This is a genomic window from Mycobacterium pseudoshottsii JCM 15466, assembly GCF_003584745.1.
Classification (GTDB): Bacteria; Actinomycetota; Actinomycetes; order Mycobacteriales; family Mycobacteriaceae; genus Mycobacterium; species Mycobacterium marinum.
The window spans coordinates 2,997,430-3,112,772 of the sequence record NZ_AP018410.1 but is presented as its reverse complement, the minus strand read 5'-3'; the positions used below and the strand labels follow the sequence as shown (position 1 = coordinate 3,112,772).

93 protein-coding genes, 10 pseudogenes and 3 riboswitches (2 of these 106 only partly in view) are annotated in these 115,343 nt (G+C 65.2%); of the genes and pseudogenes, 46 read left to right on the top strand and 57 right to left on the bottom strand.

Features of this window, described 5'->3' with window-relative positions:
- Together MPSD_RS14055 and MPSD_RS14050 are read left to right on the top strand one after the other, a co-directional pair.
- Nucleotides 1-591, top strand: partial view of an alcohol dehydrogenase catalytic domain-containing protein gene (locus MPSD_RS14055; RefSeq protein WP_020787423.1) — the 3' portion only. 423 nt of this gene lie to the left of the window's left edge; only the last 591 of its 1,014 coding nucleotides appear in the window; its start codon lies off the left edge, out of view; its stop codon occupies nucleotides 589-591.
- A gap of 29 nt (nucleotides 592-620) precedes the next feature.
- Entirely contained in the window at nucleotides 621-1,172 is a 552-nt protein-coding gene (locus MPSD_RS14050) for a YceI family protein (RefSeq protein WP_051153690.1), read from the top strand.
- 150 nt (nucleotides 1,173-1,322) lie between these two features.
- On the opposite strand, the gene MPSD_RS14045 is transcribed toward MPSD_RS14050, so the two are convergent.
- A complete protein-coding gene (locus tag MPSD_RS14045) occupies nucleotides 1,323-2,525 on the bottom strand; it encodes an ISAs1-like element IS2404/ISMul1 family transposase (RefSeq protein ID WP_420811854.1) in 1,203 nt (400 codons plus the stop codon).
- A 197-nt stretch (nucleotides 2,526-2,722) separates the two neighbouring features.
- Here MPSD_RS14045 and MPSD_RS14035 point away from each other — a divergent pair.
- Nucleotides 2,723-3,450 (top strand): annotated as a pseudogene (locus tag MPSD_RS14035) (DUF4389 domain-containing protein).
- Here MPSD_RS14035 and MPSD_RS14030 read toward each other — a convergent pair.
- A complete protein-coding gene (locus MPSD_RS14030; protein ID WP_015355546.1) occupies nucleotides 3,414-4,556 on the bottom strand; it encodes a DUF7159 family protein in 1,143 nt (380 codons plus the stop codon). The pseudogene MPSD_RS14035 and the gene MPSD_RS14030 overlap by 37 nt on opposite strands.
- 715 nt (nucleotides 4,557-5,271) lie before the next feature.
- On the opposite strand from MPSD_RS14030, the gene ag85B reads away from it, so the two are divergent.
- On the top strand, nucleotides 5,272-6,249 hold the full coding sequence (ag85B, locus tag MPSD_RS14025; protein ID WP_015355544.1) for a diacylglycerol acyltransferase/mycolyltransferase Ag85B: 978 nt from the start codon (nucleotides 5,272-5,274) through the stop codon (nucleotides 6,247-6,249).
- Nucleotides 6,250-6,332: 83 nt separating this feature from the next.
- Here the strand turns inward: ag85B and MPSD_RS14020 are convergent, their stop codons facing one another.
- Complete coding sequence (locus MPSD_RS14020) at nucleotides 6,333-6,821, bottom strand: hypothetical protein (RefSeq protein ID WP_020787427.1); 489 nt, start codon at nucleotides 6,819-6,821, stop codon at nucleotides 6,333-6,335.
- Nucleotides 6,822-6,879: 58 nt separating this feature from the next.
- On the opposite strand from MPSD_RS14020, the gene MPSD_RS14015 reads away from it, so the two are divergent.
- The 9 genes and pseudogenes from MPSD_RS14015 (at nucleotide 6,880) to MPSD_RS13975 (ending at nucleotide 13,026) form a co-directional block, all read left to right on the top strand.
- Nucleotides 6,880-7,128 carry an LLM class oxidoreductase gene (locus MPSD_RS14015; RefSeq protein ID WP_020787428.1) on the top strand — a complete coding sequence of 83 codons (249 nt, stop codon included), beginning with the start codon at nucleotides 6,880-6,882 and terminating at the stop codon, nucleotides 7,126-7,128.
- Between the two features lie 79 nt (nucleotides 7,129-7,207).
- Nucleotides 7,208-8,054: pseudogene (locus MPSD_RS14010) on the top strand (alpha/beta fold hydrolase).
- A 52-nt stretch (nucleotides 8,055-8,106) separates the two neighbouring features.
- Nucleotides 8,107-8,679, top strand: a complete 573-nt coding sequence (locus MPSD_RS14005; protein WP_223161353.1) for a chorismate mutase — start codon at nucleotides 8,107-8,109, stop codon at nucleotides 8,677-8,679.
- 118 nt (nucleotides 8,680-8,797) lie between these two features.
- Complete coding sequence (locus MPSD_RS14000) at nucleotides 8,798-9,211, top strand: transglycosylase family protein (protein WP_020787430.1); 414 nt, start codon at nucleotides 8,798-8,800, stop codon at nucleotides 9,209-9,211.
- A 55-nt stretch (nucleotides 9,212-9,266) separates the two neighbouring features.
- Complete coding sequence (locus MPSD_RS13995; RefSeq protein WP_015355538.1) at nucleotides 9,267-9,725, top strand: SRPBCC family protein; 459 nt, start codon at nucleotides 9,267-9,269, stop codon at nucleotides 9,723-9,725.
- 14 nt (nucleotides 9,726-9,739) lie between these two features.
- On the top strand, nucleotides 9,740-10,573 hold the full coding sequence (locus tag MPSD_RS13990; RefSeq protein WP_015355537.1) for an SDR family oxidoreductase: 834 nt from the start codon (nucleotides 9,740-9,742) through the stop codon (nucleotides 10,571-10,573).
- A gap of 41 nt (nucleotides 10,574-10,614) precedes the next feature.
- Entirely contained in the window at nucleotides 10,615-11,037 is a 423-nt protein-coding gene (locus tag MPSD_RS13985; RefSeq protein WP_015355536.1) for a lipoprotein LpqH, read from the top strand.
- A gap of 110 nt (nucleotides 11,038-11,147) precedes the next feature.
- Nucleotides 11,148-12,464 (top strand): annotated as a pseudogene (locus tag MPSD_RS13980) (cytochrome P450).
- Between the two features lie 118 nt (nucleotides 12,465-12,582).
- Nucleotides 12,583-13,026, top strand: a complete 444-nt coding sequence (locus MPSD_RS13975; RefSeq protein WP_086085784.1) for a nuclear transport factor 2 family protein — start codon at nucleotides 12,583-12,585, stop codon at nucleotides 13,024-13,026.
- Nucleotides 13,027-13,049: 23 nt separating this feature from the next.
- Here MPSD_RS13975 and MPSD_RS31055 read toward each other — a convergent pair whose 3' ends face one another.
- On the bottom strand, nucleotides 13,050-13,694 hold the full coding sequence (locus MPSD_RS31055; RefSeq protein WP_235065770.1) for a condensation domain-containing protein: 645 nt from the start codon (nucleotides 13,692-13,694) through the stop codon (nucleotides 13,050-13,052).
- A complete protein-coding gene (locus tag MPSD_RS13970) occupies nucleotides 13,588-17,565 on the bottom strand; it encodes a non-ribosomal peptide synthetase (RefSeq protein WP_235065772.1) in 3,978 nt (1,325 codons plus the stop codon). The genes MPSD_RS31055 and MPSD_RS13970 overlap by 107 nt, the downstream gene beginning before the upstream one ends.
- Nucleotides 17,566-17,768: 203 nt before the next feature.
- On the opposite strand from MPSD_RS13970, the gene MPSD_RS13960 reads away from it, so the two are divergent.
- Nucleotides 17,769-18,971 (top strand): ISAs1-like element IS2404/ISMul1 family transposase, encoded by a 1,203-nt coding sequence (locus MPSD_RS13960; RefSeq protein ID WP_420811917.1) that lies wholly within the window; start codon nucleotides 17,769-17,771, stop codon nucleotides 18,969-18,971.
- Between the two features lie 593 nt (nucleotides 18,972-19,564).
- On the opposite strand, the gene MPSD_RS13955 is transcribed toward MPSD_RS13960, so the two are convergent.
- The 5 genes from MPSD_RS13955 to bfr form a co-directional block, all read right to left on the bottom strand.
- Nucleotides 19,565-20,971 carry an amidase gene (locus MPSD_RS13955; RefSeq protein WP_020787438.1) on the bottom strand — a complete coding sequence of 469 codons (1,407 nt, stop codon included), beginning with the start codon at nucleotides 20,969-20,971 and terminating at the stop codon, nucleotides 19,565-19,567.
- Nucleotides 20,968-22,122: an amidohydrolase family protein gene (locus tag MPSD_RS13950; RefSeq protein ID WP_086084978.1), complete on the bottom strand. Its 1,155-nt coding sequence runs from the start codon at nucleotides 22,120-22,122 to the stop codon at nucleotides 20,968-20,970. Before MPSD_RS13950 ends, MPSD_RS13955 begins: the two co-directional genes overlap by 4 nt.
- Before the next feature lie 3 nt (nucleotides 22,123-22,125).
- The gene (locus tag MPSD_RS13945) at nucleotides 22,126-23,478 is read right to left on the bottom strand and encodes a type I glutamate--ammonia ligase (protein ID WP_036426581.1); all 1,353 of its coding nucleotides are present in this window, start codon (nucleotides 23,476-23,478) and stop codon (nucleotides 22,126-22,128) included.
- A 48-nt stretch (nucleotides 23,479-23,526) separates the two neighbouring features.
- On the bottom strand, nucleotides 23,527-24,021 hold the full coding sequence (locus MPSD_RS13940) for a carboxymuconolactone decarboxylase family protein (protein ID WP_036426583.1): 495 nt from the start codon (nucleotides 24,019-24,021) through the stop codon (nucleotides 23,527-23,529).
- A 441-nt stretch (nucleotides 24,022-24,462) separates the two neighbouring features.
- Nucleotides 24,463-24,942 carry a bacterioferritin gene (bfr, locus tag MPSD_RS13935; RefSeq protein ID WP_012394468.1) on the bottom strand — a complete coding sequence of 160 codons (480 nt, stop codon included), beginning with the start codon at nucleotides 24,940-24,942 and terminating at the stop codon, nucleotides 24,463-24,465.
- A gap of 307 nt (nucleotides 24,943-25,249) precedes the next feature.
- On the opposite strand from bfr, the gene MPSD_RS13925 reads away from it, so the two are divergent.
- Complete coding sequence (locus MPSD_RS13925; RefSeq protein WP_012394467.1) at nucleotides 25,250-25,426, top strand: (2Fe-2S)-binding protein; 177 nt, start codon at nucleotides 25,250-25,252, stop codon at nucleotides 25,424-25,426.
- A 30-nt stretch (nucleotides 25,427-25,456) separates the two neighbouring features.
- Here MPSD_RS13925 and MPSD_RS13920 read toward each other — a convergent pair whose 3' ends face one another.
- The 4 genes from MPSD_RS13920 to MPSD_RS13905 are packed head-to-tail and all read right to left on the bottom strand — an operon-like array spanning nucleotide 25,457 to nucleotide 28,348.
- Nucleotides 25,457-26,215 (bottom strand): enoyl-CoA hydratase/isomerase family protein, encoded by a 759-nt coding sequence (locus MPSD_RS13920; protein ID WP_020725293.1) that lies wholly within the window; start codon nucleotides 26,213-26,215, stop codon nucleotides 25,457-25,459.
- A 9-nt stretch (nucleotides 26,216-26,224) separates the two neighbouring features.
- A complete protein-coding gene (locus MPSD_RS13915; RefSeq protein WP_086084979.1) occupies nucleotides 26,225-26,668 on the bottom strand; it encodes a PPOX class F420-dependent oxidoreductase in 444 nt (147 codons plus the stop codon).
- Complete coding sequence (locus MPSD_RS13910; RefSeq protein ID WP_086084980.1) at nucleotides 26,665-27,378, bottom strand: EthD domain-containing protein; 714 nt, start codon at nucleotides 27,376-27,378, stop codon at nucleotides 26,665-26,667. The genes MPSD_RS13915 and MPSD_RS13910 overlap by 4 nt, the downstream gene beginning before the upstream one ends.
- A gap of 34 nt (nucleotides 27,379-27,412) precedes the next feature.
- Nucleotides 27,413-28,348 carry a hydrogen peroxide-inducible genes activator gene (locus MPSD_RS13905; RefSeq protein WP_036426586.1) on the bottom strand — a complete coding sequence of 312 codons (936 nt, stop codon included), beginning with the start codon at nucleotides 28,346-28,348 and terminating at the stop codon, nucleotides 27,413-27,415.
- A 121-nt stretch (nucleotides 28,349-28,469) separates the two neighbouring features.
- Between MPSD_RS13905 and MPSD_RS13900 the strand changes: the two genes are divergently transcribed.
- From MPSD_RS13900 to MPSD_RS13865, 8 genes are all read left to right on the top strand, one after another.
- A complete protein-coding gene (locus MPSD_RS13900) occupies nucleotides 28,470-29,057 on the top strand; it encodes a peroxiredoxin (protein ID WP_012394463.1) in 588 nt (195 codons plus the stop codon).
- 40 nt (nucleotides 29,058-29,097) lie between these two features.
- Nucleotides 29,098-29,634, top strand: a complete 537-nt coding sequence (locus MPSD_RS13895) for an alkyl hydroperoxide reductase (RefSeq protein ID WP_012394462.1) — start codon at nucleotides 29,098-29,100, stop codon at nucleotides 29,632-29,634.
- Between the two features lie 10 nt (nucleotides 29,635-29,644).
- Nucleotides 29,645-30,952, top strand: a complete 1,308-nt coding sequence (locus MPSD_RS13890) for an alpha-amylase family protein (protein WP_086084981.1) — start codon at nucleotides 29,645-29,647, stop codon at nucleotides 30,950-30,952.
- A 160-nt stretch (nucleotides 30,953-31,112) separates the two neighbouring features.
- Nucleotides 31,113-32,357, top strand: a complete 1,245-nt coding sequence (locus MPSD_RS13885) for an alpha-hydroxy acid oxidase (RefSeq protein ID WP_086084982.1) — start codon at nucleotides 31,113-31,115, stop codon at nucleotides 32,355-32,357.
- A 103-nt stretch (nucleotides 32,358-32,460) separates the two neighbouring features.
- Complete coding sequence (gene lon, locus MPSD_RS13880) at nucleotides 32,461-34,803, top strand: endopeptidase La (RefSeq protein ID WP_020787445.1); 2,343 nt, start codon at nucleotides 32,461-32,463, stop codon at nucleotides 34,801-34,803.
- 104 nt (nucleotides 34,804-34,907) lie between these two features.
- Complete coding sequence (locus MPSD_RS13875; protein WP_011740869.1) at nucleotides 34,908-35,297, top strand: nitroreductase family deazaflavin-dependent oxidoreductase; 390 nt, start codon at nucleotides 34,908-34,910, stop codon at nucleotides 35,295-35,297.
- 2 nt (nucleotides 35,298-35,299) lie between these two features.
- On the top strand, nucleotides 35,300-35,632 hold the full coding sequence (locus MPSD_RS13870) for a TfoX/Sxy family protein (protein ID WP_015355523.1): 333 nt from the start codon (nucleotides 35,300-35,302) through the stop codon (nucleotides 35,630-35,632).
- A gap of 189 nt (nucleotides 35,633-35,821) precedes the next feature.
- A complete protein-coding gene (locus MPSD_RS13865; RefSeq protein WP_020787446.1) occupies nucleotides 35,822-36,202 on the top strand; it encodes a DMT family transporter in 381 nt (126 codons plus the stop codon).
- Between the two features lie 101 nt (nucleotides 36,203-36,303).
- Here the strand turns inward: MPSD_RS13865 and MPSD_RS13860 are convergent, their stop codons facing one another.
- From MPSD_RS13860 to MPSD_RS13845, 4 genes and pseudogenes are all read right to left on the bottom strand, one after another.
- Nucleotides 36,304-38,403 (bottom strand): NAD(P)H-binding protein, encoded by a 2,100-nt coding sequence (locus MPSD_RS13860; RefSeq protein WP_086084983.1) that lies wholly within the window; start codon nucleotides 38,401-38,403, stop codon nucleotides 36,304-36,306.
- 121 nt (nucleotides 38,404-38,524) lie between these two features.
- Nucleotides 38,525-40,009, bottom strand: coding sequence for an acetyl-CoA acetyltransferase (locus MPSD_RS13855; protein ID WP_086084984.1), 1,485 nt, complete (start codon nucleotides 40,007-40,009; stop codon nucleotides 38,525-38,527).
- Between the two features lie 85 nt (nucleotides 40,010-40,094).
- Nucleotides 40,095-42,540 (bottom strand): annotated as a pseudogene (locus MPSD_RS13850) (CaiB/BaiF CoA transferase family protein).
- A gap of 102 nt (nucleotides 42,541-42,642) precedes the next feature.
- A complete protein-coding gene (locus tag MPSD_RS13845) occupies nucleotides 42,643-43,152 on the bottom strand; it encodes a GNAT family N-acetyltransferase (RefSeq protein WP_015355520.1) in 510 nt (169 codons plus the stop codon).
- A 143-nt stretch (nucleotides 43,153-43,295) separates the two neighbouring features.
- Between MPSD_RS13845 and MPSD_RS13840 the strand changes: the two genes are divergently transcribed.
- The 4 genes and pseudogenes from MPSD_RS13840 (at nucleotide 43,296) to MPSD_RS13825 (ending at nucleotide 48,440) form a co-directional block, all read left to right on the top strand.
- Nucleotides 43,296-44,153, top strand: coding sequence for an SDR family oxidoreductase (locus tag MPSD_RS13840; protein WP_020787452.1), 858 nt, complete (start codon nucleotides 43,296-43,298; stop codon nucleotides 44,151-44,153).
- Nucleotides 44,154-44,198: 45 nt separating this feature from the next.
- Nucleotides 44,199-46,601, top strand: coding sequence for a phosphoketolase family protein (locus MPSD_RS13835; protein WP_086084985.1), 2,403 nt, complete (start codon nucleotides 44,199-44,201; stop codon nucleotides 46,599-46,601).
- 111 nt (nucleotides 46,602-46,712) lie between these two features.
- Nucleotides 46,713-47,378: pseudogene (locus MPSD_RS13830) on the top strand (MOSC domain-containing protein).
- 297 nt (nucleotides 47,379-47,675) lie between these two features.
- Nucleotides 47,676-48,440, top strand: a complete 765-nt coding sequence (locus MPSD_RS13825) for a CPBP family intramembrane glutamic endopeptidase (protein WP_036426592.1) — start codon at nucleotides 47,676-47,678, stop codon at nucleotides 48,438-48,440.
- A gap of 6 nt (nucleotides 48,441-48,446) precedes the next feature.
- Here MPSD_RS13825 and MPSD_RS13820 read toward each other — a convergent pair whose 3' ends face one another.
- From MPSD_RS13820 to MPSD_RS13795, 6 genes are all read right to left on the bottom strand, one after another.
- On the bottom strand, nucleotides 48,447-49,475 hold the full coding sequence (locus MPSD_RS13820) for a zinc-binding alcohol dehydrogenase family protein (RefSeq protein ID WP_086084986.1): 1,029 nt from the start codon (nucleotides 49,473-49,475) through the stop codon (nucleotides 48,447-48,449).
- Nucleotides 49,476-49,540: 65 nt separating this feature from the next.
- Nucleotides 49,541-49,837 carry a GlsB/YeaQ/YmgE family stress response membrane protein gene (locus MPSD_RS13815; RefSeq protein WP_020725276.1) on the bottom strand — a complete coding sequence of 99 codons (297 nt, stop codon included), beginning with the start codon at nucleotides 49,835-49,837 and terminating at the stop codon, nucleotides 49,541-49,543.
- A 155-nt stretch (nucleotides 49,838-49,992) separates the two neighbouring features.
- Entirely contained in the window at nucleotides 49,993-50,973 is a 981-nt protein-coding gene (locus MPSD_RS13810; protein ID WP_086084987.1) for an alanine and proline-rich secreted protein Apa, read from the bottom strand.
- 86 nt (nucleotides 50,974-51,059) lie between these two features.
- Nucleotides 51,060-52,181 carry a sulfate/molybdate ABC transporter ATP-binding protein gene (locus tag MPSD_RS13805; RefSeq protein ID WP_011740881.1) on the bottom strand — a complete coding sequence of 374 codons (1,122 nt, stop codon included), beginning with the start codon at nucleotides 52,179-52,181 and terminating at the stop codon, nucleotides 51,060-51,062.
- Nucleotides 52,182-52,364: 183 nt separating this feature from the next.
- Entirely contained in the window at nucleotides 52,365-52,550 is a 186-nt protein-coding gene (locus MPSD_RS13800; RefSeq protein ID WP_015355512.1) for a hypothetical protein, read from the bottom strand.
- An 11-nt stretch (nucleotides 52,551-52,561) separates the two neighbouring features.
- Nucleotides 52,562-54,019 (bottom strand): NAD(P)/FAD-dependent oxidoreductase, encoded by a 1,458-nt coding sequence (locus MPSD_RS13795; RefSeq protein ID WP_086084988.1) that lies wholly within the window; start codon nucleotides 54,017-54,019, stop codon nucleotides 52,562-52,564.
- 189 nt (nucleotides 54,020-54,208) lie between these two features.
- Here MPSD_RS13795 and MPSD_RS13790 point away from each other — a divergent pair, with 189 nt between their 5' ends.
- Nucleotides 54,209-55,042 carry a class I SAM-dependent methyltransferase gene (locus MPSD_RS13790; RefSeq protein WP_020787459.1) on the top strand — a complete coding sequence of 278 codons (834 nt, stop codon included), beginning with the start codon at nucleotides 54,209-54,211 and terminating at the stop codon, nucleotides 55,040-55,042.
- Between the two features lie 11 nt (nucleotides 55,043-55,053).
- Here the strand turns inward: MPSD_RS13790 and MPSD_RS13785 are convergent, their stop codons facing one another.
- Nucleotides 55,054-55,848, bottom strand: coding sequence for an ABC transporter permease (locus MPSD_RS13785; RefSeq protein WP_020787460.1), 795 nt, complete (start codon nucleotides 55,846-55,848; stop codon nucleotides 55,054-55,056).
- A gap of 9 nt (nucleotides 55,849-55,857) precedes the next feature.
- Nucleotides 55,858-56,622: a molybdate ABC transporter substrate-binding protein gene (modA, locus tag MPSD_RS13780; protein ID WP_015355508.1), complete on the bottom strand. Its 765-nt coding sequence runs from the start codon at nucleotides 56,620-56,622 to the stop codon at nucleotides 55,858-55,860.
- A gap of 286 nt (nucleotides 56,623-56,908) precedes the next feature.
- On the opposite strand from modA, the gene MPSD_RS13775 reads away from it, so the two are divergent.
- The 3 genes from MPSD_RS13775 (at nucleotide 56,909) to MPSD_RS13765 (ending at nucleotide 60,109) form a co-directional block, all read left to right on the top strand.
- Nucleotides 56,909-57,586: an SDR family oxidoreductase gene (locus MPSD_RS13775; protein ID WP_012394441.1), complete on the top strand. Its 678-nt coding sequence runs from the start codon at nucleotides 56,909-56,911 to the stop codon at nucleotides 57,584-57,586.
- A 50-nt stretch (nucleotides 57,587-57,636) separates the two neighbouring features.
- Nucleotides 57,637-58,560: an LLM class F420-dependent oxidoreductase gene (locus tag MPSD_RS13770; RefSeq protein ID WP_012394440.1), complete on the top strand. Its 924-nt coding sequence runs from the start codon at nucleotides 57,637-57,639 to the stop codon at nucleotides 58,558-58,560.
- A 163-nt stretch (nucleotides 58,561-58,723) separates the two neighbouring features.
- On the top strand, nucleotides 58,724-60,109 hold the full coding sequence (locus tag MPSD_RS13765) for an NAD(P)/FAD-dependent oxidoreductase (RefSeq protein ID WP_011740889.1): 1,386 nt from the start codon (nucleotides 58,724-58,726) through the stop codon (nucleotides 60,107-60,109).
- A 70-nt stretch (nucleotides 60,110-60,179) separates the two neighbouring features.
- On the opposite strand, the gene MPSD_RS13760 is transcribed toward MPSD_RS13765, so the two are convergent.
- The 7 genes from MPSD_RS13760 to MPSD_RS13730 are packed head-to-tail and all read right to left on the bottom strand — an operon-like array spanning nucleotide 60,180 to nucleotide 64,948.
- Nucleotides 60,180-60,824, bottom strand: coding sequence for an urease accessory protein UreD (locus MPSD_RS13760; RefSeq protein ID WP_012394439.1), 645 nt, complete (start codon nucleotides 60,822-60,824; stop codon nucleotides 60,180-60,182).
- Nucleotides 60,824-61,495, bottom strand: coding sequence for an urease accessory protein UreG (ureG, locus tag MPSD_RS13755; protein ID WP_015355505.1), 672 nt, complete (start codon nucleotides 61,493-61,495; stop codon nucleotides 60,824-60,826). The genes MPSD_RS13760 and ureG overlap by 1 nt, the downstream gene beginning before the upstream one ends.
- A 10-nt stretch (nucleotides 61,496-61,505) precedes the next feature.
- The gene (locus tag MPSD_RS13750) at nucleotides 61,506-62,141 is read right to left on the bottom strand and encodes an urease accessory protein UreF (RefSeq protein WP_012394437.1); all 636 of its coding nucleotides are present in this window, start codon (nucleotides 62,139-62,141) and stop codon (nucleotides 61,506-61,508) included.
- Nucleotides 62,141-63,874, bottom strand: a complete 1,734-nt coding sequence (locus MPSD_RS13745) for an urease subunit alpha (RefSeq protein WP_020787461.1) — start codon at nucleotides 63,872-63,874, stop codon at nucleotides 62,141-62,143. Before MPSD_RS13745 ends, MPSD_RS13750 begins: the two co-directional genes overlap by 1 nt.
- On the bottom strand, nucleotides 63,874-64,185 hold the full coding sequence (locus MPSD_RS13740; protein WP_011740894.1) for an urease subunit beta: 312 nt from the start codon (nucleotides 64,183-64,185) through the stop codon (nucleotides 63,874-63,876). Before MPSD_RS13740 ends, MPSD_RS13745 begins: the two co-directional genes overlap by 1 nt.
- Nucleotides 64,182-64,484: an urease subunit gamma gene (locus MPSD_RS13735; RefSeq protein ID WP_015355503.1), complete on the bottom strand. Its 303-nt coding sequence runs from the start codon at nucleotides 64,482-64,484 to the stop codon at nucleotides 64,182-64,184. Before MPSD_RS13735 ends, MPSD_RS13740 begins: the two co-directional genes overlap by 4 nt.
- Nucleotides 64,485-64,543: 59 nt before the next feature.
- Nucleotides 64,544-64,948 (bottom strand): PaaI family thioesterase, encoded by a 405-nt coding sequence (locus tag MPSD_RS13730; protein ID WP_369797355.1) that lies wholly within the window; start codon nucleotides 64,946-64,948, stop codon nucleotides 64,544-64,546.
- Nucleotides 64,949-65,410: 462 nt separating this feature from the next.
- Here MPSD_RS13730 and MPSD_RS13725 point away from each other — a divergent pair, with 462 nt between their 5' ends.
- The 9 genes from MPSD_RS13725 (at nucleotide 65,411) to MPSD_RS13685 (ending at nucleotide 78,813) form a co-directional block, all read left to right on the top strand.
- Complete coding sequence (locus MPSD_RS13725; protein WP_012394433.1) at nucleotides 65,411-65,827, top strand: BlaI/MecI/CopY family transcriptional regulator; 417 nt, start codon at nucleotides 65,411-65,413, stop codon at nucleotides 65,825-65,827.
- A gap of 14 nt (nucleotides 65,828-65,841) precedes the next feature.
- The gene (locus MPSD_RS13720) at nucleotides 65,842-66,792 is read left to right on the top strand and encodes a M56 family metallopeptidase (RefSeq protein ID WP_086084989.1); all 951 of its coding nucleotides are present in this window, start codon (nucleotides 65,842-65,844) and stop codon (nucleotides 66,790-66,792) included.
- 109 nt (nucleotides 66,793-66,901) lie between these two features.
- A complete protein-coding gene (gene gndA / locus MPSD_RS13715; protein WP_020787463.1) occupies nucleotides 66,902-68,353 on the top strand; it encodes an NADP-dependent phosphogluconate dehydrogenase in 1,452 nt (483 codons plus the stop codon).
- A 31-nt stretch (nucleotides 68,354-68,384) separates the two neighbouring features.
- The gene (locus MPSD_RS13710; RefSeq protein ID WP_012394430.1) at nucleotides 68,385-69,821 is read left to right on the top strand and encodes a GuaB1 family IMP dehydrogenase-related protein; all 1,437 of its coding nucleotides are present in this window, start codon (nucleotides 68,385-68,387) and stop codon (nucleotides 69,819-69,821) included.
- 194 nt (nucleotides 69,822-70,015) lie between these two features.
- Nucleotides 70,016-71,398 (top strand): hemolysin family protein, encoded by a 1,383-nt coding sequence (locus tag MPSD_RS13705; RefSeq protein ID WP_020787465.1) that lies wholly within the window; start codon nucleotides 70,016-70,018, stop codon nucleotides 71,396-71,398.
- Nucleotides 71,395-72,447, top strand: coding sequence for a hemolysin family protein (locus MPSD_RS13700; RefSeq protein ID WP_015355500.1), 1,053 nt, complete (start codon nucleotides 71,395-71,397; stop codon nucleotides 72,445-72,447). The genes MPSD_RS13705 and MPSD_RS13700 overlap by 4 nt, the downstream gene beginning before the upstream one ends.
- A gap of 194 nt (nucleotides 72,448-72,641) precedes the next feature.
- Nucleotides 72,642-74,144: a PE family protein gene (locus tag MPSD_RS13695; protein WP_086084990.1), complete on the top strand. Its 1,503-nt coding sequence runs from the start codon at nucleotides 72,642-72,644 to the stop codon at nucleotides 74,142-74,144.
- A gap of 218 nt (nucleotides 74,145-74,362) precedes the next feature.
- A complete protein-coding gene (locus MPSD_RS13690) occupies nucleotides 74,363-76,558 on the top strand; it encodes a malate synthase G (RefSeq protein ID WP_020787467.1) in 2,196 nt (731 codons plus the stop codon).
- A gap of 50 nt (nucleotides 76,559-76,608) precedes the next feature.
- Nucleotides 76,609-78,813, top strand: a complete 2,205-nt coding sequence (locus MPSD_RS13685) for a substrate-binding domain-containing protein (protein ID WP_036426599.1) — start codon at nucleotides 76,609-76,611, stop codon at nucleotides 78,811-78,813.
- Nucleotides 78,814-78,842: 29 nt separating this feature from the next.
- Here the strand turns inward: MPSD_RS13685 and MPSD_RS13680 are convergent, their stop codons facing one another.
- On the bottom strand, nucleotides 78,843-79,661 hold the full coding sequence (locus MPSD_RS13680) for an alpha/beta fold hydrolase (protein ID WP_086084991.1): 819 nt from the start codon (nucleotides 79,659-79,661) through the stop codon (nucleotides 78,843-78,845).
- Between MPSD_RS13680 and MPSD_RS13675 the strand changes: the two genes are divergently transcribed.
- Complete coding sequence (locus MPSD_RS13675) at nucleotides 79,593-80,963, top strand: PE family protein (protein WP_086084995.1); 1,371 nt, start codon at nucleotides 79,593-79,595, stop codon at nucleotides 80,961-80,963. The genes MPSD_RS13680 and MPSD_RS13675 overlap by 69 nt on opposite strands.
- A gap of 29 nt (nucleotides 80,964-80,992) precedes the next feature.
- Here the strand turns inward: MPSD_RS13675 and gcvP are convergent, their stop codons facing one another.
- The 12 genes from gcvP to MPSD_RS13615 all read right to left on the bottom strand — a co-directional run bounded on the left by gcvP (nucleotide 80,993) and on the right by MPSD_RS13615 (nucleotide 94,752).
- On the bottom strand, nucleotides 80,993-83,830 hold the full coding sequence (gcvP, locus tag MPSD_RS13670) for an aminomethyl-transferring glycine dehydrogenase (protein ID WP_020787470.1): 2,838 nt from the start codon (nucleotides 83,828-83,830) through the stop codon (nucleotides 80,993-80,995).
- Between the two features lie 66 nt (nucleotides 83,831-83,896).
- Nucleotides 83,897-84,022: riboswitch (glycine riboswitch) on the bottom strand.
- Nucleotides 84,023-84,120, bottom strand: a riboswitch (glycine riboswitch).
- A 72-nt stretch (nucleotides 84,121-84,192) separates the two neighbouring features.
- The gene (locus MPSD_RS13665) at nucleotides 84,193-84,825 is read right to left on the bottom strand and encodes a MerR family transcriptional regulator (protein ID WP_020787471.1); all 633 of its coding nucleotides are present in this window, start codon (nucleotides 84,823-84,825) and stop codon (nucleotides 84,193-84,195) included.
- 278 nt (nucleotides 84,826-85,103) lie between these two features.
- Nucleotides 85,104-85,598, bottom strand: coding sequence for a bifunctional nuclease family protein (locus MPSD_RS13660; protein WP_012394420.1), 495 nt, complete (start codon nucleotides 85,596-85,598; stop codon nucleotides 85,104-85,106).
- A gap of 140 nt (nucleotides 85,599-85,738) precedes the next feature.
- Nucleotides 85,739-86,494 carry a transcriptional regulator FtsR gene (ftsR, locus tag MPSD_RS13655; RefSeq protein ID WP_012394419.1) on the bottom strand — a complete coding sequence of 252 codons (756 nt, stop codon included), beginning with the start codon at nucleotides 86,492-86,494 and terminating at the stop codon, nucleotides 85,739-85,741.
- The gene (garA, locus tag MPSD_RS13650) at nucleotides 86,491-86,970 is read right to left on the bottom strand and encodes a glycogen accumulation regulator GarA (RefSeq protein ID WP_223161427.1); all 480 of its coding nucleotides are present in this window, start codon (nucleotides 86,968-86,970) and stop codon (nucleotides 86,491-86,493) included. The genes ftsR and garA overlap by 4 nt, the downstream gene beginning before the upstream one ends.
- A gap of 266 nt (nucleotides 86,971-87,236) precedes the next feature.
- Entirely contained in the window at nucleotides 87,237-87,641 is a 405-nt protein-coding gene (gene gcvH, locus MPSD_RS13645) for a glycine cleavage system protein GcvH (protein ID WP_086084992.1), read from the bottom strand.
- Between the two features lie 34 nt (nucleotides 87,642-87,675).
- Nucleotides 87,676-88,566, bottom strand: coding sequence for a DUF881 domain-containing protein (locus tag MPSD_RS13640; protein WP_020725256.1), 891 nt, complete (start codon nucleotides 88,564-88,566; stop codon nucleotides 87,676-87,678).
- A gap of 24 nt (nucleotides 88,567-88,590) precedes the next feature.
- Nucleotides 88,591-88,923 carry a small basic family protein gene (locus MPSD_RS13635; RefSeq protein ID WP_012394415.1) on the bottom strand — a complete coding sequence of 111 codons (333 nt, stop codon included), beginning with the start codon at nucleotides 88,921-88,923 and terminating at the stop codon, nucleotides 88,591-88,593.
- A gap of 61 nt (nucleotides 88,924-88,984) precedes the next feature.
- Nucleotides 88,985-89,905, bottom strand: coding sequence for a DUF881 domain-containing protein (locus MPSD_RS13630; protein WP_020787474.1), 921 nt, complete (start codon nucleotides 89,903-89,905; stop codon nucleotides 88,985-88,987).
- Nucleotides 89,898-90,527, bottom strand: a complete 630-nt coding sequence (locus MPSD_RS13625) for a CDP-alcohol phosphatidyltransferase family protein (protein ID WP_015355490.1) — start codon at nucleotides 90,525-90,527, stop codon at nucleotides 89,898-89,900. Before MPSD_RS13625 ends, MPSD_RS13630 begins: the two co-directional genes overlap by 8 nt.
- A 121-nt stretch (nucleotides 90,528-90,648) precedes the next feature.
- Nucleotides 90,649-92,985: an accessory Sec system translocase SecA2 gene (secA2, locus tag MPSD_RS13620; RefSeq protein ID WP_086084993.1), complete on the bottom strand. Its 2,337-nt coding sequence runs from the start codon at nucleotides 92,983-92,985 to the stop codon at nucleotides 90,649-90,651.
- A gap of 114 nt (nucleotides 92,986-93,099) precedes the next feature.
- Entirely contained in the window at nucleotides 93,100-94,752 is a 1,653-nt protein-coding gene (locus MPSD_RS13615; protein ID WP_086084994.1) for an acetolactate synthase, read from the bottom strand.
- A 188-nt stretch (nucleotides 94,753-94,940) separates the two neighbouring features.
- Here MPSD_RS13615 and MPSD_RS13605 point away from each other — a divergent pair, with 188 nt between their 5' ends.
- The 3 genes and pseudogenes from MPSD_RS13605 (at nucleotide 94,941) to MPSD_RS13595 (ending at nucleotide 101,026) form a co-directional block, all read left to right on the top strand.
- Nucleotides 94,941-96,143, top strand: coding sequence for an ISAs1-like element IS2404/ISMul1 family transposase (locus MPSD_RS13605; RefSeq protein ID WP_420811916.1), 1,203 nt, complete (start codon nucleotides 94,941-94,943; stop codon nucleotides 96,141-96,143).
- A gap of 88 nt (nucleotides 96,144-96,231) precedes the next feature.
- A complete protein-coding gene (locus tag MPSD_RS13600) occupies nucleotides 96,232-98,151 on the top strand; it encodes a vitamin B12 ABC transporter pemease/ATP-binding protein BacA (RefSeq protein ID WP_020787477.1) in 1,920 nt (639 codons plus the stop codon).
- A 566-nt stretch (nucleotides 98,152-98,717) separates the two neighbouring features.
- Nucleotides 98,718-101,026 (top strand): annotated as a pseudogene (locus MPSD_RS13595) (PE family protein).
- On the opposite strand, the gene MPSD_RS13590 reads toward MPSD_RS13595, so the two are convergent.
- From MPSD_RS13590 to MPSD_RS13575, 4 genes and pseudogenes are all read right to left on the bottom strand, one after another.
- Nucleotides 101,019-102,554: an FAD-binding protein gene (locus MPSD_RS13590; RefSeq protein WP_051153795.1), complete on the bottom strand. Its 1,536-nt coding sequence runs from the start codon at nucleotides 102,552-102,554 to the stop codon at nucleotides 101,019-101,021. The pseudogene MPSD_RS13595 and the gene MPSD_RS13590 overlap by 8 nt on opposite strands.
- Nucleotides 102,551-103,051: a VOC family protein gene (locus MPSD_RS13585; RefSeq protein ID WP_036426610.1), complete on the bottom strand. Its 501-nt coding sequence runs from the start codon at nucleotides 103,049-103,051 to the stop codon at nucleotides 102,551-102,553. Before MPSD_RS13585 ends, MPSD_RS13590 begins: the two co-directional genes overlap by 4 nt.
- A gap of 191 nt (nucleotides 103,052-103,242) precedes the next feature.
- On the bottom strand, nucleotides 103,243-103,911 hold the full coding sequence (locus MPSD_RS13580) for an Rv1815 family serine proteinase (RefSeq protein WP_015355483.1): 669 nt from the start codon (nucleotides 103,909-103,911) through the stop codon (nucleotides 103,243-103,245).
- A 120-nt stretch (nucleotides 103,912-104,031) separates the two neighbouring features.
- A pseudogene (locus tag MPSD_RS13575) lies at nucleotides 104,032-104,989 on the bottom strand (sterol desaturase family protein).
- A gap of 263 nt (nucleotides 104,990-105,252) precedes the next feature.
- Here MPSD_RS13575 and MPSD_RS13570 point away from each other — a divergent pair.
- Together MPSD_RS13570 and MPSD_RS13565 are read left to right on the top strand one after the other, a co-directional pair.
- Nucleotides 105,253-105,783 carry an alpha/beta hydrolase gene (locus tag MPSD_RS13570; RefSeq protein ID WP_020787482.1) on the top strand — a complete coding sequence of 177 codons (531 nt, stop codon included), beginning with the start codon at nucleotides 105,253-105,255 and terminating at the stop codon, nucleotides 105,781-105,783.
- Nucleotides 105,780-106,979 (top strand): annotated as a pseudogene (locus MPSD_RS13565) (NAD(P)/FAD-dependent oxidoreductase). Before MPSD_RS13570 ends, MPSD_RS13565 begins: the two are co-directional and overlap by 4 nt.
- A 1-nt stretch (nucleotide 106,980) precedes the next feature.
- Here the strand turns inward: MPSD_RS13565 and MPSD_RS13560 are convergent.
- The 7 genes and pseudogenes from MPSD_RS13560 to MPSD_RS30430 all read right to left on the bottom strand — a co-directional run.
- Complete coding sequence (locus MPSD_RS13560) at nucleotides 106,981-107,709, bottom strand: MgtC/SapB family protein (RefSeq protein WP_012394401.1); 729 nt, start codon at nucleotides 107,707-107,709, stop codon at nucleotides 106,981-106,983.
- A gap of 207 nt (nucleotides 107,710-107,916) precedes the next feature.
- Nucleotides 107,917-108,236, bottom strand: a pseudogene (locus MPSD_RS13555) (DUF732 domain-containing protein).
- A gap of 300 nt (nucleotides 108,237-108,536) precedes the next feature.
- Nucleotides 108,537-109,943, bottom strand: a complete 1,407-nt coding sequence (locus MPSD_RS13550) for a PPE family protein (protein WP_020787485.1) — start codon at nucleotides 109,941-109,943, stop codon at nucleotides 108,537-108,539.
- Between the two features lie 86 nt (nucleotides 109,944-110,029).
- A pseudogene (locus MPSD_RS13545) lies at nucleotides 110,030-111,318 on the bottom strand (PPE family protein).
- A gap of 1,084 nt (nucleotides 111,319-112,402) precedes the next feature.
- A complete protein-coding gene (locus MPSD_RS13540) occupies nucleotides 112,403-113,563 on the bottom strand; it encodes a PPE family protein (protein WP_015355477.1) in 1,161 nt (386 codons plus the stop codon).
- A 480-nt stretch (nucleotides 113,564-114,043) separates the two neighbouring features.
- Nucleotides 114,044-114,219, bottom strand: a riboswitch (M-box (ykoK) riboswitch).
- A gap of 184 nt (nucleotides 114,220-114,403) precedes the next feature.
- Entirely contained in the window at nucleotides 114,404-114,634 is a 231-nt protein-coding gene (locus tag MPSD_RS30845; protein WP_232022848.1) for a PE/PPE C-terminal domain-containing protein, read from the bottom strand.
- A protein-coding gene (locus tag MPSD_RS30430) for a PPE family protein (RefSeq protein ID WP_420811915.1) crosses the window boundary here: on the bottom strand, nucleotides 114,583-115,343 show its 3' portion. It continues 277 nt past the right edge of the window; 761 of the gene's 1,038 nt are visible here — the last part of the coding sequence; the start codon falls outside the window, past its right edge; the stop codon is at nucleotides 114,583-114,585. Before MPSD_RS30430 ends, MPSD_RS30845 begins: the two co-directional genes overlap by 52 nt.

The following is a 115,343-nucleotide window of genomic DNA, read 5'->3' as shown; positions in this document are numbered from 1 at the left end:
GACGCCGAGGCGGCTCCAATGGGTTGCGCCGGCGTCACGACGTACAACGCGTTGCGTCACACCCGGGCACGGCCGGGCGATCGGGTGGCGGTGCTCGGTGTCGGAGGTCTGGGCCATCTGGGGCTACAGTTCTGTCGTGCCATGGGTTTTGAGACTGTGGCGATCGCTCGCGGTAGTGCCAAGGCCGAGGATGCACGCCAGCTGGGAGCCCACCATTACATCGATTCCACCACGGGTCACGTAGCGGAAGGATTGCGACGGATCGGCGGTGCCGCGGTCGTGTTGGCGACCGCTGGCAATTCGGCAGCTATGGCTGAAACGGTGGGCGGACTTCTTCCCCGCGGCGAGCTGGTCGTCATCGGCGTGACGGCTGATCCGCTACCGATCAGCCCGGTCCAGCTGATCAACCCCGGCCTCAGCGTCACGGGTCACCCATCCGGTACCGCTAAAGACGTGGAGGACACCATGCATTTCGCGGTCTTGTCCGGTGTGCGGGCCTGGATCGAAGAGCGACCGCTCGCGCAGGCCGCCGATGGCTATGAGGCGATGGAGCAAGGCCGGACGCGCTATCGCACGGTCCTGGCCATGTAAGGGCCAGGCCAAGCGAATACAGTCGTGTTGTGAGCGAGGCTGTGTGGACCCTGGACGCTTCCGACGGCGAGCTACTCATCGGCACTGGTGTCGCGGGACGGGCAGCGAAAATGGGCCATCGACTGACCATTGCGATGACCCGCTGGCAAGCGACGGTGAATTGGGTAGCTGACGAGCCCAGCGCCGCAGAGCTCATTGTCGAGGTGGATTCGCTAGAGGTGCTACGCGGCGAGGGCGGAGTCAAGGGGCTTTCCGGGCCGGAGAAGGTCCTGGTGCGGTCCAATGCACTGAAATCGTTGCGCGCCGATCGGTTTCCGCGCATCGAATTCTCCGCCGATGCCATCGAGAAGACCGCGGATGGTTACCGGCTCAGTGGGGCATTGCATATTCACGGAACGTCGCATCAGCACGTAATCGACTTGCACACAGATGATCTGGGCGATTCATGGCGCATGTCCACCGAAACGGTGGTTCGCCAGTCCGACTACGGTGTCAAGCCTTACTCACTGCTGATGGGATCGCTGCAGGTTGCCGATGAGGTGACGATCTCATTCAGCGCCGTGCGGGCCAAGAATGGTTGATGAACGGTTTGCCGGCCGCCGATAAACCGCTGGAAGACAATGTGTTACCGCTCCGGTGGCCGCCGTACGGCCGCCCGCGCTGAAAGGCTTCTGGTGCTTGGTGGCTTGCTCGGCAGTAGCCTTCGTGGTGCAGGGCTCCGGCGTTGTTGATTAGCAGGCTTGTGAGCTGGGGAATTGTGGATTGAGGAGGTCTAGGCGGCGGTTGGCGGTCAAAGCGGTGATCCGGCAGGCTTCGGCGATGTTGTCGGCGCCGTTGAGGCGGTGCAGATTGATCGCGGTGTTGCGTAGCGTTGCTAGGACCTGTGCGCCGTTTCCGGTATGTGCCCTTTGACGGTCTTCGTCGAAGGTGACGTCGCGTATCCAGTGCAGGCTGTTCTCGATTCCCCAGTGTTGACGCATCCAGGTCATGATCGCGGTAGGGCGGGCGTGCTCGAACGGCAGGCTGCAGATGGCATAGACCACCTCCACGCTGCGCTGGTCGGTGGCGGTGATCAAGCGTTCACGAGTGATCCGGATGATTTGTTTTGCGTAGGGGAAGCCGATTCCTCGTGCAGCGGTGATGATTTGCAGGGTGCGGGTCTCGACACGGCCGTGGCCGCGGGAGTCGTCGGTAGCGGCTGCGGGCACCTCGGCCCAGGGCAGCGCGGTGATACGCGCAAGTATTTTGGCTTGGTTGGACTTGACGATCATCAGGTAGTGCGACTTCAAGGTGGCGCAGATCAACTTCGCGGTGACGACCTGGGTATGCATCGCATCCACGGTGACCAGCCACCGCAAGCTACCCGGCAGCAGCGTGAGCAGGGCACGTACGCAGGGAATTTCATTGCTTTTCTCGGCGACAGCGAGTTGACCGAGCACCAATCGGGCACGGTGGGCGAACACCGACACGAGATGCGTGGCTGTCGCTTTGGCGCGTAAAGCACCACGCAGCATCTTGCCGTCCAACGCGATCGGCACCAATCCACTGGGGTCGCTGCTGGCCACGTGTGCAGTGAAGTAACTGCCCATCCTGGCGTTGAGGTCGGCGGGGTCTAGCCGAGACAAAACAGCGCGGAAGGTCTTCTCACTGGGCCTCCGGAACCGGACCCCTAATTGGGCCAACACATCATCGGGAGCGGTGGCCGCCCATGTGGCAAAACCAGCATAGCCGCGCATCCCCGCGGCAGTGGCCAGAACCGCGATCGCCAACAAAGCCATCAGCGAATACCTCCGACCGCGTGGGCCCCTCGGGTCTGGCACCGAGGCCAACACATCGAGAAACTCCGATCCGATGAGCTCGCTGCGCTCACCAGGACTCCAGCGGTCGAACACCTCTGGAACCGACGACACACGCAATACTGAAACGGTAGGCACGGGCAACTCCAGACCAACGACGAACAGTAACCAACTCGATCGTTCTCCAGATAGCCCGTGCCTATACTCCGGCCCCAATAGCGCGGCACCAAAGATCATCAACCCAGCTCACAAGCCTGCTAATCAACAACGCCGGAGCCCTGCTTCGTGGTGTGCAAGAGCGTGATGACCAGTACGTGTAGTCGAAGGAGCCGTCGATGACGCAACCAACTGCCTATCTGGTCCGGGTAAGGGGGGATATCGATCCCGCATTGTCACGTTGGCAATGGCTGATCAAGTGGATCTTGGCGATTCCGCACTACATCGTCCTGGTTTTCCTGTATCTGGGCGCCTTCGTGGCCACCGTGATTGCCTTTTTCGCGATCCTGCTCACCGGCAGATATCCACGGCCGCTGTTTGATTTCAACGTCGGCGTCATGCGGTGGCGGTGGCGGGTCGCGTTTTACGCGCTGACGGTGTTGGGCACCGACCGCTATCCGCCATTCAGTCTGCGGGAGAACCCGCAGTACCCTGCCGATCTGGACGTTGAGTATCCGCAGCGCCTACATCGCGGTCTGGTGTTGATCAAGTGGTGGCTGCTGGCCATTCCCCACTACCTGATATTGGCCGCCTTCTTTTCCGGCGGCTGGCGCGTGGTCATGCTTGGCCGGCATGAATTAGGCGGTGTAATGCTGCCGTCGCTGGTGGTGATTGTGGTGGTTAGCGCCGCGATAGCGCTGTTGTTCACCGGGCGCTACCCCGATGGCTTGTACAACCTGTTGATCGGGGTCAACCGTTGGAGCCTGCGGGTGCACGCCTATGCCGGGTTGATGCGCGACGAGTACCCGCCGTTTCGGCTCGACATGGGTCCACGCGAGCCCTTCGAGTGAGCCTGACCAAGGTGGCGGACTACTCAGGTGGGCGAGAGCCCTCTTCTTCGCCGTAGCTGCCGGGGATGTGCGTAAGCACTCGGGTCAACATCGGTGATCCATCCGCGGGCTCGGACTGCGGTGCCTCCCCGCCAGGTTGTTCGACCGGCGCGGCGTCGGTGATCTGCTCACCGGCGGTAAGACGAATGGGCTCCTGCCCCGCACCGGGGGCCGGTGCCTGATGAGGAGCGGACGGCTCTGGTTGCGCGGGCATCGGCACAACGGGGGCGACCGCTTCTACGATCTCAGGCGTTGGCTTGTGTCCCGCGTGACCGGTGGCTGTGTGATGCCTTTCCGGGGTGAGCTGCAGACCGATCGCCAGTGATAGCGACCCAACGAAGGTCACCGCGGCGGCCGCCAGGGTGGTTGCCGCTCCGGCGTAGTGCAGCGACCGCTTGGGTGCCGGGGCGGGTTCGCTGACGTCTGCGATCAGCCGGGCGTCGGTGAAATCGGTGCTCTGGGCGGCCGCCAGCGCTGCGCCGCGCGCAATTGTCACCTGGGCCATCGTCTGTGCGAAAACCGGCACTGGCAGAGCCTTTTCGAGCTGCCAAGAGAATTCTTCAACGTCGGTGTCCGAACCGACGACCACGACGGCGGCGGGGCGCCACGCACCGCGGTCGAACATTCCGGTCAGCCAGGAATTCAGGCCGTCGAATCCGCCTCGAACGTGCTTGACGGCGGTTTGAGTCTTCCCGTCTTGGGTATCAACCATCACAACGGTTGCCCAGTCGTGCTCGAGGATGCAGACCGCGGTCTGGTCATAGCCGATAACCGGTGCGATCGCTTCGGCCAGCGTCTCCACCGCGTCAAGCAGCCGAACCGGCACAACGTTGTCGAAACCCGCGTCGGTGAGTGCCTCGAGCAGCAGCGCGGCCTGCGCGGATGCCTCGTCGCTCCAGGTCACGCCGATCATGCGCAGGCGATGGCCCGCACCGCTGGCAACCTCTTTCGCGTGCCAAACCTCATCGGCGACCTGCTCGGCGGTGTGCACGATGCGCATGCCGCGAGAACCGTGCAACTGCGACTCGTGGTGATCGAGGATGGCGCCATCGGCACCGTGTCCTTCAGCGAGGACCCACCCGACGGTGGTCGGCGTTACTGATAGCCCAAGTATTGTATCCAAAACTTCGCACCTCAATCGTTTCCGGAGCCCGACGCCCTCAGCCACCGCCAGCGCGCACCAAGGGGCCCTGGTGTGCTGGTGTGGGCAGCGCCGGAAATGACCAGAATAGTGTGGTCTCCATCGGCTTGTCTTGACAGAGAGTACGCGGTCGATGCAAATTCGGCCGCCTCGGTAGGCAAACCCGCAGGTGACTCACAAGAAGTGGGCATTGCCGCTGGCGTCGGCTACGGCGCCAACGGAGCGCGGAATGCGTGGATTGCTCCCGCTGGCCGCCTCCCCGATATTCCGGCCGACTTTTCCGCCGCTTCGTCATTTGATTCGTCTGATTCGTCAATTGAATCCGCAAGCGCTTTCTCCCCATACCGACCGATGCGACCCCATGCGGCACGCGGGCGCCGCCTGATTGGTTGCATATCGCCCCGCTCGCGGAGCGCCACCGCGCGCGGGCGATCAGCTGACTAGGTGCGGGTGCCGACTAGCCGCCAACTGTCCTGGTCACAGCTGCATCACGGCTGCTGGGGCTGGTTTATCAGGGCCGGCGGGAGGTTATTACCGAGAAGTCGGGATCGTGGCGGCTCGCGTAGCACAGGTGCTGTGTCCGTGGCGGTGGCCGATATCCAAATGAAATGAGTTCGCGTCCCGATCGACATTTTCCGTACTCACGCGGTAAGTTCTGCCGGGAGCACACGACTACACACGTACAAGGGGCACAGGTATGACAGACGTGAGCGGGAAAATCCGAACCTGGGGACGGCGGCTGCTAATCGGCGCGGCTGCTGCGATAACCCTTCCTGGCCTGGTCGGACTCGCCGGCGGCGCGCCGGCTGCGAAAGCTTTTTCGCGTCCGGGCTTGCCCGTCGAGTACCTGCAGGTGCCATCCGCGGCGATGGGGCGCAGCATCAAGGTCCAGTTCCAAAGCGGCGGGGACAACTCGCCTGCGGTCTACCTGCTCGATGGCCTGCGCGCCCAAGACGACTACAACGGCTGGGACATCAACACCCCGGCGTTCGAGTGGTACTACCAGTCAGGCCTGTCCGTCATCATGCCGGTAGGCGGCCAGTCCAGCTTCTATGCGAACTGGTACCAGCCCGCCTGCGGTAAGTCCGGCTGCTCGACCTACAAGTGGGAGACGTTCCTAACCAGCGAACTCCCCGAATGGCTGTCGGCCAATCGCAGCGTCAAGCCCACCGGTAGCGCCGCGATCGGCATCTCGATGTCCGGCTCTTCGGCGATGATCTTGGCGGTGTACCACCCCCAGCAGTTCGTGTACGCCGGTTCGCTGTCGGCGCTGCTGGATCCGTCCCAAGGGATGGGACCGTCCTTGATCGGCTTGGCAATGGGTGACGCCGGAGGCTACAAGGCCGGCGACATGTGGGGGCCGTCCAGCGATCCCGCCTGGCAGCGCAACGACCCGACGATCCAGATCCCTGCCTTGGTCTCCAACAACACCCGCCTGTGGGTTTACTGCGGCAACGGCACCCCCTCCGAACTGGGCGGCGCGAACCTGCCCGCCGAGTTCCTGGAGAACTTCGTGCGCAGCAGCAACCTGAAGTTCCAGGACGCCTACAACGCGGCCGGTGGCCACAACGCGGTGTTCAACTTCAACGACAACGGAACGCACAGCTGGGAGTACTGGGGCGCACAGCTCAACGCTATGAAGGGCGACTTGCAGGCCAGCCTCGGCGCCGCCTGATCGCCAATCAGATCGAAACTGCTGGGCTTGACGGCCCCGGTTTTCCGGGCCCGTCGAGCCCAGCGGTCGTTTCTGGCGTTGTCCTACCGGAGCGGGCCGAACTGGTCGCTGATATCGGTCCATCCCATCGTGTCGCGGCGGTGATCTGTGGTGTTGCGGCACGGACCGTAGAGCCGTAGGACTCCCATGGTGGGGTCATCGCGGTGCCGATACAGAACGGCTGTCGTGTCGTCCCTGGTCAAGGTCCTGCCGAACACGTGCTCAGCGGGTGGTCGTCCCTCGGTCCATCCGTGCTGGACCAGCCTGCCCGCCACCGCGCGAAAGTAGGTATCTGCGTGGGCGTCGACGGGCAAGGTGAAGGTCAGATAGATCGCGCCCTGATAGGGCGGATCCTCGCGGTTCTTGCAGGACATCAAGAGGTAACCCGCGGCGATCGGCCGTAGCCCGGCGACGGCGACGAGTCCTCTGGCCGATTCAACGACGTGGGCTTCGGTCGCAGCGTCGGAAAGTGGGATGCCGGGATGGTCGATGGCGCCGGCAGACGACGACTTACGGCTGTCCACCAGCAGCACGGCTGCGCCGAGGAGTAAGCAGGTAGCCAGGGTTGCCAGACACCCGGAGTTACACACGTTGATTCAAGAGGTCGTGTTGACCGATGACCGTAGGGAAGTCGCCGGCATGCTCGCCGCCAAGTATGGCAACCTGCTAACCGCCAACGAAATCCTGCAATCCCCAACGCTTCTCATCGGTACAGTTGAGCAGATAGCGCGGCAGCTGCGCGCGAATCGGGAACGATACGGCTTCACTCACTACACCATCCCCCAGCCCCATGTGGCGGCCTTCGCCCCGGTCATCACCGTGCTTGGTGACCTGAACTAGCGCCACCATTGACTTTCATGCGGGCTGCACGTAATTTACGTACTGGCAGCACGTAAGTATCCGCGAAGGGGTGGCACCGATGGCACAGGTCACGCTGAGTCAGGCGACAATCGCCTACCGAGTGCTCGGACCCGAAAACTCCCCACATCCCCCGGGTGCTATTCGTCCACGGCATTCTCGTCGATGAGCGCCTGTGGTCCGCCGTAGCCGAAGGGCTTGCCGCGATGGGGTTTCGGTGCATCCTGCCCACCTGGCCGCTGGGTTCCCACACGATCCCGGCTAACGAAGGCGCTGACCTCTCCCCCGCCGGGATCGCGGAGATGATTCACGAGTTCATGGTCGCCCTTGATCTCGCCGACGTGACCTTGGTGGGCAACGACACCGGTGGCGGCCTGTGTCAGCTGGCGATCGATGCCCACCCGGATCTGGTCGGTCGGTTGGTGCTCACCAACTGCGATGCCTTCGAGACTTTTCCACCGTTTCCGTTTCCTGCCGTATTCACGCTGCTTCGGGGGCCAAGATCGATCAAGACGCTGTTTGCGGCGATGGGGTTGCGGCCGTTGCGGCACTCCCCGCTCGGGTTCGGCCTGCTGTTGAACAAGCCAGACGCCGCGCTGACGGCGTCGTGGTTGCAGCCCTGCCGCACAGACGCTCGCATCTGCGATGACCTGGCCACGCTGCTTCGACATGTCGCCGCCACCGATCTGACCGAGGTGTCGACGCGGTTTGCCCAGTTCACCAAGCCGGTGACGCTGGTCTGGGGCATGGGAGACCGGTGCTTCAAGCCGACGCTGGCTCGCCGCATGGCCCAGCTCTTCCCGGACGCGTCGATCATCGAGGTACCGGGTTCGAAAACCTTTGTCGCTCTCAATGAGCCGGCGGCGGTGATCAACGCGATCAGCACTGTTGGCGCACACCACGGCTGACATGCTGTGATGAGGCGTGGTTTTTCCAGCGCGCCGATCGACTCGGCATCGGTTGGGTGTCGGGCTCGGCGGGGCGGCCGCCCTGCTTGCGGTGGCGCTGGGCGCGCCCGGGCAGGTGCGGGCCGACAGTGCCAGCCCGCTGATCACCTTGGTCGACGCGGCGGCGCAGCGGTTGGCCGTGGCAGACCCGGTGGCGGCCTTCAAGTGGCATGCTCGCGTGGCCATTGAGGACCCGGACCGCGTCCAGCAACAACTCGCCAAGCTGGGCGATGCGGCCCGCGCCGCACAGGTCGACCCCAACTACGTCACCCGGTTGTTTGGCGACCAGATCAGCGCGACCGAGGCGATCGAGTACAGCCGCTTCGCGGACTGGAAGTTCGGCTCGGCCGACGTCCCCGCGGCACCCCCCGACCTGTCCGCATCGCGCGCCGAGATCGATGCGCTAAACGATAAGATTTTATCTCAGATAACACTTAATCGCAGTTTGCTGGAGTCGGCGTCCTGCGCGGCCCAACTCGACCTCGCGAGGGCGGACACGATACGGGCTCGTCAGCTGGACAGCCTCTATCAACGTGCTCTGTTGACCGCAACGAGGTCGTACTGCCCGGCCGGGGGCCAAGCCTGAGGTAGCGGCCCGCGGGCGGTTTGCCTCCCTACTCGGTGAATTTCGGTGCGATAGATTTCCAATCTCACAAGATTCTCTAATCGGTAACGCTTTGACTACGTCCGCCGAAAAGTCGGACATGACACACATCGCGAAACCCCTCACCAAGTCCGCGCTCGCCGGTGGATTCGTCGTTGCGTCGATGTCACTGTCCACCGGTGTCGCACAGGCCGATCTGATGAACTGGGAAGCCGTCGCGCAGTGCGAGTCTGGCGGAAACTGGTCGGCCAATACCGGCAACGGCGCCTACGGCGGTCTGCAGTTCAAGCAAGCCACCTGGGAGGAATACGGTGGGGTGGGAAACCCCGCAAGTGCCTCTAAGCGGCAACAAATCGCAATCGCCAACCGGGTTCTGGCAGGACAGGGACCGGCCGCCTGGCCCAAATGTTCGTCCGCCGGTGGATTGCCGCCGGTGCCCGTGGTGTTGCCCAAACCGGTACGTCAGCTCGAGCAGACGGTGACTCAGATCATCTCGATATTCACGCCCCGTTAGGGGAATATCGCTGGTTCGGTTCCATGTGTTACAGCGAGCGTGTTTGGATCGTGTCATGGAGGGTTCAGCGACAGTTCACATGGCAGCCCCGGCGGACAAGATCTGGGATTTGATCGCCGACATCCGCAATACCGGACGATTCTCGCCGGAAACCTTCGAGGCCGAATGGCTCGACGGCGCGACCGGCCCTGCGCTGGGTGCCAGGTTCCGGGGGCATGTTCGGCGTAACGAGATCGGACCGGTTTACTGGACGGTTTGCGAGGTGACGGCCTGCGAGCCAAGTCGCGAGTTCGGGTTTGCTGTGATGATGGGCGACAGACCGGTCAACAACTGGCACTATCGCCTGGCGCCCTCGGGGGGCGGGACCGATGTGACCGAGTCATTTCGGCTCGCGGAGTCTCCGCTGAGCACCGTGTACTACTGGATGTTCGGTGGCTGGCTGCGCAAGCGCCGCAACATTCGGGACATGACCAAGACGCTGAACCGGATCAAAGACGTGGTCGAGGCGGCCTAGGTCGGCGGCGCTCCATGAAATCGGTATTCATCACCGGCGCCGGCAGCGGAATGGGCCGCGAGGGGGCGAAGCTGTTTCACGCCAAAGGCTGGCGGGTCGCCGCGGTGGACCGCGACGGCGCCGGCCTTGACGCGCTGGGCGCCGAACTTGGCACCGAGCGGCTGTGGACCCGCGTTGTTGACGTGACCGACCGGGATGCGTTGGATCGCGCCCTGGCCGATTTCTGCGCCGGTACCAGCCACGGCGGACTCGACATGATGTGGAACAACGCCGGCATCGGCGAAGGCGGATGGTTCGAGGACGTACCCTACGACGCCGCGATGCGCGTCGTCGACGTGAACTTCAAGGCGGTGCTGACCGGGGCTTACGGCGCCCTCCCCTATCTGAGAAAGGCGCCGGGAAGTCTGATGTTTTCCACATCGTCGTCGTCGGCCACCTACGGCATGCCACGGCTGGCGGTCTATTCGGCAACCAAGCACGCCGTCAAGGGACTCACCGAAGCGTTGAGCGCCGAATGGCGGCGCCATGGTGTGCGAGTTGCCGACGTGCTGCCCGGGTTGATCGACACCGCGATTCTCACCTCAACTCGGCAGCACTCCGACGCCTCCGCCCCGACCCTGTCCAGCGAGCAGATCCGCGCCGCCGCGCCCAAGAAGGGGATGTTTCGTCTACTGCCGGCATCCAGCGTCGCCGAGGCGGCCTGGCACGCCTACCAGCACCCGACGCGGCTGCATTGGTACGTGCCGCCAAGCATTCGCTGGATCGATCGGCTCAAGGGCGTCAGTCCGGAATTCGTTCGTAGCCGCATTCTCAAATCCCTACCCACGTTTGGAACAGGACAGCAGTAGAGTCTCGGGCACAGCGCTGGTGTCCACAATGGAGGTGGCTCGTGCAGATTCGGTTGGTCACTGTCACAGGGCTTGCAATGAGCGTGGTCGCTGCCGTCTCCGGGTGCGGGAGCGCGATGACGGTGCCCCGCCAAGCCGCGCACGTGACCATCGACGGCTCCACCCACACGGCACGCCCCGCCGCGTGCAGTCAGGAGCAGTCCTACCGGACCATCGACATCGGCGACCGGGACGGCCATGTCCAGGCGGTGGTGCTGATCAGCGGCGAGCGAGTGATTCCGCAGTGGGTGAAGATCCGCAATGTTGACGGGTTCAACGGCAGCTATTGGCAAGGCGGGGTGGGAGAGGCTCAGGTGGACTTTTCCCACGGGACATACACGATCACCGGCAGCGCCTACGGCATCGGCAGCGACAACCCGAACAAGGTGGTGACAACCGACTTCAAGATCGTCGCCGAGTGCTGACCCGTTGGGCTCTGCCTCGGGGCGCGAGCCTCGATTAGCCCTGCGTCGGCGACCTCGACGAGCTTAGTCTGGTCACAAGCGCAATGGCGAAGTCGATCGATGGAGGCGCGGTGAAGGACAAACTGCACTGGTTCGCGATGCACGGGGTAATCCGGGGCATGGCCAATATCGGTCTTCGACGAGGTGAATTGGAGGCTCGGCTGATCGCCGACCCGGCAGTTGCGGCCAACCCGGGACCGTTCCATGACGAGTTGCGCCGCCACGGGCGTATGGTGCGGACCCGCGTCAACTACCTCACCGTTGACTATCAGCTCGCGCACGATGTGCTGCGCTCCGACGACTTCCACACCATCTCGTTCGGTGAGAACCTGCCGGGACCACTGCGCTGGCTGGAGCGCCGCACCCGCGACGAGCAGCTGCATCCGCTGCGGCCGCCGTCGCTGTTGGCCGTTGAGCCGCCCGATCACACCCGATACCGCAAGACGGTGTCGGCGGTTTTCACCTCCCGAGCGGTTGCCGCGCTACGCGATCGGGTCGAGCAGACGGCGAACAGTCTGTTGGATCAACTCGCGCAGCGGCCCGGTGTTGTCGACGTGGTGGGCCAGTACTGTTCCCAGCTCCCGATCATGGTGATCAGCGAAATCCTCGGTGTTCCAGAACAAGACCGCGGCCGAGTGCTGGAATACGGCGAATTGGCAGCGCCTAGCCTGGATATCGGGGTCCCCTACCGGCAGTACCGGCGCATACAGCAGGACATAACGGGATTCAACTCGTGGCTGACGGCACACCTCGAGCAGTTGCGTCGAAACCCCGGCGACGACCTGATGAGTCAATTGATCCGGGTCGCTGAAAGTGGTGATGCTGGGACATATCTCGATGAATCCGAACTGCGCGCGATTGCTGGGCTGGTGTTGGTTGCGGGCTTCGAGACCACAGTCAACCTGTTGGGCAACGGAATTCGGATGCTGCTGGATGCCCCCGAGCAACTGGAGACACTGCGTCAGCGTCCGGAACTATGGCCGAACGCGGTCGAAGAGATCCTGCGGCTGGATTCACCAGTCCAGCTCACCGCCCGGGTGGCCCGCACCGATGTCGAGATAGCGAGCTGGCCAATAAATCGCGGCGAAATGGTGGTGGCCTAGCTGGCCGGAGCCAACCGCGACCCGGCGGTATTCCCGAACCCGCACCGTATCGACGTCGAACGCGCTAATGCCGGAAGGCATCTCGCATTCTCCACGGGTCGTCATTTCTGTCTTGGTGCGGCTCTGGCCCGGGCCGAGGGAGAGGTTGGGTTGCGGACGTTCTTCGAGCGCTTCCCCGACGTTCGGGCCGCCGGCGCGGGAAGTCGCCGCGACACCCGCGTGTTGCGGGGCTGGTCGACGTTGCCGGTCACGCTCGGACCGGCCCGCGCGCTGGCCGCCTCCTAGCGGACCGCGAGGGCGTGTCCGCCGGTCGCGTTGAGGGCGCCAATTGGCATCGGCGCAGCGTGGTGGTTGACAGCCCAAGAGGGACCAAGTGTTATTGGCCGTTATGGCAGAACTTTCTTTGATTTCAGTTGGCGATACGGTGCGTGGGATGTGGCACGCGCTGTCTCGGAGGGACTGGGATGGCGTCAAGACGTTTTTGTCGCCGGACTGCCTGTATGTGGACATGCCGGTTCCCGCGCTGTCGGCGCGCGGTCCGGACGACATCGTCACGCGGCTGAAGCTCGGGTTGGAACCCCTGGCCGGCTACGAGAACCACGACGGACTGCTGCTGTCCAGCGGTTCCGATGTCATGTATGAGCACTCCGAGACCTGGACGTTCGCGACCGGTGAGCAGGGGCTGCTGAGGTTCGTTACCGTCCATCAAGTCGTCGACGGGAAAATCACCGTGTGGAAAGACTATTGGGACTTCAACAGCCTGGTGGCCTTTGCGCCGCCGCAGCATTTTGAGAACCTTGGCTCGGCAGATCAGGGCTGGATATTCGACGCGAGCAGCCTGGTCTAGCAACCGGTTGATGTCGCCGGTGACTACCGGTGGGGTCTAACGCGCCGACCACCAGCACAGCCGCCATAGGACCAGGGCAGCCGGTCGAGGTCAGACAGCGGCGACAACTGCCGCCGCGGGTTGGCGGTCACCACCGTTAGGAGCCTCTCCAACCGGTCGGTAATAGCTTCGATCACCGTAGGAGTGAACATGGCGGTGCGGTATTCGACGACTCCGCTGATCCCGGCGGGCTCACCGCTCTCGGTGAACTGCTCGGTCAGGGACAACAAGAAGTTCATCCGTGCCGCCCCGGTGTGCACCGGGGCTTCGGTGATTTCCAGCTCGCCCAGTGCCAGCTCGGCCGGTTTGTTGTTTTGCCAGGCCAGCATGACTTGGGCCAAGGGGCTAGCGGGTGACGAGCGGGCGGCGTTGATCTGTTCTACCAGAACGCCATAGGGCATGTCTTGATGGTCGAGTGCTTGCAGACTGCGGGTACGCACCTGGTCGAGCAGGTGTGCGAAATCCAGGTCGGGGGCCACCGCAATGCGCAATAGCACCGTGTTGACGAACACGCCGACCAACTCATCGAGCGAGGGGTGACGGCGACCGGCGACCGCTACTGCCACCACGATGTCGTTGCTGGCGGCCAGTTGTGAGAGCAGCGCGGTAAAGCCCGCCTGGACGACCATGAAGCTGGTGGCGTGCTGTGCGCACGCCAGCTCGGTTATCTGGCGGTGCAATGCCGCCGGGCCAGCGCACGGCCAGCGTGTCGCCGCGAGTGTCGTACGAGGTGGCATCGGGTTGCCCGGGTGATAGCTCGAGATGCGTGGGCATGTCCGCAAGCGTCTTCTGCCAGTACCGAAGTTCCGCGGCGATCATGCTGTCGGGATCCGCCGGGTCCCCCAGGTACGCGCGTTGCCATAAGGCGTAGTCGATGTATTGGATGGGCAACGGCTCCCAGCCGGGGGCCTGCCCGTCGCATCGGCTGCGGTAGGCCACGTCGAGATCGGCCGCCAGTGGGGCCAGTGACCAGCCGTCAGCGGCAATATGGTGCAGCACGAGAACCAGCAGGTATTGATCGTCGGCCCGGCGATAGAGCTGGACCAGTAGCGGCAGCCGGCTGGCCAGGTCGAAGCTGTGGCGGGCTTGGGTCGAAACGACGTCACGCAGCTGACCCGGCGTCCAGGTGGTGGCGTCAATGACCTCCCAGCACAGGTCCACCGCTTCGGGCGCCAAGACGACTTGGTGCGGTTCACCGTCCACGGCGGGATAAACGGTGCGCAACGGTTCGTGACGACAAACAACATCGACTAGGGCCTGGCGCAGTGCCTCGGTGTGCAGGATGCCACGCAACTGCAGCACCCAGGGGATGTTGAACACAGCGGAGGGGCCCTGCAGCTGAACGACACTCCACATCCGGTGCTGGGCCGGCGATAGCGGCACCCGCTCGGGCCGCTGGACCGGTGCCAGGGGTATCGAGGCGGCCGATCCCTTGTTGATGTGCGGCACCAGCTCGGCGACGCTGGGTGCATCGAACAACACCCGCACGGACAGGTCTGCGGCCAAAGCGGTGTTGGCCGCCGCGACCACGCGCATCGCCAGCAACGAGTCGCCGCCCAAATCGAAGAACGACTGGTCGGCGCCGACCCGTTCCAGCCCGAGGACCCGCGCAAAAATTCCGGCCACGATTTCCTCCACCGGCGTGGTCGGGGCTCGGTAACCGGTGATGTAGTCCGGAACGGGCAGCGCGGCAACGTCAAGTTTCCCGTTGACCGTCAACGGCAACCGCTCGAGCGACATGATGGCCGCCGGAACCATGTAGTGGGGCAGTTGGTCTTTGAGACCGGCACGAACAGCTTCGGGGTCGGCTTGGCCGGTGATGTAGCCCACCAGACGCTTGTCGCCAGGGCGGTCTTCGCGGACGATGACGACCGCACTGTTCACGCTGGGCGACCGCATTAGCGCTGTGGTGATTTCGGCGGGTTCGATGCGATAGCCGCGAATCTTGACTTGGTCGTCCACCCGACCCTTGTAGTGCAGTTGACCGTCAGCACCCCAGCAGGCCAGATCGCCGGTCCGGTACATACGGCTGCCCGCGGTTCCCCCGAACGGGCAGGCCACAAAACGCGATGCCGTCAACCCGGAGCGGTGCCAATATCCAAGCCCAACTTGGCTTCCCGCCACATACAGCTCCCCCACCACCCCGGGGGGCAGCTGGCGCAACCACGAGTCCAATACAAATAGAGCAGTACCCGGCAGTGGTAGGCCGATGGGAGCGGTCCCGGAACCGGCAACCAGCGGTGCGCTGATGCTGACGCAGACAGTGGATTCGGTTGGGCCGTAGGCATTCACCATCACTCGCCCGGGCGCCCAACGATCCACCACCTCGGCGGTGCAGGGTTCACCGCCGACCACGAGTGTAGTGGCTTCCAGAGCATCGGTTGACAATACGGCAACCGCCGAGGGGGTTTGGGTCAGCGCGTTGACTCGCTGTTCCAGCAGCAAGTCGTGGAAATCGGTGAGGGAACGAGTTGCGTCTTCGCCTACCACGACAAGTCGCCCGCCGTGCAGTAACGCGCTCCAGATTTCCCACACCGAGAAGTCGAATGCGTAGGAGTGGCAATGGGTTACGGCCAGACTGTTCTGGGCGTTCAGTGGGGTGGGTGCGGCCACGAGTTGGGCAATGTTGTGATGGGTGATCGCCACGCCTTTGGGCACGCCGGTGGTGCCGGATGTATACAGCACGTATGCGACGTCGTAGGCGGCTGGCGCGGGCAGCCCCGTACTGGGTCGGGCGGCAACGGCGGGATCGTCGACGTCGATGACCGCCAGGGCGTGGCCGTCCAGACCGCCGGTCAAGTCGCGGATGGTCAGGACAGCCACCGGCTTGGTGTCGTCGAGCAGGAAGGCAACGCGGGCGCGGGGGTGGTCCGGGTCGATGGGCAGGTAGGCCGCTCCCACCTTCAGCACTGCCAGGATCGCGATGATGGCTCGTCCGCTGCGTGGAAGCAGCAACGCTACGACGTCGCCACGGCCTATCTCGTGAGAGGCCAACAAGGACGCGAGCCGGTTGCTGGCGGCGTCGAGTTGGCGGTAGCTCAGCACGACGTCCGCGGCTGTCACCGCGACAGCGTCCGGTCTCTGGGCGACGTGGGCGGCGAACAGCTCCGGAATCGACTGGGTAGGAGCAGCGGGGCAGGTCAGCGCGGCGTGGTTACCCCACGTATGGATCCGGCGGCGCTCGAGCTGATCGAGCAGGTCGATTGATGACAACCGCCGCGCCGGATCCGCGGCCAACACCATCAAGAGCCCAGTCAGTCGTTGCGCCAAGGCTGGGCCCTCGAAATCTGATGATGGCGCGCCAGCACCTGCCGTGCTCAAAAGCAGCCGCTGCCCCTCAATCATGACGAACATTCCAAATCGATTGCCGCGGCCAAAATTGGTATGCACCAGCGAGGCCGGCGCATCACCGAAATGTGGGATCGCCGTCGGCGGGAGCAGGTTCAGCGCGATTCCGCTGAGGGGCCCGCACAACGTGTGTACCGGAAACCGTTGATGTCGTAGGACATCGCGGACCCGCGAATCCGCCTGCGTACACAGCTCAGCAACTGAGGAAGTGGGTGATGTCGGCAACGCCAGCGGAACCACCCCGGCAACCATCCCCGGAATCGTCTTCAACTTGTCGGTGCCGCGCCGGCTCACCGCAAAATCCAGTACCACCTCCGGACCGCCACCATCCCAACCGTGTACCAGTAGCCCACACGCTGCGGTGATGATCGAGGATCGCCTGACGCCTAACACTGTGGCCAGAACATCAATGCTCTGCGCGGCGGCGGCATCCAGCACCACCGGCGCCGACGCGCCGTAGCGATCGTTCTCATTCCCGGTCTCCGCGGACTGGTATTGGAGCGCTGGGCGGTCCGGGGGCAGATTCTCCCGCCAAAACTGCAGGTCTTCTCGATACTTGCAGGACACCTCGTACTCCAGTTCGGCGCCGACCAGATCGTGCAGCGAACCAAAGGATGCTGCCGGGACTGGCGTGGCAGAGGCGAGCGCCGAGTAGATAACGGCGATTCGACTGACGAACAGCACGGAACTAAATCCGTCGACCACGATGTGATGTAGACAGAAAAACAAGAAGAATTGGTTTGGACTCGTCCGGAATAACGCAAATCGGAACAACGGCCCCGCCCATGCCATGGGCTGGCGCTGCATCGACGCGGCCAGTTGGTGCGCTTCCCGAACCGGATGTCGCGAGCCGCTCACGTCAACGAGCGGGACAGTAACGGCCGGATAGTCCCGCGGTTTCTGGCAGACCTGTGCGTCGACCTCGAATATTCCGACCCGCAACGGCTCGAATTCGGCCACCGCCCGCCGGACGGCACGCTCGATGAGGACCGGATCGACCGGGCCGCTGATCACTGCGAAAAAGCTTGTTTGCCAGGGTATTCCCGAGCCGTTGCGCTCTTGGGAGGGCCATATGTCGAGCTGCCCGCGCGTGAGTGCGAGGAACTTCCCATTTGCCGGCACTGCGCCGTGCGGGTCGGTGGGAGCAGACATCAGGTGCCGGTACGGACCCGAAGCGCGCGGTGGCGATTCCCGAGGTCACCGGCACAGACCCAGGGCTCCGGCGTTGTTGATTAGCAGGCTTGTGAGCTGGGTTGATGATCTTTGGTGCCGCGCTATTGGGGCCGGAGTGTAGGCACGGGCTATCTGGAGAACGATCGAGTTGGTTACTGTTCGTCGTTGGTCTGGAGTTGCCCGTGCCTACCGTTTCAGTATTGCGTGTGTCGTCGGTTCCAGAGGTGTTCGACCGCTGGAGTCCTGGTGAGCGCAGCGAGCTCATCGGATCGGAGTTTCTCGATGTGTTGGCCTCGGTGCCAGACCCGAGGGACCCACGCGGTCGGAGGTATTCGCTGATGGCTTTGTTGGCGATCGCGGTTCTGGCCACTGCCGCGGGGATGCGCGGCTATGCTGGTTTTGCCACATGGGCGGCCACCGCTCCCGATGATGTGTTGGCCCAATTAGGGGTCCGGTTCCGGCGGCCCAGTGAGAAGACCTTCCGCGCTGTTTTGTCTCGGCTAGACCCCGCCGACCTCAACGCCAGGATGGGCAGTTACTTCACTGCACACGTGGCCAGCAGCGACCCCAGTGGATTGGTGCCGATCGCGTTGGACGGCAAGATGCTGCGTGGTGCTTTACGCGCCAAAGCGACAGCCACGCATCTCGTGTCGGTGTTCGCCCACCGTGCCCGATTGGTGCTCGGTCAACTCGCTGTCGCCGAGAAAAGCAATGAAATTCCCTGCGCACGTGCCCTGCTCACGCTGCTGCCGGGTAGCTTGCGGTGGCTGGTCACCGTGGATGCGATGCATACCCAGGTCGTCACCGCGAAGTTGATCTGCGCCACCTTGAAGTCGCACTACCTGATGATCGTCAAGTCCAACCAAGCCAAAATACTTGCGCGTATCACCGCGCTGCCCTGGGCCGAGGTGCCCACAGCCGCTACCGACGACTCCCGCGGCCACGGCCGTGTCGAGACCCGCACCCCGCAAATCATCACCGCTGCACGAGGAATCGGCTTCCCCTACGCAAAACAAATCATCCGGATCACTCGTGAACGCTTGATCACCGCCACCGACCAGCGCAGCGTGGAGGTGGTCTATGCCATCTGCAGCCTGCCCTTCGAGCACGCCCGCCCTACCGCGATCATGACCTGGATGCGTCAACACTGGGGAATCGAGAACAGCCTGCACTGGATACGCGACGTCACCTTCGACGAAGACCGTCAAAGGGCACATACCGGAAACGGCGCACAGGTCCTAGCAACGCTACGCAACACCGCGATCAATCTGCACCGCCTCAACGGCGCCGACAACATCGCCGAAGCCTGCCGGATCACCGCTTTGACCGCCAACCGCCGCCTAGACCTCCTCAATCCACAATTCCCCAGCTCACAAGCCTGCTAATCAACAACGCCGGAGCCCTGGGCACAGACCGAAACGGGCCGCCTAGTCTTTCGGCAAGTCGCCACGGTGGTGACGGAGCGTGGTGCCATTTTTCACCTAGGTCATCGCAACCAATGTCCGAGTTTGCTGCACATTTCGGATACAACACTGGCTGTGCACTGAAGTCGTCAATACGCCGTGGTAGAAGTTTACACGCGCAACCACTTCATCAGTATCCGCTGGCGCGCGGGATTTGCAGGGGGCGATGTCGTTTTGGCGCCGGAACGGCGCGGCCGTAGTCGCGCCGCTGGTCGTGTCCCCCGATGTGGGGACACGACTTCCCCCCGTACAGGGGGCGAGCATTCCGGTGCAATTGACACCCGTTCGGGGGATGTTGTGCTACCCAAAAACCGGAAAGCTCTGCATCAAAGTTGGCGAGCGCATCCGGCGATTCGTCTGTATCCACCAGAGGAGGCCAGTCGAATGGCGCACGAAATTCTGTTCTGCGAGGTTGAGGTTGCTCACAGGGCTCCTGCTTTCCACGTCGAGGGCATCACCGACTAAGACTCTCGGTCGCGTCGCCAATCACTATCGTGTGGTGAACTAGGCGACCGTCAGGTCACCACCAGCCCTGGGGCTTGCCATCCGCCGAATATCGCCTCGAGGTGGCTCGCTACCGCCAGCGCCGTGCCGTCGTGCCATGGCCGGGCCGCGATTTGAACGCCGATGGGCAAGCCACCTGGCGATGTTCCGCACCGGACCACCGCAGCGGGCCATCCGGTGAGGTTATGCACCATCAAATGCGAAAAATCGCTGATCTCGACCAGGCCGTGGTGGTGCGGCTTGGCCGGGGTGGGCATGGCCGGGCCGACGATTACGTCGTAGTCGGCCATAAATGCCAGCATCTGGATGCGGTAGTGGTCGATATCGACCAGGCGGCGTCGGGCTTCGGTGAGCGAGAAGTCCACTTGGCGGGCCTGCGCCGTGAACTCGGCCAGCTCTTCGGACGGCGCCGTGGTGCCGATGGCCCCCAGGTCCTCTTCAAATCCCCGGCCCCGGTCACCACCTAGGAAGATCGACGTCCACAACAGGTCTGTGGTGCGATTCAGGCAGGGCGGCACGGCGTGATCGATGACGGCGACCACCTCCCGTAACGCTTCGACCGCCGCCGTGACGACCGCCGTAACCTCTTCGGAGGGTGGCGAAATGCCGTCATCGAGATAGGCGGCCACTCGCAGAGTGCCCAGTTCCACATCGTCCGGGCTGCCCAGCGGAGCCGGCGCCGTATACGGGTCCGCGAGATCTGGGCCATTCATGATCGACAGGCCCAGAAACAGATCTCTAACCGATCGGGCCAGCGGCCCGTAGCACACGAACGGGCTGAAAACTCCTAGAGCATCGCCGAATACGCTCCCGGTGCGTGGGATCCGGCCGCGCGTGGGCTTCAGGCCGGCTATGCCGGTGTTGTGGCATGGTTGCCGGATGCTGACACCGCCGTCGGACCCCACGCTCAACGCGGCCCCGCCGGCGGCGACGAGCGCGGCCGAACCTCCGCTGCTGCCGCCGGGAGTCCTGGTGAGGTCGTAGGGATTGTTGGTCCGCCCATACAGGTTGTTGTTCGACTCTCCGCCGCGGCTCATCTCCGGGACGTTGGTCATCCCCAACACGATCGCCCCTTGGGCCCGCAGCCGCGACACCACGGTAGCGTCGGTGTCCGCCACGGCGCGCAAGCCTGGACTGCCACCGGAGCACGCCAGCCCGGCCACTTGCATGACGTCCTTGATCACCACCGGCAGACCGTGCGCCGCGCCCAGCGGGGCGCCTCGCGCGACGCACTCGTCGGCGTGGTCGGCTTGCCGCAAGCAGCGCTCCGGATCTTCGGCCTCAACCAGCGCGTTGAGCGCGGGATTGACGGACCGAATCCGAACCAGATGCTGCTGGATGACTTCTCGGCACGATACCGAGCCGGCGCTCATCAGGGCGACCAACTCGTGGGCGCCCAGGTGGCACAACTCGGTCATGAATTCTTGCTCATCGATTGATCGCCCTTCTGCTCCAATTGGTATATGCGGGCTGCATTGTCGTGCCCAATGAGGTCGACGACGCGGATCGCGTCGGCTTCGGCCCAGTCGCCGCTTTGTACGAAGCCGTGTAGAACGCGGTGAATGCCTCTGCGCCACAAAGCCGCTCCCAGGTAGTGGAGCTCTGCGGGGCCGAAACCGTCCGAGGAATACACGATTTTTCGCAAGGGCGCCAATTCCAATAGCCGGCCGATGAATTCCGGCGCTCGCGCCCCAAGGTAGTTGACGGTCAGGCCGCCATCGACGAAGACGTTGTTGAAAGCCTGTGCAAGATATCCGGCTTCGCGTTCGTAAGGATAGCAATGCAGCAGCACAATCGGGGTTTCGCCGGACTGGCGCAGGAAATCAAGCAGATACAGCGGATTGGTCTTGTGTAGGTCGCAGTCCCGGTCGCCGAAGCCGATGTGCAGCTGTAGCGGCTTTCCCAGTCGCAGCGCCTGATGGAGCCCGAATCGCAACAGAACGCGGTCACTCAACCGGGTTCCACCGCAGTCCCGCCACCGCTTTGCGGCTTGGGCAACCTGGGCCGGTGAGGGCTCGGTCAAGTCGCCGTCGAATCCGCCCCGATACGCCAGGATTGACTTGGTGCCGATGGCCGTTGCCATACGTTGGTGTAGGAGTTCCTGGAATGCCAAGGCATAGTCGCCCGGCGCCTGCGCGGCCTGTTCGGCCACCTGCTCGAGTCGGACCACCTCGTGAGCACGGCCCCCTGACAGCGCACTCAACTCCGCCGGACCAGCTACATCGCTGTCGATGCCGGTATCTACCAGCCAGTCGGTTACCCCGGCGGCCGCCAAGAACCGCTCAGCCAGTTCGGTTTCCCCGAGCTGGCTGCGATGTTCCCAATATGTTTTCGGGTCAACGTGTTCAGGCAGGCCCAGGATGGGGCCACAGTGCTTGCGCAGCGCAAACCCCAGCTGCGAGTCGAACGCCGAGTCAAAGTCGGCAAGCGGTTGTGTGTTCGCCTCGTTGAGGGCGTTTTCGAACCGCGATCTCTCCCCCGCGGTCAACCAGCAGCCGTGCACATGTTGATCAATCACCGCCACATCGCGGATATGTCGGGCCAGCTCCGAAGTAGCGGACTCCGTCACTTGTCACAGGCTCCAGGCCATGCGGAACTTGTTGGCCAGCTGTTCGGGGTTCAGGTCGGTGTAGCGTTCCTGCATCAGTTTGCGGACCGCAACGACGGCGTCGATTGAGGCATCCCCGAGCACGCGCCGCATCGTCTGCGAATTGTCCAGCGCGGTAATAACCTCGCGCGGATCGTCGGGCAGCCGCAAGATGCCGGCGCGGTCGCGATCGGCATTGGAGAGTTTTGCCGGGTCAATCACCGTCTCCTGCGGAAGGCTGACTTTCCGCTGGATGCCGTCGAGTGCCAGCCCAAGAATCGCGGCCGATGCAAGGTACGGGTTGGCAGAGGGGTCAACGATTTTCACTTCAACGTTGCCGCCATAGGCGGCGCCGGGGACGTGCTTGACGAATCGAACTGCCGCCTCCCGGTTTTCGGTACCCCAGCAGGCATAGGCGCCAGCCCAGTTACCGGGGCGCATGCGTAAGCCGGAGACGATCGATCCGCACAGAATCCCCTGGGCCTCCGGCAGACCGCGCAGTACACCGGCGACCGCGCTTTCGCCCGCCGTTGTCATCCCGGCCGCGCCGGCGCCCTCTGAGAACATCGGGCCCTCGGCGGTGCTTAACGAAAAGTGCTGGTGCGCGCCGCAACCAACATTGTCGGCAAAGGGTGTTGGGGACAGGCTGACGCGTAGTCCGTGCCGACGGGCGGCGCGGCCGATGATGATCCGCGCCAACACCAGCTGGTCGGCGGCGGTGACCGGGGAATGCGGTGTTAGGGAGATTTCGAATTGGTTGGCGTAATACTCCGGGTGAAACTGCTCGATCCCGACACCGGCGGCGGTTGCCGAAGCGTTGACGTCCCGCACGAAATGCTCATACTCGAGCACCCCGGCAAGACCGTACTGCGCCCACATTGTCGACGGCCGCTGAGTACCGTCCGGGTTGACCACGAGGAATTCGATTTCGTGGCCCACCATCGCCTCGATGCCCGCTTCCTCGAGCGCGGCCTCGATCCGTGCGAGCGTGCCGCGGGTGCACGCGGCAACGGGGGCGCCATCTTGCTCGAAGAAAGCGGCAGGCGCCCACGCTAATCCGTCTCCTATTGCCCGTAGGGCGGACAGGTCGATACGCAGGCGTTGGTCGCCGATGACGCCCACTTCATCACTGAACGCGATACCGCTTTGGTCCACGGCGAAGCCGTGCCACGTCGGACTGGCACCGAGGCCGGGATAGGCGAATGTGTTGGTCCGGCGCACCGGCACGGTCTTGGCCAGCGCGAGGCCGGCGGGGTTGATCACGGTGCCGATGACCGTGTCGACGCCCTCGGCCTCCAGCTGAGCGATCGCCGCGGCGGCAAGCGGTGTTGCTGTCATGGAAGTCATTGTGCAGCGCCTTGCCGCCCGGACCGCGTGGACGCGCGGCTAGGCGCGGCTGGGCAGGGTGAGCATGCACGCTTGGCCGATGTCCAAGGTGCGTAGGACCCGCCCCATGCCCACCCACAGCGCACACGACAAGGCCGGGTCGGCAAGCAGGTCTTCGGAGAAGTGTTCGGTGGCGCGGCGCCAGAAGTCTTCGTCATCGCGCAATACCGTGTGCTCGGTGGCAAACCGGTAAGCGAATTCGGCTGCCAGCCGCTCCTGTTCGCTGTAGCCGGGCCAGGTACGCCATTCGGCGACATGATCATAGAGTTCCTCGTCGACTCCGGCCGCCGGGCCGTCGGCATCGCGGGTATTGGCGCATACGACGCATTCGTTGTTGTCGGCAATCACAGCACGCGCGAGTTCCCGAGTTCGCAGTGGCAATCGGTTGCTGGTGTACACGGCGCGGCTGAAGGCAGCAAGCGCACCACCGAGCTCGGGTGATTTCTGAATCCAGCCGGCGACGTCATCGTCGGCGAATGTTCCGATGCGGCTGATGGCGCGATGCTACGCCCGCGCTGGCCGGTTTGGTCAGTGCGTTCCGGGCTCAGGGTCCCGTCTTTCGAGATGGCCGTCGATGGCGCAGCGGTTGCCTAAACGCGCTGATCCAGAACTCGACAAGCCCCACGTACGCCGGTGGCCTCCCCGTTCAGACGTATTACCCACCGGGATGCCATCGGCGGTGCGCGCAGTATCCCGGCGCGGCAGCGCCCGACTGCGGCTGCGACGAAATCGCCTCGGCCAAAGGGCTTTCGCATTCACGTCGGGCGGTGGCCGGGCGCACCGGTACGGGGCGATGAACAGGCGCATCGCCGCGACCCGGTCCCGGCAGACGAGGCGGTCAAGCTGGCCGAGAGGTCAGCCAGCCGCACGGGCATGTCATCGGATGGATGTTCGACTAGCCCCGCGCTGCGCCTGGGGACGGACCCACGGCCGGGATCAACTCGGCGGGCGCGAGACGCACTGTGCGGAGTACAGCTCCTCGCCGAGCTTGTTCATCAGCTCCAGCTGGGTCTCCAGGTAGTCGATGTGCTTTTCCTCGTCGGCCACGATGCTCTCGAAAAGCACCGCGCTGGTGCTGTCCTGCTTTTCGCGGCACATGATGATTCCGGGCTTGAGCCGGTTCACCACTTCGTATTCAATCGCGAGATCGGCCTCGAACTGCTCGCGCAGCGTTTGGCCGACTCGCAAGGAGCCGATGCGCTGGTAGTTGGGCAATCCGTCCAGCAACAAGATTCGATCGGTGATCGCCTCGGCGTGGCGCATCTCGTCGAAGGACTCGTCGCGGGTGTGGGCCGCCAACTCGGTAAACCCCCAGTTCTCCTGCATCTTCGAGTGCAAGAAGTACTGGTTGATAGCGGTGAGCTCGCTGGTCAATTGCTCATTGAGCAGGCGCAAAACATCGGGATCACCTTGCATGATCACTCCTAGGGGGTAGCAGGCTGTCATGTCTTACCGCAGCAGGTGAGCTGGGCTGGAGCGTCACCATGCTGTGTTCTGGCTGTGCCTTTCGGGTGCCAAACTCAAATCTAGTTCAGCAGGCGAGGCTAGCAGCGGATTTTTTGGACGCGATCGGCGCGTCGTCTGCCTTGAGCTTCAGGATTCTTAGGTTAGACTCAACTAACCTAGTTAGGTTAGACTCCACTAATATGCGGTGCGTTCGTCCGGCAGTTTGTGAAGACACGTCATTCGGTGGCGTGAGCGAGCATCTGATGGGGGTTTGCTGATGTACGTGTGCCTTTGCGTCGGCGCCACCAATCAGACCGTCTGTGATGCCGTCGCCCGCGGTGCGGCAACCTCCAAGGAGATCGCCGCCGCATGCGGTGCCGGCAGCGACTGCGGGCGTTGCCGCCGCACGCTGCGGGCCATTATCGCGGCCGCAGCCCAACCCGCGGCAGTCTGAGCGTGCCCCGATAGTGGGTTTTTCGTCGGTTTACGGTCGCCGGCGATCGGTGAAATCGGCAAGGGCAGCGGCGTTGGCTTGAGCGCCCATCAGCTCCGCGAAGTGCGCGTTCTCTCGTGCGCTGGCCGCCGCGATCTGGGCACGGTTGGGTTCGACCATCGTGTGCTTGACCGCCATCAAGCTGGAAATCGGCTTGGCAGCAAGTATTTCGGCATGACGACGCGCCTCTGGTAGCAGTTCCTCAGGACTGCAGATTCGCCAGACCAGGCCCATCCGCAGTGCCTCTTCGGCGTCAATCCATTCCGAGGACATCAGCAACCAAGCCGCGTTCTGGCGGCCCACCAGTTGCGGCAGAAGATAGGACGAGGCCGCTTCGGGAGCCACGCCGAGGCTGGTGAAGGGGCACTTCAGGCGCGCTGTCGAGGACATGAAAGCCAGATCGGCATAGCCCAGAATGGTGGCGCCGATCCCGACGCCAAGCCCGTTGACGGCGCAAATCAGGGGCTTTGGGAACCCGGCGAGTGCTTCGATGAGACCACGGAAGCCAAATTTCCCCTCGGAGAAATTTGGATCGTTGATGCGAGCCTGCATTTCGGCAAGATCGGTGCCAGCGCTGAAGCCGCGACCCGAGCCGGTCAGCAAGACCACGGCAACCTGCGGATCGTCGGCCGCGTCCAAGAGGGCCTGGGCGGTCGCGTCGTAGAGGGCTTCGTTAAATGCGTTGAGCGCCTCGGGACGGTTCAGCGTGAGCGTGCGTACGCGGTTGTCATCATCGATCTGCAGCGTCACGGCTGCAGCCTAGCCGTTGCCGTAAATGCGGGTCGGCTCGATGAGCACCACGGTTCGTCGTTCCTCGGCCATCACCCGGTCGTATTCGTCCCAGTTGTCGTGGGTGCCACCGGCCGAAATGAAGACATCGCGAAGCAGCAGTCGCAGCTGTTCGCGGTCGGCCAGCCATGGCTGGGAGTCGTCCGGACCGGCCAGCTCCGCGCTGCCCTCCACCGTCGCCCACCGCCATCCGTTGCGAAATGTGACGGCCAATTGAGGTCGAGCCCGCAGGTTGGCGAGTTTGACCTTGCCGTAGGTGGCAAAGCCCAGGGCCGGTCTGCCGTGGTCGGGGTGCATCAGCAGGCCGACATTGACCAACGAAGCCTGAACGGTGCCGTCAGCGCGAACGGTGGAGACAACGGCGAGGCCGCGATCCGCGGTCGCCAGGCCGACTGCGTCGTTGAGTGTTGTCATTGACGCTCCTCGCATGTAAACGGTGTCTTGAACACATGGCGGCTGGTGGGAACGGTGTCGATATTCTCGTTGGCGCCGAATGCGGCCGTGCTGGCCACCATCCTGCCGAGCCGGTGCTGCAGGTCGCCGTCATCGCTGGCGCCGAAGAATGCCTTCAGATCGGTGATTGCCGCCATCGGGAACAGTTCCTCGACGATGGCCGCGACCTCTGGTGCCCCTGGGGTGAGGGTCCGTACCACCCAGTTCTGCGTGTAGCCAAAGGTCGACTGGGTCTCAATCGCCACCGGCGTGTGGTCATGCTGCCAGCGGGCCAGCCAGGTTGGTTCATCTAGCGCGGCGGGCCGACGCAGCAACGCGATGTTGGCTAATCCAGGTGTGCGACTGCCGGGTTGGACTCTCGGCGCGACCAGTGGCACCGACTCGGTCACCAGGTAGGCACCCAGCGATTGGCATTCGGCACCGAGCAATCGCAGCGCTTCGGCTACCTGGTCGCCGTAGCACTGCTGGGTCCACACGCTCACTACCGCGGCGACCGGTGGGTCCAGTGTGGTCAGAGTCATCAGCGACTCGCATACCGCGCCGTCGCGGACATTGACCGACAGTCCGGGCAGGCCCAGCGCCAACAACGACTCGGCAACGGGACCGCGTTGGCGAGCGCACCACTGCTCGCTGGGGTCCGTGTGCATGAGGATGGCGATTATCTTCTCCATAGGTCCTCCATAGGCCGAACCTACCCCCGCAGGCTCAGTTGACCAGGCGCACCTGCTGTTCGTTGCTGATCGATTCGCCCATGATTGCCGCAAGCTGCCGATAGGCCTCGTCGCGACCGCTGGACGCGCGGTAGACCAGACCGATGCGTCGCCCCGGAGTGGGCGCGGCAAAGTGCGCGAGGCCGACGCGGCTACGCGCAGCCTCGACGGACACCGCGCTCTGTGGGATCAGTGTTACGCCCAGGCCGCCGTTTACGCATTGGACGGCGGTCGCCAGCGAAGCTGCCCGGGTATCGGCAAGCTCAGCCCGGACGCCGGCGTTCTGGCAGACATCCAGAGCCTGGTCGCGCAGGCAGTGCCCCTCATCGAGCAACAGCAGCGGCAGCTCGGACAGTGCCGCGACAGGGACTCCGTGCCGGTCCGCCATCGGATGCCCAGGCGGTAGCGCCAGCACGAAATCCTCTTCATAGATCGGTATTTCCGTGAGACCGCCATAGTCGGCGGGCAGCGCGATCAGGGCCGTATCGAGTGAACCTTCGCGCAGGGCGGTCAGCAGACGCTCGGTCTGGTCTTCAATCACTCGTACCGTCAGGGTGGGCAGACGCCGGGTCAGCCCGGCTAGTACCGTGGGCAGCACATACGGAGCAACGGTGGGGATGATGCCGAACCGGATGCTGCCGTTGAGCGGATCCGCCTCTCCCGCAGCGGCTGTGGTGAAGGCTTCCACGGCTTCCACCGCGGCCTGGGCGTGAGGTAGCAGCGATCTGCCCTCGGTCGTCAAGAAAACCCGCCTGGTCGATCGTTCGACGAGGTGAAGGTCGAGTCCGGCCTCCAGTGCCGCCAACGCCTGCGACAACGTCGACTGACTGACGCCGAGAGCATTTGCCGCGCTGCCGAAATGCTGCTTTTCCGCTACCGCGACGAACGCGCGCAACCCGGCCAAGGTGGGCCGATAGCTCTTATCGGTCATACCGATCAATATAGTGGCAAGCATCACCTTTACCTAACAGTCTTCTGCAGGCAACATGGTGTGGGCTCCAAAAGCCATGTGCGGAATACCGAAAAGCGAAAAATCGAAAATGAGGAGAGTTATGTCCCTGCTGACCATCGGCCAACAGTTTCCCGCCTACAGCCTGACTGCGTTGATCGGTGGCGATCTGTCCAAGGTCGACGCCAAGCAGCCCGGTGACTACTTCAAGACCGTGACCAGTGACGACCACGCGGGCAAGTGGCGGGTCGTGTTCTTCTGGCCCAAGGACTTCACCTTCGTGTGCCCGACCGAGATTGCCGCCTTCGGCAAGCTCAACGACGAGTTCGAGGACCGCGACGCGCAGGTCCTGGGTGTCTCGATCGACAGCGAGTTCGTGCACTTCCAGTGGCGTGCGCAGCACGACGACCTCAAGAACCTGCCCTTCCCGATGCTTGCCGACATCAAGCGGGAGCTGGTGGCGGCGACCGGTGTGCTCAACGCCGATGGTGTCGCGGACCGGGTGACCTTCATCGTCGACCCCAACAACGAGATTCAGTTCGTCTCGGCCACCGCTGGATCTGTCGGCCGCAACGTCGACGAGGTGCTCCGTGTGCTCGACGCCCTGCAGTCCGACGAGCTGTGTGCCTGCAACTGGCGCAAGGGTGACCCGACGCTGGACGCCGGCGAGCTGCTGAAGGCTTCGGCGTAGTCGGGGCTTGGTCAGAGACTGAGGACCGGACGGAGAAGACATGAGTATCGAAAACCTCAAGGCAGCGTTGCCTGAGTACGCCAAAGATCTCAAGCTGAACCTGGGCTCGATCAGCCGCACTACGGTGCTGGACGAAGAGCAGCTCTGGGGCACGCTTTTGGCGAGCGCCGCAGCGACTCGCAATGCGCAGGTGCTGGCCGAGATCGGTGCGGAGGCGGCTGACAATCTGTCTGCGCAGGCGTACCAGGCGGCGCTGGGAGCCGTGTCGATCATGGGCATGAACAACGTGTTCTATCGGGGGCGCGGCTTCCTCGAGGGCCAGTACGACGATCTGCGTGCCGGATTGCGGATGAACATCATCGCCAACCCGGGCGTGGACAAGGCGAATTTCGAGCTCTGGTCCTTTGCCGTGTCGTCGGTCAATGGGTGCTCCCATTGTGTCGTGGCCCACGAGCACACGCTGCGTGAGGCGGGTGTGGGCCGCGAGGCGGTGTTGGAGGCGCTGAAGGCGGCGGCTATCGTCTGCGGTGTGGCACAAGCGCTCACCGCTGCACAGACGCTGGCGGCCGTCGGCTGATCGTTGCGCCGTGAGTAAGCCCACCTGGGTGCAGCACGCGATCTGGTGGCAGGTCTATCCCCTGGGCTTCGTCGGTGCTTTTCCCGCCAATCAGCCACCCGATCCGGGAGAGCACCGACTACGGCGCCTCGTTGGCTGGTTTGATCACGCCGTCGAGTTGGGCGCATCCGGGGTTGCCCTGGGCCCGATTTTCGACTCGCGTACCCATGGTTACGACACCACCGACCATTTCCGCATCGATCCTCGCCTCGGCGACGAGGGTGATTTCGACCACCTCGTCGCCGAGGCGCATCGGCGTGGACTGCGGGTGCTGCTCGACGGCGTTTTCAACCACGTCGGTGTGGATTTCCACAGCTATCGCCACGCCGCTGACGACCCGTCCTCCGCAGGCTGGTTTTGTGGCCGAGCAGGCAATTTCCGTACCTTCGAAGGACATTCGGGGCTCATCACACTCAACCATGCCAACCCGGAGGTGGCCGACTACGTCGTCGATGTCATGGCGCACTGGCTGCAACGCGGTGCCGATGGCTGGCGCCTGGATGCGGCCTACGCGGTGCCACAACAGTTCTGGGCGAAGGTCCTGCCCCGAGTGCGGGACCGATATCCGCAGGCCTGGTTTGTCGGCGAGATAATTCACGGCGACTATGCCGCCGCGGTGCAGGGCGCCAGTTTCGACTCGGTGACTCAGTACGAACTTTGGAAGGCGATCTGGAGCGGTCTCAACGACGGCAACTTCTTCGAGCTGGACTGGGCGCTACAGCGGCACAACGAGTTTGTCGCCAGCTTTGCCCCGCTGACCTTCATCGGCAATCACGACGTCACCCGGATCGCCAGCCGCCTCGAACGTCCCGAGCACCTAGCCCATGCGCTGGTGATTCTGATGACTGTCGGTGGAATTCCGAGCATCTACGCCGGTGACGAATTCGGCTGGCGTGCCGTCAAGGAAGAGCGCTACGGCGGTGACGACGCGATACGCCCGGAATTCGGCTCTCCCCCATTCGAATTGACTCACGACCAGGCGTCGGTCTGGGCGTTGCACCAGTACCTGGTCGGGCTACGCCGCCGCTATCCATGGCTACACACGGCCTCCACCAGCGCACTACGATTGCGCAACCGTCAGTACGTCTACCAGACCGGCAGCGCCGACAACGCACTAGTGGTCATACTCAACGCAGACGATGAGCCGCTTCGGATGAGTCTGCCGGATCTTGGCATCCCTCGCGCCGAGGTGCTTGCCGGATCTGCCGCGCCGCCCCAGGAGGTCACCGACGAGGTGCTCGTCGAGGGGCACGGCTGGCGGATCCTGCAACCCGCCTAGCGATTCAGCTGCGCGAGCGTCAGCGGGTCGAGCCGGCGGGCGTAGCAGCGGGTGCCTCGACGAATCGCTTCAGGTCAAAGGGATGTCTTGTCGAGTCCATGCGACCACGTTGATACACTGGTTAGATGACGCGAATGAGCACGGATGAGCGCAGGCGCTGATGGCTGTCGATCGCAGGCTTCCGAGGGTGGGTGACCTGGCACCCCTGATGCAGTTCAAGAGGCCCCAGTTCAACCGCACCAAGCGCCGTCTGGAAACCGCCCTAACCATCGAGGACCTGCGCCGTGTCGCGAAACGGCGTACCCCCAGAGCGGCGTTCGACTACACCGACGGTGCAGTCGAGGACGAACTGTCGATCGAGCGTGCCCGGCAGGCCTTCCGCGATATCGAATTTCACCCGACGATCCTGCGCGATGTCACGAGTGTGCGTACCGGCTGGGACGTCTTTGGCAAGCCGGTCGCGTTGCCCTTCGGTATCGCGCCGACCGGGTTCACTCGATTGATGCACACCGAGGGCGAGATCGCCGGTGCGAGGGCGGCCGCCGAGGCCGGGATCCCGTTTTCCATGTCGACTCTGGCCACCTGCGCAATAGAGGATCTGCAGGCGGCTGTTCCCCAGGGCCGCAAATGGTTTCAGCTCTACATGTGGCGGGACCGGGACCGTTCGATGGCGTTGGTCAAACGCGCAGCGGACGCGGGATTCGACACCATGCTGGTCACCGTGGACGTTCCGGTCGCGGGTGCGCGGCTACGCGATGTCCGCAACGGCATGTCGATACCGCCGGCCTTGACGCTACGAACGGTGCTTGACGCACTGCCGCACCCACATTGGTGGTTCGACCTGCTGACCACCGAGCCGCTGGCCTTCGCATCACTGGATCGCTGGTCGGGCACCATCGGCGAGTATCTGAACACCATGTTCGATCCCAGCGTCACCTTCGACGACCTGGAGTGGATGAAGGCCCAATGGCCAGGCAAGCTGGTCGTCAAGGGGATCCAGACCCTCGACGATGCCCGCGCGGTGGTGGAACGCGGGGCCGACGGCATCGTGTTGTCCAATCATGGCGGTCGCCAACTCGATCGTGCGCCGGTGCCGTTCCACCTGTTGCCCCTGGTTGCCCGCGAGCTGGGCAAGGACACCGAGATCGTGGTGGACACCGGCATCATGTCCGGTGCCGATATCGTCGCCGCGATCGCGCTCGGTGCGCGGTGCACGCTGATTGGGCGGGCGTACCTGTATGGGCTGATGGCTGGTGGCGAAGCGGGGGTCAAACGCGCGATCGAGATCCTGTCCGCCGGCGTCTCCCGGACCATGCGGCTGCTGGGGGTGACCTGCCTGGAAGAACTCTCGGCCAAGCATGTGACGCAGTTGCAGCGACTGGGTCCCATACCTCTGCCGACGTGAGGCTGCGCGCTCGAGTTCGGCGGAATCAGCCATCGGCCTGCGCCGGGGAACAAAACGCGCGACAGCTGGGTTAAGCGCAGTAGACCTAGCTATTGGAGGATTGATGCCCCAAGCCATATCAGTGCCGGTGCTGTTCGTCAGTGACACCATCGTGCTACCCGGAATGGTCGTGCCGATCACGCTCGACGATGCCGCACAAGCGGCGATCGACGCCGCGCGGGCCAGCGAGTCTGGGCAGTTGCTGATCGCTCCTCGGCTCGATGACCGATACCCCACCTACGGCGTCTTGGCAAAGATTCTGCAGGTTGGGCGGATCGCTGGCGGTGGCGCCGCCGCTGTCGTGCGAGGTGAGCGCAGGGCCCAGATCGGTGCTGGAGCCAGCGGGCCAGGCGCGGCGCTGTGGGTCGAGGTGACAGAAGTCCCGGAGCCGGAGGCGACCGAGGAAGCCAAGACGCTTGCCGCCGAGTGCAAGAAGCTGTTAGTGGCCATGCTGCAACGACGCGAGGCCTGGCAGATCATCGACCACGTCAATAGCCTCACCGATCCGTCTGCGCTCGCGGACACCGCCGGGTACGCGTCGTATCTGGCGGATATGCAGAAGCGCCAGTTGCTCGAGACGGCCGACGTTTCCCAGCGTCTGCGGTTGCTGATCGATTGGACCGGCGACCATCTCGCCGAAGTCGAGGTCAACGACAAGATCGCCGACGATGTGCGGGCGGGCATGGAAAAGACGCAGAAGGAGTTCCTGCTGCGCCAACAGCTGGCTGCGATTCGTAAGGAACTGGGTGAGGGTGATCCCGACGGCGCCGGAGATCCAGAGGACTACCGGGCCCGTATCGAGGCCGCTGAACTGCCCGACAAGGTGCGCGAAGCGGCGCTGCGTGAGGTTAGCAAGCTGGAACGGGCCAGCGACCAAAGCCCGGACAGCGGCTGGATTCGCACCTGGCTGGACACCGTGCTCGAGCTGCCGTGGAATATCACGACCGAGGACTCGGTCGACTTGAGCGCGGCCCGCGAGACCCTCGATGCCGATCACCACGGCCTCGACGATGTCAAAGACCGCATCATCGAGTATCTGGCGGTGCGTGCCCGACGCGCGCAGCGTGGACTGCAGGTCGTCGGCGGGCGTGGTTCGGGCGCGGTGATGGTGCTCGCCGGTCCTCCCGGGGTCGGCAAGACGTCCTTGGGCGAAAGCGTGGCCCGAGCCCTGGGGCGCCGCTTCGTGCGCGTCGCCCTGGGTGGTGTCCGCGACGAGGCCGAGATCCGCGGCCACCGGCGTACCTATGTGGGCGCGCTGCCAGGCCGGATCGTCCGTGCGATCAGCGAGGCGGGATCGATGAATCCCGTTGTGCTGCTGGATGAAATCGACAAGGTCGGTTCCGACTATCGGGGCGACCCAAGCGCTGCCCTGCTGGAGGTGCTTGACCCTGCCCAGAACCACACCTTCCGCGATCACTACCTGGATCTGGACTTGGACCTGTCCGATGTGGTGTTTCTGGCTACGGCCAACGTGATCGAGAACATTCCCTCGGCCCTGCTGGACCGGATGGAGCTGGTCGAGATCGACGGCTACACCGAGGACGACAAGGTTGCCATCGCCCGCGACTACCTGCTGCCCCGGCAGCGAGACCGGGCAGCGCTGAGCGACGACGAGGTCATGATCACCGAGGCCGCGTTGCGCAAGATCGCTGCCGACTACACCCGTGAACCGGGTGTGCGGCAGTTCGAAAGGCTGCTGGCCAAAGTGCTGCGCAAGGTGACCACAAAGTTGGCCGCAGATCCCGGACCCGCGACGATCGACGAGCCCGATCTGGTTGGCTACCTGGGCCGCCCGCGGTTTACCCCCGAGGCCGCTGAACGCACCGCGGTGCCGGGTGTGGCCACCGGACTGGCCGTTACGGGCCTGGGCGGTGACGTGCTCTACATCGAGGCCGGTGCCGCTGGACCGCCACGGCCGGGCGAAGGTTCGCTGCAACTGACCGGGCAGTTGGGTGATGTGATGAAGGAGTCGGCGCAGATCGCTCTGTCCTACGTGCGCTCTCACGCTGGGCAGTTCGGTGTGGATCCCACGACGCTGGATCGCAGCATCCACGTGCATGTGCCCGCAGGCGCGGTACCCAAAGACGGCCCGTCCGCCGGTGTCACCATGGTGACCGCGCTGGTCTCGATGGCCACCGGGCGTCAGGTCCGCGCCGATGTCGGCATGACCGGGGAAGTCACGCTCAACGGCCGAGTGCTGCCGATCGGCGGCGTCAAACAGAAGCTGCTCGCAGCGCAACGTGCCGGGCTGTCAACGGTTTTCATTCCGGCTCGCAATGAACCCGACCTCGACGACGTTCCTGCCGAGGTGCTGGGCGCACTAGTGGTCAAACCGATGACCGATGTCGCCGAGATCGTTGCGCAAGCGCTGGAACCGGCGGCTGAGGCCGCTGGGGTCGCCGCCTGACACCGTCGCCAATGCCACGCTGGGGTGACCGTCGACACTGAGCGTCACCCCAGCGCGGCGCTCGGTGCTAGCGGTGCCGTGCGGTCTGCTGCACAATCAGGGACATGGCCGAGCTTCGGGATCTCAAACGCCGAGTAGTCCATCGCATGCAAAAACTTGTGGTCAATCCGATCGGCAGACAATTGCCGGTGACCATGCTGGAAACCATCGGTCGCAAGAGCGGACAACCCCGCCACACCGCGGTGGGCGGCAAGTTGGTGGACAACCAGTTCTGGATGGTCTCCGAACACGGCGAGCATTCGGATTACGTTCGCAATATCAAGGCTAACCCAGCGGTTCGGGTGCGCCTTGACGGCGAGTGGCGAAGCGGAACCGCTCACCTATTGCCCGACGACGACCCGCTACAGCGGCTGGGCAACCTGCCCCGGCTCAACAGCGCGGTCGTTCGGGCGATCGGTAGCGAGTTGCTGAGCATCCGGGTGGATTTGGACTGACCATGGCCTATGACACCGGCCTGGCCGACCGGATCCGTGAGTTGCTGGCTCGACAGCCCGGCGTGGATGAAATGCGCATGTTCGGCGGGCTTGCATTTCTCATCGGCGGGCACATGGCCGTTGCCGTCAGCGGGCAGGGCGGACTATTGGTCAGAGTGCCGCCGGAAGACGCCGACAAGCTGCTCGAGCGTGATCACGTCAGCCCCATGGTCATGGCCGGACGCGAAACCCGCCGCTGGCTGCAAGTGGCCAGCCAAGGCGTCAAAACCAAACGTCAGCTTCAGAGTTGGGTGGACCGCGCCGTGGCCTACGTGCGCACGATGCCGCCCAAGTAACGAGCGCGGAACCCACGCCCTGGCCTCCGTTGCCGCGAAGCGCCGCCGGCGGTGAGCCCCTAGTGTTGCCGTGAGGAATCATACGACCGAGGGCAGCCGAGTAGTGCAGTGGTTAGGAGAGTTATGAGTGCAGGCTGGATTATCCCGTTCATCATCCTGGGCGGAGCTCTACAGACATGTGGAGCTGCGATGAATGGGCAACTGTACAAACACATGATCAACCCATGGCTGGCATCAGCGATTTCGTTTGCGCTGATCACGATATTTTTCGTGGGCGCATTCCTCATCATGCCCAACCTGCTACCCACCACCAAGGACATCGCCTCGATGCCGTGGTGGGCCGTGGTCGGCGGCCTCGTCGGAGCGGTGCAGGTCTATGCGGGCCTGACATTGGTCAACAAGGTGGGCGCGGGCACGTTCATTGGGGTCACGGTCACAGCAGCACTCATCATGTCGTTACTGATCGATCATTTCGGCTGGCTCCGGGTGGACGCTCATCCGCTCACCCTGTGGCGGGCCCTCGGCGGTGCGTTCCTGGTTTGCGGGGTGGTATTGGTTGCCAAGTTCTAGCGGGCGACCGTCCTGGTGGCCGTGGGCGCGCCAAGGGCCCACCGTTGCGATCGCCGGATTGATGGATCACCCGGGCGGTGTCTGGAATGTCCGCGACGATGTCAAAGCGCGGGATTCCAGTTGCCGTCAATCACTTCGGGTGGGTGCTGAGCCTGTAACCGTTCCCGTTCGGTGCGTCGGCGCTTGATTCGTAGCCGCGCATCGGCCGGCATGGTTACCAACTCGTCGGCGGTCAAGTAGTAGACATCATCGATGGTGTCCATCAGATCGGCCGTTACCCGACGAGATGCCAGTTCGCGCAAAGTCATCCGGAGGTCGTGGGTGAACCGGATGGTGGTGTCATGGGCGAGTTCGCGCGAACCGCGGGCACTGGCGGCCAAGCGCTGGGACAAGGTCGGCGCCGCCGCCGGTGTCGCGGGTGCTGCTGCGGCTTTGGCCGCCGCTGTCAGCAGCAGCGCCGGATCGTCACCGAAAGACGGGTTGGCCAGCTCCGCTTCGCCGCAACCCCGATGCGCGAGCCGGGCAACCGTAGCGTCAAGTGCGGCGGCCGCTGATGCCGATAGGGCTCGGATGCTGTCGACGTTGCCGTCGCGGGCCAGCGCACACAACGGAGCATCGGCGCGCAGGATTTCGGTCAGCGCCGCGGTCTCCGCGGCGATACGGCCGCTTTCCATGATCACGCCGACACCGGAGACGCTGGTTCCGGCCCGGGTGTGCTCGAGCGTTGCGGCGGTAACACCTGTATCGATGACCCATAGCGCCGTGAGGATCCAGCCTTGGTGAATCCGGTCCCGTAACAATCGAATCCGAACTTCCAGGCTGGCGTCGGGCAGCGTAGAGAGCTGCTCGGCGCCAACGTGTTCGTCAGCCGCCGCGGTCACGTAAGCCTGCGTATCAGCACGGATATGACGTAACAGGGAAAGCGACCGCGCCGTCACCAGCACCTTGGCCGCCGACCGCAGGGGTCCACCGGTCAGCTGGGGCCGGCCGAACGGCAGCAGCTCGGTGACCTGGGTGTTACCCCCCAATGCTTGCTGGGTGACTGCTCGCTCATTCCAGCCGGGCAATTGGGTCGCGGCGACGAGATTGGCCGACACCCCAACATAGGGGCGATGACCGAACACCGCGATAGCCCGGCTCCCCCACTCCTCGGCGACCACGTCGCCAACGGCGAGCACTTGGCCCATCGCTCGCCCCGCCGCGCGCAACCCGCTCATCTGGACGTCCAGGGTCATCGGGGTCAGCGGCCCGGGCAGCGCCTCGGCGAGACTGGCCGCGCTGAAGACTGGGAACCGCGGGTCGATCCGGTCGTCGAACTCGCCCTCCAGCCCGTCTGGTGCCGCGGAATCCAGGGCGGTCCCGTCGGCGGGCGTCAGTCGCGGTGTCGGCTCCACCGGTAGCGCCAACTGGGCCGAACCGATGGTTGCACCGGCGGGATCTAGTCTGCGCCCGACCAGGCCACGGCCGGTATCGACGATCGCATCGGTGGCCTGCCACCCGTACTGAAAGTTCCAATCTTCCTGTGCTGCAGCGATATCCATCTCAGGGATCAACTGTGACCAGCCTTGAACCCGGTGCGGCCGCAACCGCGGGTCGACTGATCCGAGCAGCCGCCACGCGGTGACCACGTTTGTGGTGTCGGGCGTGGCCAGGTCGACGACACCATTGCGGTCGGTGTCCAGCGCCAGAACCAGGAACCGGACCAGATCGTCGAGGTGCAGTACCCGCATCGGCCGGGCGGAGACCTTGGAGCGCATCAGGGTCGCGACCGTGCGACACACCATCCAGTCGAGCTGGCGGCCGACCGGCGGTGCAATGCGGATGACCAAACTCGGTGCCCAACCGGTCGACACCAGTGTCTCGGCTTGTTGATAAAGCTCCGGTGAGCCCGCGGCCTGGGACACGAACAGCAACCGGGCGCCGGCGCGGGCCGCAGCGTTGCTCACGTGTGCCAAGCCGGTGATGCCCGCGGCACCCGGCGCGCCCTTCTCGACAGGGGCGAGGTGAATCACCGCGTCCGCTTCGCTGGCTAACTCCAATAGCACTGGGTTGCGCAGCGATGCGCAAACAAAATCGACGTTGGGATCCAGGTAGTCGTGTGGGTGGGAAGATATACCGCTTACGGTGTGTCCCGCAGCGATCAGCTGACGTGTGACCAGCCGCCCGATCGCTCCCGCGGCGTCGGTAACCAGGACGTGCACCTTACTCACCTCCCCCAACGCTTTCCATCACAATAGGCATGTTGGCCCCATTTGCGCGACACTTGAGTCTCGACCGTGACACTTCGGTGCTGGATGCGCCCGCTATTACCGGTGCGGCCGGTTACCGCAATGTCGCGTTGCCATCGGCAGCGATGGCAACCTTTGCCCCGGCGATGTCCTCATGCACGGTGGCATTGGCCGATGCGGGATCGGTGATCACGCCTAAGGTACGCGCCCCGGTGGGCGTGCGCACGGCGACGAAGGCCTTCTCGGGTTGCCCGTCTCTGGTGAAGGGCGTTGTCCAGGCCTCGACGGCGCCGACGCCGTCCCATCCGACCAGGGCGGCCCGGGTGGGCTCGCGGTCCACCAGCGGTTGCACGTCTTCCCAGCGGAACTCCGCGGGTGGCTCGGTGCCGTACACGCCGATGCTGTGCTTGGTCAGGTAGCCGCCGTTGGCGGTGATCAGCCCGCGCCGGCCGGGGTTGGCCGCCAATAACTCGGCCATGGTGGCAATCGAATGTGTGACGTAGTTGTTCCACGGGCCCCCGGCAAAGGTCAGTCCGCCGGTGACGGTCAACGGCCGGTCGGCATCGTCGACAGGCAGCCCGAGTTCGTGTGCGGCAACCTGCACCGCGGACGGGAAACACGAGTACAGGTCGACGTAGTCGGCATCGTTGATGCCCAGACCGGCGAGTTCCAACGCGCGTGCCCCGGCAATTCGGATGGCCGGCGACTGGTGCAGTTCGGCGCGCTCGGCAATCGAGAAGGTGTCGTGCGCCTCGGTCCCAGTCTGCGGGTAGACCCAGCGTTCGGTGGGCACCCGCAGCCGTGTCGCCTGCTCGACCGACGTGAGGATCAGGGCGGCGCCCTGGTCAACCATGTTGTTGGAGTTCATCAGCTTGGTGTAGGGCCAGCTGATCATCCGGTTCTGCGGGCCGGGCCGACAAATCTGTTCGGCAGTCATCGGGGTGCGGATCCAGGCGTGCGGGTTATCCACCGCGACCGCGTTGAACCCCGCCCACAGTCGGCCGACTCTGCTGCGGTGGTCCTCGATTGACTCGCCGTTGGCGATGCGTAGCGCCTGCTCGAACATCGGATAGACGTAGGCGGGCCGATCCAGCTTGATTCTGATTTCGCTCTCGCCGGCCATCGGCACATCCTGGCCGGCGACCCGCGGCAGCGGAACGGATTCGTCCTGAAGCGTCCAGGTCAGTCGGGCGCCCTTGGACTTCAGACCGGTCCTGGTCCGCCACGTCTCGGCGCCAGCGATCAACACCACCCCGGCTCGACCCCGCTGTACGTCCAGGCACGCCTGGCTGACCAGAGACTGCGGTGTGTTGCCGCCGACGCTGCTGTAGCTGGTGGTGAAACCACTGGCCTGCAGCCGCTCGCCGAGCAACTGGCCGGGATTGCGGTAGTGCGCCGAGAGCACGCGGACCACGCGAATGGAGTCAACGGCCGCGAGCACCCGGGAATCGGCCGCCTGCTGCGCCGCGGCGAGCATCAGATCGACAGGCTCGACCGACGGCATGGTGGGGTCGATTTCATCGCGGTAGTTGACCTGGCCGTAGCCGATCAGCACCGGCGTGCGGGGGTCTACGGCCATGAATCGAACCTAGCGCCGCCCCTCGCCGGCCACCGCACGTCGCGCTCGACCTCGGGCCGGCGGCGCAATCGAGCGAGCGAAGGCGTCACCGGCTTTCCCCGGAGCCCTGCTGTTCGGTGGCCAGCTGCTCGGAGTTAGCCGACGGGGCGAACAGCACGCCTTCGGTGATCAGGAACTCGATTTCTTCCGGGCTCATGTCCAGCAGCTCAGCGCAGATCTCTCGGGTGTCCTGACCCGGCTGCGGCGCGGGTCGTTGTGGTGACTGCGGGATATGGCGAAACGGCGCCGGGCCGGTCTCCGCGGGCAGCGGGCGTGCGATGAGCGGATGGGTCATGTCGCGGAACAGGTTTCGCGCGATTAGTTGCGGGTCCTCCAGAAGGTCCGGCGGGCGGTTCATCGGGCCCGCTGCAATCCCTGCCGCTTGCAGCGCCTGGGCCGCCTCGAATGGGGTGTGGTCGGCGGTCCAGGCCGACACGACTGCGACCAATTCGGCGCGATTGGCCATGCGCGACTCGGCCGAGGCGAAGCGCGGGTCATCGGCCAGTTCGGGTTGGTCGATCAGTTTCGCCGCACAGCGCCATTCGTTGTCCGAGCAGATGGTGACGACGCACCACTCGTCGTCACCGGCGCAGGGGCATACCGCGTGCACACTGAGGTCATTGCGGACTTCGGCGATGCCGGCGGCCAGTGCGGCCTCGGTGACGAACAGGGTGTCGAGCTGATTGACCACAACTTCGGCTTGCGAGATGTGTACGTGGGCTCCGGTACCGGTGCGGTGACGGTGGATCAGCGCGGCCAGCGCCAGGACGGCAACGATTCGCCCGACAACGTGGTCGGGGAAAATTGTCGTGGCGTCCTAGAAGGCATGCCGGGAACCGTCGGTAGCGGCGTCTTCGGATGTCCACACCCGGGTCACGCCGGTGGTGGCTCGCACCAGCGGGCCGTATCCCAGCCGGGTACTCCAGGGGCCGCGATTACCGAACGCGCTGCTGCCGGCGAGCACGATGTGCGGGTTGAGGGCATGGAGGTTGGCGTAATTGAAGCCCAGCGAGGTCAGGGTGCCCGGCTTGAAGTTGGCGAACACGGCGTCGGCCGCGGCGACCAGGCGACCGAAAATTTGCTTGCCCTCGGGGCTGCGCAGGTCGAGGCCGAGCGCACGATGATTACGGTGCGTCCAGGCAAACGACTCACTCATCGCGTCACCGGCACGGGCCTGTCGTAGCCCGTCGGGGTAGTCGGCGCTTTCGACCTTGATGACCTCGGCGCCCAGGTCGCCGAACAGCCGGCTCAGCTCGCCCCCCCGCGACGATGATGCCCAGATCGAGAATCCGCAGCCCTTCGAGCGGGTAGCCCCCCACGCTGGCCGTGCTCGCAAGCTCCGGAGCCGGGTCGGCCAGCCAGCGCGGCTGGTCTTGGCCCACGGCGGGTGCGGGAGTGTGAAACCCCGCCCGCTGCTCGTTGACCACGAAGTATCCGGTGGGGACCTTGTTATGCACCCCGGGGACCAGTTCGGCCTCGGTGATGGCTCCCACCGCCTGGAAGTGTTCGGAGGCCAGAATCCGCGACGGTGTGAGGACGGCCGCAATCGGGACCCCGTGGGCTTGGCCGGCAGCCACCAGCTCCTTCATCGTCTGGGGGGCAAACAGCGCCGCAACTAACTCACTGATCTGCGGCCAGGCCGCGAAACGAGCACCGATCACGTCGTACTTGGGATCCTGAAAGTCTGGTGGTTCCCCCAGCCAGCGGCGTAGGCCGCGCCACTGGCGCGGCGCCATCACGCACAATCGCACGTACCCGTCCTGGCACGGGTAGATCGGGTAGGCGTCCTGGTTTTTCGGGCGTCCCCGCCACCGCGCACTGCTTCGGATGCCGGCCGCGACCTGCCCGTGTGCCCCGAATGCGGGATCAAGAGCCATCACCACCGCATCGAAGCGCGAGAAGTCGATGTAATCGCCGGTACCGCAACGCAATTTGTTGTAGTAGGCGGCCAGCACCGACCAGGTCGCCTGGACCGCGGCTGTCGCCGAAGCGATGCCATCTGGCGGCAATACCGGGGTGCCGGTGGTGGGCCCTGACCGTGATAGCGATCCCGACATCGCGTAGAGCACCGCGTCGGTTGCCCGCCACGACGATCGCGGACCCGATGCACCGAAGTCGGTGAACGACAGCACCACCAGGTGGGGGCAGCGATCGGCTAGCTCCACACACGATGTCCCGTAGCTGCTGGCCTGCCCCGGCAGACCGCTGTCGACGAGGATGTCGGCGCCGGCGGCCAGCTCGAGCAGCCGTGCCCGGTCGGCTGCGTCGTTGGGGTCCAGCACCACGCTGCGCTTGTTGGCGTTGTGCACGGCGAACGGAATGCTGGCGCCCGCCAGCGTGGGCGCTTGGTTACGTCCGGGGCTCCCGCCGGGCGGCTCCACCTTGAGGACGTCGGCGCCGAGGTCGGCGAGCAAGCGCGCGACCGTGTCGGCGGTACCGCCGGACAAGTCCAGGACGCGCACCGCGGCGAGCAGCTGGTCGGCCATTTGCATACCGTAGCCGCCGGGTGGCAGCGGGCTCCGCATCAAACGGACCGCCGACCGGCCAAGCGCATCGGTGCGGCCTCGGCCAGTCGATGATTCCGCGCCGGGCGGCTAGGTCAGTGAGCAGCGGTAGCGCATTTGGTCGACCGGGGTGTCGCCGATGATCTCGGTGCGACGCGTGCCGTCGAAATTCCATCCATCGCGTTCATAGAAGCGCCGAGCGCGGGCATTGCCATCCAGGACCCATAACACGGCTGCGGTGACGCCAACCCGCCGCAGCCGTTCCCGGGCGGCAGTCATGAGCAACCGTCCGACGCCGGTGCAGACATGCTCGGGATCGACATAGATCGCCCGGAGCTCACCGAAGTTCGACAGCTCCGTGTCGCGGGATAGACCGGTGGTGGCCAGGCCGCGGATCGCCGAACCGTCGACCGCCACCTGGATGGAGGGTAGTCGCAACCCCATCCGGCCAACGGTGTAGCGGTCGACCCAGTCTTGCGGGCTGAGATTGTCGAGGTAATCCTGGGAAATCAGTCCCCGGAATGCCCACTGCCACGAACGCACATGCACCCGGGCCACGTCATAGGCATCCTCCGGGGTGGCTGCGCGGACCTCGATCATGGTTGCAGTATCGAGACTGTCTGCCGCTATGGCCATTCAATCGGCGTGCGCGCCCATCACCAGGGCCATTTGCGCAGCGGAGCCGTCAGTGCTGTGCTTGGCGGGTCGACTAGTTGACACCCGTCAAAGTCGGGGAGGGCGAAATGGCAGATTCGACAACCATCGGCGTCAGGGTCCGGGACAAAGTCATCGTGATCACCGGCGGTGCACGGGGAATCGGGCTGGCAACCGCGACCGCGCTGCACAAGCTGGGTGCCAAAGTCGCGATCAGCGACGTTGACGAACCCGCTGTGAAGGAGGCCGGCGCCGACCTCGGCCTCGAGGTGTACGGCAAACTCGATGTCACCGACCCAAATTCCTTCTCGGACTTCCTCGATCAAGTCGAGCGCCAACTCGGCCCGCTCGACGTGCTGGTGAACAATGCCGGCATCATGCCTGTCGGGCGGATTGTCGACGAGCCGGATTCGGTGACCCGGCGCATTCTGGACATCAATGTCTACGGCGTCATGGTGGGCAGCAAGCTGGCGGCTCAGCGAATGGTTCCCCGCGGGCGGGGCCACGTCATCAACGTCGCATCGCTGGCCGGCGAGATCTACGTGGTGGGCCTGGCCACCTATTGCGCAAGCAAGCACGCGGTGATCGCATTCACCGATGCCGCCAGGATCGAATACCGCACCACCGGGGTGAAGTTCTCCATGGTGTTGCCGACCTTCGCCAACACCGAACTCGCGTCGGGGACGCCGGGGATGAAAGGGTTCAAGAACGCTGAGCCCTCTGACATCGCCGACGCAATCGTCGCGCTGGTGGCCAATCCCAAGCCTCGCGTGCGGGTCACCAAAGCGGCCGGCGCCATGATCGCCTCGCAGAAGTACCTCCCCCGCTGGCTGTCCGAAGGCCTCAACCGACTCCTCGGGGGTGAGCATGTCTTCACCGACGACGTCGACGCCGCCAAGCGCGAGGCCTACGAGGCCCGCGCCCGCGGCGAAACCGGAGAAAGCTGAGCGCCGTCAACGGGTTGTTCATCGACGGCACGCACAATCGATGAGATGAGCCCAGAAAATCGTGCCACCAGCGAACCCGCTCCCCTGTCCGACGACGACCTGGCCCTCATTGACGCCTATTGGCGCGCCGCCAACTACCTGTCGGTCGGTCAGATCTATCTGCTGGACAATCCACTGTTGGCCGAACCGCTGGTGCCCACGCACGTCAAACCCCGGCTGCTGGGTCACTGGGGCACCACCCCCGGCCTCAATCTGATCTACGCGCACCTGAACCGGATAATTCGCGAGCGCGACGCCAACGTCATCTACGTCACCGGGCCCGGCCACGGGGGGCCCGGACTGGTGGCCAATGCGTACTTGGAAGGCACCTACAGCGAGGTGTACAGCGCCATCGCGGAGAACACCGACGGAATGCGGCGGCTGTTTCGCCAGTTTTCCTTTCCGGGCGGGATTCCCAGCCATGTCGCGGCGCAGACGCCCGGGTCCATTCATGAGGGCGGCGAGCTCGGCTACGCGCTGGTGCATGCTTACGGCGCGGCCTTCGACAACCCCGACCTGGTGGTCGCCTGCGTGGTCGGTGACGGTGAAGCCGAGACCGGTCCACTGGCGACAAGCTGGCATTCGAACAAGTTCCTCAACCCCGCCATCGACGGGGCGGTGCTGCCGATCTTGCATCTCAACGGCTACAAGATCGCCAATCCGACCGTGCTGGCCCGCATTCCGCATGACGAGCTCGAATCGCTGTTGCGCGGCTACGGCTACCGGCCCATCACGGTGGCCGGCGATGATCCGCCCCGTGTGCACCAGCAGCTGGCCGGCGCGCTCGACGAGGCGTTCGACGAGATCGCCGCGATTCAGCTCGCCGCCCGCACCGGCGGCGATATCAAGCGGCCGGTATGGCCAATGATCGTGCTACGCACCCCCAAGGGCTGGACGGGGCCAAAAGTCGTCGACGGCAAGAAGGTCGAGGGCACCTGGCGATCCCATCAGGTTCCGCTAGCTGACACCCACGACAACGCGCAGCACCGTGACCAGCTTGAAGAATGGCTGCGCAGCTACCGGCCCCACGAGCTGTTCGACGATCACGGCAAGCTGCGAGCGCAGCTGCGGGCGATGGCTCCCAGCGGCAATCGACGGATGAGCGCCAACCCGCACGCCAACGGCGGGCTCTTGTTGCGTGACCTCGATCTGCCCGACTTCCGCGACTACGCGGTGCAGGTCAACAGCCCGGGCACCGAAATCCACGAAGCCACTCGGGTACTCGGGACATTTCTGCGCGATGTGATCAGGCGAAACCCGGATCGATTCCGTCTGATGGGTCCGGATGAGACGGCGTCGAATCGGCTCAGCGCCGTATTCGAGGCAACCGGCCGAACCTGGCTGTCGGAGACCACGGCCGATGACGACCACCTTTCGGCCGAAGGCCGCGTGATGGAGGTGCTGTCAGAACATCTGTGTCAGGGCTGGCTGGAAGGTTATCTACTGACCGGCCGCCACGGCATGTTCGATTGCTACGAGGCCTTCGTGCATATCGTCGACTCGATGTTCAATCAGCACACGAAATGGCTTTCCACCAGCCGGGAGCTGCCGTGGCGGCGGCCGATCGCATCGCTGAACTACCTGCTGAGTTCCCACGTGTGGCGGCAGGACCACAACGGCGCTTCCCATCAGGATCCCGGGTTCATCGACCTGGTCGCCAACAAGCGTCCGGAGGTGGTCCGCGTCTACTTGCCGCCGGACGGGAACACCTTGCTTTCGGTTGCCGACCACTGCCTGCGTAGCCGCAACTACGTCAACGTCATCGTCGCCGGCAAGCAGCCCGCGCTGGCTTATCTGGATATGGACGAGGCCATCGCGCACTGCACCCGGGGACTGGGCATCTGGCAGTGGGCGAGTACGGCCAGCGGCGAGCCCGACGTGGTGCTGGCCTGCGCGGGAGACATTCCGACGTTGGAGACACTGGCGGCCGCCGATATCCTGCGTCGCGAACTGCCCGACCTGGGTGTCCGGGTGGTCAACGTCGTCGACATCATGCGTTTGCAGCCGGAGTCCGAGCACCCCCACGGCTTGCCGGACCGCGAGTTCGATGCGCTGTTCACCCGCGACAAGCCGGTCATTTTCGCCTACCACGGCTATCCATGGCTGATCCACCGCCTTGCTTACCGTCGTGCCAACCATGCCCGCATCCATGTGCGCGGGTTCAAGGAGCGAGGCACCACGACTACGCCGTTCGACATGGTGATGCTCAATGACCTGGATCGCTTCCACCTGGTGATCGACGTCATCGACCGGGTGGTGGGCCTGTCCAGCCGGGCTGCGGTGCTGTGGCAGCGGATGGCCGATGCGCGCCTGGCAGCGCGCCAGTACACGCGTGAGCATGGTGAGGACGACCCGCGAATTGCGGATTGGGCCTGGGAGCCGAGCGAGCAGAGCGAGCTTGGCGAGTGATGGGAGCGAGGCGACCTGTTGGGTTTGGGAGCCGAGCGAGCAGAGCGAGCTTGGCGAGTGATGGGAGCGAGGCGACCCATGCTTCGGCGCTAGCCTGTGTAGGTGGCGCATGTGTTGACGGTCAACTTGGCTCGTACCCGGGCGAATCCCGACGTGCGTTCGACGTCGGAATTGACGGGTATCGACAAAGTGGCGGCGGATGAGGCGGTAATGGTCCGTGCCCCCGGGCCCATGCAAGGGGGCCTGGGGAGCGGTCTGGTCGGGGACACCATCGGCAATCACAACTTCCATGGGGGTGACGATCAGGCGGTGTACGCCTACTCGTGAGAAGACCTTGACGCGTGGGAGGCGCAACTGCAGCGCACCCTCACCAACGGAATCTTCGGCGAAAATCTGACGACCTCGGGCCTCGACGTCACTGGCGCGCGGATCGGGGAACACTGGCGTATCGGCGCCGACGGCTTGGTGCTGGAAGTCTCCGCGCCGCGGGTCCCGTGCCGCACGTTCGCGGCGTTCTTGAATCTGAAGCAATGGATCAAGACCTTCACCCAGGCCGGCAAGCCCGGCGCCTACTTACGGGTGATCTCGCCGGGAACGGTGCGCGCCGGCGACACGATCACCGTCGACCACCGGCCTGATCACGACGTGACCATTGGGCTGGTATTTCGTGCTCGGATGGCTGAACCCGACCTGCTTCCCAAGCTGCTGGCGGCAGATGCGCTGCCGGCGGAAATCAAGGCGGATGTGCGCCGTCGGCTGGCGTCCAACACTGGCTGAGCGCGTCGGCCTCGGCGACTGTGAGCAAGTAGACACTCGACGTGCGTCGGTGCGCATACGACAGCAAGGAATCACCGGTGAGCACGGCGCCGCGGGGCGGCCCGATCCTTTCGAGCTGCTGTTGGCCCCGCCGAGTTTGTAAGGGTTGTCTGCCCTTTCGGTGATGTGGGCCGAGGAGACGAGCGGGCGGCCGCATCTCGCGGCCGCCCCGGTTGCCCTTGCCTGCAGTTGGCCGGTACCGCTGGCGCCGACGAAAAACGGAGGTGGACGACCGCCCCGCAGGTAGAATCGGTCGGCATGCGTGACCATGCGACGACGGCCCCTCACCCGGATGCGCTAGTGACGCAGCTTTCCGCGCTGCACAGGTTGCGTATCCACCTTGATGTCGCGGTTGTTGTGGTGGTGTTGGTGCTGACAAATCTTATTGCGCACTTCACCACGCCGTGGGCGAGCATCGCGACCGTCCCGGCGGCCGCGGTCGGGCTGGTCATCCTGGTGCGTAGCAGGGGTCTGGGCTGGGCCGAGTTGGGGTTGGGGCGGGAGCACTGGAGATCTGGGATGTTCTACGCGCTGGCCGCGGTTGGCCTGGTGGTCCTGGTGATCTCGGTAGGTGTGCTGTTGCCGATGACTCGGCCGATGTTCATGAACAACCACTACGCGACGGTTTCTGGCGCCGTGATTGCCTCTATGGTCATCATCCCGCTGCAAACGGTCATCCCCGAGGAGCTCGCCTTCCGCGGGGTGCTGCATGGGGCGCTGAATCGGGCTTGGGGATTTCGCGGGGTGGCGCTGGCGGGATCATTGTTGTTCGGACTTTGGCACGTCGCGACGTCGCTGGGACTGACCAGTAGCAACGTCGGTTTCACCCGGTTGTTCGGTGGCGGGATAGTCGGGATGGTCGCCGGCGTCGTCTTGGCGGTCCTGGCCACCGGGGCCGCCGGCTTCGTCTTCAGCTGGTTGCGCCGCCGCAGCGGAAGCTTGATCGCGCCGATCGCCCTGCATTGGTCGCTGAACGGCGTGGGTGCCCTGGCGGCCGCTGTGGTCTGGCACCTGTCGAGCTGAACCTCGTTACACGATCAACACCGCGGCGCCGGCGATGCGGCCCGCGCTGAGGTCGCTGAGCGCGCGGTCAGCCTGCCCGAGCGGGTATTCGGGCGTGGTGACCTCGATATGATGCTGGCCCGCAAAGTTGAGGAAAGCCCGGGCATCACCGCGGGTGTTGGACGTCACCGACCTGATCTGACGTTCCTGGAACAAGTGACGCTGATAGTTCAGCGGCGGGATGTCGCTGAGATGAATCCCGGCGACCGCCAGGGTGCCACCACGGTCGAGGCCCGCCAGAGCCGGCAACACCAGCTCCCCTACCGGGGCGAACAGGATCGCGGCATCCAACCGTACCGGTGGTGGGTCGGCGGCCCCCTGAGCCGATGCGGCGCCAAGCTCGAGTGCCAACTCACGCGCCTCGGCTCCACGGGTCATCACATGCACCTCGGCTCCCTGGGCCAACGCGACCTGTGCGGTGATGTGCGCGCTGCCGCCGAACCCATACAGGCCCAACCTGCCGCCGGGTGGTAGTTCGGCCCGCAGCAGGGAGCGGTAACCGATGATGCCGGCGCACAGCAGTGGGGCCAGCTCGCTATCGCTGTAGCCGCTGGGCAGATGGTGGGCAAACGCCGCGGGAACGGTGGTGAATTCTGCGTATCCCCCGTCAGCGTCCCATCCGGTGTAGAGGGACTTCGGGCACAGGTTCTCATCGCCACGGCGGCAGTACTTGCACACCCCGCAGGTGTGGCGCAGCCAGGCGATGCCCACCCGGTCGCCGACGGCGAACTCGTCGCCGGCCTCGGCCCCTACTTCTACGACCTCTCCGACCACCTCATGTCCCGGCGTCACCCGCTTCCGGTGCACCGCCAGATCGCCCTCGGTGACGTGGAGGTCGGTGCGGCACACGCCGCATGCTCGCACCGCCACGAGCAGTTCGGAGGGCGCCGGTCTTGGTACTTCGACGTTCACCCGCTCCAGCGGGCCGGTGTCGATGGGACCGGGCCGGCGCACCTGCCATGCGCTCATCGTCGGGGTACTCGCGGGTGCGGCCATCAGTCCATGATGACGCTATCGCCAGGGACGGCTCGACCCGCCACGGTCAGCAGGGATCCAACGCGCTAGTGGCGGGCCTTGCCCGCGATCCAGAGCAGGATCACCGAGCCCAGGATCGCGGTGAACAAGGTGAACCACCAGCCGCCGGCGGCGGTGTCGACAAAGAAGCTCAGCAAGAAGCCACCGATCAGCGCGCCGACGACGCCGATCACGATATTCATCAGAATGCCGGATCCGGCGCCTTTGACGATCTTGCCGGCAATCCACCCGGCGAGCGCTCCGATGATAATGTAGCCGAGCCAGCCGACACTGGTCAAGGTGCTGGAGCGAGCCAGGAATTCGGTAGCTGCCATGACGTCCATCGGGATCTCCTTGCAATCACTGGCAAGGTCCAACTGCGGTGTCGGACCGTGACTTCGGTATACCCCGTTCGGGTAACGATGGGGATGCGATTCTGCGAAGCCAAGAATATCCCCGCCTAGTTGGCGGGGACTATCTTGTCAGGGGCAGTACGGCCTTAGGTCGGTTGTGTTCGCGGTGCTGGGGCGACGGTCGGAGCCACCCCAGCGGCCGGCGCGGGAGCCGGTGCGGGGACGGGTTCCGGCGCGCCCGGTTGCGGCGCGGGCTCACCCGGCGCAGGCGCCGGTGCCGGTGCCGGTGGTGGCATCCACGGCCGGATCGACTCCGCCAGTACCTTCGCCGCACCCTTGTCGACGGGGTCATTCGAGGTTCCCAGCCAGACCACAAACCAGCGCTGCGGCGGTCCTTCGTTGGGCGTGCTGCCCGCGGGAGTGCCGACTACGCCGGTCCAGATCTGTCCGTTGGGCTTGGACTCATCGCTGAACTTCACTTCGTAGTACGACGCGCTTCCGGTTATCCCGTTGGCGTTGAGCGGAATGGTTTCCTGATTGATCCGGGTGCCGGGATAAGGCATGAAGAACTCACCCATATCCGATCCCAGCCGGACGGCGGCCTTGGGATTGGTGGCCTCCGCGCTGGCGTAGAGCTTCTGGTCCAACCGCCCCAACACGACTCGCGTGTCGTTGGCAATCGGCGGGGCCTGTCCTGGCATGGGTGGCTCGCCCGTCATCTTGCTCAGCAGCGCCGACTCGTAGTCGAGGTGCGAAGCGTCGGACTCGACCCAGCCCGCCGGAACGACGAAGCTGAAACCACCGACCGCATTGTTGACCCGCCCGGGCTCCGGTGCATTCGGGTCAACCACCGGTGGCGGTGGGGCGTTGGGGTCAGCTGGTGGTGGTGGTGGGGCGTTGGGGTCAGCTGGTGGTGGCGGTGGGGCGTTGGGGTCAGCTGGTGGCGGTGCGGCATTGGGATCCGCCGGTGGCGCCGCGGTGGTCGACGGTGCCGGCGCAGGCGCCGGGTCGGCGCTGGCGGTCGCCGGAAGGGCAATGGAGACAACGCTGGCACTGCTCACCGCTGCGAGCGCTAGCGTTGTCCAGAGTCCGTGGCGACGTCGCTTGTTGGGGTCCACCTCACGCATGGCGACGAACCTACCGTGTTATGGCCGCGAAGCAAGGATGGCCTGCCCATGTCTTCGCTGATCGTGACGGACCCGGTGGCAATCCCCTAGCGGGCTACCTGGCGGCGCAATGCTTGATGTAACGCCACCTCATGAGCCTTGACGCTGAACCACACTCGCGCCCCGGGCGTCAGCTTCAACTCGGCGGCAGCGTCGACGGTGATGCTCGCGGCCAGGCCGGGCAAGCCGTCGGGCTGGTCCTCACTGCGCACCAACACGGCCGGCCCACGAGTCTGTAGATCTGCCACGGTCACCTCGGCCGTATTGCGTGGGCTGCCGTGCGGCGGTTCGAGGTGCACTGCCACCGCGGTCGGCGGGAACACGGCGATGGCGTCTTGCCCAAAATCGAGCGCTTCATCGAGGTCTCGGGCCGGTGTTCCCCTCCATTGGCTACCGAAGCGGGTGTGCAGGGACCCGTCACGGCCGATGGTGCCGCTGACCAGGTTGACCCCCGCGATGCGAGCTCCGAAATTGCTGCGCGGCGCGGCCAGTACGTCGGCGGCCGCGCCGATTTCGGAGATCCGACCGGCCTCGAGAATCAGCACCCGATCGGCCAGTGTGCATACATCGAGCAGGTCATGAGATATCAAAATTACGGCGCATCCGCTGTCGACCACCATGGCGCGCAGCACCGCCCGGATGGCCGCGGCCGCGGCGACATCGAGTCCGGTCAGCGGCTCATCGAGCAGCAGCACATCTGGTTCGGCCGCCAGCGCCCGGGCGATGGCGACGCGCTGGACTTGGCCGCCGGACAGCTGTCGCGGCCGGCGATCTACCAACTGCTCGGCGCCCACCTTGGCTAGCCACCGCAGTGCCGATTCGCGTTGCTGGCGGCGACCGGAGCGCAACGTGCCGCGACGGTGATGTGGACCGAACGCCACGTTGGCGCCCACGCTCATGTGCGGGAACAGCAGCGGGTCCTGCAGCAGCAAACCGACTTTGCGGTCGTGGGTTGCCACGTCGATGCCCGCGGCGGTATCGGTCAGCACCCGCTCGCCTAGACGAACCACTCCGTTGTCAGGGCGAACCAGCCCGGCGATGACGTGTAAGACGGAAGACTTTCCGGCGCCGTTGGGCCCCAGGATCGCCAGCACCTCGCCCGCCGCCACCGAGAACTCGACGTCTAGACGACGGTCCGCAACGACCGCGCGAAGCTCTAGCGCGCTCACACCGCGCCGTCCCGTGTCGGCGGCACCGTGCACGCCTGAATTCTGCGAATTGCGCCTGACGTCACGACCCGCGAAATCCGCGCCATACTGTCGGCACTGGGCACCCGATTTGCCCACCACTACGACGCATGCTCACACCCTAAGTGACGGCGAGCATGACCGATGGCCGGTCGCCGCGAGCGGCTAGTGGTGTCCGCTGAAGATGATTCGCATCATCTTCAGATTGATGCGGACGAATCGCCACATCTGCACCGGAAGATTCTGCCGCATGCGCAGTTTGGCTCCGGTGGGTAGTGGGGCGTCGGCAATGCGTTCGGCGGTCCGGACATCCACGTCTGAGCCGCTTTTGTCCGCGTCTGTAAGGTCCATGGAAGCGCCTTTCATTCAGGGATCAGCCACCAGAACGGCCTGGCCTTGGCCTTGTAGATGAACAGGTAGTGCAGCAGCACCTTGATCCAGTGCCCCGCCAGGCCAAGCTCACCGGAGGTGCCGCTGATGTCGCGGCCGGTCTGCGGGTAGCGCACCGGGTCGGGCACGACCGGAAACATGGTCATCGCGGCCGCCGAACCCTCACGCAGGCCGGTTCCGGCCGAGGCGATGCATGCGGCGCCCATGGTCGCCATCGAGGCTTGGTGGGCCGGACTCGCGGCGTTGTTGGTGATGCGATCGCGAATGGTCTCGGCCACGGTCTTGGCCATGATGCCCGACGGCATGCCGGTTCGGGGTGGGCTGGGGGTGATCACCGTCCCGGTAACGCTCTTGCGCGGTTTGGAGATTGGGTGCGGCGGCGCGAACGCGATGCCGGGCGCGAAGATGTTCGGATAGGCCACGGATTCGTAGCTGTGTGGCCAGTCCTCGGCGGTCCACTCGTCGTAGGGCTTGCCCGAATAGTCGGCGTCGACCTTGAGGAAGCCCGATGGCGCGAACAACGTGGACGTGATGTCGTTGCCGTCCCGGTCGTAGGCGGCCAGGCTGGCGCCCCTAAATGGTGGCAGCAGCATCGCAAAGTCAAAGTCCAGATCGTGTTCTTTGCCGTCGAGCTGTTCGTAGCGCAGCTTGCCGTCCATCACCTCGTGCACGTGGGCCTGCGTGATCGCCTTGACGCCACGTTCGCGGAATAGCGATTCGGTCCACAGCCGGCTGGACTGCATGAATCCCTTGTCGACGAATCTCATGCCGTCGACCCCGAAATGACCCAGCTCGTACTCATTGGTCAGATAGATGACCTCGGCCAAGTCGCGCACACCGGCGGCGCGCAGTCGATGTTCGACGTTGAAGGTGTACTCGAACGCTGCCCCTTCGCAGGTGCAGGTGCCATGCCCGACACCGATAACGAGGCGCTGCCGCTGGCCGGCCCGCAACTTGGCGATGACCCCGTCGAGCGCCTTGGCGGCCTCGGTGGCGTGGTCGGCAGTACACACCGAATACGAGTGCCCCTCGGGACCGAGGCCCGGCGTCGCCGCGAAATTCAGCTGAGGGCCCGTCGCATTGATCAAATAGTCGTAGCTAAGGCTGCCGGTCTCGCCGCGTCGCCCTTCCTCGGTGTACGTGAAGTCCACCGACGGTGTCTGCTGTTCACCGGTGCCCTCGGGCCGGATAGCGGTTGCCAACGCCTGGTGAAAGACGATGCCTTTGCGCTGGTAGATCGGTTTGAGGGGAATCAACACCTTCGTCGGTTCCATCCGCCCCACGCCGACCCAGATATTGGATGGAATCCAGTTCCAGTCGGCGTTCGGAGAGATAACGACGATCTCGTGTGCGCGGGGAAGCCATCGGCGCAGGTGCAGCGCGGCGGTATGGCCCGCGATGCCGGCGCCGAGGATAACGACTCGTGCCATTGGTCGCTCCTTGATTGAACTCAACTACAGCTGAGGTAGCTAGCCGTTCATCATTCTATACCCCCTAGGGTATTTTGTTAAGTGGTATCGACGATCGGATGTCCAGTGCGGCCACCGACGCAATCTGGGGCTACCCGCATTGCGCGCGCGGCATGGAGTCCTCCGGCGCGGCTTGGATAAGTTGTGTAGGTGGGTCATTCAGATAACAACGTGAACGCCGGAATGCTGGGCGGTGTCTCTGAAACCGCATTGCTGACCCTCAACGGCAGGGCTCACCAAGCCGCCAAGCCGAACCCGATCATCGATGACCCGATGGCGATCAAACTTGTTGAATCCATCGATTTCGACTTCGAGAAGTTTGGACGCCGCGGCCAAGAGATGGCGTTGCGATCGCTGGCCGTTGATCGGTGTGAGATCGCATACCTCACCAAGCATCCGGGGGCTACCGTGGTGGCGCTCGCGGAGGGCTTTCAGACCGGGTTCTGGCGGGTGAGCAATGCGCTACCAGATACGCAATTTCGTTGGGTATCGCTCGATCTGGAGCCCGTAATGGAACTGCGGCGGCGCCTGCTGCCGGATTCTGCGCGCGTCACCAACCTCGCACAGTCCGCCTTGGACTACACGTGGATGGACAAGGTCGACTCGCGCGCCGGCGTCTTCATCACCGCCGAAGGTCTACTGATGTACCTGCAGCCCAATCAGGCAATGGAGCTGATCAGTCAGTGCGCCAAGCGCTTTGCCGGTGGACAGATGTTCTTCGACCTGCCACCCACCATCGTCAAGCGGGTTGCCCCCAAGGGTATGCGTGCCTCCAGGCGCTACCGCGTTCCGCCGATGCCATTCAGCCTGTCGGTGAACCAGCTCGCGAGGCTGGTCGACACCGTGCCCGGAATCCGCGCGGTGCACGATGTGCCGATGCCCGAAGGCCGCGGGCTGTTCTTCAGGACCCTCTACCCCGCCCTGTGGCGTTTCCCGCCGATCAAGCCATTCCGCGGCGCCTACGTCCTGCTCGAGTTCGACTGACCCACCCGAAGCTACCCCGCCTGGCCGCCGGTCAATCGGCGCGCCCCCAGGCTCAGAACCACCAGCGCGGCCACCGCGACCAGCAGCAGTGACAATGCGATCGCCGCGTCGGGATCATTCACCCGCTGCAGGTAGATCTCGAGCGGCAGCGTGCGGGTGACACCTTGGCGGGATCCGGCGAAAGTCAAGGTTGCGCCGAACTCCCCCAGCGACCGGGCGAAGGCGAGTACAGCACCGGACACCAGACCCGGCATCAGTAGCGGCAGCGTGACCTTCCACCAGACCGCGCTGGGCCGCGCTCCCAGCGTCGCCGCGACAACTTCATAGTCCGCGCCCGCGGTGCGCGCCGCTCCCTCGAGCGATACCACCAGGAATGGCAGCGAGACGAACGTCTGCGCCAGCACCACGGCCGTCGTGCTGAACGCGATCGTGATACCGCCCGCCTCTAGGTAACGCCCGATCAGGCCAAGTCGGCCGAATGCGTAGAGCAGCGCGATACCCCCCACTACCGGTGGCAGCACCAGCGGCAGCAGGATCAGCGGCCGCATCAGCCGCATGAGCCGCGCCCGGCTACGGGCCAGGACCAGCGCCATCGGCACGCCCAGGAGTACGCATATCGCGGTGCTCGCCGAGGCGGTCTTCAAGCTCAGCACGAGTGCCGTCCGAGACGACGTGCTGGTGATCAGGGACCAGAAATTCGGCCAATCGACCTTGGCCGCCATCGCGACCAGCGGCAGAATCACCAAACCCATCCCCGCGGTAGCGGGTAGGTAAACCCAGCGGGGCAGCTCCGGTGGTCCGTGCATATCGGCTCGTCAGGGCTTGGCGAAACCAGACTGATCCAGGATGCGGCGTCCTGTCTCGGCCGTGACCATGTCGACGAATTTACGCGCCAGCCCCGGTTGGGGGGCGTTGCTGAGCACCGCGATGGGATAGACGTTCACCGCGGGTGCGGCCTGGGGAAACTTGATAGTGCTCACGGTGCTTCCCGCGCTCATCGCATCGGTGAGGTAGACCAGCGCGGCGTCGGCTTGTCCGGTCGTGACCTTGTTGAGGACATCGGTAACGCTGAGTTCTTCACTAACCGGGTTGAGGTGGACCCCGGTGCCGTCTTCGATGCGCTGCGTGGCCGCGCCACAGGGCACCTGCTGCTGGCAGACCACAACGGTTAGATCCGATCGAGAGAGGTCGGCGAACGATCCGACGTGCTTCGGATTGCCCGGCGCGGTGACGATGACCAGTGTGTTGGAGGCGAAGTTCGTCGGATCTGCGGCGAGCAGACCGGCTTTGGCGACCGTGTCCATCTGAGCGGTGTCCGCTGAGGCGAAGACGTCCGCGGTGGCGCCCTGGGTGAGTTGGGTGGCCAACTCGGAGGAACCGGCGAAATCGAGCTCGACACCGACGCCCGGGTTGGCGGTCTTGAACCGTTCACCTATCTGGGTGAAGGCGGTCTTCAGCGATGCCGCGGCAAAGATCGTGATCGAGCGAGCACCTTCGGCCGGCCGTGACGGCGAACCGCAGCCCACCACCCAGACCAGCAGCGCCGACACCATGCCGGCCAGCATCCCGACCCGAGTCACCGGTCAAACCTAGCAGCGACCTCGGAGGCTTCTGCCAGCGAGAACGGGCGGGTCCGTTGCTGACGAATCGTTACCCAAATCATCTGCTCGGCGCGACCGCGCGGAGTTTCGTCAAATTGCTACTGTCCAGTAACATGGGTGCGGATTGATGCCATAACATGCTGAGATCCCAGGCAACAATCCTGTGGTGTGTGACCATCGGGACGATGTTTTCAACGCGCCGAGTGGAAACATAAACGCTGGTGAAGTGCCAGGGTCTGGGTTCAACGGTGAACACGAGGAGGTCATGGCAGTGGAGGTGCTGGTCACCGGCGGCGACACCGATCTGGGACGCACAGTAGCCGAGGGCTTTCGCGACGACGGTCACAAAGTGACTCTTGTCGGCGCCCGGCGCGACGATCTCGAGGTGGTCGCCAAGGAACTCGACGCAGACGCGATCGCCTGCGACATCACCAATCCGGCCAGCCTGGCAGAGGTGCGCGGGTTGTTCCCCCACCATCTGGACACCATCGTCAACGTGCCGGCGCCGACCTGGGATGCCGGCGATCCGCGCACCTACTCGCTGGCGGACACCGCCACGGCGTGGCGCAATGCACTGGACACCACCGTGCTCTCGGCGGTGTTGACCGTGCAGTGTGTCGGCGACCATCTGCGATCTGGCGGTTCGATCATCAGCGTGGTGGCGGAGAACCCACCAGCGGGCAGCGTCGACGCGGCGATCAAGGGTGCCCTGTCGAATTGGGTCGCCGGGCAAGCCGAGATCTACGGCACCCGCGGCATCACGGTCAACGCCGTGGCTTGCGGACGCAGTGTGCAGGCGGGTTATGAAGGGTTGTCGCGCACGCCGGCTCCGGTGGCCGCGGAGATCGCCCGGCTGGCGCTGTTTCTCACCACCCCGGCGGCTCGGCACATCACCGGCCAGACGCTTCATGTGAGCCACGGCGCGCTCGCTCACTTCGCCTGAGGCAATTCGGTTCTCTTGGCTTTTCGGAGCCGATCGCTACGGTAGAGCCCGTGGCTATCCGGCTTGGTTTCCAGATCCCGAGTTTCTCCTACGGTACCGGCGTCGACAAGCTTTTTCCGTCAGTCATCGCGCAGGCGCGCGAGGCCGAGGCGGCCGGCTTCGACTCGCTTTTCTTGATGGACCATTTCTATCAACTGCCGATGTTGGGGACACCGGACCAGCCCATGCTGGAGGCCTACACCGCCCTGGGCGCGCTGGCCACCGCTACCGAGCGGCTGCAACTGGGCACTCTGGTGACCGGCAATACGTACCGTAACCCCGCGTTGTTGGCAAAGATCATCACGACGCTGGATGTGGTCAGTGCCGGACGTGCGGTCCTCGGCATCGGCGCTGGATGGTTTGAACTCGAACACCGCCAGCTCGGCTACGAGTTCGGCACCTTCACCGACCGATTCAATCGGCTCGAGGAGGCGTTGCAGATTCTTGATCCGATGATCAAGGGTGAGCGTCCGACCTTCTCCGGGAGTTGGTACCAAGCCGAATCGGCGATGGCCGAACCCCGTTACCGTGACCGCATCCCGATCTTGATCGGCGGCGGGGGTGAGAAGAAGACCTTCCGCATCGCCGCCCACTGGGCCGATCATCTCAACATCGTCGCGGCGCTGGATGAATTGCCTCGCAAGATGGATGCCGTCGCCGCCCGATGCGAGGAAGCGGGGCGGGATCCATCAACACTGGAAACCAGTGTGATGCTCACGGTGGTGGTCGACGAGAAGGCCAAGGTGGAGCGCCTTCCCGCAGAGACGAGCAGGCGCATGGTGACCGGCAGCCCGGCACAGATCGCCGATCAGGTGCAAACCAAAGTGCTCGACACCGGCATTGACGGCGTGATCATGAACCTCTCCGCGCACGGCCACTCCCCCGGCCTGATCACCACCGTTGCCGAGGCACTGCGCCCGCTGTTGACCGGGTAGGCCGCTCAGGGTTTGTGCGATGAGCCGCCGGTGGGAGGGCGGATCCGGTTGCGCCGGTGTGGCTAATTACACATGCTCACGAGTTGGGCTTGCGGGCCTGGTTTGACTAGGGTGTAGCTAACTGCAATGCGCCCGTCAGGAGATCCGTCAGGAGCAGCGTCACATGAGCCCCCAGCCAGAAACCACAGCACAAGCACGTCCGCGCCATCGTGTTGTCATCATCGGATCTGGCTTCGGCGGACTCAACGCGGCAAAGAAGCTCAAGCGTGCCGACGTCGATATCAAGCTGATTGCTCGCACCACCCACCACCTGTTCCAGCCGCTGCTCTACCAAGTGGCTACCGGAATCATCTCCGAAGGTGACATCGCGCCGCCGACACGCGTGGTCCTGCGCCGGCAACGCAACGCGCAGGTGCTGCTGGGCAACGTGACCCACATCGACCTGGCCAAGCAATCCGTCGTGTCGGACTTGCTCGGTCACACCTACGAAACCCCATACGACACCCTGATCGTCGCCGCGGGCGCGGGCCAGTCCTACTTCGGCAACGACCACTTCGCCGAGTTCGCACCTGGCATGAAGTCGATCGATGACGCGCTGGAACTACGCGGACGGATCCTGAGCGCCTTCGAACAGGCCGAACGGTCGCGTGATGCGGAACGACGGGCCAAACTGCTGACGTTCACAGTCGTCGGGGCCGGACCCACCGGTGTCGAAATGGCCGGGCAGATAGCCGAATTGGCCGAGCACACGTTGAAGGGCGCGTTCCGCCACATCGACTCCACCCGGGCGCGGGTTATTCTGCTCGATGCCGCTCCGGCGGTGCTGCCGCCGTTTGGCGACAAGTTGGGTGAGCGGGCGGCGGCACGGCTGCAGAAGCTGGGGGTGGAAATCCAGCTCGGCGCGATGGTCACCGACGTCGACCGCAACGGCATTACCGTGAAGGATTCCGACGGCACCATCCGGCGCATCGAATCCGCGTGCAAAGTGTGGTCCGCCGGTGTCCAGGCCAGCCGGTTGGGCCGGGACCTTGCCGAGCAGTCCGAGGTTGAGCTCGATCGAGCCGGCCGGGTCCAGGTGCTGCCCGACTTGTCGGTCCCGGGACACCCCAACGTGTTCGTCATCGGCGACATGGCTGCGGTCGAGGGCGTGCCCGGGGTAGCCCAGGGCGCCATCCAGGGCGCGAAGTACGTCGCCACCACGATCAAGTCCGAGCTGGCCGGTGCCAACGCTGCGGAACGCGAGCCGTTCCAGTACTTCGACAAGGGCTCCATGGCCACGGTGTCGCGTTTTTCCGCGGTGGCCAAGATCGGTCCAGTGGAGATCAGCGGCTTCATCGCTTGGCTGGCCTGGCTGGTCCTGCACCTGGTGTACCTGGTCGGGTTCAAGACCAAGGTCAGCACGCTGTTGTCGTGGACGGTGACCTTCCTGAGCACCCGGCGTGGTCAACTGACCATCACCGAACAGCAGGCTTTCGCCCGGACGCGGCTGGAGCAGCTGGCCGAGTTGGCTTCCGAGGCGCAGAGCACCGAGGCGCGACAAGCCAGCTAGGCCGGTGTGGTCGCGGCCGACTCGCAGCGTGACTATCCGACTCCGCGGCGCCCGGTGACCGCAATGACCTCTAGCCGATCAACCGTTCCGCTTGCCACGTACTAAGAGTTCCGCCCTCGGCGAGCTGCAGCACTGTCGAACCGGCCTCGATTGCATCAGTGAACTCCCCTGTGGGGTAGCGTAATTCGCTGACCGTCGCGCGGGGAGCGCAAATCACGTCATCGGCCAGTGATCCAGCGCCCAGTTCCATCCGGTGTCGCAGCATCGGACGACCGTCCAGGTCCGCATGCAGCGATCCCGACCAGAATCCTTCCCGCTCACCACATCTGCCGATCTGGATGCGCTCGCGCAGACGGACCCGGCTAGCGCCATCCAACTGCACCGTGACAGACGACAGATGCCGGGCGGCAGCGGCGACGATTGTCGGCTCGAGGTCCACATCCAGCTCCCCGGCAACCTCGATTTTCCAGCGGGCTCGGGAAGTCATGGTCTGTGCGCCGGGCAACACCACGGCCGCGGCCGCACTTCGCAATCGCAGCGACGCCCCCTCCTCAACGATGATCTGGAGGTCGAAGCTGTCGCCCCCTAGCGGCGTTGCCGCAGCCGACACCAGAAAAACGGTGTCGGCTGCGGTGCAACGGGCCGCAATGCCGCCCCGGCATCGGATGCGCGGCAGCCGGTTTCGCGACGCGACCAGCAGAACCTCGGAGTGCATCAGCCTGCGGCGGCCAACTGACTGCGCACCCAGTCCAGTACCTTCGTCGCGGCGGGGTCCTCGGTCAACGACTGCAACACGGTCGGACGTCCGTCGCGTACCGCTTCGGCGTCGCGAGCCATCACCTTCAGATCGGCGCCCACCAACGGGGCCAGATCGGTCTTGTTGACCACCAACAAGTCTGAAAAGGTCACACCGGGTCCGCCCTTGCGGGGAACCTTGTCGCCGCCGGCTACATCGATGACGAAGATCTGCACATCCACCAGGCCCGACGAGAAGGTGGCGGTGAGGTTGTCACCACCGGATTCGACCAAGATCAAGTCCAGCGCGTCGTGTGCGGCGATCAAGTCGTCGATCGCATCCAGGTTGGCGGTGATGTCGTCGCGGATCGCGGTGTGCGGACAGCCACCGGTTTGCACCGCGGTTATCCGGCTGTCTGGCAATACCGCATGCTTGCGCAGAAAGTCGGCGTCCTCGGTGGTGTAGATGTCATTGGTCAGCACCGAGAGCGACAGCTCGTCTCGCAACTGCCGACATATCGCCGCCACCAGTGCGGTCTTGCCGGATCCAACTGGGCCCCCGACCCCGATCCGCAACGGCTCCCCCGGCTTTCGAACCCGCCGTGGCCGGTCGTGATGGTCGTGGGTGTGATCATGGGAATGCTTGGCCATGCAATACCTTTCATGAGGCGAACAAGGGCCGCTCGCGTTCGGCGTGATGTTGCGCCAGCGTATCGAGCAGTGGGTCGGACAAATCGGCCAGTCCGATTGCCGCTTCAGCGGCGGTAGTCGTGCACAGCTCAGAGAGCTGGAACGTGAGCACGGCCACGTCGGTGGGATCCAGCGCGAGCAGCCGCTGGGCAGCGGTAGCCGAGCCGGTCATCGTGGTGTAGACAAGTTGCAGGGCAAGGTGTTCGGGGGTTAGCCCCGCCAGCGCTCCCACTCGGCCTGCAGCCACCGCCAGATGGGGTTTTGCGCCGAGGGCGTCCCAGTCCGCTTCCGGCCAGATCGCCCGAGCCAGCCGCACCAGCCCTCGTCCCTGGCTACGTGAGGCATCCCGCGCCGCGGGCGAAGGTGTGCGGGCGTCGGTTTCCCGATCTGCGCCATCGGGGGCCAGATCGCCTCGCTGCACAGCGGCAGCGATGGACGCGGTAACCAGGCCGTGGCTGCGGATGCGTCGCTTGAGAAACGCCTCCAGGCTTGATAGGTTGGTCACCAAGCCGGCGGTGATGGCCTCCTCGACGCCGCCGGAGTGCACGTGGGCACCGGTGGGTAGCCGAGAATCGGCCAGGGTCAGGAGCATCGCGAGCGTGGTCACTAGAACAAGAAATACCGTTGCGCCATAGGGAGTTCGGTGGCCGGCTGCTGTTCCCATACCTCGCCATCGATACGCACGGTGAACGTATCGGGGTCGACCTCGATGCGCGGCTGTGCGTCGTTGAGTGGCATGTCGGCCTTACCGACGGCCCGGACATCGGCCACCGGAACTAGTCGGCGGTCGACGGCGATCTGATCTGCCAGACCGGCCTCGATGGACTGTGCTGCGACGAAATGCACGGAGGTCGCCGCTGCCACGGCCGGCGACGCGCCGAACATCGGGCGCGGAAGCACCGGCTGAGGCGTGGGTATCGAGGCGTTCGCATCGCCCATCGCGGCCCAGGCGATGGCGCCACCCTTGACCACCGCGTGCGGGCGTACCCCGAAAAAGGCCGGCTCCCACAACACCAGATCGGCGAGCTTTCCCACCTCCACCGAGCCGACCTCGTGGTCGAGACCGTGCGCGACGGCCGGGCAGATGGTGTATTTGGCGACATAGCGCCGTGCTCGATTGTTATCGGCCGAATAGCGGCCCGACGGGTCGCCCTCCAAGGCGCCGCGGCGCTGCTTCATGACGTGCGCGGTCTGCCAGGTCCGCATCACCACCTCGCCGACCCGGCCCATCGCCTGGGAGTCACTGCCGATCATCGAGATCGCTCCGATGTCGTGCAGCAGGTCTTCGGCGGCGATGGTGGATGGCCGAATCCGACTCTCCGCAAATGCCAGATCTTCAGGAATCCGTGGGTTGAGGTGATGGCACACCATCAACATGTCGAGGTGCTCGTCGAGGGTGTTGACGGTGTGCGGGCGAGTCGGATTGGTGGAGCTGGGCAGCACGTTGGGATGTGCCGCAACGGTGATGATGTCGGGGGCGTGCCCGCCTCCGGCTCCCTCGGTGTGGTAGGTGTGAATGGATCGCCCGGCGATCGCGGCCAGCGTGTCCTCGACGAAGCCCATCTCGTTGAGAGTGTCGGAGTGTAACGCGACTTGAACACCGGCGGCATCGGCGACGGTCAGGCACGCATCGATCGCCGCCGGTGACGAACCCCAGTCTTCGTGAAGTTTGAAACCTGATGCCCCACCACGCAATTGCTCCCACAACGCGTCGGGATTGACGGTGTTGCCCTTGCCCAGCAGCGCGATGTTGACCGGCCAGGAATCGAGGGCTTCCAGCATCCTGGCCAGATGCCATCCCCCGGGCGTGACGGTGGTGGACTTGCTGCCTTCCGCTGGGCCGGTGCCGCCGCCGATGATGGTGGTGATACCCGAACCGAGGGCCTCGGCGATGACCTGAGGACAGATCAAGTGCACATGGCAGTCGATGGCACCCGCGGTGACGATGCGCCCGTTTCCGCCAATGATCTCGGTGGACGGTCCGACCACTAAGTCGGGATGAATACCCGACATGATGTTGGGGTTGCCGGCCTTGCCGATTGCGACGATGCGCCCGTCACGAATGCCGATATCCGCCTTGATGATTCCCCAGTAGTCAATGATTACCGCGCCGGTGATCACGGTGTCGGGCGCGCCCTCGGCCCGCGTGACACGCCCCTGGCCCATGGACTCGCGCAGCACCTTGCCGCCGCCGAACACCGCCTCGTCCCCCGCCAGTCCGGGCCCCCCGCAACGGTCTTCGGTGATTTCGACCAGCAGATCGGTATCTGCGAGCCGGATCCTATCGCCAGTGGTCTGACCGTAGAGCTGTGCGTAGCGCTCCCTGGACAGCCGCGCCATCAGTCGTCCAATCTTCCAGGTGGATTCAGCGTCAGCCCGTACACCGCGCGTCTGCCCTCTAGCGGCACCAGGCTGACGGTGTGGGCAACGCCCGGCTCGAAGCGGACCGCGGTGGCGGCCGGAATGTCGAGACGGTAGCCGTGGGCGGCAGCGCGGTCGAACGACAGCGCCGCATTGGCCTGCGGAAAATGGACGTGACTTCCGACCTGTACCGGGCGGTCGCCGGTGTTGACGACATTCATCTCGATGCGCTGGGCAGTCGTGTTGATTTCGATATCGCCTCTGCCGTAGTGGATTTCACCGGGGATCATCGGATCGGATGATGGACGGTGACCAATTTGGTGCCGTCCGGGAAGGTCGCCTCAACCTGCACGTCCGCGATCATCTCGGGCACTCCTTCCATCACATCGTCTTGACCCAGGACCTCACAACCGCTGGCCATCAGCTCGGCCACCGTGCGGCCGTCGCGTGCACCTTCAAGGACGTGGTCGGTGATGAGCGCTACGGCCTCGGGGTGATTGAGACGCAAGCCGCGAGCCTGTCGGCGGCGGGCCACCTCGGCGGCGTAAGACAGCAGCAATCGCTCCTGTTCGTGCGGCGTCAAGCGCATGCTTTGGGATCCTGCCACGCCGTGACGGTTCTGGCCTTTCGAGGCGAGAGTGACTGAGGTCACCCGTCGCTGGGCGGCGCCTCGAGATTCTGCAGCCGCACCTGCCCGCGAGCGATCACATGATCGGCGTCGTCGGTGATCACGACCAGCCACAGCTGCTGGCGTCGGCCGCGGTGTAGTGGCTCGGCGGTGCCGTAGACGGTCCCCGAGCTGATCGCGCGCAGAAAGTCGGTGCTGTTGTTGACGCCCACCACACCGCCGCCGCCGCGGGTGCTCAGCCAGGTGAACGCGGCCATGCTGGCCATGCTTTCGACCATCGAGCAGTAGACACCCCCGTGGATTAGGCCCATTGGCTGCAGGTGCTTGGACTTGACCTCGAGCTGCGCACGGGCGCCATCGGCGGTGAGTTCGGTGAACTCCAGGCCCAGTTCAACATCGAAAGGTGGAGAAACTGTGGGCGGGATGGCTACGGCGGGGTCCGCCTCCGGCGACGATCGCACGTTCTTGTGTCTACACCATCGGCGTCTGACCAGCGTTGCGGATCTACCAGACGCCTGCGGACCGCTCCGGGCGCAGCTATTCCGGCCGCAAAAACGGGCGAGCCCCGTGCACTAGGCACGGGGCTCGCCGATCGAGTAGACCGGGGGTCACTGCAGCCCTCAGGACTCCGGCACGGTCATTGTTGCTCGACCAGAACTACAATAGGCAAGGCTGCCCTAATTTCGCAAGCATCGACTGCGTAACATTGTCGACGTGTCGTCCCTACGCATCCCGGGTACCTGTCCTGGGTCGGCTGTCTCCCGATTGCTCGGACCGCGGATGTCTCCGGATTTGCCTGGAACTAATCGCGGTTGGTTACGACAGCCGGTAGTAAGCCGGAGTACTCTGGATTCAAAGCTGATGGAGCCGATGGAGCTAAACGAACTATGGCCAAGCTGACGCGCCTGGGGGATCTGGAACGCGCGGTCATGGATCACCTGTGGTCCACCCCCGAACCCCAGACAGTTCGACAGGTCCACCAAGCGCTCTCGGCGCGGCGAGACCTCGCCTACACAACCGTGATGACGGTGCTGCAGCGGTTGGCTAAAAAGAACCTGGTTTCTCAGATCCGCGACGACCGGGCGCACCGGTATGCACCGGTGCACGGCCGTGACGAGCTGGTCGCCGGGCTGATGGTGGATGCGCTGGCCCAAGCCGAGGACTCGGGTGGCCGGCAGGCCGCGCTGGTGCACTTCGTCGAGCGTGTCGGAGCCGACGAGGCGGACGCGCTTCGCCGAGCGCTCGCCGAATTGGAAGCAAGTCATCGCATTCCGCCATCTGCTGGCGCTCCGGTGGACAGCTGAGGGAGACTAGCAGCGTGTCCGCGCTGGCCTTCACCATCCTCGCGGTGCTGCTGGCCGGCCCGACACCGGCCTTGCTGGCACGCGCCACGTGGCCGTTGCGCGCACCTCGCGCCGCAATGGTGCTCTGGCAAGCGATCTCCCTGGCCGCCGTACTTTCCGCCTTCAGTGCCGGAATCGCGATTGCGACCCGATTGCTCATGCCCGGTCCCGACGGGCGGCCCACGGCCGGCATCATCGACGCCGAAGGCCGGCTCGGTTGGCCGCTGTGGGCGGCCTACGTTTCCGTCTTCGCGCTCACCGTCCTCGTGGGGGTACGGCTGGTGGTCGCGGTGGTGCGTGTTGCCATCGCCACCCGGCGACGGCGGGCCCGTCACCGCATGGTCGTCGACCTGGTCGGAGTGGGGCACGAAGCGACCTTGGCCCAGCCTTGCGCGCGGACTCGCGATCTGCGCGTGTTACACGTCGCGCAACCACTCGCCTACTGCCTGCCCGGGGTACGTAGCCGGGTGGTGGTCAGCGAGGGGGCGCTCACCACGCTCAGCGACGAAGAAGTCGCGGCAATACTTACCCACGAACGGGCCCATCTACGGGCCCGCCATGACCTTGTGCTGGAGGCGTTTACCGCCTTCCACGAGGCCTTTCCGCGGCTGGTTCGCAGCGCCAACGCATTGCGCGCGGCGCAGCTACTGGTTGAACTGTTGGCCGACGACGCGGCAGTGCGCGCCGAGGGGCGAACCCCACTGGCCCGGGCCCTGGTCGCCTGCGCGTCCGGGCGGGCACCGTTGGGCGCCCTAGCCGCGGGCGGTCCCAGCACGCTGGTGCGGGTGCAGCGGTTGTCGGGGCGAGGCAACAGCCTGGCGCTGGCCGCGGCCGCCTACGCGGCCGCTGCGGTGGTGCTGGTGGTGCCCACCGTGGCGCTGGCCGTACCGTGGCTCACGGAATTGCAGCGGTTGTTCGACCTCTGACGCGCCGCGACACGCCTCGGAGTTTCTATGCCACAGTGGGTCGGACTAGCGTTCGGAAGAGCTTTGGCATGAGTTCTCTAATCTGAGTGGCCTCACCGAAAGGCAAGATATGAGTTCGTCGGAATCGAGCACCGCTACCGCGCAGATCGGTGTTACCGGCCTGGCCGTGATGGGTTCGAACATCGCCCGCAACTTTGCCCGACATGGCTACACGGTGGCCTTGCACAACCGCTCGATCGCCAAGACCGACGCGTTGCTCAAAGAGCATGGAGCTGAAGGCAAGTTCGTCCGAAGCGAGACGATCAGCGAGTTCCTCGCCGCGCTCGAGACGCCGCGCCGGGTGCTGATCATGGTCAAGGCGGGCGAGCCCACCGATGCCGTGATCAACGAACTCGCAGATGCCATGGAGCCCGGCGACATCATCATCGATGGCGGGAATGCGCTCTACACCGACACCATTCGCCGTGAGAAGGCGGTGCGTGAGCGCGGACTGCATTTCGTCGGCGCGGGGATCTCCGGCGGCGAGGAGGGCGCGCTCAACGGGCCATCGATCATGCCCGGCGGCCCCGCCGAGTCCTACACCTCGCTGGGCCCGCTGCTAGAGGAGATCTCGGCACACGTCGACGGCGTTCCGTGCTGCACTCACATCGGGCCGGACGGGTCCGGGCATTTCGTGAAGATGGTGCACAACGGCATCGAGTACTCCGACATGCAGCTCATCGGCGAGGCCTACCAGCTGCTCCGTGACGGGCTGGGGATGAGCGCCCCGCAGATCGCCGACGTGTTCAGCGAGTGGAACAAGGGCGATCTGGACAGCTATCTGGTGGAAATCACTGCCGAGGTGCTGCGCCAAACCGATGCGAAGACCGGAAAACCCCTCGTCGACGTCATTCTGGACCAGGCCGAGCAGAAGGGCACCGGTCGCTGGACCGTGAAATCCGCCCTCGACCTCGGGGTGCCGGTGACCGGCATCGCCGAAGCCGTCTTCGCGCGAGCGCTGTCGGGGTCGGTGCAGCAGCGCGCGGCCGCGGTTGGGCTGCCTTCGGGGCGGCTGGGCGACAAGCCCGCCGATCCGGACACCTTCACCGAGAACGTCCGGCGGGCCCTGCATGCCTCGAAGATCGTGGCCTACGCGCAGGGGTTCAACCAGATCCAGGCCGGCAGTGCCGAATTTGGCTGGGACATCACTCCGGGCGACTTGGCCACTATTTGGCGTGGCGGCTGCATCATTCGGGCCAAGTTCCTCAACCGGATCAAAGAGGCGTTCGACGCGGAGCCGGCCCTGGCCAGCTTGCTGGTCGCGCCCTATTTCCGCAGCGCCATCGAATCGGCCGTCGACAGCTGGCGCCGCGTGGTGTCCACGGCGGCTCAATTGGGTATACCGACCCCCGGGTTCTCGTCGGCCCTCGCCTACTATGACGCGCTGCGCACCGAACGGTTACCCGCCGCACTCACCCAGGCCCAGCGCGATTTCTTCGGCGCGCACACCTACGGGCGGATCGACGCGGCGGGCAAGTTTCACACGCTGTGGAGCGCAGATCGCAGCGAGGTGCCGGCCTAGCCCGGCGAGAACGGCTCAGCGAAGGGCAACCATGAGGTTCTTGGACGGGCATCGGCCCGGGTACGACCTGACGTACAACGACGTATTCATCATGCCGAATCGCTCCCTGGTGGCGTCCCGGTTCGACGTGGATCTGTCGACCGCCGACGGTTCGGGTACCACCATTCCCGTGGTGGTGGCCAACATGACTGCGGTGGCCGGGCGGCGGATGGCCGAGACCGTGGCCCGCCGCGGTGGCATCGTGGTTCTGCCGCAGGATCTGCCCATCCCGGCGGTGCACCAAACCGTGGAGTTCATCAAGAGCCGCGACCTGGTGCTAGACACGCCGGTGACGCTGGCCCCCGAGGATTCGGTATCCGATGCGATCGCGTTGATCCACAAACGTGCCCATGGGGTCGCCGTTGTGGTCTCCGAGGGCCGCCCAATCGGCTTGGTGACCGAAGCGTCCTGCGTGGGCGTGGACCGCTTCGCCCGGGTGCGCGATATCGCCGCCCTGGACTTTGTCAGCGCTCCGGTGGGCACCGAGCCGCGAAAGGTCTTCGATCTGCTCGAGCACTCGCCCATCGAGGTTGCGGTGCTGACCCGGCCCGATGGCACGCTCGCCGGCGTGCTGAGCCGGACCGGGGCGATCCGCGCCGGGATCTACACGCCGGCCACCGACGCGGCCGGCCGGCTGCGCATCGCGGCGGCCGTCGGTATCAATGGCGACGTGGCCGCCAAAGCGGGCGCCCTGGCCGAGTCAGGGGTGGACCTGCTGGTCATCGACACCGCCCACGGGCACCAGGTCAAGACACTGGATGCGATCAGTGCGGTCGCATCGCTGGATCTGGGCCTTCCGTTGGCGGCGGGCAACGTGGTGTCTGCCGAGGGCACGCGGGACCTTCTGGGCGCCGGTGCCGACATCGTCAAGGTGGGCGTTGGTCCCGGCGCCATGTGCACGACCCGGATGATGACCGGTGTCGGGCGGCCGCAGTTTTCCGCCGTGCTCGAATGCTCCGCTGCGGCAAGGGAGCTTGGCGGGCACGTATGGGCCGACGGCGGGATCCGTCATCCTCGCGATGTCGCACTGGCGCTGGCAGCAGGCGCGTCCAACGTGATGATCGGATCCTGGTTCGCGGGCACCTATGAGTCCCCCGGCGATCTGATGCGCGACCGCGAAGACCAGCCCTACAAGGAGAGCTACGGCATGGCTTCCAAGCGTGCGGTAGTCGCTCGGACCACCACCGACAGCGCGTTCGATCGGGCCCGAAAGTCGCTGTTCGAGGAAGGCATTTCGACGTCGCGGATGGGGCTCGACCCCGATCGCGGCGGAGTGGAGGACTTGATCGACCACATCACATCCGGCGTGCGCAGCACTTGCACCTACGTCGGCGCGTCGAATCTGGCCGAACTTCATGAACAGGTGGTCATCGGCGTGCAGTCAGCGGCCGGCTTTGCCGAGGGGCATCCCCTACCCGCCGGCTGGTGAGCAGCGCCACACGGCGAGGGCTGATCTGTGCGGGATGGTTTCGTTACCATATGGACTTCAATCCTGCGATGCCCTACCGCGGGATCTAGCGAAAGGGATGACGTGCCGCAGGCACCCGCCGAGGCCGCTGGCTTCCAGGGCGGGCGGTCCCCCGCATCCGCGCCGGGCGCTGCGGCCGCGCCACTGAGCCGCACATGATGTTCACCGCCACCACCGTGAGCATCGTGGCCATCCTGGTGCTCACCCTAGGCACCGCGGTTTTCGTCGGCGCCGAATTCTCGCTGACCGCGCTGGACCGCAGCACCGTCGAAGCCAACGCCCGCGGCGGAGACAGCCGTGACCGCTTCATCCGGCGCGCCCAGCACCGGCTGTCGTTCCACCTCTCGGGTGCGCAACTGGGCATCTCCATCACCACCCTGGCCACTGGGTATCTGACCGAACCCCTGGTCGACGCGTTGCCGCATCCGGCGCTGACCGCAATCGGAATATCCGACCAAATGTCGGACGCCATCACGGTGTTCTTGGCGCTGGTGGTCGTGACGTCGGTATCGATGGTGTTTGGCGAGCTGGTCCCCAAATATCTTGCGGTGGCCCGTCCCCTGCCGACCGCTCGAGCGGTGGTCCTTCCCCAGTGGCTGTTTTCGGTGCTGCTCACCCCGGCGATCCGACTGACCAACGGCGCCGCGAACTGGATCGTGCGCCAGCTCGACATCGAGCCGGCCGAGGAGCTGCGCTCCGCCCGTACCCCGCAGGAGCTGGTGTCGTTGGTGCGCAGCTCCGCCCGAAGCGGGTCACTCGATGATGTCACCGCGTCGCTGATGCGCAGGTCGCTGCAGTTCGGGACCCTGACCGCCGAGGAGCTGATGACGCCGCGCTCAAAAGTCGTGGCGTTGCAGACCGATGACACCATCGCCGACCTGGTCGCCGCGGTGGCTGCGTCGGGATACTCGCGATTCCCGGTTGTCCAGGGGGATCTGGACGAGACCTTCGGCATCGTCCATGTCAAGCAGGTGTTCCAGGTTCCGGCCGCCAAGCGCGCGCACACGTTGCTGAGCAGCATCGCCAAGCCGGTTCCGGTGGTGCCCTCGACGTTGGACGGCGACGCGCTGATGGCCCAGATCAGGGCCAATTCGCTGCAGACCGCCATGGTGGTGGATGAATACGGTGGCACCGCGGGCATGGTCACCGTCGAGGACCTGGTCGAAGAGATCGTGGGCGATGTCCGAGATGAACACGATGACGCGACGCCGGACGTGGTGGCGGCCGGCAACGGATGGCGGGTATCGGGGCTGCTTCGCATCGACGAGGTGGCCATCGCCATCGGCTATCAGGCCCCGGAGGGACCCTACGAAACGATCGGCGGCTTGGTGTTGCGCCAGCTCGGACATATCCCGGTGGCCGGCGAAACGGTCGAACTTCCGGCGCTGGACGAAGACCGGGTGCCCGATCAATCGGTACGCTGGCGCGCCACCGTCGTACAGATGGATGGTCGCCGGATCGACCTGCTGGAGCTCACCGAGCTGGCCGGTGCCGAGGACGGCCAGGATGATTCCGACCCGGAGCGGGGCGGCCGATGAACCCGGTGCTGGCTGTGGCCCTTGCGGTGTTGCTGATTGCGGCCAACGCGTTCTTCGTCGGCGCGGAGTTCGCCCTGATCTCGGCCCGGCGCGATCGCCTCGAAGCACTGGCCGAACAGGGCAGGACCAGTGCGGTCACCGTGATCCGGGCGGCCGAGCAACTTCCGTCGATGTTGGCGGGGGCGCAGTTTGGGGTCACGGTGTCTTCGATCCTTCTCGGACGGATCGCGGAGCCGGCAGCGGCCCAGACCCTGCAGAGATGGTTCGGCTTGGCCGGTTTGGATCCGAGGTTGCTGCACACCTTGTCGTTCGTGGTCGCGCTGGCCATCGTGGTGACGCTGCACGTGCTGCTCGGCGAGATGGTGCCGAAGAACATCGCACTTGCTGGTCCGGAACGCACCGCGATGCTGCTGGTCCCGGCATACCTGCCGTATGTGCGCGCCGCCCGCCCAATCATCTTCTTGTACAACAAGTGCGCCAACGCGATCCTGCGCATCTTTGGGGTGCAGCCCAAAGATGAACTCGACATCACCGTCTCCACGGTGGAGCTCTCCGAGATGATCGCCGAATCGGTATCGGAGGGTCTGCTCGATCCTGAGGAACACACCCGATTGACGCGGGCACTACGGATTCGTACCCGGGTGGTGGACGATGTCGCGGTCCCCTTGCCCAATATTCGAGCGGTGCCCGTTGCTGCCGCAGGGTCCGGACCCACGATCGGTGCGGTGGAGCAAGCCTTGGCCGAGACCGGGTATTCGCGCTTCCCGGTGCTCGGTCTCGACCACCATTTCATTGGGTACCTGCACATCAAGGACGTGTTGGCACTTGGTGACGACCCAGCAACGGTTATCGACCTGGCCTTGGTCCGCCCGCTGCCCCAGCTGGCGAAGTCACTGCCGCTACCCGATGCGCTATCCCGGATGCGTCGCAGCAACAGCCATCTGGCACTGGTCACCTCCGACGACGGCGCTGTGGCCGGCATGGTCGCGCTAGAGGACCTAGTGGAAGACCTGGTCGGCACCCTCAGCGATGGGAAACACCGGAACTGACGGGCGGGACGCCCTATGGCTGCGGCCGCCCCTGATCACCATTTCTGAACCAGTTGGCCAAACGGCGCAAGCCGCAGTCGGATGACGATACGTTGTGGCTGCGAGGACTTTGTCGCTTTTTCGCGATTGGTGTGGCGCGCATATTGGGTCGTCCGGGAGAAGTGGGTCGTTAGCGGTGGTGTGAGGAGCACGTGATGTCGTTTGTGGTGGCGGCCCCGGACGCGGTGACCGCGGCGGTGCAGGACTTGGCCAGCATCGGCTCGGCGATCAACGTGGCCAACGCGGCGGCCGCGACGCCCACGACGGGGGCGCTGGCCGCGGCCGCTGATGAGGTGTCGGCGGCGGTTGCGGCATTGTTCGACGGACACGCCCAGGCCTATCAGCTGATCGGTGCGCAGGCGGCGGAATTTCATGAGCGGTTTGTGCGGGCCATGGCTGCGGGTGCGGCGTCCTACGCCACCGCGGAGGCCGCGAATGCTTCGCCGCTGCAGGCCGCGCTCGACGCGGTGAATGCGCCCGCCCAGGCGCTATTGGGACGCCCCCTGATCGGCGACGGTGCCGATGGAGCCCCGGGGCAGCCCGGCGGCGCCGGCGGATTGCTTTACGGCAACGGTGGTAGCGGCGGCAACGGTGGGATCGGCCAAGCCGGCGGGGCCGGCGGGGACGCGGGTTTGATCGGTAACGGCGGTAGCGGCGGCATCGGCGGGCCCGATTCCACCGGTCTGCCCGGTGGCGCCGGTGGGGCCGGCGGATGGCTGTTGGGTGACGGTGGCAACGGCGGCATCGGCGGGGCTGGGACTGGCGTCGGCGGCGCGGGAGGCTCCGGAGGTCAGGGCGGCGCCGCCGCCGGGCTGTTCGGCAGCGGTGGCACCGGTGGGGCAGGTGGGTTTGGCAATTCCGGGACCGGCGGGCCTGGCGGCGCCGGCGGCACCGGTGGGCTGCTGATCGGCAATGGCGGGGACGGCGGCGTCGAAGCCGGTGGCCCCGGAACTACCGGCGGCGATGGCGGCAATGGCGGGTGGTTGCTGGGCAATGGCGGCAACGGTGCCGCTGACGGTGGTGGCGCCGGAAGCGCTGCCGGGGCCGGAGGCAACGCCGGGCTGATTGGCAACGGCGGTCACGGCGGCTTGGAACACATTGACGGCAACGGCGGCGCCGGCGGCAATGGTGGGCTGCTGTTCGGCAACGGCGGTCACGGCGGCGCCGTCGCATTCGGCGGCGCCGGCAGTATCGGCGGGGCCGGTGGTGATGCCGGACTGTTCGGCAGCGGCGGCAACGGCGGCTTCAACGGGTACCAGGGCGTCGGCGGTGCCGGCGGCGCAGGCGGGAAGCTGTTCGGCGACGGTGGTGACGGCGGCGTCGGCGGGGTGGGCCGCAATGCCAATGCCGGGGGCAGCGGCGGGAGCGGCGGCAACGCCGCCTGGCTGTTCGGTGATGGTGGGGCGGGCGGTTCGGGTGGATCCAGCGATACCGCTGCCAGCGGCGCCGGAGGCAACGGCGGCACGGCCGCTCTGATCGGCAACGGCGGTGCCGGCGGGGACGCCGGCGTCAGCTTTGCCGGTATGGCGGGACCAGGTGGAAACGGCGGTGACGCCAGGTTGATCGGCGACGGCGGCGACGGCGGGCGCGGCGCCCCGGGCGGCGCCGGCGGTATGGGTGGGTCGCTATTCGGGCAGGACGGATCCAACGGGGCTTAGTCGGAAGCGCGGCCCGGCCCGTATGATCTCAGCGGCTACGGCAACACGCACGGATCGCCAATTGAGCTCAACGAGTTGCCAGAGCGCGATCGTGCAGCGCCATGCGCCGCGGTGGGCAACTTGGCTAGGCCATTGTGACCTGGTGCTGCGCGCCGCCGGATGCGGCAGTCGCGCTGTCGGCCGGTAGTCTGACCTAATTGCCAGTAAGGGAGGAAGCAATGACGGATCGCGTGTCGGCGGGGAATTTGCGCGTCGCTCGGGTGCTCTACGACTTCGTAAACAACGAGGCCCTGCCCGGCACCGACATCGACCAGGACAGCTTCTGGGCGGGCGTGGACAAGGTGGTCACCGACCTCACCCCGCAGAACCAGGATTTGCTGAAGACTCGCGATGATCTGCAGGCCCAGATCGACAAGTGGCATCGCCACCGGGTGATCGAGCCGTTGGACCCGCAGGCCTACCGCGAGTTCCTCACCGAGATCGGGTACCTGCTGCCGGCACCCGAGGACTTCACCATCACCACCTCCGGGGTTGACGACGAGATCACCACGACCGCCGGCCCGCAGCTGGTGGTGCCGATCCTCAACGCGCGGTTCGCCCTCAACGCTGCCAACGCCCGCTGGGGCTCGCTCTACGACGCCTTGTACGGCACCGACGTCATCTCCGAAAGCGACGGCGCCGAAAAGGGCCGGGGCTACAACAAGGTCCGTGGTGACAAGGTAATCGCCTACGCGCGCCAGTTCCTCGACGGCAGCGTGCCGCTGGCGGGGGCCTCCTACACCGATGCCACAGGCTTCAAGGTGGAAGACGGACAGCTGGTGGTGTCGCTGGCGGACACGTCCGCAGCGCTGGCCGATCCCGGCCAGTTCGCCGGCTACACCGGCACCGCCGAGAACCCTAAGTCGATCCTGCTGGCCAATCACGGGCTGCACATCGAGATCCTGATCGACCCCGAGTCGCAGATCGGTGCCACCGACGGCGCCGGCGTCAAGGACGTGATCCTGGAGTCCGCCATCACCACGATCATGGACTTCGAGGACTCGGTGGCCGCGGTCGACGCTGACGACAAGGCGCTGGGCTATCGGAACTGGCTCGGACTGAACCGGGGCGATCTGTCCGAGGACGTCACCAAGGACGACAAGACCTTCACCCGGGTGCTCAACACCGACCGCACCTACACCGCCCCGCACGGTGGTGAGCTGACCTTGCCCGGCCGCAGCCTGTTGTTCGTCCGCAACGTGGGCCACCTGATGACCAACGACGGCATCGTTTCGGACGCGGAAGGCGCCGAGGGCGCCCCGGTGTTCGAGGGCATCATGGATGCGCTGTTCACCGGCCTGATCGCCATCCACGGTCTGCGAAGCACCGATGCCAACGGGCTGTTGACCAACAGCCGCACGGGCTCCATCTACATCGTCAAGCCCAAGATGCACGGTCCCGCCGAGGTGGCGTTCACCTGTGAATTGTTCAGCCGCGTCGAGGACGTGCTGGGGTTGCCGCAGGGGACCATGAAGGTCGGCATCATGGACGAAGAGCGACGTACCACGCTCAACTTGAAGGCATGCATCAAGGCGGCCGCCGACCGGGTGGTGTTTATCAACACCGGCTTCCTGGACCGCACCGGTGATGAGATCCACACCTCGATGGAAGCCGGCCCGATGATCCGCAAGGGCGCGATGAAGAACACGGCGTGGATCAAGGCCTACGAGGACGCCAACGTCGACACCGGGCTCGCCGCCGGCTTCTCCGGTAAGGCGCAGATCGGCAAGGGCATGTGGGCGATGACCGAACTGATGGCCGACATGGTGGAGCAGAAGATTGCCCAGCCGAAGGCCGGCGCGACCACCGCGTGGGTGCCATCACCCACCGCGGCCACCCTGCACGCGATGCACTATCACAAGGTGGATGTCTTTGCCGTGCAGAAGGAGCTGCAGGGCAAGACCCGCACCAGCGTTGACGAATTGCTGACCATTCCGTTGGCCAAGGAACTGGCCTGGGCGCCCGAGGAGATCCGCGAAGAGGTCGACAACAACTGCCAGTCCATCCTCGGTTACGTGGTGCGTTGGATCGACCAGGGCGTCGGCTGTTCGAAGGTTCCCGACATCCACAACGTGGCCCTCATGGAGGACCGCGCCACCCTGCGGATTTCCAGCCAGTTGCTGGCCAACTGGCTACGGCATGGCGTGATCACCAGCGAGGATGTGCGGGCTAGCCTCGAGCGCATGGCACCGCTGGTGGACAAGCAGAACGCCGGAGATCCCGAATACCACGCGATGGCACCCAATTTCGACGACAGCATCGCATTCCTGGCGGCCCAGGATCTGATCTTGTCGGGGGCACAACAGCCCAACGGATACACGGAGCCGATCCTGCACCGCCGTCGTCGTGAATTGAAGGCACGCGCTGGTGCCTGATTCTCGCTGGCCATCGGTCAATCTTCGACGGAGAGGACGCTGATACCGGTATGGGTAGGCACAGTTTGCCCGACCCCGAGGACTCCGCCGACGAACCGTCCGATGATCACGATGCGGAGAATCAGGATTGGGACGATGAGCTAACCGGGCAGCCTGGTGGGGGTGCGGATTCGGCGGCCGCTGATCCGGGGGCCTTCGCGCACCCCCAGACTGCCGATTCGGCCGGCGGCTATCCCTACCCCGGGTGGGAGCAGCCGGGTGACACCGTTGGGCATTTCGGTGATCAGGAGGCTGACGAAGACTCCGCAGACGAGGACGGCTACTGGGCCGACGAACAGGTCTTCGACGAGAGCCAGTACCTCGAACAGGATCCCTACGGCGCCGACGATCGGCATCCGGAGCTGGGGGCCGAGGAATACCCGGACTTCGGGACGCACCCGGATGGCCCGGAGCCCAGTGACCCCAAACCGGCGGCAACTCCCCCGCCGCCGCTATTTCGTGTTGCCGGCCATCGTGGATTGCGCGGCTGGCAGGGCGGCCACCGCAGCGCCGACGGGCGGCGCGGAGTCAGCGTCGGCGTGATCGTGGCCTTGGTGGCCGTCGTGGTGGTGGTCGTCGGAGTGATCGGGTGGCGCTTCTTCGGTGACGTGTTGTCCAACCGCTCGCAGACCGCCGCGGCTCGTTGTGTGGGTGGAAACGATACCGTCGCCGTCATCGCCGACCCGTCGATCGCCGATCAGGTCAACGATTTTGCCGACAGCTACAACGCATCGTCGGGACCCATTGGTGACCGGTGCGTGTCGGTGGCTGTTAAGGCCGCCGACGCCGACGCCGTCATCACCGGCTTCATTGGCAAGTGGCCATCCGAGCTGGGTGCTCAGCCCGGATTGTGGATTCCCGGCAGCTCCGTCTCGGCGGCGCGGCTGGTCCAAGCCGCAGGTAAGGAAGCCATCAGCGACAGTCGGTCGTTGGTGACCTCGCCGGTGTTGTTGGCGATCCGGCCCGAGCTGCAGCAGGCGCTTGGCAACCAGAACTGGGCCGCGTTGCCCGGTCTGCAGTCGGATCCCAATTCGATGGCCGGCCTGAAATTGCCGTCTTGGGGTTCGCTGCGCCTGGCGCTGCCGGTCGGGGGTAACGGGGACGCCACCTTCCTGGCCGGTGAAGCCGTGGCGGCGTCGGCCCCCGCTGATGCGCCGCCGACCGCCGGCATCGGTGCGGTGCGCACGCTGATGGCCACCCAGCCCAAGTTGGCGGACGGGTCGCTCAGCGAAGCGATGGACGCCCTGCTCAAGGCCGACGACGTGGCCGCGGCGCCGGTGCACGCGGTGATCACCACCGAGCAACAGCTGTTCTTGCGAGCACAATCGTTGTCCGACGCGAAGAAGAAGTTGAGTTCATGGTTGCCGCCCGGCCCGGTCGCGGTCGCCGACTACCCGGCGGTCCTGCTCAATGGGTCATGGTTGTCGCAGGAGCAGACCACGGCGGCCAGCGCCTTTGCCCGGTACGTGCACAAGCCGGAACAACTCGCGAAGTTGGCGAAAGCGGGATTCCGGGTCGACGATGTCAAGCCGCCCAGCAGCCCTGTCACGAGTTTTCCGGCCTTGCCCGCTCCCCTTTCCGTTGGTGACGAGGGAATTCGCGCCACACTGGCCGATGCCGTGGCCGCACCGTCGATGGGAGTTGCCGCGACCATCATGCTTGACCAGTCGTTGTCCACCGACGACGGCGGCAAGACTCGCCTAACCAATATCGTTGCGGCGCTGCAGAACCGAATCAAGACGCTGCCGCCCACCTCGGCTGTTGGGTTGTGGACGTTTGACGGGCGCGAGGGCCGAACCGAGGTGCCCACCGGGCCACTCGCCGACCCGGTAAACGGGCAGCCCCGCTCGGCGGCGCTCAACGCCGCGCTGGACAAGCAATATTCGTCAAACGGTGGCGCGGTGTCGTTCACCACGCTGCGGATGATCTATGAGGACGTGCAGGCGCATTTCCGTGCCGACCAGGCCAACTCGATCTTGGTGATCACCGGGGGACCCCATACCGACCAAAGCCTCGATGGCCCTGGCCTGGAGAATTTCATCCGGACCAGCGCGGACCCGGCCAAGCCAATCGCGGTCAACGTCATCGACTTTGGTGCCGATCCGGACCGCAAGACGTGGGAAGCCGTTGCTCAGCTCAGCGGTGGTAGCTACCAGAACCTGGCGACCTCGACGGGCCCGAACCTGGCCGCCGCGGTCGACACCTTCTTGAGCTGACCCGGCTACCCGCGCGGATCGATACGGGCCTAGCCGACCAGCAGATCGAGTGCGGCTTGCGTATACGCTTTGGGATCCTCCACCTGCGGGTAGTGGCCCAAACCGGGTAATTCGATGACCCCGGCGTTCGGGCGCAGTTCACGCAACCCATTGAGCACGTTCGTTGTGGCCACCGGGTCATCGAGGCCCCAGACGAACCCCAGCGGCTTGGGCCAGTCCCGTACCGCGTTGTGCCAGCGCTGCGCGTACCGCTCCCGCTCTTCGAGGTAGCTGATCAGAAGATGCGCGATGCGATGACCGTTGTTGTGGGTCAACAGTTCCCACTGCGCCTCAGCTTCTTGGGCCGACAACGGGTGCTGCGCCGAAAACAGTTTGCCGAAACCCCGCGTGAACCCGCCCCGGTTGACCAAACGAGCCGCGATCGGCCCCAGCGGACCACGCAACACCTTCTGAATGGGACGTAGGCTGGCGCGTTCGAGGATCACGCTGCCGTTGCTGAGGACCACGCGTTGCAGCTCGAATGGGAGCCGGCCCTCGAGGTCGCGGGCAAGCAACTCGGTCGTCACCGAGGTACCCATGTCATGAGCCAGCACCACCACCGGTCCGGTGACGTTCTGGGCTACTACGTTTTGCACCAAATCGGCCTGTTCCAGCAGGCTGTAGCGGTGCGGACGGGGCTTGTCCGACAGACCGAAACCAAGAAAGTCCATGGTCAGCCAGGCCTGACCCGCCAGGTACGGAATCACCGACCGGAAGTCGAACGAACTGGATGGGAATCCGTGCAGGAGCAGGACCGTGGGCGCAATGCCCTCACCAGATCGCACGGCTCGACGATCAACATGGCGAATGTGGCGGCAACCGCGCCCACCACTGCGGTGTTAGCGGCCGGTGCGGATGAGGTGTCCGCGGTCATCGCCGCCTTGTTCGCCGCGCACGGCCAGGCCTACCAAACCTTGAGCGCTCAGGCGGTCCAATTTCATGACCAGTTCGTTGCGGCGATGACCTCGGCCGCGGGGGCCTACTCGGGCGCCGAAGCCGCCAACGTCTCGCCGCTGCAATCGCTGCTTGACGCGGCCAACGGGGAGACGATGGCGATGTTGGGGCGCCCGCTGATCGGCAATGGAGCCGACGGGGCACCGGGCCAGGCCGGTGCGGACGGTGGCTTGTTGTTCGGCAACGGCGGCAACGGCGGCAGCGGGCTGGCCGGCCAGGCGGGTGGGGTCGGTGGGGCCGCCGGCCTGATCGGTAACGGCGGCAATGGCGGCGCCGGCGGTGCGGGGTCGAACGGATTGGCCGGCGGCAGCGGCGGCGCCGGTGGGTGGCTGATCGGCAACGGCGGCAATGGCGGCGTCGGTGGGATCGGCTCGGCGGCCGTCGGTAACGGCGGGTCCGGGGGTGCCGGCGGGGCGGCCGTCGGGCTGTTCGGAAACGGGGGCATCGGCGGGGCCGGCGGGGGCGCCGAAGGACTCAACGGCGGCGCCGGCGGCGCCGGCGGCGCCGGTGGATCCGCTGTCGGGTGGTTCGGCGATGGCGGGGCGGGCGGCGCCGGCGGCCCTGTGGTGCCCACGGCGGCCCTGGGCGGGTTGGGCGGGGCCGGTGGTGCCGGCGGTAATGCCGGAATGGTCGGCAACGGTGGCGACGGCGACACCGCTCTCGGTCTCGCCCACGGCGGCGACGGGGGCACCGGCGGGACGCTGATCGGTAACGGCGGTGCGGGCGGCGGCGCGACGATGTCAGACGCCGGGGACGGCGGTGATGCGGTCGGCCTGATCGGCAGCGGCGGGGCCGGTGGCATCGGTGGGGCCGCCCTGGCTGGCGGCACCGGTGGGACTGGCGGGGATGGCGGCCATGGCGCCAAACTGCTGGGCAACGGCGGCGCCGGCGGGGCCGGCGGAGCGGCCGGGGGCGGACTCGGCAACGGCGGCAACGGTGGAAACGGCGGCGAGGCCGCGCTCATCGGCAACGGTGGTGCTGGTGGTGACGCGGGCACGTCCGGGAGCAGTCGCAACTTCGGGGACGGCGGCAACGGCGGCGATGCACAGTTGATCGGCAACGGCGGCAACGGCGGGCGCGGCGGTGTCAATGGAACCGGGGGCACCGGCGGCAACGGCGGGACGGTGGCCGGGGCAAACGGGACCGACGGGCCCTAGCCGGAAACCCGCGGCCGACCGGGTCGGCCCTAGGCGAAAGCCTCCACCGGCGGGCAGGAGCAGACCAGGTTGCGGTCGCCATAGGCGCCGTCGATACGGCGCGCCGCCGGCCAGACTTTCGGCCGAAACGCGGTGCCGAGCGGGTAGGCCGCTTCCTCGCGGGTGTACGGGTGGTCCCACTCGCCCACCAGCAAACACTGCGCCGTGTGTGGCGCGCCCCGTAGCGGATTGTCGTCAACGGGCCACTGTCCGGACCCGACCCGGTCGATCTCGGCGCGGATGCTGATCATCGCGTCGCAGAACGCGTCGACCTCGGCCAGGCTCTCGCTTTCGGTCGGCTCCACCATCAGCGTGCCGGCCACCGGGAAGCTCATGGTAGGTGCGTGAAATCCATAGTCTGCCAACCGCTTTGCGACATCGTCGACAGTCACTCCGGTTGCCTTGGTGATGCCGCGCAGGTCCAGGATGCACTCGTGGGCGACCATGCCGTTCTCGCCGGTGTAGAGCACCGGGAAATACTCGTCCAGACGCCGCGCGATGTAGTTGGCCGAGGCGATCGCGGTCAGCGACGCCGCGCGCAGACCGTCGGCGCCCATCATGCGGATGTAGGCCCAGGTGATGGGCAGGATCGAGGCAGACCCGTAGGGCGCCGCCGACACCGGATCCCCTTGGGGTAGTCCCGGCGCGAACGGATGGCCCGGCAGAAACGGAGCCAGATGCGACCGCACCGCCACCGGGCCCACTCCCGGACCACCGCCCCCGTGCGGGATGCAGAAGGTCTTGTGCAGGTTCAGGTGGCTGACATCGCCGCCGAATTTGCCCGGTCGGGCCAGGCCCACCAGCGCGTTGAGGTTGGCGCCGTCGACGTACACCTGGCCGCCGGCGTCGTGCACCGCCGCACAGATGTCGGCAATGTCGTGCTCGTAAACGCCGTGCGTGGAGGGGTAGGTGATCATCAGCGCCGCCAACCGGTCGGCGTGCTCGCCGACCTTGGCACGCAGATCGTCGAGGTCGACATCGCCGTTGTCGTGGCAACCCACCACGACAACCCGCATCCCGGCCAGGGCGGCCGAAGCCGCATTGGTGCCGTGTGCGCTGGACGGGATCAGGCAGATATCGCGGTGCGGCTCCCCCCGGCTGGCGTGGTATTCGTGGATGGCCAATAGGCCGGAGTACTCCCCCTGTGAGCCCGCGTTGGGCTGCAAGGAAACCTCGTCGTAGCCGGTGATGGCCGCCAACCAGCCCTGCAGCTCAGTGATGAGCCGACGCAGGCCCGGGGTATCCGAGGCCGGGGCAAACGGATGCTGACGTCCGAGCTCAGGCCAGGTAATCGACTCCATCTCGGTTGCGGCATTGAGCTTCATCGTGCATGAGCCGAGCGGAATCATGCTGCGGTCCAGCGCAATATCTTTGTCCGCGAGTTCGCGCAGGTAGCGCATCATCGAAGTCTCGGTGCGGTAATTGGTGAATGCGGGATGGGTCAAGAACTCTGAGGTGCGCGTCGCGATCTCGGCGCGTGCTGCCTTGGCGGCCGACACCCCGAACGCGTCCAGGACCGCGGTCACGTGCGCGGCGGTGGTTACTTCGTCGCAGGCCACCGACACGTGGTCAGCGTCGACGCGCCATAGGTTGACTCCGCTCGCCTTGGCCGCGGCCACCACCTCATCGGCACGGTCGGGTACCCGCGCCAGCACGGTGTCGAAGAACGTGTCGTGCACCAGCGCGTCGCCCAGCGCACCGGCGATGGTCTCGGCATGCCCGTGCACCCGCCGGGCGATGCCGGTCAGCCCATCGGCGCCGTGATAGCTCGCATACATTGCGGCCATCACCGCCAGCAGCACCTGAGCGGTACAGATATTGCTGGTCGCCTTGTCGCGGCGAATGTGCTGCTCGCGGGTCTGCAGCGCGAGACGATAGGCCGGGTTGCCGTCACTGTCGACCGATACGCCGACCAACCGGCCGGGCAACTGCCGGGCGTGCTTGGCGTGCACCGACAGATATCCGGCGTGCGGGCCGCCGAATCCCATTGGAACCCCGAAACGTTGGGTGGTGCCGAACGCGATGTCAGCACCGATCTCGCCGGGCGGCGTGAGAAGTGTCAGCGCCAACAGATCGGCGCCGATGGACACCAGCGCGCCGCGGTCATGGGCCTGCTGGATCAGGGCGGTCCAGTCGGTGATGCGCCCACTCGCCCCGGGCAGCTGGGCGATCACCCCGAAGAATTCGCCGTCAGGCAACCCGTCGCGCAGGTCGGTGGTGACGATCTCGATACCCAACGGCTTGGCGCGCGTGGCCAGCACTGCGGCGGTTTGGGTGAACAGGTCGGCGTCCACCGCGAGATGCTTGGTGGAACTGCGCGTTGCACGGTGCATGAGCGTCATGGCTTCCGCCGCCGCGGTGCCCTCGTCGAGCATCGAAGCATTCGCGATCTCGAGGCCGGTGAGATCGGTGACCATCGTCTGAAAGTTGAGCAACGCCTCGAGCCGCCCCTGGCTGATCTCGGGCTGGTACGGCGTGTAGGCGGTGTACCAGGCCGGGTTCTCCATGATGTTGCGTAACAGAACCTGCGGCGTGAATGTGTCGTAGTAGCCCTGTCCGATCATCGACACGGCCGTGGTGTTGGTGTCAGCCAGCGCACGTAGCTCGGCCAGGGCCTCGGCCTCGCTGGCGGCCGGCGGCAGCTGATCTAGGCCCGGCGCGAGGCCGCTGTCGGTGGGCGTATCGAAAATCCGCGTCGGCACCGCCTTGGCGGCCAAGTCGTCGAGCGAGTCGACGCCGATCACCGCGAGCATGGTCGCGATGGCCTGGTTGTCCAGCCCGATGTGGCGGTCTGCGAAGGTCGACTCGAACATGGAGTGGTCGGACACGGTGACTCCTGACTGGGCAGCGGACGGGCCTTACCCAAGGCCACGTGCGGGCAGAGGACTAGCGGGCCCTCTCCCTCTGTCTTCACCCGTGCACCAGGCGCCTGAGAGATTCAGCGCCCAGCCCAAGCGGGCGTCTTTCCCCATCGGCGGGCGAGGACCGCTACGGGTCACCACCGCTTTCCAGAGGCATCGTCATCCAGCGCGGTCCGGGGGCCTGAGAGATTGACGGAGAGGTGTTGCTCCTTCGGCGTCCGTAGCTGGCGGCCACAGAACTCTCCCGCACGAGAACGATGCGTCGCCCAGTTTACTCGGACAGCCGCAGCGACGGCGCGCTGCACGCCGATGCGTGGTGCCGAAGGCGGTCAGCCGATCTTGCGGTCTCGATGCTTGCGGCGCGACGCCAACTCGTCTTCAGGGGCGGCAATGGATTCTCCGCCGTCGGCCCGCTCGCCGTGGAAGTCGGCGATGACTCCGGTCAGCTCCCGCATCGCGCCCGAAACCGCGATGCCGAACACACCCTGGCCGCCTTGCAGCAGGTCTACGACCTCCTCGGCCGACGTGCAATCATAGACGGTTGTCCCGTCGGAGAACAGGGTGATGTTGGCCAGATCCTGGACCCCGCGCTGACGCAGGTGATCGACCGCAACCCGGATGTTGTGCAGCGAGATGCCGGTGTCGAGCAATCGCTTGACGATCTTGAGCACCAGAATGTCTTTGAAGGAGTACAGGCGCTGACTGCCCGATCCTGCCGCGCCGCGGATCGAGGGCACAACCAACGAGGTGCGTGCCCAGTAGTCGAGTTGGCGGTAGGTGATACCCGCAATCTGACAAGCGCTTGGTCCGCGGTAGCCGACCAGCTCGTCGGGTACCGAATCGTCGGGGAACAGTCCCTGCTGCACGGGTTCGCCTGCTGCAGAGCCATCGTAAGAACCGTTGGTCCCAGCGGTTGGGTTGGCTGCAAGATCCAGCTGTTCTTGACGTGGCTGGTCGCTCACGGTGTTTCCTCTCGCCGATCGCGCTGTTGTGTCACTAGCTGCGTCACTGGCTGCCTCGGCAACCGCGTTTGCTCAGGGCCGAGTGCTGAAGAGCATACGCTGTTGGACCGTTGCGGTCCGCGGGTTGCATCATCAAGTCGCCTTCAAAGTATGGACGCTGAGCGGGCCCGTGAGCGCCATCCCCTAGGCGTGTCGAGATGGCATGTTGCGAGATGAGACGGATCCGTGACGTTGTTGATCCTCCCTCACGATTGCTTTTTTCCTGCACCTTTGTTGGGTCAGGTGGCCTTGAAGTCGTCGGGCGAAACGCTGTCGAGAAACTCTTTGAATTTCTCGACCTCGTCCTCTCGAACGGCGCTTCCGGCCTCCTCGTCACCCTCGTCGGGTATCAACAGGCCGGCCTGGGCCAGCACCGCCTCCTCGACATAAATCGGAACACCGACGCGCAGCGCAATCGCCACCGAGTCGGAGGGGCGAGCCGAGACCGTGATGTTGCGGTCGAAGATCAAATCCGCATAGAACGTGCCCTCTTGCAGATCGACGATGCGCACTTCCTTGAGGGAATGCCCGAGCGCGGCAATGAGATCCCTGATCAAGTCGTGCGTCAACGGCCGGGGCGGCTCCACGCCTTGTTGCTCAAGCGCGATGGCAGCGGCCTCGGACTGGCCGATCCAAATCGGTAGGTACCGGTCACCGTCGGCTTCGCGCAGCAACAGCACCGGCTGGTTCTGCGGTTGCTCGACGCGAATGCCGACAACACGAACTTCACCCATCTGTGTCTGCCCTCCACACATCCCGCCGTGACCGACCATTGCTCAGCGTGACGACGCGGTGAACACCCATCCCATTGCCACTGTCTGCCATTGTCGGGCCTTTGTCGCCGAACACCGAGCTGTCGAGGAAAGTCTAATCCTCAGCGGTGCAGAACGTCGCGTACAGCGGATTTGATTAACGAGGTGTGCAAGGTGATCGCCAGTGCGGCCACCTCACGCGCCAAGTCGTCGGCACGGTCGCGCGCGCCGGCCTTGTCGGCCTTGACCAACGGCCCGGCGATCTGTGCGATCAGGTCCGACTGCCGGTCGGCCGCCGAGCGGAAAGCGCGCAGGTGCCGTGGCTCCACGCCGTATTCCGACAGCGCGCGGGCGCACTGCAGGATTACCACGGCGTGTTCGTCGAAAAACCCACCCGGCCCGGTTGTGATCACGCCAGCCTTCAACACCGCACTGAGCAGTTCGTCGTCGACGCCCGAGCGCTCGATCAGGTCTTCGCGACTGAGCCGAACTCGCGCCGGCGCGACCGCCCCGGTGTCAGATCCCCCATCAGGTCCGGCGGTGCCGGCACTGTTACCCGCCACCGACACCAATTTCGGTACCCCGTAAGGGGATCCAATCGCCGGCAACTGGCCGTCGGGCTGGGCGTCCAGCTCCGACCTGATTACTTTGAGCGGTAGGTAATGATCACGCTGAGCGGTGAGTATGAAGCGCAGCCGCGCACAGTCGTACGCGGTGAACCTCCGATACCCCGATGCCGCGCGCTGCGGCGTCACCAGCCCTTCGGCCTCCAGGAAACGGATCTTGGAGATGGTGACATCTGGGAAGTCCGGTCGGAGCAGTTCCAACACCGCCCCGATGGACATCCCGGCGAGCGCGGGGCTATCGGGCGCGCTCACTGGCCTCCGGTGCCCCCGTCGTCGTCACCTTGCTTGGGGCCGGTCAGGAAGACCAGGCGGAACTTGCCGATTTGAACCTCGTCGTCGTTTGCCAACACGGCCGAATCAACCGGCTCCCGGTTGACGTAGGTGCCGTTGAGGCTCCCGACGTCCACGACGCTGAACTCGTTGCCTTCCAAGCGGAATTCGGCGTGACGACGGCTCACCGTTACGTCATCGAGGAAGATGTCGCTGTCGGGATGCCGACCAGCCGAGGTGATGGGTTGATCGAGCAGGAAGCGCGACCCGGCGTTGGGCCCCCGCTTCACGACCAGCAACGCCGAGCCGGACGGCAGTCCCTCTACCCCTGAAACTGAGCTTTCGGTGCCCGACTGGGTGGGGGCGTCCAGTTCGTTGAGGAAGTCAGCGCGGAAGACCGATGTCGTCTCCACGGTAACTTCGTCAGAAGTCTGGTCCCTATCTCTTGCTGCGTCCATGTCCGTCACCCGCTGCTCCTCACTGGCCGCTATCGCCTTGACCGCCGAGCCGGTCCACCGGCTTCTCCCTCGGATATACCGCTTGAACTACCTTTTACTGCCTTCAAACGCTTCCAACGCTGATCTATCGACCGTACCGCGCGAGGGTCCGCCCCGCGGCGGCGACGTGCCCGCCACTGCGGATCGTATGCCCGAAAGGCTGGTTCCTCATAGGTCAGTCACGGGTCCAACGCACCCCCAACGCTGGCAGGGACCTTAGCAACCGATCATTCGGTCACCGTGTCGCGGTAGGTCTGGACGTCAAGCAAAGCCGCCAACGCCGATTCCAGCGCGGCGACGTCGGAACCCTCGACCTGGACGTCCAGCAACCAGCCGGCGCCATACGGATCGGTGTTCACCAGCTGTGGCGTCGCTTCCAGATCAGCGTTCACCGCGGCCGCCTTGCCCGAGATCGGGGCAAACAGATTAGACATCGACTTGGTCGATTCGACCTCGCCGAAGGTCTCCCCGGCGGTCACTTCGGCACCCACGTCGGGCAGCTGCACGAAGACCACATCACCGAGCGCAGACTGCGCGAAGTCGGTGATCCCGACCCGCACGGTGTCCTCCGCGGTCCGGCGAATCCACTCGTGCTCGGCGGTGTAGTGCAGGTCGGCGGGGATATCGCTCACGGTAATCCTGTTCTGGTCGGTTTTCGGTGTTAGTTCATTTGACGGGCTGAGCGTATTGGTGAGGTTTTGGTTGCCGCAAGGCGGTCACGTCTACGCGGTCGGACTGCTGTACCGACATCCGCCCGCCGACACGTTTGATGCTGTCCTCTGCGCCACCCGGAATGTTCATCGCCGCGGCCAGTGTAGGTGGATCACCAATCGCCAGAATCGAATACGGCGGTGAGAGGTTCTTGTTGTCGATTGTCAACGCACCGGGAGCACCAACGACCCAGGTATCCACACCGACCCGAACCGACTGCTGAGCGTCACTGACTTGGATCGCCTCGGCTCCGGCGGCACGCAATTCGTTGATCACATCGAGCATCGCTTCCGGCGCCACCCCCGGCCCCGGATCGTCGATTCGCACCGTGACCCCGGGCCCGGTGGCGCCCACCGCACCGACCAGGATGGACAACGCGGCCAGCCTGGCCTGAGCGCTCTCGATCGCGGTCTGGTCGTTGTTGCCGGAAGCCTCCAGCGCGTTGAGAGTGTTCTGCAGGTCGGTCACTTCGGCATTGAGCGTTCCCTCGCGTTGCCGCAGCGAGTCCAGCAACACCAACAGGTCCGCGGGCCGGGCCGTTTCCAGCGAGTCGCCGGACTCCGTCTGGCGCACCTGGGTCACGATGGCCACCCCCAAAACCAGGCACAACAGGATCGCCAGCGCCCCAAACAACAACCGGGAACGGCCGCGGCGCGCGCCGGTGGAGTCTTGAGTCTCGCGCGGTCCACGGTCGGGCCGGGAACGGTCGGCAGGCATCTCGTGACGACCGTGCTTGGCGGTTGCGTGACTTTTCGGGGTCGTCTTGGAGTGACCGTGTTGGGTTGCCGTGCCACGGTTTTCGTCACGGCTTTCGTCGCCGCCGGCGGCGCAACGATCCTGACTCACAGTGACCTCATCTCCGTATCTCCGTCATGCTCCGAACAGCCGGCGCCGCAGCGCCGCCGCGTTGCCGAAGATGCGAATTCCCAGCACGACGATGATCGCGGTGGACAACTGCGTCCCAACGCCCAATTGGTCGCCCACATAGACGATCAGGGCGGCTACCAAGACGTTGAACACGAACGACACCACGAAGACCTTTGGGTCGAAGATTCGCTCGAGATAGGCGCGAAGTCCGCCGAACACCGCGTCGAGCGCGGCCACCACCGCGATCGGCAGATACGGCTGGATGGCCTCGGGCACGCTGGGGTGGAAAACCAGGCCCAGCACGATGCCCACGGCAAGTGCCGCAATTCCGATCATGCTGGCTGATTTCCCGTCGGCTTCTCTCCCCCGCACACCACTAATACCAGAGCTTCTCTCACTAGGGCCCAATCTGCTTGACGAACTTGACATCTCGAATGGATCCGGCGGGCAGTGCCAGACCGTCGCCGACGTTGACGCTAACGCCGACACCGTAGGAGATCTCCAGCAGCTTAAGACGGCGCATGCCGGGACTTCGGTCGAAGGCGTCTCGCATCGCGTGAGGCGGTCCGACAGCGAGGATGGTGTACGGGCTACTGGTGGGATTGTTGTCGACCAGAATCGCTCCACCGGCCTGACGGATGGTGACATTCGGTCCGATCCGGACACCGTCGACCGAGACAGCCTCGACCCCACTTGCCCACAGCGAGTTGAGCACGAGCTGCAGATCGCGGTCCAAGATGATTTGCTGGCTGCCGCTGACGCGCTGCTTGGATGCGTCGGAAAGATTGGGCCCGACACCGGGGTCGGTCACCGTCACCGTCAAGCCAGGGCCGATGACCGGTGTGCTGGCAGCCGCCAGATTGAGGGCGTCGAGCTGGGTCAGCAGCCGTTGTCCTTCGACGTCGTCGGCCAACGCCAGCCGCTGCACGTCGTCGACCTTCGCCGAGAGTGCGCTGCGCCGCTGGGCCAGTTCGGCGGCAGCGGCCTGAGTGGAACGCACACTGGTCACCAGCAGCTGCTGTGCCGCGTGCACGCCGGGGGCAACCAGGCGCGCTTGCGCGACCGCGGCAGCGAAAACCGCGGCGACCAACGTGGCCGCCAGGGCCTGCCACAGCCAGCCGAAAGCGCGGGCTCGAACAGTTCGCTGGGCGCCGGAACTCTCGCGTTTGGCGGCTGCCGCGGCGTAACCGGGATCGAGGTGGTCGGAAAGCAGGGCACGAAGCAGCGACGGCACCGGGTTCCGTTTAGGCCGCGCGGCGTGGGCACTGTAGCCGGCGTTGGGGTCATAGCCACCGAGCAGCCGGCCCGCCTCAGCCATCCCCGCCCGCATTTCGGCCGACCGGCTGGAAAGTCCGGTGCTTGATCTTGGGAATCCGGCGCACCACCATCGTCATCTGCACGATGTAGAGCACAAATGCCCAGAGGTATGCATACAGACCCCAGATCAGAAACGCCCAGCCGCATGCCTTGAGCGCTCGGCTCCACAACGCATCCCACTGGCCCAGCAACAGCACCGGAAACCCGGCCATCAAAGCAAACGTGGCGGCCTTGCCGACGTAGGTGACCGGCAGCGCCGACACCCCCCGGCCCCACAGCGCCGGCAGAGTCAGGGCCAGCGCCGCGTCGCGGGCCAGCAGTGCCGCGATGAACCACCACGGCACGATCCCGCTCAGCCCCAGCACGATGGGCACCGTGATCATGTAGAGCCGATCAACGGCGGGGTCCAGCAGCACGCCCAGCCGGGACGACTGGTTGAGGAGCCGGGCGATCTTGCCGTCGGCCCAATCCGAGGCCCCGCTGAACATCAGAATCGCCACCGCCCAGCCATGGGCGGGCGCGATCAGCATTACGTAGACGAACACTGGGATCAGGGCCAGGCGGATGGCGCTCAGCAAGTTCGGTACCGTCAGCACCCGATTCTGTGCGAGCACTGGCTTCATGAGCGGTGACCTTAGCTGGGTGACGAGGGAGCCCGCATCACGGGCGTCGAACGCCCGAACGGGAACCTGGCCCCACGGTAGGGCACGAACATGAATCCGGCTGCACGGTTGCCGCCCCGGCTCACCGGAAAACGCCGGGCAGGCTCAGCGTAGAGAGAGTGTCGTCGGACAGTGGGTTGTCGTTGACCATGTAGGTCCATGTCGACGTGGGCCTGGCCAATTTGGACAGATCCAGCCCGGGCTCGTCTTCGAGAACGTTGGCGGTTTCGAAGGTCTGCTGTGCCGCCTCGATCGCGTCCGCGGCCAGCGAGGCAAACGCGTCCACCGCCATCCGGTGAAACTCGTCAAGCGGATTCTGCCGACCGAGCGCCCGCAGGTGAATGCTTTCCCGGATGTCGGCCAGGTATGCCAGGTTATCTGCCCAGCCCCGGTCGAGGTGATAGAGCATGATCATCCGACAGATCTTCTCGAGGCGGTCCTCGGACACTGTCTCGGATAGCTCCTTGTACCGCTTGGGCGCCAAGTCCGCGAGTTCCTCGCGTGCGGTTGCGGTGCGCAGCAACGTGTTGCGCCGGTCGACGATGATGGCGCGCTGCTGGGCGATCAGTTGGTTGTAGCGCCAGGTGTTTGCGTGCACGTCGAGCATGCGGCCCTCGGCAACTCGCTGGGCGTGGTCGAGCAGCCCGGCCGCTTTGGCGCTGACGATCTGGCCGTCTTCGTCGGTTTCCATCGGAAGCTTGTTGCCGTCCAGGTTGGCCGCGACAACGTCGTCTTCCCAGCTCGAGAAGAACACCGATGATCCGGGATCGCCCTGGCGCCCGGCGCGGCCGCGCAGCTGGTTGTCCAGCCGTTGGGTGTGGTGGCGGCCGGTGCCCACCACGCGCAGCCCGCCCAGTTCGGCGACCTGGTCGTGGTCGGCTTCATCGGATCCGCCCAACCGGATATCGGTGCCACGCCCGGCCATCTGGGTCGAGACGGTGACCCTGCTCAGAGTGCCGGCCTCGGCGATGACCGCAGCCTCTTCGGCATCGTTTTTGGCGTTGAGCACCACCGCGGGAATGTCGCGGCGCAACAGCCGCTCGTGCAGATCTTCGGACTCGGCAACGTCGCGGGTGCCGACCAGGACCGGCTGTCCCGTGTCATGTACCTCGGCGATGTGTTCAACGATCGCGTCGTTCTTGGCCGCAGCGGTGATGTACACCCGGTCGGATTCGTCCTCACGAATGTTGGGGGTGTTCGGCGGTATCGGCGACACGCCCAACTTGTAGAACTGGCGCAGCTGCTCACCGGCCGCCAACGCGGTTCCGGTCATGCCGCACACGGTCACGTACCGATTGATCAGTGCCTGCACCGTGATGGTGCCGAGCACCTCTCCGGTCTCGGTGGTTTCGATACCTTCCTTCGCCTCCACCGCCGCCTGCAGCCCGTCGGGCCAGCGCTGCAGTTGTGCGATGCGACCGCGCGACGCGTTGATCAGGTGAACCGCGTCGTCTCGCACGATGTAGTGCACGTCGCGCTGCAGCAGCACATGGGCGTGCAGGGCCACATTGACTTCGGTCAGCGTGGTCCCGACATGCTCTTCGGAGTACAGATCGATGCCGCCCAGCGCCTTTTCGACCTTGCGCGCTCCGGCCTCGGTCAGGTGGACGTTGCGGCTGTCGGCGTCGGTGGCGAAGTACTCGTCGGCGTCCTTGTCTTTGACGAGTTGGCCCACCAGCTTGATGATCTCCAGCCGCGGTGTCTCGCGGTGAGTCGTCCCGGCCAGCACCAGCGGGACCAGTGCCTCGTCGACCAGCACCGAGTCGGCCTCGTCAATGAGCGCAACATCCGGATTGGGTGAGACCAGGTCGGCGACATCGGTCACCAACTGGTCGCGCAACACATCGAAGCCGATCTCGTTGACCGAGGCATATGTCACGTCGCATTCGTATGCGGCTCTGCGGTCTGCTCCGGTTGATTCGGCGGTGATCCAGCCGACCGTCAGGTCCATCGCTTCCAGCAGTGGCGCCATCCACTCCGCGTCGCGGCGGGCCAGGTAGTCGTTGATGGTCACGACGTGGACATGGCGACCGCCCAACGCGTAGCCAGCGGCCGCGATCGCGCCGGCCAAAGTCTTGCCCTCACCGGTAGCCATCTCAATCACGTCGCCGGCGAGCATGCGCAGGGCGCCAAGCAACTGCACGTCGAACGGTCGCAGCCCGGTCGCCCGCTCGCCCGCTTCCCGCGCGATCGCGAGGAACTGGGGAATGTCGGCGGAGTCGGCGAGGTCTTCCAGATTGAGCAGCCCGGCCGCCTTGCGCAGCTTTTCGTCGTTGAGGTCGGCGGCTTCTTTGTCGAACTCAGCTGAAGCGGTCACCTGGGCGAGCGACCGGTTTTGATTCTTTTCCGTTGTGGCGCCGAGCAACCGCCAGAATCGGCTGCTCAGGCGGCCCGACTGGGCGCGCGTGGTCTTGGACACAGCCCAACGGTACGCGACGCCCAAACCGCGGCGAGCGTGCGTGTTTGTGCGCGACACGCCGGGCGCCGCTGTACAACTGCGCACGCTCGCTGCCCGCGACGCGCGGCGAGCCGCCTAGGCCAGGTTTGATCGGCGCGGGTAGGCGACGCTCGGGTCGGTGAGAACGTTGACGACGGCCGGAAGCCCGCTGGCGAAGGCGCGTTCCAGCGCGGGACGAAGTTCAGCGGGCGCGGCCACCAGCTCTCCGTGGCCGCCCAGGGCGCGTACCACTTCGTCGTAGCGGGTTCCCGGGCGCAGCTCGGCCACCACCGAATAGCCATAGAGCGCTTCCATCGGGTGCTTCTCCGGACCCCAGATGCCGTTGTTGCCGACCACCGACACGACCGGCACGTTGTGGCGGACCAACGTGTCCCATTCCATTCCGCTGAACCCGAATGCGCCGTCGCCTTGCAGCAGCACCACCTGACGCTCCGGCCGGGCCAGCTTGGCGGCCAGGGCGTAGCCGGGCCCCGATCCCAGGCAGCCGAACGGGCCGCTGTCGAGCCAGCAGCCCGGCTGGTAGCTGTCGATGACACGCCCGGCATAGGACCCGAAATCGCCCGCGTCGATGACCACGATCGCATCGCGATCCAGCAGCGGCGCCAATTCCGCGTACACCCGCATGGGGTGCAGCGGGATCCGATCTTCAGCGAGTTCGGTCTTCTCCCGTTCGCGTGCCTCGGTCTCGGTGTCGCGCAGTTCGCGGATCCAGCTCTGATGGTCACCAGCATCAGGTCCGGTCAGCGCCGCCAGGATCTGACTCAAGTCCCCGTAGAGGCCGGCGGCAATGGGTCGTGGATGCTGGCGTTCGGGCTCGGCGCGGTCCACCACGATGAGCTGGGTCTGCGGCCCGAAGACTCCGCCGAAGCCCAGACGAAAGTCCATCGGCACGCCGACAATCAGCGCGACGTCGGCCTCGCCCAGCGCCTTTGATCGGGCCCGCGAAAAGGCAAGTGGATGGTCGGCGGGCACGACGCCACGCGCCATCCCGTTCATCAGCACCGGAATCTGCCGTTCTTCGGCAAGGCGCAGCAGCGCGCGCTCCTCGTGGCCCCACCAGACATTCGTTCCGGCCATGATGACCGGGCGCTGGGCCCGCGAGAGCAACTCGGCGGCCCGATCGATTTCCCGGCCGTTCGGGGCCGGGTGTTGTGCGGCTGCCGGTTGCTCGGTCAGAACGCCCGGCCGACCGTCATCTTGTGCCATGGAAAACACGTGGTCCATCGGGAAATCGACGAAGGCGACCCCGGAGTGGGAGCCCACCGCGGCCCGCAGCGCTTGGTCGACCAGGAGACCGGCATCCTCGGCGGACTGGGCGGTGGCGGCAAAGCGGGTCAACGGCGCCACAAACGGCACGTGGTCGATTTCCTGCAGCGAGCCCATCCCCCATCGCCCTGCCGGTGCCCGGCCCCCCAGGACCACCAGTGGCGACTGGTTCTGTTGGGCGGCGGCCATTGCGCTCATGCCATTGGTGACCCCGGGGCCGGCCGTCAGCGCCGCCACGCCCGGCACCCTGGTGACCTTCGACCAGCCTTCGGCGGCGAACGCCGCGGTCTGTTCGTGGCGGGTATCGACCAACCGGACGCCCTCGTCGCGGCAGCCGTCATAGAGCGAAAACAGATGGCCGCCCGATAGGGTGAACACGGTGTCGACACCGCTGGCGCGCAGCCTACGGGCGACAAGCCGGCCGGCATGAACGGTTTGGACTGGGGCGGCGTCGGTGCTCATGTCCGTCATATTTGGGAAGCCTAGCCACCTCCTTCGGGTACCTTCCAGGGCTCCGGCGTTGTTGATTAGCAGGCTTGTGAGCTGGGTTGATGATCTTTGGTGCCGCGCTATTGGGGCCGGAGTGTAGGCACGGGCTATCTGGAGAACGATCGAGTTGGTTACTGTTCGTCGTTGGTCTGGAGTTGCCCGTGCCTACCGTTTCAGTATTGCGTGTGTCGTCGGTTCCAGAGGTGTTCGACCGCTGGAGTCCTGGTGAGCGCAGCGAGCTCATCGGATCGGAGTTTCTCGATGTGTTGGCCTCGGTGCCAGACCCGAGGGGCCCACGCGGTCGGAGGTATTCGCTGATGGCTTTGTTGGCGATCGCGGTTCTGGCCACTGCCGCGGGGATGCGCGGCTATGCTGGTTTTGCCACATGGGCGGCCACCGCTCCCGATGATGTGTTGGCCCAATTAGGGGTCCGGTTCCGGCGGCCCAGTGAGAAGACCTTCCGCGCTGTTTTGTCTCGGCTAGACCCCGCCGACCTCAACGCCAGGATGGGCAGTTACTTCACTGCACACGTGGCCAGCAGCGACCCCAGTGGATTGGTGCCGATCGCGTTGGACGGCAAGATGCTGCGTGGTGCTTTACGCGCCAAAGCGACAGCCACGCATCTCGTGTCGGTGTTCGCCCACCGTGCCCGATTGGTGCTCGGTCAACTCGCTGTCGCCGAGAAAAGCAATGAAATTCCCTGCGTACGTGCCCTGCTCACGCTGCTGCCGGGTAGCTTGCGGTGGCTGGTCACCGTGGATGCGATGCATACCCAGGTCGTCACCGCGAAGTTGATCTGCGCCACCTTGAAGTCGCACTACCTGATGATCGTCAAGTCCAACCAAGCCAAAATACTTGCGCGTATCACCGCGCTGCCCTGGGCCGAGGTGCCCGCAGCCGCTACCGACGACTCCCGCGGCCACGGCCGTGTCGAGACCCGCACCCTGCAAATCATCACCGCTGCACGAGGAATCGGCTTCCCCTACGCAAAACAAATCATCCGGATCACTCGTGAACGCTTGATCACCGCCACCGACCAGCGCAGCGTGGAGGTGGTCTATGCCATCTGCAGCCTGCCGTTCGAGCACGCCCGCCCTACCGCGATCATGGCCTGGATGCGTCAACACTGGGGAATCGAGAACAGCCTGCACTGGATACGCGACGTCACCTTCGACGAAGACCGTCAAAGGGCACATACCGGAAACGGCGCACAGGTCCTAGCAGCGCTACGCAACACCGCGATCAATCTGCACCGCCTCAACGGCGCCGACAACATCGCCGAAGCCTGCCGGATCACCGCTTTGACCGCCAACCGCCGCCTAGACCTCCTCAATCCACAATTCCCCAGCTCACAAGCCCGCTAATCAACAACGCCGGAGCCCTGGGGTACCTTCGCCGAAGGATTTGTATTGAGCAATCACCTCAACACCTCGACCGTGAGGAGTACCGATCTTGGGCCCGAAGCCGTTTACGCCCTCCATCGACTGGTCCAGTGCATTCGTAGATTCGGTGTTTTGGGTGGCTAAAGCGTGGGCGATCAGCGCCGTCTGCGTGATCGCCGCGTTGGCCCTCTTCAAGTTCTTCACGCCGTGGGGCCGGCAGTTCTGGCGAATCACCTCCGAGTACTTCATCGGCCCCAAAAGCATTCGCGTGTGGTTGATGCTCGGTGTGCTGTTGTTTTCGGTAGTGCTGGCGGTGCGACTGAATGTGCTGTTCAGCTACCAGGGCAATGACATGTACACCGCATTGCAGAAGGCCTTCCAGGGCACCGCCGCCAGTGACGAAGCGGTGAAACGCTCAGGCGTGCGAGGATTCTGGATGTCCATCGGGGTCTTTAGCGTCATGGCAGTAATACACGTGGCCCGCGTCATGGCCGACATATACCTGACCCAGCGCTTCATCATCGCGTGGCGGGTGTGGCTCACCGACCATCTCACCAAGGACTGGCTCAAAGGTCGGGCTTACTACCGGGATCTGTTCATCGACGAAACGATCGACAACCCCGACCAGCGTATTCAGCAAGACATTGACGTCTTCACCGCGGGCGCCGGGGGAACACCTAATCAGCCGTCCAATGGGACCGCCAGCACGCTGCTGTTCGGGGCCGTGCAGTCGATCATCTCGGTGATTTCCTTTACCGCGATTCTGTGGAACCTGTCCGGCACGCTGAATATTTTCGGCTTGTCATTCCCGCGGGCGATGTTCTGGACCGTGCTGATTTACGTCTTGGTGGCAACGATCATCTCGTTCGTCATCGGGCGGCCGCTGATCTGGCTCAGCTTCCGTAACGAAAAGCTCAATGCCGCTTTCCGTTACGCGCTGGTGCGATTGCGGGATGCGGCCGAGGCCGTGGGCTTCTACCGCGGCGAGCGGGTGGAAGGCGCACAGTTGGAGCGCCGCTTTCTACCGGTCATCCGCAACTATCGCCGATATGTCCGCCGCAGCATCGCGTTCAACGGCTGGAACTTGTCCGTGAGCCAGACCATCGTGCCGTTGCCCTGGGTGATCCAGGCGCCGCGATTGTTTGCGGGGCAGATCGACTTCGGCGACGTCGGCCAGACGGCCACGGCCTTCGGCAACATTCACGACTCGCTGTCGTTCTTCCGTAACAACTATGACGCATTTGCCTCTTTCCGGGCGGCGATCATCCGTCTGCACGGCTTGGTCGATGCCAACGAGAAGGGGCGCGCACTGCCTGCGGTATTGACCAAGCCAAGCAGCGACGAGTCCGTCGAACTCACCGATGTTGAGGTTCGCACCCCCGCTGGAGATCGATTGATCGACCCGTTGGATGTCCGGCTCGACCGCGGCGACTCACTGGTGATCACCGGCCGGTCGGGCTCTGGCAAAACGACGTTGCTGCGCAGCCTGGCCGAGCTGTGGCCGTTCGCCTCGGGAACTCTGAGCCGCCCAGACGGTGCCAACGACACGATGTTCTTGTCGCAGCTGCCCTATGTGCCGTTGGGCTCGCTGCGAGTCGTGGTGTGCTACCCGAATTCCCCTTACGACATCCCGGACGAGGCGGTGCGCGACACGCTGACCAAGGTCGCCCTGGCTCCGCTGTGCGACCGCCTCGACGAAGAACGCGACTGGGCGAAAGTCCTCTCTCCCGGTGAGCAACAGCGGGCGGCGTTTGCCCGGATTCTGCTGACCAAACCCAAAGCCGTCTTCCTTGACGAAAGCACGTCGGCGCTGGACACCGGTCTCGAGTTCGCGCTCTACGAGTTACTGCGCAACGAGCTACCGGACTGCATTGTGGTCAGCGTCAGCCATCGACCCGCGCTGGAGCGACTGCATAACCAGCGGCTCGAACTGCTCGGCGGCGGCCCTTGGCGGCTGGGTCCGGTGAACCAGGAGCCGGCACCGGCCTAACGACGCCCCGCTCCCGGCGGAAGCGGCAGCCTTTTCGCCAGAGCCGACGAGCGGTCCCATTCATCAGAGCTATTACATGGCGAATTCATGGCCCGCCACCGACCTCGGCGTCAATTGCGGATACCATCCGGCAATAAATCTACGGCTCACCATCCGGTGAATCAATCGGCATCTTCGGGGTGCTAATTCAACCGGTCAGGAATTGTTTATCTTCTCGTCATCGCCCACCATGGCAGGCCGCCGCGATACTACTGGAACCCACTCTCCCGCAGCCTGACTGGACCACCCGCGGCCGGGCGCATGGCGCACCGACACTGACCCGGGCGATATTCCGAGTGTGATGAATATTCGGGCATCAACTTGCCTCGATCGATCCGCCTATTGCGCTATATCGCTGAAAGTTATTCGTGTCTCAACAATTCATCGAACCCGGAATTAAAATGGTTTCCAATTAGGACATTTTTGGCATGCCGTCGCGTAATGTCCCGACCCAACCTCGTTAGCGGCAGGTTTTTCTGGCCGATCCGCCGAGATTCATTGGTATTTGGTTCTGGGAGGAGAACGTGATGGCGTTTGTGCTGGCGGTGCCGGACATGGTGGCGGAGGCTGCGGCCGATCTGGCTGGTGTCGGGTCGGTGATCGATGCCGCGAATACGGCCGCGGCCGGGTCGACGACGGGGATCGTGGCTGCCGCTGAGGATGAGGTTTCGGCGGCGATCGCGGCGTTGTTTTCCGGCCACGGTCAGGCGTATCAACAGATCAGCGCTCGAGTCGCGGAGTTTCACGCCCAGTTCGAGCGGGTCTTCGCCGCCGGTGCGCAAGCCTATTCCGGCGCCGAAGCGGCCAACGCATCGTTCCTGCAAGACCCGCTGCAAACTGCGCTCAACGCCATCAACACACCAGTGCAGGACTTGACCGGGCGGCCGTTGGTTGGCAACGGCGCCAACGGTGTGCCCGGGACCGGCGCAAACGGGGCGGCCGGCGGCTGGTTACTCGGCAACGGTGGTGCGGGCGGGCTGATTGGCGCTGGGGGCGCTGGCGGAGCCGGCGGAAACTCGCCGTTACGCAATACCGCAAACGGCGGGAACGGCGGCACCGGCGGGGCCGGTGGGCTATTGGCGGGTCTGGTCGGTGCCGGCGGTGGTGATGGTGGCAGCGGCGGGCTCGGCGCGGCCGGCGGAGATGGTGGCAACGGCGGAAGGGCCGGCCTGTTTGGCGGCGCGGGTGGTGCCGGCGGCATGGGCGCAACCGGCGGTCACTCGGGTGGTGACCGCGGCGCCGGCGGGGACGCAGGCCTGCTTTTCGGCACCGGGGGCGCCGGTGGGGCAGGCGGTCACGCCTTTGACGGCACCGGGGGCGCCGGAGGGGCCGGGGGCAACGCGGAACTCATGTTCTCCAGCGGCGGGTCCGGCGGGGTCGGTGGTGCCGGCTCGATCGACGGCGGAGCGGGCGGCGCCGGCGGGGACGCGGGCTGGCTGGGCGGCGGCGGGGCCGGCGGCTTCGGCACGATCAGCGATGGAGGCGCCGGCGGCCGGGGCGGCGGCGGTGGACAGCTATTGGGTAACGGCGGAGCAGGCGGCGCCGGCGGGCAGGGCGGCAATGATGGTGGCGCCGGTGGCCTCGGGGCAATGGCGTCCTGATCGGCAATGGCGGCAACGGCGGAGTCGGCGGAGTAGGAGAAACGCCGGGTGGTGATGGCGGCGGCGGAATCAGCGGGCTACTGCTGGGCGCAGACGGATTCAACGCCCCGGCGGGTAGTTCCCCCGTGCACGGCCTGCAACAGCAGGCGCTGGCTGCAATCAACGCACCCGTGCAGGAGCTGACCGGGCGCCCGCTGATCGGCAACGGCCTGCCCGGTTCCGCGGGTAGCGGGGCGGCTGGCGCGCCGGGCGGTTGGCTGCTCGGCGACGGCGGAGCTGGGGGGTCTGCCGCTGCGACCCCGGGAGCCGCCGGCGGTGCCGGCGGTGCGGCCGGGCTGGTGGGTGCCGGCGGTGCGGGCGGTGCCGGCGCGAATACGGGGATCAGCAACCCCGGATTCGGCGGGGCCGGTGGATTCCTGCTTGGCGACGGCGGGGCTGGTGGAGCCGGTGGGGCCGGGGCCGGCGCCGGCGGCGGTGTGGGCGGGGCTGGCGGTGACGGCGGGGCCGGTGGATTCACCGGCGGCATTGATGGTGCCGGCGGAGTCGGCGGGGCCGGCGGGAATGCCGGCCTGCTGGGCGGCCCGGGCGGATCGGGCGGCAGCGGCGGCGACGGGATTGCGAAACTGGGATTCAACGCCGACGGAGGCGCGGGCGGTGCCGGCGGCAACGGCGGGTTCTTGTACGGCAGCGGCGGGACCGGCGGGTTCGGCGGGGTGGGCGGAGTCGGCACCAGCACGGGTATTGGTGGTGCCGGCGGACGCGGCGGCAATGCCGGTTTGCTGTTCTCCGACGCCGGGGTCGGCGGGTTCGGCGGGTTCGGCGGGTTCGGCGGCACCGGCGGCGGAACCGGCGGCACCGGTGGGAATGCCGGGTGGCTCGGGTCGTGCGGGTCCGGTGGCGCCGGCGGCGGTTCCAACGGCGATGGTGGCGCCGGCGGAACCGGTGGCTCCGGCGGACAAATAGTCGGTGATGGCGGCGCGGGCGGCGCCGGCGGGCAAGGCGACCTTCTTGCGGCCGGCGGCAGCGGCGGAGACGGCGGCCAGGGCGGCGACGCCGTGTTGATCGGCACCGGCGGCAACGGCGGCAACGGCGCTTCCGGAGTGCTCGCGGGTATCGGCGGCGACGGGGGCAGCCGTGGATTGCTGCTCGGCGAAGACGGCATCAACGGCGAAGCCGCCCCTCCGATGACGCACATCGTGTTGCTCGGCGGGGATTTCCCGGCGGCGGCTAGCTAGCGGTGCCGGACGGCCGCGGCGATCGACACGATGTGCCGTGATGACTTAGGGGGGCCACGCGGGCGCCCGCGTGCGCCGCGGCATGGGCTCCGGCACGGCGCCCGAAGAATGATCCCTCCCCCAGCTGCGTACCGCTCGCGTAGCCCTTGCCATCCTGGGCGATGTTGGAGGCGCACGCGCCGGCCGCATATAGGCCCGCCACCACCGACCCGTCGCTTCGCAGCACCTCGCCGTCGACCGATGTGGCCAGTCCACCGAGGGTGAAGCCGGCATACATCGCCTTGCCCAGCGACATGTCGAATGCTCCCCATGGCCCCTTGTCCTGGGGGGCAAGGAATTCCGGCTGTTTGTGAAAGTCGGGATCCTCGCCGCGCGCGGCATAGGTGTTGTAGCGATCCAGCGCCGCAACCAAATTGCAGTCCGGAATGCCAAGTGCGGCTTCCATTTCGGCGACGCTCTCCCACCCGTCGATCAACAGAACCAGCGGCATCTTGGGATGCTGCAGGTGTGCCTCGTCGACGATCAGATAGGCCGCGCTGACGGGTTGATCCATGATGAACCCCGCCGTGCGGGAATGATATGAGTCCTCGGCGACGAAACGCCGTCCGAGCTTGTTGACGATGACGCCGGTCAGCAGGATCGATGGCGGGTACGGCGGAGCGGTAACGAAGATCTGATCCATGTGTTCGGTGGCGCCGCCGGCCGACACCCCCATCCGAATGCCCAGCCCGTCGTCGTAGGTGTTGCCGAGCACGAACGGCTTCTCGGCCAGTTTCGGGGTGTACTTGGCGACCATCTCGGGGTTCATCACAAATCCCCCGGCAGCAATAATCACCGACTTCGCCTTGATCGCGCCGGTTTCGGTGAACCGCTTCCACATCACTCCGGCTACCCGGGCCGCCGTTCCCGAGCCGGCCACGATGAGTTCGGTGGCGCCCGTCTCGTAGCGGATCTGCACCCCCAGGCTCGCGGCTCGTTTGAGCAGCAGGTCGATCACCATCGACGCGCCGCCGGTGTCACCCGGAACCGGCACCTTGTGGCCGCGTGGCGCCGGCACCGCCTTTTCGAAGAAGGGCCAAACCTTCTCATTGCCGGTGAACATCAATCCCTCGGTGTTGGGCTGGATCACCGCCTTCCCGGGAAAGTAACTACGCTCGAACTGAAAGCCGAGGTCTTCGAGCCAGTTGAAGTGCTCGACGCTACCGTCGCAGTAAGCGCGAATCTTGGCGTGATCGGGCTGGCGCGACACCGCAGCCAAGTACTTGTACATCTCATCGGGTGTGTCCGAGTGACCGGTCGCCTGCTGGACCGCCGTTCCGCCGCCCAGATAGAAATGCCCTCCGGCCAGCGATGTGGTTCCGCCCGCCGCGGCGGCACGTTCGAGCACCAGCACCCGGGCGCCGGCGGCGGCCGCCGCGACTGCTGCGCATCCCCCGGCGATACCGAAGCCGATTACCACCACATCGACGTCATCCGTCCATGAGGTCACCGTGTCTGAGCTAACCGTCGCTGGTATCTCGGTGTTCAACACTGCTCCCGTTTGATGTAGTCATAAAACGCCTTGATTTCCGGCGAGAAGTACGCAATTTCCACAAACGGCACCCCCGCCTGTGGTGCCGCGACGTAGGCGAACTGAATTCCCCCCGGCATCGAGCCGCGCTGGACCACGCTGGCGCCGTGGTCAGCGGCCTCGGCCAGTGCGATCTCAAGCTGCTCGGGGCCCTCGACCTCCAGACAGATGTGATGCAGGCCCGGCCCGCAATCGCGCAGAAAGTCACTATAGATATTCTCTCCGCGGACCGGAGAGATCAGCTCCAGCTGCATGTCGCCGAGATAGCTCAGGGAGATACTCGCGACAAAGTCGGCGGGCTTGCCGCGATAGCTGCAGCTGTCCGGAGCAAAGTGCACATCGGGTATCCGCACCCACTTGCGAGCGCCCAATAAGCCTGTGAGCGCTGCTTCTGTAGCATCCAGATCCGGGGTGACCCACGCAATCTGTGTCGGCGACCGGACAGAAAGGTTCATCGTCTCGCAGGATAGCTCAGCCCGCTGAGCCCAGAAAGAGCGCAGAGGAACTTTGCCATCGTCACTAGTGGCGGTAACGCCGGGCCCAGGTGAACACGTTCTAATTCGGCGAGCGGCGCGGGTAGGTGGTCGGTCGGACGCAGCGGTGTCAGCGACTCCGGGATTCCGGCCGAATCGCGACCGCGGGCGTTTTAGCCGGCAAACGGCACTCCGAGATCCTGGCGCATCTCGTCAGAGGTGCGCTGCCAGGAGACCGCGGCGGGAAAATCGCCCCAGATGCTGTTAAAGATCCCCACCAGCTGCCCTGGCCCTGCGCCGGCAAGGTAGACGGGTCCGCCGGAGTCACCCCGCTGACTTTCGACGCCACCGGTCATGGTGAACCACCCATTGTTGACGCTCTCGACGGTCCCGCACGTTTCCCCGGTGGTGATGCCGAAATGGCAGACCGCTTGGCCAGGTTGCAGCGCGAGACCCGGGTTTGAGGTCAAGGGGCGTCCCCCCGGCATGATGTTGCTGATCCGCACCCCATCAACCAGCATGATCGCTTCGTAGTCTTCGATCGTCTGATCGGTGGCCACCGTGGTACCGCTGGGTGTGTTGTCGCGGAAGGCCCGCAGCTGCCCGATGATGGCGTTGCCCCGGTCGGTGACTGGTCCGTCGCCTCGGCAGTGCCCCGCGGTAAAGGCCATGTGCATCGCGGGATCGACCCAGGCCAGGGTGCAGACGTGGTTGTCCTGGTGGATCTCCATGCCGGGGAACACCAGCGGCGGTTCGGCACGTGCGGCCGGCGCCCACGCGAACGCGAGGGCCGCGGTCGTGGCTGATACGGCGAAAGCACGCAATGCCAGGCGGCGAACCATGGAATCTACCCTTCGGGGCCGGCGCAATGCCGACCACAGTTAGACGTTACGGCGTATCTCGACTTGACGAATAACTTTTCGTAAACGGCCCCCCGGCCGTTACATCGGCTAAGTCGGACGCTAGCCAGACGTGGTCACAGTGGCTGCATCCTCGGCCCGAGGTGTTGCCGTCGTCGACGGTTGCCACCCCGGCGGCCCAAACGCGTAGCCTAGCCGGTCACGCAGCCTTGTCGCCGATCGCCGATCGCCAATCGCGAGCAATCGCCACATATTCACGCGTCTGCAGCTTCCAGATGTTGAACGTGTCGACCGGTTTGGTCAGTCCGTAGTGCGGCCGAGCGGTCTCCGCCTGGAAGCTGCGGAACAGCCGGTCCCAGATGATCAGGATGCCCCCGTAGTTCTTGTCCAGGTACATCTGGTCCATCCCATGGTGCACCCGGTGATGCGACGGAGTGTTGAAAATGAACTCGAACCAGCGTGGCAGCTTGTTGATTCGCTCGGTGTGCACCCAGAACTGGTAGATCAAGCTCACCGAAAACCCGAAGAACACCATCCAGGGCGGTAACCCCAACAGCGGCAACGGAACCCACATGAGCACCTCGCCGCTGTTGTTCCATTTCTGCCGCAACGCGGTGGCAAAGTTGAAATATTCGCTGGAGTGATGTGCCTGGTGAGTGGCCCAGATCAACCGGACTCGGTGAGCGATGCGGTGATAGGTGTAATACAGCAGGCCGACGCCCACGATCGCAATGACCCAGGTGTACCAGCGCCCCGGCGAAAGATGCCACGGGGCGACATAGGTGTAGATGGCCGCGTAACCCAGCAAGGCCAGCGTCTTCCAGAAAGCGATGGTGACCAGTGATACCAGGCCCATCGAGATGCTCGCGACGGAATCGCGGGTGTGGTAGGAGCCCGATACCGGCCGCGGTGTTTCGGTGGCGCCTGCCTCGAGTTTTTCCAGCTTGCGAGCGGCCGCCCATTCGACCGTCAACAGGAACAGAAAAAATGGGATGGCGAACAACACCGGATCGCGCATTTCGCCGGGCAAGACGGCGAGGAAGCCTGGTAGAGCACTCACGTTAGACAGACTACTGATATCCGGTTTGCCGTCCCAGGGCCAAAAGGCCCGGCAATCGTGGAGGTAGCGCCATGGACGGCCCGCCGCGCAAGCCCAGCATGCCCTACCGGCTCTGTTACGCGCCTCCGGTCGGCGCTGCCGACTGTTTCCGGTTGCCGAGCTGGACCGCTGGGCCGCCCACCCACGGTCTATGAGGTCAGCCCGCGACTGTCCGGGGACGCGGGATCGAACCTCACCTGCTATGTCTGCACGGCGGCGGGTACGTGCCGGATCTGTTGCCTCATTTCCACTGGCCCGCGATTGCAAGATTCGCCAACACCCTGCGCCGCACCATGACGGTGCCGATCTACCCCATCGCCCCCGAACTCACCTACCGCAAGGTGTTCCCGTTCCTCTTGCGGCTCTATCACCGGATTTTGCAGACCAGTGACCCGAATTCGGTTGCGTTCAGAAGTGATCCGGCCAGGGGCGGGATGGCGTTCGCGCTGTGCCATGCGCTGCGCGACGCGGGACTGCGGTACGCGGGACTGCGGTACGCGGGCGGAGATCCGCTGGGCACTCCCCTGCCGAGCCCGAGCGTCGGCCCGCTGATCGGCTTGCCCCGGCTGACGATATTCACTGGGACTCATGACGTGCTCAATCCCGATGCGCGCGCGTTGCGGGAGCGCGCCGCTGACGAGGGGCTCGACATCGGATGGTATGAACGCGACAGAGGTTTACACGTGTGGATGCTGATGCCGGGCCACGATGCGGCCGCGGCGCTGGCCCGGATGAGCGAGGGGCTGAGCGGTTGAGCCGGGTACTGGTGATTGGTTCTGGTTTCGCGGGACTGTGGGCGGCCCTGGGCGCCGCGCGGCGAGTCGAGGAGCTCGCCGTACCGCCCGGGTCCGTCGACATTACGGTGTTGAGCGCCAAACCGTTTCACGATATCCGGGTTCGCAACTACGAAACCGATCTGGGTACCTGTCGGATTCCGCTCGCCGACCTCCTCGATCCAGCCGGGGTCTCACATATTCCCGCGGTGGTGGTTGGGATCGACGCCGCGGCACGCCGAGTGCGCACCGCCGACGGCCAGACGTACGAATACGACCGCTTGGTGCTCGCCTCGGGTAGTCAGGTGGCCAAGCCCGACCTTCCTGGCCTGCAGGAGTTCGGATTCGATGTGGACACCTATGAGGGTGCCGTCCGGCTGCAATGTCACCTGCAACAACTGGCCGATCGGCCGCCAGCGGCCGCCGCGGCCACGGTCGTGGTGGTGGGAGCCGGGTTGACCGGGATCGAAACCGCTTGCGAGCTGCCCGCTCGGCTCGCAAAGTTGTTCGCCCACAGTGCCGTCGTCCCCCGAGTGGTACTGGTGGACCACAACCCCGTGGTCGGCTCGGATATGGGTGCGTCAGCGCGGCCGGTGATCGAGGAAGCGTTGTCCGAGGTCGGTGTTGAGACCAGGACCGCGGTCGGTGTTACCGCGGTCACCGAGGCTGGCGTGGCGCTGTCATCGGGTGAGCTGCTCGAGGCGGCCACCGTGGTGTGATGCGCCGGCATGCGCGCAAATTCGCTGGCCGAACAACTGCCGGTACACCGTGATCGGCTGGGGCGTGTCGAGGTGGACGACTACCTGCGGGTGGTTGGGGTTCCCGAGATATTCGCCGCGGGCGATGTGGCCGCCGCCCAGATGGACGACGACCACGTGTCGGTGATGTCGTGTCAGCACGGGCGGCCGATGGGACGGTATGCGGGCTACAACGTGATCAGCGACCTGTTCGGCGAGCCACTGCTGGCCCTGCCGATTCCCTGGTATGTAACGGTTCTCGATCTGGGACCGGCCGGCGCGGTCTACACCGAGGGGTGGGACCGGATGGTGGTGTCGCGTGGCGCGAAGGCCAAGGCCACCAAGCAGACCATCAACACTGAGCGGATCTACCCGCCGCTGACCCGAGATCGCGCGGACCTGTTGGCAGCCGCCGCTCCGGACCTACAGGACCGGCCGTAGGTCAGTCCGGCTCGGTGCCGGGCAGCACGGGATTGGACTGCTCACCTGCGTACCAATGCACTGCGTAGATGCCTGGTTGTAGGGACAGCTCGGCCACCAGCCGCTCTAGCTTGGCGGGCGTGTGACCGTCCAAAAGGATGTGGGCGGTCAACGCGATGTTGTCGTCGTTGGCCTGGCCAGTGTGAATGCCACGGAGAATGATGTCGTTTCTGGCGATGTGTTGGACGATCTGGGCGCGCGCGTACTTCGCCGTCTTGGGGCGGCAGAGAACCTGTAGGCGATAGGGCTGCAGGCCTTCATCCTCTTCGACCCCGTTGTCGTGGTCGATCAGTCGGCCCAGTGGGCGTCCCAGCAAGTGAACGCTGACGATGGTGCCGGTAGCGATCAGCGCAAAGATCAAGTGTCCGGAGGCCGCCAGCACGCCCACCGCTGCCGAGCACCACAGGGTGGCGGCGGTGTTGAGGCCGCGGACGTTGAATCCCTCCCGCAGGATTACTCCACCGCCGAGAAACCCGATACCGGACACGACGTAGGACGCGACCCTGGTGGGGCTGCTGTCCTCGGTCGCGACGGCGTACAAGACGAATAGCGTGGCTCCGGTGGCCACCAGGGCATTGGTGCGCAACCCGGCCATGCGCGCGCGCCATTGCCGCTCGATGCCGATGAGGGCGCCACAGCCGAGTCCGACCGCCAGTCGAAGTGTGAACTCAGCAACGCTCAGGTTCTGCACTGGCGTCGCACTCCCTTCCTGACCGGCACGATGGCGACGGCAGCTAAGCACGCCTGGGTTAACGACAGGTGGAGTCAAGGCGAACCGGCCGCATCGTAGTGGTACTCAGCGACGACCTACCGGCGGCTCAGGGGCGATCCATTCGGTGCGATTTGGGCAATTTCGTTTTCGGCCGCATGGTTGAGCCGAAAGCCGCGACCTGCTAGATCAGGCGTGGCTGAGGTGATGCGGACAGTAGTAGGTCGCCGCCAGCACAGCGAACTGCGATGCCGCCTCCATATTGAATCCGGGATTGTGGGTCTTCATATCATGAACCAGTTCCAGGCCGGATTCGCCGCCGTCCAGACACCAGCACACCGCCTTGGCCGATCCGATGGCTTGGTCCGGGTTGGAATAAGTGATACCGGCATTTTGCAGTGCGGCAAGAAAGCCGACGTCGTCCCCCCGCCTTCGGCAGGGTGTGCGTGCGCGGGCGCGGCCAGCCAAATCATGACAGAGAGCCCGAGGAGAGCAAATAGCGTTTTCATTGTTAGCCATTCTCCGATCCCACAGCAGTTGCCTATTGCCAATTATTCCAGCTCGAGCTGGGGCATAGCTGTTAAATGTGTGTGGTCTAGCCACTGCCGCAGCGGAATGCGGCACTGGCATCGATGATGCCCACCGTTGCGAGTCGAAATTCCCCGAATGCTGTTCCAATCTTCTTGGCGCGCCGGTTATTTGGCGCTCTAGTGACGCGATTGTGGCAGCGCAGCGCGGGTAAGACGCTTCGAGATCCCGGCATCGGGGCCCATCATTGGGCAGCTCCAACGTCGAACTGCACTTCCCCACTAGCCTGGCTGCGCATCGGTGGGCACGACTTTGGCTTTGTCGCCTTTGGACAGGTGCACAGCATGGATACCGGGTTTCTTCGCCAGCTGCTCCAAGAGACTGTCAAGACCTTCCTGATCGACAGTATGGTGCTGGACACTTTCGGGCTTCTCCGATATTTGCGCGACCAGACGTTTCAACTTTTCCGGAGAAGTGGCGTCTTTGAGGTCTTTGAGCGGAGTGAGGCGACTGCGGACGCCGGCGCGTTTGTACGCGTCCGGGGCCCCGGCACCAAAGGCACTTCCGAGCATGCCCGCCACTGCCATGGAGCTGAGCAGCCCTCCCTCGCCGAGTGCCGCTGCCGGGACGGCCTCGGGTCCGGCGGCCGACAGCGCGGCGGCTACGGTCCTGATGGTCGGCGTGGCCGCGGCCCAGCTCGGTGGAACCGTCAATTTTCCGACCAGGGTGCCGCGCCCCCAGTGCGGCGTCATCGCCTCCGGCTGTATCGCGCTGAACAGCGTGCCCTGGTTCCAGTGCGGAGCCAGCCCGAGGCCGCCTCCCAACGCGTCCTTGGGAAGCGGGCCGAGCCCGGGGTGCGGGGCGAACTTGAGGAACTGCGAGGCGGGGAAGTTGATCAGCAGGCCGATGTCGTTAAACCCGGTGGTGAAGTTCAGCGGAGTCTTGATGGCGTTGTACAGCGTTAAATAGGTCGTCGCGCCGGATGGCCCGAAAAGGCCGTTCAGCAGCGCGGTGACCGCTGCGGTATAGCCGGTGCTGAGGTCGGCACCCAACTGCAGTAACCAGGAGATGGGGCCAGTTGCCAGCAGGTCCTGCACGGTGGCGGCCGGGGAGGCAGCGGCAGCTTGGCCCACCACTGCGGCTTGACTGGCCAACCCGGCAGCATTGACGACTTGCGGTGGTTCGGCAAATGGCGTGACTTCGCTGGCGGCCGCCGACGAGCTGGCGTAGCCGTCCATCGCGGTGGCGTCTTGTGCCCACATTTCAGCGTATTGCGACTCGGCCGCGGCGATGGCCGCAGTGTTCTGGCCGAATAGGTTGGTGGCCACCAGCATTGCCAATTGCGCGCGATTGGCCGCGATCTCGACCGGTGGCACGTGTGCGGCAAACGCGGTCTCGTAGGCGGTCGCCGCGGCGGTGACCTGTGTCGCCGCCTGCGCGGCTTGTGCGGCGGTGGCGCCCATCCACGTCACGTAGGGTGCGACCGCGGCCGCCATCGCCAGCGAGGACGGACCTATCCATGGCCCGCTGGTCAGGCTTGCGATCACCGAGGAAAACGCGGCGGCCGTGGACTGCAATTCCGCGGCAACCGCGTCCCAGGCTGCCGCGGCGGCCAGCAACGGCCCCGATCCAGGACCGGTGTACATCCGGCCCGAGTTGATCTCCGGCGGAAACGCTGCATAGAACATGCGGTACCCCTTACCTGGACTTCTGTGCCTGGATCGCCCGGGCCGGGCTGCTGTAGGAGTTCTCGTGATTCATGGCAGTCGGCGTCCTATTCGTCGAGCGCCGGGATCACGATGATGGTGGCGGCGGCTGGGTCGGCCTCGGCAACAACCCCGCCGAGCGAGTTCGCCACGGCACCCCCACTGGACGAACCAAACGTGCTGGCCCCCATGGCACGTCCGGCGAGGCTGGACAGCGCCATCTGGCCGAAGACCCCCGCCTCGCCTGGTAGCCCAGCGGTCGGCGCGGCCGCCAGGTTGGTGGATAGCACCGATGAGACCAGTCGCATCGAGGGTGCGGCCTGAGTCCAGCCTTGCGGCACCGACATGCTGCCCACCAGGGCGGCGCGCCCCATCGTCCCCGATACCGAGTTCGATACCGACGCCGAAGTCAATCCGACGCCGCCGGGACTGATCTCCGGAACCAGCGGCGCCAGCGTCCCGGTGATCGCTTTCGGACTGTAGAAGGCGTTGAGCCCCTGAGCGTTTTGCACGTAGGCGTAGACCTGCCCGAAAGACAGGAACGGGCCACCCGGTATCGAACTGATCCCCTGCAGTGAGAATGGCCCGGTCAAGGTTGCCATGATGGTATTCCAGTTCGCCAGGTTGGTGGCGAGCCATGGAGGCAGGGACACCTCGGGCAGGATGGACGCCGCGGTCGGTGCGGCGCTCGTTGTCGCGAGGGTTTGCAGCGCATTCGGTACCGAGGTGATCAGTCCGGCCAGCTGGGACACTACGTCTGAGCTGGCGGCGGTACTGCTGGCCTGGGCCACGGCGGCGGATTGAGCGGCCCCCGCCACCGGATTCGTGGTTTGCGGCGGCTCGGTAAATGGCGTCAGCGCCGAGGCCGCGGCCGCAGTGCCGGCATAGGCGTACATTGCCGCCGCGTCTTGGGCCCACATCTCCAGGTATTGGGCTTCGGCGGCCGCGATAGCGGGAGTGTTTTGTCCGAAGATGTTGGTCGCGATCAGCGCCATCAGTAACGCGCGATTGGCCGCGATCACCGGCGGTGGCACCGCGGCCGCAAATGCCGTCTCATACGCGCCGGCGGCCAGCTTCGCCTGGGTGGCGGCCTGCTCGGCTTGAACGCCCGTGGTATTGATCCAGGTCACGTAGGGTGCGGCCGCTGCCGCCATCGTGATCGACGACGCACCGGTCCACGGTGCCACGGTGCCACGGTCAAGCCTTGGGCCGTTGAGCCATACGAAGCTGCCATGGATTGCAGCTCGGCGGCCAGCTCGTCCCACGCCGCGGCCGCAGCTATCAGCGGCGCCGCGCCTGGCCCCACATACATCCGCCCCGAGTTGATCTCCGGCGGAAGCGCCCCAAAGTCAATCATCTGCTACCTCCGGTTCTTAGCTGAACGCCAGGGTAATCACGAAGCTGTAGTCCCGCACGATGCTGGCCTCGGCTCTTATCGAACTCATTAACCACCCCCTGAACTCTCCAATGATTGATCCACCGAGCCACAACAAAAACTATCTCATATCCCCGCGGAAAAAAATCCCAAATCGTCCTTTGGCTAGCCACTATTCGCGCCCCCATGGCCGCATACGACGTTGATCTTGGATGAGGCATATTTGCACCGCATTCCCGCCGCGTGATCTCGATGTTAAAAATCGATCTCACCACCCCAGCGGCGCGTGTGAAGCTTCCGCTCAGCGATGCACTGCCGCCACTATCTATGCACCTAGACACAATTGTAACCCAACTCAAGGCAAACCACCGCCCAGGCGGAGCCGCGTTCACCATCAACGCAGAGGACAAACACGATCGATGGGCGATTATTGACACACAAGTCCATATTTGCATTTTGCAGGCGAAATCGCACGGCGCCATTCTCGAACGAGCGGAAATGTCCCACTAAGAACAGCATTACAGTTTCACTAATATGAATTCATGTAGTAATTTCACGCTACCCACCGTAATGACCGACGGTGCGACGCTACCAACGGATAAGGCTGCCGCATGGCCTCCCGGATTTGATGCGTGATGGCGAGGAGTTTGATTGCTGAACACGTGGGTGCGAACGTCGCCAACGGCCAGGGGGAACGATGTCCACTCCCGTGGCGCAGGCAGTTACCGGCGCAGTACCGGATCAGCCGGAGCCGGGGCTCCAGACGACCGGGTAAGCATCGACTTCACCGAACTGACGGCTGCTCGTCATGGGGCGTTCTCCTTGCGTCGGAGGAAGGTTACGCACCTCGCGGGCAACCAGGTTCACAATCGGCTGTTACTCGGCTGGCTGGTTGCTGTAGGTTTGCTGGCAGGCCATCGCCCGGCGTGTCATGACGGTCCCGCGGCCGGGCGTGAAGCTTGTGTGCTGCAAATACCGCAGCCCACGGAGCAACATGACTACCGGACGTGGTCGACGATGTCCTTTGCGTGATCCGACTTCGCCTCGGCCGCAGATTTCCCCGCAGCTATCCCGCCGCGGGAGGGCGGGCGACAAAGATGGGGCGGAAGCCGTATTGGGGCAAAGCCCGCCCAAACGGCTGCCCAGCCATATTCCCGAACGGCATGCCGGGCATGCCGGCCGCCGCCGTCGGCGGAGGCGCGACCATCGGTGTGCCGCCCAGGGCTGAACCCAGCGGGCTGGCCAGTGGAGCTGCCCCCGTCCAACTCGGCGGCACCGACAACTTGCCGACGATGGCGGCGTTGCCCGCGGCCGCCAGCCCGGCCTGGCCACCGACGGACCCGAGCGGCGCGGAAAGCGCACCGCCGAGCGCGCCAGAACCCGTGGTTCCGAGCGCGTCCTCGGCCGCATCCGCCACCGCTGCGGTGCCCAGCATGCCGAGAAAGGGGGTGACCATATTGCTCGGCAGCAGAAAGCCGGTCGAGGCGATGGTGTTCCAGATATTGGCGTTGGGCCCGAACTCCGACCACAGCGTGGCTAGCCAGGACTGGCCATTGCCGGACAGCAACGTGCTCAGCAGCCCGGACGGCGCGGATGCCGAAGTGTTGGAAGACGCCAGTCCCTGCAACACGTTGGGAACTGCCGACATCAGCTGGGCCAGCGTTGACTGCTGTGCCAGCAGCCCAGCCGGATTGGTGTTGTGCTGCGGCTCGAGGAACTCGCTTAGCCGCGTGGCGGCGGCCGACGAGCCGGCATAGCCGTACATGGCCATGGCGTCCTGGGCCCACATCTCGCAGTATTGGGCCTCTACGGCTGCGATTGCCGGAGTATTCTGCCCCAGCACATTGGTCGCGACCAGCACCATCAATTGAGCCCGATTAGCTGTAATCACCGTGGGCGCCACGGTGGCCGAGAAGGCAGCTTCGTAGGCTGCCGCAGCGGCTGCCGCCTGTACCGCACTCTCCTCAGCCTGCGCGGCGGTGGTGCTCATCCATGCCACGTACGGCGCTGCCGCAGCCGCCATCGAGGCCGACGCCGGGCCGTACCATTCCTCGCCGGTCAACGCCCTGAGCACTGAGTCGTAGGACAACACGGTGACGCGAAGCTCCGCAGCCAGGCCCTTCCAGGCTGAGGCTGCGGCAAGCATCGGGGCGGAGCCTGGCCCCGAATACATACGTGCGGAATTGATTTCGGGTGGCAGTGTGGCGAAATCCAGACTGGCGGTCATCGCTGGCTTCTTTCTCTACCTGGCCGTGATGGCATTGGCGGCCGTTACGGCCGAGTGGGACGCGGGGCGGGCATCGGGTTGCGTAGCCCTAGCGCCCGATTGCGCTCCGGTGCACGCTCGGTGCCCTATACATGGGCGCTATCCACCGAATTATGTTGTGGCCCAGCTTTATATCGGTCCAGGGGCCACATGGCATCGGGCTTCTCCTGACGCACAACGACACAGCGCCGATACCGCAACTTCGCGCGCTTCAGCTACACGTCCGCAGCACAGGCTAAGGCGTGCCGATCAAACAAACGTGGATGAAACCGTGTCAGATAACGAAAAGGGCGCCGGGATCGGATCGAAACGAAATGGCCGTTGGTCTCGAATACGGTCTATCACCGGGACTCACTTCGCACTCACCTCCTCGGGGCCGGGGCACGCGGGGGTGCCAGTCACACAGCACATAGAGGCGAGTGCCCAGCACGACGACTGAGCGCGGCACCCCTCTCGTCAGAGCTTTGGCACCACACGGCGTATCCGACGCTTTCAAGCCGGAAGTCACTTGGGCTCAACCCTTAAGCCGGGAAGAGTTGTCCCGACCCGGGGCGTCTTTCGACGTTCGAGGTCAGTGGCCTGTATCCGTGCAGACGCCTCACCTAGCGAAGTGCTTGCAAAGGTCATAGTTTCACTCGAAGCGGTGACCGTCAACCCAACGCGCCCGTGGCTGCCCGATCATGCCGGTAAGGCGATGCGCCATCGTGTGCCGGGTTTTGTTTCATCGCAGCGCTTTTCGCTGTCTTCAGGTCACACACGCGGAGCGGCGCAACTCCGCCGGCTTCGGTGCAAGCGCGTTGTTCAGCCGCCCGAGAGCGGGCGCGGCATTATCGTCAGCCGGAATCCGTACCGGGGTCCGGTGCCGTAGCTGCGCGCGTAGGCGCCCGGAGCAGGTACCCCGGGTACGCCAGGCATCGCCGCACTCGCCTCCGGGGCGGTAGCGGTGCCAGCGCCCGGGAGCGCGGTGGCGACATGATCTGTCACTTCCGTGGTCCCCGCCCAGCTCGGCGGGACCGACAGTCGACCCACCATGGTCGCCTGGTTGGTTCCCGCGGCGACTCCCCCCCCAGGCCCGATTGCGGAACTGTCATTCTTGTCCAAACGGCATCGCCGGAATCGGATCCCGTAATTGGCAACGCAATCCCTGGTAAGCCGTCTAGGGCCAACGCATTGACGTCGGCCATTGCCGATGTCACGGCGGGCACGACGATCCCCGGAGCCGTGTATCCGGCCGAGATGACTCCATTTGCCAATGAGGAGTTCAAGAAGGTCCCGAAGGCGTTTCCATCGTTGCCGTCCAGAAAGTTCAGGATGTCAGCAAGCAGACCCGACCCTGCAATGGTGTCCAGCGGTGCCGCCGCCGGTGCGGCGAGTCCTTGCAGACTTGCCGGTACCGCGGACATGAGTTGGGGCAGTTCGGTCTGCGTGAGGCCGCCCATAGCGGTACTCGCCGCCTGGGCAACCGCCGCGGTCTGACCCGCCAGCCCGGAGCGGCTGGCGGTGTGTGCTGGTTCCGAAAATGGTTCCAACGTGGATGCCACCGCGGAACCGGCCGCATACCCGTACATGGCTGTCGCATCCTGCGCCCACATCTCGGCGTATTCGGCCTCGGTAGCCGCGATCGCCGGTGTGTTGATGCCCAGAAAATTGGTAGCCACCAGCGTCAGCAACTGCACCCGGTTCGCCGCAACCACACTCGGCGGCGCCGTCATGGCGAACGCGGCCTCGAACGCCGCCGCGG

Excerpts from the sequence above, each read along its gene's own strand:
- ag85B (WP_015355544.1), top strand. The coding sequence starts at position 5,272 with ATGACAGACGTGAGCGGGAAAATCCGAACCTGGGGACGGCGGCTGCTA.
- MPSD_RS14000 (WP_020787430.1), top strand. The coding sequence starts at position 8,798 with ATGACACACATCGCGAAACCCCTCACCAAGTCCGCGCTCGCCGGTGGA.
- MPSD_RS13995 (WP_015355538.1), top strand. The coding sequence starts at position 9,267 with ATGGAGGGTTCAGCGACAGTTCACATGGCAGCCCCGGCGGACAAGATC.
- MPSD_RS13990 (WP_015355537.1), top strand. The coding sequence starts at position 9,740 with ATGAAATCGGTATTCATCACCGGCGCCGGCAGCGGAATGGGCCGCGAG.
- MPSD_RS31055 (WP_235065770.1), bottom strand. The coding sequence starts at position 13,694 with ATGGTCGTCCAGGCGGGCTTTACCGCGCTGCTCTCACAACTGGCCGCC.
- MPSD_RS13970 (WP_235065772.1), bottom strand. The coding sequence starts at position 17,565 with ATGTCTGCTCCCACCGACCCGCACGGCGCAGTGCCGGCAAATGGGAAG.
- MPSD_RS13955 (WP_020787438.1), bottom strand. The coding sequence starts at position 20,971 with ATGACCGAGTTGTGCCACCTGGGCGCCCACGAGTTGGTCGCCCTGATG.
- MPSD_RS13945 (WP_036426581.1), bottom strand. The coding sequence starts at position 23,478 with ATGACAGCAACACCGCTTGCCGCCGCGGCGATCGCTCAGCTGGAGGCC.
- bfr (WP_012394468.1), bottom strand. The coding sequence starts at position 24,942 with ATGCAAGGTGATCCCGATGTTTTGCGCCTGCTCAATGAGCAATTGACC.
- MPSD_RS13925 (WP_012394467.1), top strand. The coding sequence starts at position 25,250 with ATGTACGTGTGCCTTTGCGTCGGCGCCACCAATCAGACCGTCTGTGAT.
- MPSD_RS13915 (WP_086084979.1), bottom strand. The coding sequence starts at position 26,668 with ATGACAACACTCAACGACGCAGTCGGCCTGGCGACCGCGGATCGCGGC.
- MPSD_RS13910 (WP_086084980.1), bottom strand. The coding sequence starts at position 27,378 with ATGGAGAAGATAATCGCCATCCTCATGCACACGGACCCCAGCGAGCAG.
- MPSD_RS13905 (WP_036426586.1), bottom strand. The coding sequence starts at position 28,348 with ATGACCGATAAGAGCTATCGGCCCACCTTGGCCGGGTTGCGCGCGTTC.
- MPSD_RS13900 (WP_012394463.1), top strand. The coding sequence starts at position 28,470 with ATGTCCCTGCTGACCATCGGCCAACAGTTTCCCGCCTACAGCCTGACT.
- MPSD_RS13895 (WP_012394462.1), top strand. The coding sequence starts at position 29,098 with ATGAGTATCGAAAACCTCAAGGCAGCGTTGCCTGAGTACGCCAAAGAT.
- MPSD_RS13885 (WP_086084982.1), top strand. The coding sequence starts at position 31,113 with ATGGCTGTCGATCGCAGGCTTCCGAGGGTGGGTGACCTGGCACCCCTG.
- lon (WP_020787445.1), top strand. The coding sequence starts at position 32,461 with ATGCCCCAAGCCATATCAGTGCCGGTGCTGTTCGTCAGTGACACCATC.
- MPSD_RS13875 (WP_011740869.1), top strand. The coding sequence starts at position 34,908 with ATGGCCGAGCTTCGGGATCTCAAACGCCGAGTAGTCCATCGCATGCAA.
- MPSD_RS13870 (WP_015355523.1), top strand. The coding sequence starts at position 35,300 with ATGGCCTATGACACCGGCCTGGCCGACCGGATCCGTGAGTTGCTGGCT.
- MPSD_RS13865 (WP_020787446.1), top strand. The coding sequence starts at position 35,822 with ATGAATGGGCAACTGTACAAACACATGATCAACCCATGGCTGGCATCA.
- MPSD_RS13855 (WP_086084984.1), bottom strand. The coding sequence starts at position 40,009 with ATGGCCGTAGACCCCCGCACGCCGGTGCTGATCGGCTACGGCCAGGTC.
- MPSD_RS13845 (WP_015355520.1), bottom strand. The coding sequence starts at position 43,152 with ATGATCGAGGTCCGCGCAGCCACCCCGGAGGATGCCTATGACGTGGCC.
- MPSD_RS13840 (WP_020787452.1), top strand. The coding sequence starts at position 43,296 with ATGGCAGATTCGACAACCATCGGCGTCAGGGTCCGGGACAAAGTCATC.
- MPSD_RS13835 (WP_086084985.1), top strand. The coding sequence starts at position 44,199 with ATGAGCCCAGAAAATCGTGCCACCAGCGAACCCGCTCCCCTGTCCGAC.
- MPSD_RS13825 (WP_036426592.1), top strand. The coding sequence starts at position 47,676 with ATGCGTGACCATGCGACGACGGCCCCTCACCCGGATGCGCTAGTGACG.
- MPSD_RS13820 (WP_086084986.1), bottom strand. The coding sequence starts at position 49,475 with ATGGCCGCACCCGCGAGTACCCCGACGATGAGCGCATGGCAGGTGCGC.
- MPSD_RS13815 (WP_020725276.1), bottom strand. The coding sequence starts at position 49,837 with ATGGACGTCATGGCAGCTACCGAATTCCTGGCTCGCTCCAGCACCTTG.
- MPSD_RS13810 (WP_086084987.1), bottom strand. The coding sequence starts at position 50,973 with ATGCGTGAGGTGGACCCCAACAAGCGACGTCGCCACGGACTCTGGACA.
- MPSD_RS13800 (WP_015355512.1), bottom strand. The coding sequence starts at position 52,550 with ATGGACCTTACAGACGCGGACAAAAGCGGCTCAGACGTGGATGTCCGG.
- MPSD_RS13795 (WP_086084988.1), bottom strand. The coding sequence starts at position 54,019 with ATGGCACGAGTCGTTATCCTCGGCGCCGGCATCGCGGGCCATACCGCC.
- MPSD_RS13785 (WP_020787460.1), bottom strand. The coding sequence starts at position 55,848 with ATGCACGGACCACCGGAGCTGCCCCGCTGGGTTTACCTACCCGCTACC.
- MPSD_RS13775 (WP_012394441.1), top strand. The coding sequence starts at position 56,909 with ATGGCAGTGGAGGTGCTGGTCACCGGCGGCGACACCGATCTGGGACGC.
- MPSD_RS13765 (WP_011740889.1), top strand. The coding sequence starts at position 58,724 with ATGAGCCCCCAGCCAGAAACCACAGCACAAGCACGTCCGCGCCATCGT.
- MPSD_RS13760 (WP_012394439.1), bottom strand. The coding sequence starts at position 60,824 with ATGCACTCCGAGGTTCTGCTGGTCGCGTCGCGAAACCGGCTGCCGCGC.
- ureG (WP_015355505.1), bottom strand. The coding sequence starts at position 61,495 with ATGGCCAAGCATTCCCATGATCACACCCACGACCATCACGACCGGCCA.
- MPSD_RS13745 (WP_020787461.1), bottom strand. The coding sequence starts at position 63,874 with ATGGCGCGGCTGTCCAGGGAGCGCTACGCACAGCTCTACGGTCAGACC.
- MPSD_RS13740 (WP_011740894.1), bottom strand. The coding sequence starts at position 64,185 with ATGATCCCCGGTGAAATCCACTACGGCAGAGGCGATATCGAAATCAAC.
- MPSD_RS13735 (WP_015355503.1), bottom strand. The coding sequence starts at position 64,484 with ATGCGCTTGACGCCGCACGAACAGGAGCGATTGCTGCTGTCTTACGCC.
- MPSD_RS13725 (WP_012394433.1), top strand. The coding sequence starts at position 65,411 with ATGGCCAAGCTGACGCGCCTGGGGGATCTGGAACGCGCGGTCATGGAT.
- gndA (WP_020787463.1), top strand. The coding sequence starts at position 66,902 with ATGAGTTCGTCGGAATCGAGCACCGCTACCGCGCAGATCGGTGTTACC.
- MPSD_RS13710 (WP_012394430.1), top strand. The coding sequence starts at position 68,385 with ATGAGGTTCTTGGACGGGCATCGGCCCGGGTACGACCTGACGTACAAC.
- MPSD_RS13705 (WP_020787465.1), top strand. The coding sequence starts at position 70,016 with ATGATGTTCACCGCCACCACCGTGAGCATCGTGGCCATCCTGGTGCTC.
- MPSD_RS13700 (WP_015355500.1), top strand. The coding sequence starts at position 71,395 with ATGAACCCGGTGCTGGCTGTGGCCCTTGCGGTGTTGCTGATTGCGGCC.
- MPSD_RS13695 (WP_086084990.1), top strand. The coding sequence starts at position 72,642 with ATGTCGTTTGTGGTGGCGGCCCCGGACGCGGTGACCGCGGCGGTGCAG.
- MPSD_RS13690 (WP_020787467.1), top strand. The coding sequence starts at position 74,363 with ATGACGGATCGCGTGTCGGCGGGGAATTTGCGCGTCGCTCGGGTGCTC.
- MPSD_RS13685 (WP_036426599.1), top strand. The coding sequence starts at position 76,609 with ATGGGTAGGCACAGTTTGCCCGACCCCGAGGACTCCGCCGACGAACCG.
- MPSD_RS13660 (WP_012394420.1), bottom strand. The coding sequence starts at position 85,598 with ATGGGTGAAGTTCGTGTTGTCGGCATTCGCGTCGAGCAACCGCAGAAC.
- garA (WP_223161427.1), bottom strand. The coding sequence starts at position 86,970 with ATGGACGCAGCAAGAGATAGGGACCAGACTTCTGACGAAGTTACCGTG.
- MPSD_RS13635 (WP_012394415.1), bottom strand. The coding sequence starts at position 88,923 with ATGATCGGAATTGCGGCACTTGCCGTGGGCATCGTGCTGGGCCTGGTT.
- MPSD_RS13630 (WP_020787474.1), bottom strand. The coding sequence starts at position 89,905 with ATGGCTGAGGCGGGCCGGCTGCTCGGTGGCTATGACCCCAACGCCGGC.
- MPSD_RS13625 (WP_015355490.1), bottom strand. The coding sequence starts at position 90,527 with ATGAAGCCAGTGCTCGCACAGAATCGGGTGCTGACGGTACCGAACTTG.
- MPSD_RS13615 (WP_086084994.1), bottom strand. The coding sequence starts at position 94,752 with ATGAGCACCGACGCCGCCCCAGTCCAAACCGTTCATGCCGGCCGGCTT.
- MPSD_RS13585 (WP_036426610.1), bottom strand. The coding sequence starts at position 103,051 with ATGAACCTTTCTGTCCGGTCGCCGACACAGATTGCGTGGGTCACCCCG.
- MPSD_RS13580 (WP_015355483.1), bottom strand. The coding sequence starts at position 103,911 with ATGGTTCGCCGCCTGGCATTGCGTGCTTTCGCCGTATCAGCCACGACC.
- MPSD_RS13550 (WP_020787485.1), bottom strand. The coding sequence starts at position 109,943 with ATGTTCTATGCAGCGTTTCCGCCGGAGATCAACTCGGGCCGGATGTAC.
- MPSD_RS13540 (WP_015355477.1), bottom strand. The coding sequence starts at position 113,563 with ATGACCGCCAGTCTGGATTTCGCCACACTGCCACCCGAAATCAATTCC.
- MPSD_RS30845 (WP_232022848.1), bottom strand. The coding sequence starts at position 114,634 with ATGGTGGGTCGACTGTCGGTCCCGCCGAGCTGGGCGGGGACCACGGAA.